General features: G+C 61.5%; 104 protein-coding genes, 6 tRNA genes, 1 other RNA gene and 3 pseudogenes (2 of these 114 only partly in view). 71 read left to right on the top strand and 43 right to left on the bottom strand.

Translation table 11 applies throughout. The annotated features are described in order from the left end of the window. The 5 genes in view from cas1f to Thiofri_RS10680 are tightly spaced (at most 11 nt apart) and all read right to left on the bottom strand, a layout consistent with a single transcriptional unit that may run on beyond the window. On the bottom strand, positions 1-922 hold the 5' portion of the coding sequence (gene cas1f, locus Thiofri_RS10700; protein ID WP_009151391.1) for a type I-F CRISPR-associated endonuclease Cas1f. The gene continues 38 nt to the left of window position 1, outside the view; 922 of the gene's 960 nt are visible here — the first part of the coding sequence; the start codon lies at positions 920-922; its stop codon lies beyond the left edge, outside the window. 11 nt (positions 923-933) lie between these two features. Next, positions 934-1,476: a type I-F CRISPR-associated endoribonuclease Cas6/Csy4 gene (locus Thiofri_RS10695; protein WP_083848592.1), complete on the bottom strand. Its 543-nt coding sequence runs from the start codon at positions 1,474-1,476 to the stop codon at positions 934-936. Further along, complete coding sequence (gene csy3 / locus Thiofri_RS10690) at positions 1,473-2,645, bottom strand: type I-F CRISPR-associated protein Csy3 (RefSeq protein ID WP_009151389.1); 1,173 nt, start codon at positions 2,643-2,645, stop codon at positions 1,473-1,475. Before csy3 ends, Thiofri_RS10695 begins: the two co-directional genes overlap by 4 nt. 10 nt (positions 2,646-2,655) lie before the next feature. Then, positions 2,656-3,504, bottom strand: coding sequence for a type I-F CRISPR-associated protein Csy2 (locus Thiofri_RS10685; protein WP_009151388.1), 849 nt, complete (start codon positions 3,502-3,504; stop codon positions 2,656-2,658). After that, on the bottom strand, positions 3,501-4,583 hold the full coding sequence (locus Thiofri_RS10680; protein ID WP_009151387.1) for a hypothetical protein: 1,083 nt from the start codon (positions 4,581-4,583) through the stop codon (positions 3,501-3,503). The genes Thiofri_RS10685 and Thiofri_RS10680 overlap by 4 nt, the downstream gene beginning before the upstream one ends. Before the next feature lie 151 nt (positions 4,584-4,734). Here Thiofri_RS10680 and cas3f point away from each other — a divergent pair, with 151 nt between their 5' ends. From cas3f to Thiofri_RS10660, 5 genes are all read left to right on the top strand, one after another. After that, complete coding sequence (gene cas3f / locus Thiofri_RS10675; RefSeq protein WP_009151386.1) at positions 4,735-7,884, top strand: type I-F CRISPR-associated helicase Cas3f; 3,150 nt, start codon at positions 4,735-4,737, stop codon at positions 7,882-7,884. Positions 7,885-7,996: 112 nt separating this feature from the next. Next, positions 7,997-8,173 (top strand): TROVE domain-containing protein, encoded by a 177-nt coding sequence (locus tag Thiofri_RS10670; RefSeq protein ID WP_143742051.1) that lies wholly within the window; start codon positions 7,997-7,999, stop codon positions 8,171-8,173. A 20-nt stretch (positions 8,174-8,193) separates the two neighbouring features. Beyond that, positions 8,194-8,421: a hypothetical protein gene (locus Thiofri_RS24950; protein ID WP_453889302.1), complete on the top strand. Its 228-nt coding sequence runs from the start codon at positions 8,194-8,196 to the stop codon at positions 8,419-8,421. A 36-nt stretch (positions 8,422-8,457) separates the two neighbouring features. Then, positions 8,458-8,799 (top strand): helix-turn-helix domain-containing protein, encoded by a 342-nt coding sequence (locus tag Thiofri_RS10665; RefSeq protein ID WP_009151385.1) that lies wholly within the window; start codon positions 8,458-8,460, stop codon positions 8,797-8,799. Continuing rightward, positions 8,789-9,505 (top strand): type II toxin-antitoxin system HipA family toxin, encoded by a 717-nt coding sequence (locus Thiofri_RS10660; RefSeq protein ID WP_009151384.1) that lies wholly within the window; start codon positions 8,789-8,791, stop codon positions 9,503-9,505. Before Thiofri_RS10665 ends, Thiofri_RS10660 begins: the two co-directional genes overlap by 11 nt. A gap of 191 nt (positions 9,506-9,696) precedes the next feature. Here Thiofri_RS10660 and Thiofri_RS10655 read toward each other — a convergent pair whose 3' ends face one another. Then, positions 9,697-14,994, bottom strand: a complete 5,298-nt coding sequence (locus tag Thiofri_RS10655) for a RecQ family ATP-dependent DNA helicase (protein WP_143742050.1) — start codon at positions 14,992-14,994, stop codon at positions 9,697-9,699. Positions 14,995-15,454: 460 nt separating this feature from the next. Between Thiofri_RS10655 and Thiofri_RS10650 the strand changes: the two genes are divergently transcribed. Continuing rightward, positions 15,455-18,997, top strand: coding sequence for a tetratricopeptide repeat protein (locus Thiofri_RS10650; RefSeq protein WP_323706127.1), 3,543 nt, complete (start codon positions 15,455-15,457; stop codon positions 18,995-18,997). A 129-nt stretch (positions 18,998-19,126) separates the two neighbouring features. After that, a complete protein-coding gene (locus Thiofri_RS10645; protein WP_009151380.1) occupies positions 19,127-19,780 on the top strand; it encodes a Uma2 family endonuclease in 654 nt (217 codons plus the stop codon). A gap of 170 nt (positions 19,781-19,950) precedes the next feature. Here Thiofri_RS10645 and Thiofri_RS10640 read toward each other — a convergent pair whose 3' ends face one another. Further along, positions 19,951-20,259 (bottom strand): HigA family addiction module antitoxin, encoded by a 309-nt coding sequence (locus tag Thiofri_RS10640; RefSeq protein ID WP_009151378.1) that lies wholly within the window; start codon positions 20,257-20,259, stop codon positions 19,951-19,953. An 11-nt stretch (positions 20,260-20,270) separates the two neighbouring features. Beyond that, the gene (locus Thiofri_RS10635; protein ID WP_040858466.1) at positions 20,271-20,549 is read right to left on the bottom strand and encodes a type II toxin-antitoxin system RelE/ParE family toxin; all 279 of its coding nucleotides are present in this window, start codon (positions 20,547-20,549) and stop codon (positions 20,271-20,273) included. A 129-nt stretch (positions 20,550-20,678) separates the two neighbouring features. On the opposite strand from Thiofri_RS10635, the gene Thiofri_RS10630 reads away from it, so the two are divergent. Beyond that, positions 20,679-21,488, top strand: a complete 810-nt coding sequence (locus Thiofri_RS10630) for an RpnC/YadD family protein (RefSeq protein ID WP_009151376.1) — start codon at positions 20,679-20,681, stop codon at positions 21,486-21,488. Between the two features lie 225 nt (positions 21,489-21,713). Here the strand turns inward: Thiofri_RS10630 and Thiofri_RS10625 are convergent, their stop codons facing one another. Further along, positions 21,714-23,228: an ISKra4-like element ISThio1 family transposase gene (locus Thiofri_RS10625; RefSeq protein ID WP_009146704.1), complete on the bottom strand. Its 1,515-nt coding sequence runs from the start codon at positions 23,226-23,228 to the stop codon at positions 21,714-21,716. A 374-nt stretch (positions 23,229-23,602) separates the two neighbouring features. On the opposite strand from Thiofri_RS10625, the gene Thiofri_RS10620 reads away from it, so the two are divergent. The 3 genes from Thiofri_RS10620 to Thiofri_RS10610 all read left to right on the top strand — a co-directional run bounded on the left by Thiofri_RS10620 (position 23,603) and on the right by Thiofri_RS10610 (position 24,870). Further along, positions 23,603-23,881 carry a type II toxin-antitoxin system TacA family antitoxin gene (locus Thiofri_RS10620; RefSeq protein ID WP_009151373.1) on the top strand — a complete coding sequence of 93 codons (279 nt, stop codon included), beginning with the start codon at positions 23,603-23,605 and terminating at the stop codon, positions 23,879-23,881. A 2-nt stretch (positions 23,882-23,883) separates the two neighbouring features. Continuing rightward, positions 23,884-24,381 carry a GNAT family N-acetyltransferase gene (locus Thiofri_RS10615; protein WP_009151372.1) on the top strand — a complete coding sequence of 166 codons (498 nt, stop codon included), beginning with the start codon at positions 23,884-23,886 and terminating at the stop codon, positions 24,379-24,381. A gap of 219 nt (positions 24,382-24,600) precedes the next feature. Further along, a complete protein-coding gene (locus Thiofri_RS10610; RefSeq protein WP_051023995.1) occupies positions 24,601-24,870 on the top strand; it encodes a hypothetical protein in 270 nt (89 codons plus the stop codon). 469 nt (positions 24,871-25,339) lie between these two features. Here the strand turns inward: Thiofri_RS10610 and Thiofri_RS10605 are convergent, their stop codons facing one another. The 4 genes from Thiofri_RS10605 to Thiofri_RS10590 form a co-directional block, all read right to left on the bottom strand. Continuing rightward, the gene (locus Thiofri_RS10605) at positions 25,340-25,576 is read right to left on the bottom strand and encodes a hypothetical protein (protein ID WP_009151370.1); all 237 of its coding nucleotides are present in this window, start codon (positions 25,574-25,576) and stop codon (positions 25,340-25,342) included. A gap of 30 nt (positions 25,577-25,606) precedes the next feature. Further along, a complete protein-coding gene (locus tag Thiofri_RS10600; protein WP_009151369.1) occupies positions 25,607-26,392 on the bottom strand; it encodes an SIR2 family NAD-dependent protein deacylase in 786 nt (261 codons plus the stop codon). 159 nt (positions 26,393-26,551) lie between these two features. Then, positions 26,552-28,786, bottom strand: a complete 2,235-nt coding sequence (locus tag Thiofri_RS10595; protein WP_009151368.1) for an AAA family ATPase — start codon at positions 28,784-28,786, stop codon at positions 26,552-26,554. Positions 28,787-28,868: 82 nt separating this feature from the next. Then, positions 28,869-29,294 (bottom strand): hypothetical protein, encoded by a 426-nt coding sequence (locus tag Thiofri_RS10590; RefSeq protein WP_009151367.1) that lies wholly within the window; start codon positions 29,292-29,294, stop codon positions 28,869-28,871. 478 nt (positions 29,295-29,772) lie between these two features. Between Thiofri_RS10590 and Thiofri_RS10585 the strand changes: the two genes are divergently transcribed. The 17 genes and pseudogenes from Thiofri_RS10585 to Thiofri_RS10505 all read left to right on the top strand — a co-directional run bounded on the left by Thiofri_RS10585 (position 29,773) and on the right by Thiofri_RS10505 (position 44,868). Next, the gene (locus tag Thiofri_RS10585; RefSeq protein ID WP_009151366.1) at positions 29,773-30,222 is read left to right on the top strand and encodes a hypothetical protein; all 450 of its coding nucleotides are present in this window, start codon (positions 29,773-29,775) and stop codon (positions 30,220-30,222) included. Then, entirely contained in the window at positions 30,204-30,335 is a 132-nt protein-coding gene (locus Thiofri_RS10580) for a hypothetical protein (protein ID WP_323706124.1), read from the top strand. Before Thiofri_RS10585 ends, Thiofri_RS10580 begins: the two co-directional genes overlap by 19 nt. Next, a complete protein-coding gene (locus Thiofri_RS10575; protein ID WP_009151364.1) occupies positions 30,335-31,522 on the top strand; it encodes an RNA ligase RtcB family protein in 1,188 nt (395 codons plus the stop codon). The genes Thiofri_RS10580 and Thiofri_RS10575 overlap by 1 nt, the downstream gene beginning before the upstream one ends. 329 nt (positions 31,523-31,851) lie before the next feature. Continuing rightward, positions 31,852-31,950 (top strand): annotated as a pseudogene (locus Thiofri_RS24755) (peptide chain release factor-like protein); the annotation flags it as partial. Positions 31,951-32,275: 325 nt separating this feature from the next. Beyond that, complete coding sequence (locus Thiofri_RS10565) at positions 32,276-33,055, top strand: hypothetical protein (RefSeq protein WP_009151362.1); 780 nt, start codon at positions 32,276-32,278, stop codon at positions 33,053-33,055. 165 nt (positions 33,056-33,220) lie between these two features. After that, positions 33,221-33,349: a hypothetical protein gene (locus tag Thiofri_RS10560; protein WP_255324735.1), complete on the top strand. Its 129-nt coding sequence runs from the start codon at positions 33,221-33,223 to the stop codon at positions 33,347-33,349. Between the two features lie 121 nt (positions 33,350-33,470). Further along, a complete protein-coding gene (locus tag Thiofri_RS10555) occupies positions 33,471-34,142 on the top strand; it encodes a CDP-alcohol phosphatidyltransferase family protein (RefSeq protein WP_009151361.1) in 672 nt (223 codons plus the stop codon). Then, positions 34,139-34,762 carry a lysophospholipid acyltransferase family protein gene (locus Thiofri_RS10550; RefSeq protein WP_009151360.1) on the top strand — a complete coding sequence of 208 codons (624 nt, stop codon included), beginning with the start codon at positions 34,139-34,141 and terminating at the stop codon, positions 34,760-34,762. Before Thiofri_RS10555 ends, Thiofri_RS10550 begins: the two co-directional genes overlap by 4 nt. Beyond that, complete coding sequence (locus tag Thiofri_RS10545; RefSeq protein ID WP_009151359.1) at positions 34,759-35,706, top strand: phosphatidate cytidylyltransferase; 948 nt, start codon at positions 34,759-34,761, stop codon at positions 35,704-35,706. The genes Thiofri_RS10550 and Thiofri_RS10545 overlap by 4 nt, the downstream gene beginning before the upstream one ends. Before the next feature lie 154 nt (positions 35,707-35,860). Beyond that, a complete protein-coding gene (locus Thiofri_RS10540) occupies positions 35,861-36,133 on the top strand; it encodes a PqqD family peptide modification chaperone (RefSeq protein WP_009151358.1) in 273 nt (90 codons plus the stop codon). Then, positions 36,130-37,242 carry an ATP-grasp domain-containing protein gene (locus Thiofri_RS10535; RefSeq protein WP_009151357.1) on the top strand — a complete coding sequence of 371 codons (1,113 nt, stop codon included), beginning with the start codon at positions 36,130-36,132 and terminating at the stop codon, positions 37,240-37,242. The genes Thiofri_RS10540 and Thiofri_RS10535 overlap by 4 nt, the downstream gene beginning before the upstream one ends. Positions 37,243-37,260: 18 nt before the next feature. Next, complete coding sequence (locus Thiofri_RS10530; protein ID WP_009151356.1) at positions 37,261-38,676, top strand: alanine racemase; 1,416 nt, start codon at positions 37,261-37,263, stop codon at positions 38,674-38,676. Positions 38,677-38,685: 9 nt separating this feature from the next. Then, positions 38,686-40,881: an urea transporter gene (locus tag Thiofri_RS10525; protein ID WP_009151355.1), complete on the top strand. Its 2,196-nt coding sequence runs from the start codon at positions 38,686-38,688 to the stop codon at positions 40,879-40,881. A 1-nt stretch (position 40,882) separates the two neighbouring features. Beyond that, entirely contained in the window at positions 40,883-42,514 is a 1,632-nt protein-coding gene (locus Thiofri_RS10520) for an ATP-binding protein (protein WP_009151354.1), read from the top strand. Next, positions 42,511-43,191: a response regulator gene (locus Thiofri_RS10515; protein ID WP_009151353.1), complete on the top strand. Its 681-nt coding sequence runs from the start codon at positions 42,511-42,513 to the stop codon at positions 43,189-43,191. Before Thiofri_RS10520 ends, Thiofri_RS10515 begins: the two co-directional genes overlap by 4 nt. A gap of 45 nt (positions 43,192-43,236) precedes the next feature. Next, positions 43,237-44,484, top strand: coding sequence for an Lcl C-terminal domain-containing protein (locus tag Thiofri_RS10510; protein ID WP_009151352.1), 1,248 nt, complete (start codon positions 43,237-43,239; stop codon positions 44,482-44,484). 307 nt (positions 44,485-44,791) lie between these two features. Further along, positions 44,792-44,868 (top strand) — tRNA-Val (locus tag Thiofri_RS10505). An 8-nt stretch (positions 44,869-44,876) separates the two neighbouring features. Here the strand turns inward: Thiofri_RS10505 and Thiofri_RS10500 are convergent. Next, the gene (locus Thiofri_RS10500) at positions 44,877-45,035 is read right to left on the bottom strand and encodes a hypothetical protein (protein WP_190275876.1); all 159 of its coding nucleotides are present in this window, start codon (positions 45,033-45,035) and stop codon (positions 44,877-44,879) included. A gap of 84 nt (positions 45,036-45,119) precedes the next feature. On the opposite strand from Thiofri_RS10500, the gene thrS reads away from it, so the two are divergent. The 8 genes from thrS (at position 45,120) to Thiofri_RS10460 (ending at position 53,047) form a co-directional block, all read left to right on the top strand. Continuing rightward, positions 45,120-47,033, top strand: coding sequence for a threonine--tRNA ligase (thrS, locus tag Thiofri_RS10495; RefSeq protein WP_009151351.1), 1,914 nt, complete (start codon positions 45,120-45,122; stop codon positions 47,031-47,033). Between the two features lie 245 nt (positions 47,034-47,278). Continuing rightward, positions 47,279-47,797 (top strand): translation initiation factor IF-3, encoded by a 519-nt coding sequence (infC, locus tag Thiofri_RS10490; protein ID WP_040858453.1) that lies wholly within the window; start codon positions 47,279-47,281, stop codon positions 47,795-47,797. A gap of 287 nt (positions 47,798-48,084) precedes the next feature. Continuing rightward, positions 48,085-48,282, top strand: a complete 198-nt coding sequence (gene rpmI, locus Thiofri_RS10485) for a 50S ribosomal protein L35 (RefSeq protein WP_009151349.1) — start codon at positions 48,085-48,087, stop codon at positions 48,280-48,282. A 94-nt stretch (positions 48,283-48,376) separates the two neighbouring features. Further along, the gene (gene rplT, locus Thiofri_RS10480) at positions 48,377-48,736 is read left to right on the top strand and encodes a 50S ribosomal protein L20 (protein WP_009151348.1); all 360 of its coding nucleotides are present in this window, start codon (positions 48,377-48,379) and stop codon (positions 48,734-48,736) included. Between the two features lie 209 nt (positions 48,737-48,945). Further along, positions 48,946-49,935 carry a phenylalanine--tRNA ligase subunit alpha gene (gene pheS / locus Thiofri_RS10475; protein ID WP_040858451.1) on the top strand — a complete coding sequence of 330 codons (990 nt, stop codon included), beginning with the start codon at positions 48,946-48,948 and terminating at the stop codon, positions 49,933-49,935. A gap of 62 nt (positions 49,936-49,997) precedes the next feature. Further along, positions 49,998-52,379, top strand: coding sequence for a phenylalanine--tRNA ligase subunit beta (gene pheT / locus Thiofri_RS10470; RefSeq protein WP_009151346.1), 2,382 nt, complete (start codon positions 49,998-50,000; stop codon positions 52,377-52,379). A 4-nt stretch (positions 52,380-52,383) separates the two neighbouring features. Continuing rightward, the gene (gene ihfA / locus Thiofri_RS10465) at positions 52,384-52,680 is read left to right on the top strand and encodes an integration host factor subunit alpha (RefSeq protein ID WP_009151345.1); all 297 of its coding nucleotides are present in this window, start codon (positions 52,384-52,386) and stop codon (positions 52,678-52,680) included. Beyond that, entirely contained in the window at positions 52,664-53,047 is a 384-nt protein-coding gene (locus tag Thiofri_RS10460) for a MerR family transcriptional regulator (RefSeq protein WP_009151344.1), read from the top strand. Before ihfA ends, Thiofri_RS10460 begins: the two co-directional genes overlap by 17 nt. Positions 53,048-53,120: 73 nt before the next feature. Here Thiofri_RS10460 and Thiofri_RS10455 read toward each other — a convergent pair whose 3' ends face one another. Both Thiofri_RS10455 and Thiofri_RS10450 read right to left on the bottom strand, forming a co-directional pair. Continuing rightward, positions 53,121-53,870, bottom strand: a complete 750-nt coding sequence (locus Thiofri_RS10455) for a hypothetical protein (RefSeq protein ID WP_009151343.1) — start codon at positions 53,868-53,870, stop codon at positions 53,121-53,123. Positions 53,871-53,890: 20 nt separating this feature from the next. Continuing rightward, on the bottom strand, positions 53,891-54,910 hold the full coding sequence (locus tag Thiofri_RS10450; protein ID WP_009151342.1) for a hypothetical protein: 1,020 nt from the start codon (positions 54,908-54,910) through the stop codon (positions 53,891-53,893). Between the two features lie 441 nt (positions 54,911-55,351). Here Thiofri_RS10450 and Thiofri_RS10445 point away from each other — a divergent pair, with 441 nt between their 5' ends. The 6 genes from Thiofri_RS10445 (at position 55,352) to Thiofri_RS10420 (ending at position 57,590) form a co-directional block, all read left to right on the top strand. Then, positions 55,352-56,377 carry an SLAC1 anion channel family protein gene (locus Thiofri_RS10445; RefSeq protein WP_009151340.1) on the top strand — a complete coding sequence of 342 codons (1,026 nt, stop codon included), beginning with the start codon at positions 55,352-55,354 and terminating at the stop codon, positions 56,375-56,377. Positions 56,378-56,429: 52 nt separating this feature from the next. Beyond that, the gene (locus tag Thiofri_RS10440) at positions 56,430-56,843 is read left to right on the top strand and encodes a DUF6858 family protein (protein ID WP_009151339.1); all 414 of its coding nucleotides are present in this window, start codon (positions 56,430-56,432) and stop codon (positions 56,841-56,843) included. A 204-nt stretch (positions 56,844-57,047) separates the two neighbouring features. Then, a tRNA-Pro gene (locus tag Thiofri_RS10435) sits at positions 57,048-57,124 on the top strand. A gap of 125 nt (positions 57,125-57,249) precedes the next feature. Further along, positions 57,250-57,326: transfer RNA gene (locus tag Thiofri_RS10430), tRNA-Arg, on the top strand. 37 nt (positions 57,327-57,363) lie between these two features. Beyond that, positions 57,364-57,439 (top strand) — tRNA-His (locus Thiofri_RS10425). Positions 57,440-57,514: 75 nt separating this feature from the next. Beyond that, positions 57,515-57,590, top strand: a tRNA-Lys gene (locus Thiofri_RS10420). 68 nt (positions 57,591-57,658) lie between these two features. Here Thiofri_RS10420 and Thiofri_RS10415 read toward each other — a convergent pair. The 5 genes from Thiofri_RS10415 to Thiofri_RS10395 all read right to left on the bottom strand — a co-directional run bounded on the left by Thiofri_RS10415 (position 57,659) and on the right by Thiofri_RS10395 (position 65,283). Beyond that, positions 57,659-60,790: an efflux RND transporter permease subunit gene (locus Thiofri_RS10415; protein WP_009151338.1), complete on the bottom strand. Its 3,132-nt coding sequence runs from the start codon at positions 60,788-60,790 to the stop codon at positions 57,659-57,661. Between the two features lie 12 nt (positions 60,791-60,802). Beyond that, a complete protein-coding gene (locus tag Thiofri_RS10410; protein ID WP_009151337.1) occupies positions 60,803-61,909 on the bottom strand; it encodes an efflux RND transporter periplasmic adaptor subunit in 1,107 nt (368 codons plus the stop codon). Between the two features lie 39 nt (positions 61,910-61,948). Then, a complete protein-coding gene (locus Thiofri_RS10405) occupies positions 61,949-62,506 on the bottom strand; it encodes a sugar transferase (protein WP_009151336.1) in 558 nt (185 codons plus the stop codon). 200 nt (positions 62,507-62,706) lie between these two features. Beyond that, positions 62,707-64,803 (bottom strand): DUF4407 domain-containing protein, encoded by a 2,097-nt coding sequence (locus Thiofri_RS10400; protein WP_009151335.1) that lies wholly within the window; start codon positions 64,801-64,803, stop codon positions 62,707-62,709. Positions 64,804-64,935: 132 nt separating this feature from the next. After that, a complete protein-coding gene (locus Thiofri_RS10395; RefSeq protein WP_009151334.1) occupies positions 64,936-65,283 on the bottom strand; it encodes a 4a-hydroxytetrahydrobiopterin dehydratase in 348 nt (115 codons plus the stop codon). A gap of 431 nt (positions 65,284-65,714) precedes the next feature. Between Thiofri_RS10395 and Thiofri_RS10390 the strand changes: the two genes are divergently transcribed. From Thiofri_RS10390 to Thiofri_RS10355, 8 genes are all read left to right on the top strand, one after another. Further along, the gene (locus tag Thiofri_RS10390; RefSeq protein WP_009151333.1) at positions 65,715-66,572 is read left to right on the top strand and encodes a metallophosphoesterase family protein; all 858 of its coding nucleotides are present in this window, start codon (positions 65,715-65,717) and stop codon (positions 66,570-66,572) included. Positions 66,573-66,611: 39 nt separating this feature from the next. Beyond that, positions 66,612-66,797, top strand: a complete 186-nt coding sequence (locus Thiofri_RS10385) for a CPXCG motif-containing cysteine-rich protein (protein ID WP_009151332.1) — start codon at positions 66,612-66,614, stop codon at positions 66,795-66,797. 287 nt (positions 66,798-67,084) lie between these two features. Then, positions 67,085-67,801 (top strand): CerR family C-terminal domain-containing protein, encoded by a 717-nt coding sequence (locus tag Thiofri_RS10380; protein ID WP_009151331.1) that lies wholly within the window; start codon positions 67,085-67,087, stop codon positions 67,799-67,801. Continuing rightward, complete coding sequence (locus Thiofri_RS10375) at positions 67,798-69,138, top strand: efflux RND transporter periplasmic adaptor subunit (protein WP_009151330.1); 1,341 nt, start codon at positions 67,798-67,800, stop codon at positions 69,136-69,138. The genes Thiofri_RS10380 and Thiofri_RS10375 overlap by 4 nt, the downstream gene beginning before the upstream one ends. Continuing rightward, entirely contained in the window at positions 69,135-72,281 is a 3,147-nt protein-coding gene (locus Thiofri_RS10370; RefSeq protein WP_009151329.1) for an efflux RND transporter permease subunit, read from the top strand. The genes Thiofri_RS10375 and Thiofri_RS10370 overlap by 4 nt, the downstream gene beginning before the upstream one ends. 325 nt (positions 72,282-72,606) lie before the next feature. Next, complete coding sequence (locus Thiofri_RS10365; protein WP_223296843.1) at positions 72,607-73,710, top strand: P63C domain-containing protein; 1,104 nt, start codon at positions 72,607-72,609, stop codon at positions 73,708-73,710. Positions 73,711-73,953: 243 nt separating this feature from the next. Then, positions 73,954-76,146 carry a DUF1156 domain-containing protein gene (locus Thiofri_RS10360; RefSeq protein WP_009151326.1) on the top strand — a complete coding sequence of 731 codons (2,193 nt, stop codon included), beginning with the start codon at positions 73,954-73,956 and terminating at the stop codon, positions 76,144-76,146. Further along, positions 76,130-77,161: a hypothetical protein gene (locus tag Thiofri_RS10355; RefSeq protein ID WP_009151325.1), complete on the top strand. Its 1,032-nt coding sequence runs from the start codon at positions 76,130-76,132 to the stop codon at positions 77,159-77,161. The genes Thiofri_RS10360 and Thiofri_RS10355 overlap by 17 nt, the downstream gene beginning before the upstream one ends. 348 nt (positions 77,162-77,509) lie before the next feature. Here Thiofri_RS10355 and Thiofri_RS10350 read toward each other — a convergent pair whose 3' ends face one another. Next, a complete protein-coding gene (locus tag Thiofri_RS10350; RefSeq protein ID WP_009151323.1) occupies positions 77,510-78,325 on the bottom strand; it encodes an SDR family oxidoreductase in 816 nt (271 codons plus the stop codon). Between the two features lie 215 nt (positions 78,326-78,540). Here Thiofri_RS10350 and Thiofri_RS10345 point away from each other — a divergent pair, with 215 nt between their 5' ends. Continuing rightward, a complete protein-coding gene (locus Thiofri_RS10345) occupies positions 78,541-79,143 on the top strand; it encodes a hypothetical protein (protein ID WP_051023994.1) in 603 nt (200 codons plus the stop codon). A 139-nt stretch (positions 79,144-79,282) separates the two neighbouring features. Here Thiofri_RS10345 and Thiofri_RS10340 read toward each other — a convergent pair whose 3' ends face one another. Continuing rightward, entirely contained in the window at positions 79,283-80,275 is a 993-nt protein-coding gene (locus Thiofri_RS10340; protein ID WP_009151321.1) for an aldo/keto reductase family protein, read from the bottom strand. A 56-nt stretch (positions 80,276-80,331) separates the two neighbouring features. On the opposite strand from Thiofri_RS10340, the gene Thiofri_RS10335 reads away from it, so the two are divergent. Beyond that, positions 80,332-80,574 carry a DUF6868 family protein gene (locus Thiofri_RS10335; protein ID WP_009151320.1) on the top strand — a complete coding sequence of 81 codons (243 nt, stop codon included), beginning with the start codon at positions 80,332-80,334 and terminating at the stop codon, positions 80,572-80,574. A 206-nt stretch (positions 80,575-80,780) separates the two neighbouring features. On the opposite strand, the gene Thiofri_RS10330 is transcribed toward Thiofri_RS10335, so the two are convergent. From Thiofri_RS10330 to Thiofri_RS10310, 5 genes are all read right to left on the bottom strand, one after another. Then, positions 80,781-80,993: a hypothetical protein gene (locus Thiofri_RS10330; protein WP_143742049.1), complete on the bottom strand. Its 213-nt coding sequence runs from the start codon at positions 80,991-80,993 to the stop codon at positions 80,781-80,783. Positions 80,994-81,182: 189 nt separating this feature from the next. After that, positions 81,183-81,258, bottom strand: a tRNA-Gly gene (locus Thiofri_RS10325). Between the two features lie 38 nt (positions 81,259-81,296). Next, positions 81,297-81,875, bottom strand: coding sequence for a CDP-diacylglycerol--glycerol-3-phosphate 3-phosphatidyltransferase (gene pgsA, locus Thiofri_RS10320; RefSeq protein ID WP_040858439.1), 579 nt, complete (start codon positions 81,873-81,875; stop codon positions 81,297-81,299). A gap of 143 nt (positions 81,876-82,018) precedes the next feature. After that, a complete protein-coding gene (uvrC, locus tag Thiofri_RS10315) occupies positions 82,019-83,842 on the bottom strand; it encodes an excinuclease ABC subunit UvrC (protein ID WP_009151317.1) in 1,824 nt (607 codons plus the stop codon). Continuing rightward, positions 83,836-84,519 (bottom strand): uracil-DNA glycosylase, encoded by a 684-nt coding sequence (locus tag Thiofri_RS10310; RefSeq protein WP_009151316.1) that lies wholly within the window; start codon positions 84,517-84,519, stop codon positions 83,836-83,838. The genes uvrC and Thiofri_RS10310 overlap by 7 nt, the downstream gene beginning before the upstream one ends. 454 nt (positions 84,520-84,973) lie before the next feature. Here Thiofri_RS10310 and Thiofri_RS10305 point away from each other — a divergent pair, with 454 nt between their 5' ends. The 6 genes from Thiofri_RS10305 (at position 84,974) to Thiofri_RS10280 (ending at position 90,757) form a co-directional block, all read left to right on the top strand. Then, on the top strand, positions 84,974-86,140 hold the full coding sequence (locus Thiofri_RS10305; RefSeq protein ID WP_009151315.1) for an alkaline phosphatase family protein: 1,167 nt from the start codon (positions 84,974-84,976) through the stop codon (positions 86,138-86,140). A 19-nt stretch (positions 86,141-86,159) separates the two neighbouring features. Next, entirely contained in the window at positions 86,160-86,654 is a 495-nt protein-coding gene (locus Thiofri_RS10300; protein WP_009151314.1) for a DUF29 domain-containing protein, read from the top strand. A gap of 78 nt (positions 86,655-86,732) precedes the next feature. Beyond that, complete coding sequence (locus tag Thiofri_RS10295) at positions 86,733-88,070, top strand: NAD(P)/FAD-dependent oxidoreductase (RefSeq protein WP_009151313.1); 1,338 nt, start codon at positions 86,733-86,735, stop codon at positions 88,068-88,070. Position 88,071: 1 nt separating this feature from the next. Next, entirely contained in the window at positions 88,072-88,893 is an 822-nt protein-coding gene (locus Thiofri_RS10290) for a DUF1365 domain-containing protein (protein WP_009151312.1), read from the top strand. After that, positions 88,893-90,128 (top strand): SAM-dependent methyltransferase, encoded by a 1,236-nt coding sequence (locus Thiofri_RS10285; protein WP_009151311.1) that lies wholly within the window; start codon positions 88,893-88,895, stop codon positions 90,126-90,128. The genes Thiofri_RS10290 and Thiofri_RS10285 overlap by 1 nt, the downstream gene beginning before the upstream one ends. 32 nt (positions 90,129-90,160) lie before the next feature. Next, complete coding sequence (locus Thiofri_RS10280) at positions 90,161-90,757, top strand: DUF2919 family protein (RefSeq protein ID WP_009151310.1); 597 nt, start codon at positions 90,161-90,163, stop codon at positions 90,755-90,757. On the opposite strand, the gene Thiofri_RS10275 is transcribed toward Thiofri_RS10280, so the two are convergent. Beyond that, the gene (locus Thiofri_RS10275; RefSeq protein ID WP_009151309.1) at positions 90,743-90,997 is read right to left on the bottom strand and encodes a hypothetical protein; all 255 of its coding nucleotides are present in this window, start codon (positions 90,995-90,997) and stop codon (positions 90,743-90,745) included. The two genes, Thiofri_RS10280 and Thiofri_RS10275, sit on opposite strands and share 15 nt — an antisense overlap. Positions 90,998-91,168: 171 nt before the next feature. On the opposite strand from Thiofri_RS10275, the gene ssrA reads away from it, so the two are divergent. Next, positions 91,169-91,528, top strand: a transfer-messenger RNA (tmRNA) gene (gene ssrA / locus Thiofri_RS10270). Positions 91,529-91,761: 233 nt separating this feature from the next. Then, entirely contained in the window at positions 91,762-92,187 is a 426-nt protein-coding gene (locus Thiofri_RS24750; protein WP_390167187.1) for a tyrosine-type recombinase/integrase, read from the top strand. Here Thiofri_RS24750 and Thiofri_RS10265 read toward each other — a convergent pair. Beyond that, positions 92,106-92,462 (bottom strand): annotated as a pseudogene (locus Thiofri_RS10265) (ISNCY family transposase); the annotation flags it as partial. The gene Thiofri_RS24750 and the pseudogene Thiofri_RS10265 sit on opposite strands and share 82 nt — an antisense overlap. A 105-nt stretch (positions 92,463-92,567) precedes the next feature. Between Thiofri_RS10265 and Thiofri_RS10260 the strand changes: the two are divergent. The 3 genes and pseudogenes from Thiofri_RS10260 to ybaK form a co-directional block, all read left to right on the top strand. Then, a pseudogene (locus Thiofri_RS10260) lies at positions 92,568-93,050 on the top strand (helix-hairpin-helix domain-containing protein); the annotation flags it as partial. Between the two features lie 1,263 nt (positions 93,051-94,313). Then, positions 94,314-96,548 carry an alpha-amylase family glycosyl hydrolase gene (locus Thiofri_RS10255; protein ID WP_009151308.1) on the top strand — a complete coding sequence of 745 codons (2,235 nt, stop codon included), beginning with the start codon at positions 94,314-94,316 and terminating at the stop codon, positions 96,546-96,548. A gap of 25 nt (positions 96,549-96,573) precedes the next feature. Continuing rightward, the gene (gene ybaK / locus Thiofri_RS10250) at positions 96,574-97,170 is read left to right on the top strand and encodes a Cys-tRNA(Pro) deacylase (RefSeq protein WP_223296842.1); all 597 of its coding nucleotides are present in this window, start codon (positions 96,574-96,576) and stop codon (positions 97,168-97,170) included. Here the strand turns inward: ybaK and Thiofri_RS10245 are convergent. Next, positions 97,152-97,655: a C-GCAxxG-C-C family protein gene (locus tag Thiofri_RS10245; RefSeq protein ID WP_009151306.1), complete on the bottom strand. Its 504-nt coding sequence runs from the start codon at positions 97,653-97,655 to the stop codon at positions 97,152-97,154. The genes ybaK and Thiofri_RS10245 overlap by 19 nt on opposite strands. Before the next feature lie 226 nt (positions 97,656-97,881). Beyond that, the gene (locus Thiofri_RS10240; protein ID WP_009151305.1) at positions 97,882-98,184 is read right to left on the bottom strand and encodes a LysE family transporter; all 303 of its coding nucleotides are present in this window, start codon (positions 98,182-98,184) and stop codon (positions 97,882-97,884) included. Between the two features lie 242 nt (positions 98,185-98,426). Here Thiofri_RS10240 and Thiofri_RS10235 point away from each other — a divergent pair, with 242 nt between their 5' ends. Beyond that, on the top strand, positions 98,427-99,641 hold the full coding sequence (locus tag Thiofri_RS10235) for an IS110 family RNA-guided transposase (protein ID WP_009151304.1): 1,215 nt from the start codon (positions 98,427-98,429) through the stop codon (positions 99,639-99,641). Positions 99,642-99,682: 41 nt separating this feature from the next. On the opposite strand, the gene Thiofri_RS10230 is transcribed toward Thiofri_RS10235, so the two are convergent. Continuing rightward, positions 99,683-100,057 carry a LysE family transporter gene (locus tag Thiofri_RS10230; protein ID WP_083848612.1) on the bottom strand — a complete coding sequence of 125 codons (375 nt, stop codon included), beginning with the start codon at positions 100,055-100,057 and terminating at the stop codon, positions 99,683-99,685. A gap of 97 nt (positions 100,058-100,154) precedes the next feature. On the opposite strand from Thiofri_RS10230, the gene Thiofri_RS10225 reads away from it, so the two are divergent. From Thiofri_RS10225 to Thiofri_RS10215, 3 genes are all read left to right on the top strand, one after another. After that, entirely contained in the window at positions 100,155-100,487 is a 333-nt protein-coding gene (locus Thiofri_RS10225) for a hypothetical protein (protein ID WP_009151302.1), read from the top strand. Between the two features lie 156 nt (positions 100,488-100,643). Then, on the top strand, positions 100,644-101,255 hold the full coding sequence (locus Thiofri_RS10220) for an NAD(P)-dependent oxidoreductase (protein WP_009151301.1): 612 nt from the start codon (positions 100,644-100,646) through the stop codon (positions 101,253-101,255). Positions 101,256-101,510: 255 nt separating this feature from the next. Beyond that, positions 101,511-102,071, top strand: coding sequence for a YqhA family protein (locus tag Thiofri_RS10215; RefSeq protein ID WP_456129295.1), 561 nt, complete (start codon positions 101,511-101,513; stop codon positions 102,069-102,071). Here the strand turns inward: Thiofri_RS10215 and Thiofri_RS10210 are convergent. From Thiofri_RS10210 to Thiofri_RS10200, 3 genes are all read right to left on the bottom strand, one after another. Further along, positions 102,028-102,351, bottom strand: a complete 324-nt coding sequence (locus tag Thiofri_RS10210; RefSeq protein WP_009146613.1) for a DMT family transporter — start codon at positions 102,349-102,351, stop codon at positions 102,028-102,030. The genes Thiofri_RS10215 and Thiofri_RS10210 overlap by 44 nt on opposite strands. Before the next feature lie 66 nt (positions 102,352-102,417). Beyond that, entirely contained in the window at positions 102,418-103,149 is a 732-nt protein-coding gene (locus Thiofri_RS10205; RefSeq protein WP_009151298.1) for a peptidase M15, read from the bottom strand. A 159-nt stretch (positions 103,150-103,308) separates the two neighbouring features. Then, positions 103,309-104,085: a uroporphyrinogen-III synthase gene (locus Thiofri_RS10200; RefSeq protein WP_009151297.1), complete on the bottom strand. Its 777-nt coding sequence runs from the start codon at positions 104,083-104,085 to the stop codon at positions 103,309-103,311. A 211-nt stretch (positions 104,086-104,296) separates the two neighbouring features. Between Thiofri_RS10200 and Thiofri_RS10195 the strand changes: the two genes are divergently transcribed. Further along, complete coding sequence (locus tag Thiofri_RS10195; protein WP_009151296.1) at positions 104,297-104,752, top strand: hypothetical protein; 456 nt, start codon at positions 104,297-104,299, stop codon at positions 104,750-104,752. 176 nt (positions 104,753-104,928) lie between these two features. On the opposite strand, the gene Thiofri_RS10190 is transcribed toward Thiofri_RS10195, so the two are convergent. Further along, entirely contained in the window at positions 104,929-105,276 is a 348-nt protein-coding gene (locus tag Thiofri_RS10190) for a GDSL-type esterase/lipase family protein (protein WP_223296840.1), read from the bottom strand. Between the two features lie 619 nt (positions 105,277-105,895). Here Thiofri_RS10190 and Thiofri_RS10185 point away from each other — a divergent pair. Next, the gene (locus Thiofri_RS10185) at positions 105,896-107,554 is read left to right on the top strand and encodes a SagB/ThcOx family dehydrogenase (protein ID WP_040858428.1); all 1,659 of its coding nucleotides are present in this window, start codon (positions 105,896-105,898) and stop codon (positions 107,552-107,554) included. A 109-nt stretch (positions 107,555-107,663) separates the two neighbouring features. Here Thiofri_RS10185 and Thiofri_RS10180 read toward each other — a convergent pair whose 3' ends face one another. Beyond that, on the bottom strand, positions 107,664-108,557 hold the full coding sequence (locus Thiofri_RS10180; RefSeq protein WP_009151291.1) for a sulfotransferase domain-containing protein: 894 nt from the start codon (positions 108,555-108,557) through the stop codon (positions 107,664-107,666). A 95-nt stretch (positions 108,558-108,652) separates the two neighbouring features. On the opposite strand from Thiofri_RS10180, the gene Thiofri_RS10175 reads away from it, so the two are divergent. Beyond that, a complete protein-coding gene (locus tag Thiofri_RS10175) occupies positions 108,653-108,913 on the top strand; it encodes a hypothetical protein (protein ID WP_223296839.1) in 261 nt (86 codons plus the stop codon). Positions 108,914-109,143: 230 nt separating this feature from the next. On the opposite strand, the gene Thiofri_RS10170 is transcribed toward Thiofri_RS10175, so the two are convergent. The 4 genes from Thiofri_RS10170 to Thiofri_RS10155 all read right to left on the bottom strand — a co-directional run bounded on the left by Thiofri_RS10170 (position 109,144) and on the right by Thiofri_RS10155 (position 112,075). After that, entirely contained in the window at positions 109,144-109,575 is a 432-nt protein-coding gene (locus Thiofri_RS10170; RefSeq protein ID WP_143742045.1) for a glycosyltransferase family protein, read from the bottom strand. A gap of 273 nt (positions 109,576-109,848) precedes the next feature. Further along, positions 109,849-110,505 (bottom strand): EF-hand domain-containing protein, encoded by a 657-nt coding sequence (locus Thiofri_RS10165; protein WP_009151289.1) that lies wholly within the window; start codon positions 110,503-110,505, stop codon positions 109,849-109,851. Positions 110,506-110,642: 137 nt separating this feature from the next. Further along, positions 110,643-111,500 (bottom strand): cytochrome c3 family protein, encoded by an 858-nt coding sequence (locus Thiofri_RS10160; protein WP_051023989.1) that lies wholly within the window; start codon positions 111,498-111,500, stop codon positions 110,643-110,645. Next, positions 111,497-112,075, bottom strand: a complete 579-nt coding sequence (locus Thiofri_RS10155) for a hypothetical protein (protein WP_009151287.1) — start codon at positions 112,073-112,075, stop codon at positions 111,497-111,499. Before Thiofri_RS10155 ends, Thiofri_RS10160 begins: the two co-directional genes overlap by 4 nt. A 597-nt stretch (positions 112,076-112,672) precedes the next feature. On the opposite strand from Thiofri_RS10155, the gene Thiofri_RS10150 reads away from it, so the two are divergent. Continuing rightward, a complete protein-coding gene (locus Thiofri_RS10150) occupies positions 112,673-113,266 on the top strand; it encodes a hypothetical protein (protein ID WP_143742044.1) in 594 nt (197 codons plus the stop codon). A gap of 10 nt (positions 113,267-113,276) precedes the next feature. Here the strand turns inward: Thiofri_RS10150 and Thiofri_RS10145 are convergent, their stop codons facing one another. After that, positions 113,277-113,653, bottom strand: partial view of an NAD(P)-dependent oxidoreductase gene (locus Thiofri_RS10145; protein ID WP_009151285.1) — the final stretch only. The gene runs 520 nt beyond the window's last position; 377 of the gene's 897 nt are visible here — the last part of the coding sequence; the start codon falls outside the window, past its right edge — the gene reads right to left on this strand; its stop codon occupies positions 113,277-113,279.

The following is a 113,653-nucleotide window of genomic DNA, read 5'->3' as shown; positions in this document are numbered from 1 at the left end:
AAACCTCATCAACCGCTCCTGAATCGTGCACACTCTCAATAAGCTGAGCGCGCATGTCCCGGTCTTTCGATTTTTCGTTTGCACCAACAGCAAAAGCCGTCGGCATTACCCAAGCGTCTTTGATCAAATCTGCAATATCGAAAACAAGTGCCCCACGGCGAGTTTTGCCGTGGAGTAATGGTAACGAAAAACTGATCCCTAGCGCATTAAGTATCATTGCGGCATACCCATAGGCAATATAGTTACCGTGATCAAGGAAGCTATTGACGCGCGCAGCACTATTGTCTGTTTCTCCAGCGCCTTCGTTACGCGCAAAATTATTGATTCGGTATGTTGCCGCTAGCTTCGCATACAAGTGTTTTGCCCACTCTGCTTCAGCAAGAAGTAATTCTTGTGTGTTTTCCGCAGCAATAATACGCTTCAAGAATGTCTCCACTCGGCTTTTCGGCAACTCTACAGACAAGGCTTTAAGTACGATATTGCTAGACCACGCATATTGTGCATAATGGACCCGTTTTGATAGCAGCCTCTTTGCCATTGCAAGACGGTCAGATTCCTCAAACCAGGATCGCACCCACCCCTGCATAAATTCAGTGGGGCGATATTCGCTCTGCGGGACCAAAAAAACAGGGTCTAACGTCGCAAATTGTGGCGAACCACCGCTGCCGCAAAAGCCGAGGATGACGTTTGATTCAGCAAGACGGCGAACAGCCGCGTCAGTAATTGATGTACCTTTCCCGAGGAGAAGGAACATTGTATTGCGTTCAGGGAGGTTAAAGTATTGTTCTACATCTTCTCCTGTATCTGTTAGATAAAGAATACGTCCATCCTTTTGGATTACACGTGCATGCTCGAGGTAGAACACGTTAGCGCGTTTTGACAGCAAGATTTGGCGCGGCTTTGCCGGATTATGGGCAGTCACTGGCAAGAACTCTAGTCTAGTAAAGGGAGCGCAAATGGGCGTGTTGCAACAGACAATCCATACGAATCTGGCTCGCAAGAGTCTGCTAACGATCCTTCTGCGTCATCCGCGACAGAAACATATAAGCGAAACTCCTGTCCAGTAGACCCGCTACGCATATTGAACCATGGCATTTGCTCTGCCTCTGCTTCTCGCATTCGGCGCAAGCGAAGGGTTCCTTTGTAGTCGCGCTCTTGCTTCCGCGACTGGATTCGATATCGCGAGTAACGCCGGTAAGGGCCGCTATAGTCTTGTGGAACGTTAGCGATGTCTGAAAAACGCACCGGTAATTCACGTAATCGATACGCGAGGCGCTCGAGGTCGCCACTTTTTTCAGCAAAAATTCGCAACCGCCCCCTTCCAACGCGCGGATGGTCGGGAAGGGCAAGCGCATACTGCCCCGGCGTTTCACGGAAAATCCCGTGCATTTCTCGTAATGCGCGCGAAGCGACCCGCATTAGTTTTTCGCGCCGTTCCTCTGGTGCGACATCAAAAAAGGCCTTTGGACGCATCATGCTTCCCCGTCTTTTTGCCCTGATAGAACACCGCCGCGAATGAGGATCGCAATCATAAATTGGCCCTCTGGAGAGTTCGGTTCTAGCTCGTTAAACCGGCGCGCATATTCAAAAGCTGATGTTTTTTTGTCGCGGAAGAAATCTTGCGCATCAAGGTTAGCGCCCATCGGCTCGACAGGAATCGGTCGCTGATGATGAGAAAAGCTGGGGTACCATGTGTCGATCGTCCGAAGCGCATTACTTAGCTTCTGGTCTCGCAGTGCCGCGTGCCCCATTGGTCGAACGGTGTCGAGATGAATCAAGCGGTCGGTACGCGCAGGATCGACGGGAGAAACAAAATACAGTGGACGCGCAAATCCCTTTGGTTTGCTGTCAAGGTAATTTTGTGAAGGAAAGACCTCGACCCCGCCTAGAATCCCTAAATCCACGTCAGCAGTAACAACCATGGCGCAATCTGTTTCCCCCTGCAGGCCGGAAACAATCCGCTCGGCGATCTTCTGCTCTAAGTCAGACACATTATCAAAGTTATTTAGCGGGACGGTTAGAGCATCAGCAAAACCAAGAAGGTTCTTATCATTATCAGATACCGCAATGGTGATGCCGTTTGCCATTGTGCGATTACGCCAGAGCCAGCGCCCATTCACGATGTTGCGCGCCATGCGCTCCGCGACATGGCGAAGACCTTCAGATGATTTGGCGCGCGCGATAAAGTTTTCCGCGCTTTCTCGATACTGCCGCACTTCAGCAACATCCTGGCCTTTGGCGCCAGCGACCGCAAAAATCGATTCTTCAAGGTCGATGTAGCGCAAACCAAAACGCACAACCAGGCGTGTGGTGTCGGCATCGATCTTTGCACTCTCAGTGATCTGGATATTCGACACATCTCGCGCCGCTTCTTTGGTCGTGCTATCAACGGCGGCTGGCTCATTGGACTGCTCAAACAGCATTCGCTGTTCAGCACTTGTTTCGCCCGCCTTCGCTTTTCCTTTTTTTGTTTTCCCCTCTGCGACGTTTTGGGTGCCGCGAATGCCATGACGAATCACCATAACCGGCTCTTCTGCGCCGTCTGCTTTGCGGCTGTAAAATAGTCCGTCGCTGATGGCGAGGCATCTCTGAATAGAGATAACACCTGGCAGTTTTGTGAAAATCGGCGGTAAAAGTGTAGTCATTAGAAGTCTCCTAAATCTGCGAAACCGTTAAGATATCCGATTGAATCCATTTTGGACGCCATAAAGGGATTAGACCATTTTGATATTGGCGAACTGACACATACTGAGTGAGCCCGATCATTGGTTCTACGAACGCGTGAAGAGGTAAAGTGCAAGCGTCGTCATCAAGCATCCTCACGCCTTGCCGTTCCTGAAATTCTGTGAGTGCGGCATAACCCAGTACCGCAGGTGTCAGCCAAGAAACGGGCATGCCTCGATGTGGTAGGGTGTCAGACGCGGTACTTTGAGCGGACGACGCCTCCAATGCCAGCGCTTTTAATAGCGCATCAAGCGGGTCCGGTTCTCGCTCCATCAGATCGCGGCGCTCAATAAGCCAATAGCGCGGCCCGGCTGGCAACCCCGAGAGAGGGTCATCACCAGGGGCTTTTTGGGAAATCCGGCCATGCCTGATGATCGTGCCGCCTGCCAATCGGCCGCGCTGTAAAAAGCGCTCGACTTCCGGGAGATCAACCTGGCCCTGCACTTCCAGTAGAAGAGAAACGCGCAGGTGCAGTGACGCAGTAGGCTGTGAAGACAAGGCCGTTTTGTTTGACGATGAATAATCAGATTTATTGATGAATGTGGCGCCGCGCCGTTGTTGTGGCTTAAAATCAAAAAATCCTTTGGTGCCCGGCCCCTCTCCAAGCATCTGGGCAGAATGATGAATAATCCCTGTGCCGGTGATCTTGCAATCAATACGGCGGCCAAGGGCGTGGGCCAACTGGGTTGCTGCGAAAACAGGAGCAGGGCTAATCAATCCAAAACATGCACTTGCGTTGGCGTGCAGCACATCTAAATTTGGAAGTAGTAAATACGTCAAACCAACACCTCCTCAATCCATTGCGCAAGCGTTTCTGATGATGTGATATCGAAATCGAGCAAGCGCTGCCGGCCTGCAGTTCGATAATCGGAAATTGTTTCGGAGATGGCCCAAGCGGTTCGGTAAGCCCAATCGCCATCGCGCAACGAGGGGTCAATTAAGCCGCACACGGTAGCGGGGACCTGGGGGGAAACGAGGGGATTGCCCTGGTGGGGGAGGCGCTCGCGGTGCGCAATCAGGGCGCCATAGGCATGCTCGGCACGCGAAAGGATGTCCTGAGCAATACTTTTAATCAGCGCTTCTTCTTGTGCCCGTCGATTGCTATTGGATAACAACTCGCCGCCGCTGGATGCGCGCTGGGCAATATGCCAAGCATGGTAATTGCGCATTTTTTCTTTGTTCGGGACTAGGGAAATCCCGCGATGGTAATAACGCAACGCCTCCCTGGGGTGATGCCCGCCGCTTGGGGCGAAAAATACCAGCGGGCGCTGCGCTGCGCGCGCTCTCCCTCCGATGTTTTGCGGATTTGACCCGCCGTAGCCCATGTAAGCACGCTTCAGTGTTTTCCGTTTCGATGCGGACTGTTCCTCGTTATGGGCATTGATTCTCCCATCCAGGATTTCACACAGGCCAGCCGATCCCAACGGGGTCACTGCAACGTATGTCCCATCTTTTTCCACCAAGAGCTGGCGTGCGCGGATCGAGATGCTATCTACCGCGACATCAAGCCCCGTGGTGTTCACCTCCCGCATCATTTCTCGAATCCACTCGGCTTCGTCATCGGATGGTGGGGAGGCATCACCGCGCTCAAAAGCCATGATTTGCTTCAGCATGGTCGGAAACCAGGCTGAGCGAATCGCCACGTAATCAGTGCCGATGGTGTACCCATGTTCAAGCATGGTGCGACCACAGACATACGGCAAATCGAGAGACTGCTCAGGACTGAGTCGTACGCCGGCGGGCGAGGCATTTGAATTGGTCAGTTTTTGCGAAAAGTGGATCAGCGACCGACTGAACTCTTGGTACTGCTCGCAACTGAATGGCCTCCATGTCCATGTGGGCGCGGTACGCTCCGCCATAAAATTCTCCTTCTATAGGGCAGTTAGTTGTGATAAGTTTACCGGATGAGCACGTAAAGTCAAGGCTGTTTTACCGCCTACCCGGCGGATCACGAAAAGTACTCCTTCTATACCTCTAAACCGCACGGGTGCGGGCCACTCAGGAGCTGTCATGTACATTACGCTAATTTCCGCGTGCCATCAACGTGCACTCAAGCGAACGCGCGCCATCATCGACAGTTACGCGATCCGCGTTGGCGAACGCACATGGATGACTCCGATCACGGACGAAGGTATGCAGGAAATGCGCGGATTACTGCGCCGGGTCGCCACTCGGCAAACCGCCGTGGCCTGCTACCGAAACCAGGGAGCCCGGCAGATGGTGCTGCTATGGATCGTTGGCTCGCGCCGGCAGTTCGGCCAAACAGGGCATTACCCCGCTGGTACTCGCACCATGCGCAGAGCACCGCCCCCACCCTGGGTCCAAGCCGCTTGTATACTTGCTCGCAGCGCGGGGCTAGGGCATGACGTTGGTAAAACCTATCAGTATTTCTGCCAGAAGCTCGCCTACTCTGTCGCAGGAAAAGCTCCGCCGAGCGGGCCTGATCCGGCGAGGCATGAGTGGCTCTCAATGCGCCTGCTTCAGGAAATGCGCGCCGGACGATCTTTCAAGGAAGCATGGAATGACGAGCTTCTCGATTTTCCCCCTCGAACCGGTTTTGGTCGCCGGGCTGTGCGAACAAAAAGCCTGAAAGACGGGCTGGCATCCGCACAAGATGCGCTCGATTATCTAATTGTTACCCACCACAAACTGCTAGGCCCGGAGCGGAAAAAAGGAAACGACGCTTCCAGCGCCTACCCAGATGCGTCGGCTCATGTGAGGAGAGACCGGATGGGACCGGACTCTGTCGTGCGCTGCTCCACTGAACATACCGAATTCGCCCAACAGATCACAAAGGACATCGACAAAAACTTGGCGCGCATTCTCGCAATGCCGGACATCGAAAAGTCTGAACTGTTTTGGAGGGCGCTTGTTTGGCCAGTCCGGGTAGCGTTGATCCTCGCGGACCACGAAGTTTCTTCGTGCGAAAGGAAAGGGCACTGTCCCCACGATCCCTATGTGATCGAGCCGCCTATATTTGCCAATACGATGAAGGGCGAAGCCGGCGCGCGTGTTTACAACCAGACCCTCGGCTGGCATCTCGACAATGTTGGGCGGACAGCGGCGAATCGGCTGTACCAAATGTCTCGCTTGCGGCTGCCCTCGCTTAGCACTGAAGCGATTGATCGATTGGTGGCACCAACCCCAAGCAAAGGGGCCAACGCACGTTTCGCTTGGCAGAATCGCGCAGCACATGCTGCCCAAAAGCTCGCCGACAAGCATCCTGATCGCCCCCTGCTGATCCTGAATATCGCGGCGACTGGTAGCGGAAAAACCCGGATGAACGCCAGGCTCGCTTGCACTATCAATCGTCGCCCGCGGTTCGCAGTTGCCCTCAATTTGCGCACCTTGACCCTGCAAACTGGCGATGCCCTGCGTGAAATGGGAGTTGGATCGGATGAACTGAGCGCGGTAATCGGTGACAGGCCTACCGCTGCGCTCCACGAATGGTCGCGCACCGCCCTCGATGAAGCGGGCGACGGGGCAGAGGAAGCCATCGAGGTCTCGCATGTTGCTGTCGGCGGCGAGGTCGAATTGCCAGGTTGGATGAGCCACTTACTAAAGCCCCGCCAAGCGTGGAAAAAAATCATCGGAACACCTGTTCTCGTATCGACGATCGATTTTCTAGTCAACGCGGGCGAACCCGGGCGTCAAGGTAATCACGTCTCCGCATTTCTCCGCTTGCTTGATAGCGATCTCATTCTTGATGAAATCGACAGCTACGAGCCCAAGGCTCTAGTTGCTGTGTTGCGCGTGATCCAAACAGCCGCGCTCCTCGGTCGTCACGTTATCTGCTCATCCGCCACCCTCGCCGAACCGGTAGCAGACGCTGTTCGCAAGGCGTTTGCCTCGGGCGCGCGCATGCACGCATCTCTGACCGGCCAATCGGGCATTTCTGAGGCGCTGATCATTGATGATCGCGCTGCACCGCATCCCGTCCCACTTGATGACGGATTCCAGCCGGCCTTTCGGGAATACACCAATCAAATGCTGACGAAGGGTGGTGCACGGGTCTGCCGAATGCCATATCTTCAGGGGATTGCGCATCAATCCGAGCCGTCATGGCGGGAGGCTGTACTGGATGCGACTGAGCGCTTACACAAAGACCACGGATGGGCGTTCAGAAAAACGCAAAAACGGGTATCGTTTGGCTTGGTGCGCGTTGCCAACATTCGCACAGCCATTCCGCTTGCCCGCTTTCTCTCCAAACGCCTCCCGCATGCGCAAATTTGCTGTTATCACAGCCAAGATTGGCGCTTACAGCGCTTCCACAAAGAACGGCGACTGGATTTTCTGCTTTCCCGGAAAAAGGACCACGCACACCGGATTGAAAATGACCCAGAGATTCAGGCGATCATTGATCGAAGCACGAACACCGACATTCCATTTGTTGTTGTGGCCACGCCAGTTGAGGAAATAGGTCGCGACCATGATTTTGACTGGGCCGCCCTCGAGCCATCCGGTACGCATTCGCTAGTTCAGGCCGCCGGACGCGTCAACCGCCATCGTCTGGAAAGCATCACCCGGCCCAACATTGCAATTTTGCAATATAACGCACGGTGGGCGCGTGATGAAAAACCAACCTTTTCCCGCCCAGGCCTCGAGTCCGAGCACGTGCGTTACAGCACCAACGATCTGGAAAAATTACTAGACTGGAGCCGGCTGAATGGGCGCGAGCTTGATGCGCGTCTACGCTTTGACCGAGCGCACATATTCACCCGGGAAGATGAAAGGATACTGAGCGAATTACTTGCTGAACCAGTAAAGACTCTTTGTTGTGAAGATCAACATAAAAGTGCATGGATGACGGCAGGCTTCTATCAAGAGTACGCCCTACGGACAAACGAACCCGTCGAACACTGGCGGCTTAACCTAGATGATGATGGGAACGAGCGGTTTCTTCGCTTCAACCCACAGGATCATAAATCTCGTGACGCCAAACACGACGATTCGTTATGGCGTCGCGCCAAGATCGAACGGGTTATCTCGCGCGTTACCAACGACTGGCTCGCTCTGCCCGTCACTGATCTGCTCGAACAATATGCAGCAGCAGAAATTGCCGCCGAGCATGCGCTGACATGCGAAATTCATGTGCATACCGATACAAATCGGCCTTTGTATTGGGATCGCTCGTTTGGGCTTCTTGCCGAATCCCGCTAACTCACCAACGCACGCAAGAAACGCTGCCCGCTAGTCACTCTTGATTGCTTTACAGGGCCTGACCTAGGAGATGGTGCCGACGGACTGGCTGAACGAGCCCGGCGCCTGAGCGATGCTCCTCGCGCAGATGCTGCTGACCGCCATGGTACGTAATCTCGCCAAAATGACTGCGGTCGGTCTGCTGACGCCAGACGCCGAGGCAATCCGGCAGGTGCGGGCGCGACTGGAACGCGAGGAGGCATTCTATAGAGCCTTTACGCAGGTGGCGTCGACCGGGCAGCGCGGGTAAATGGGGCTGGAACCCACCCCCTGCAGGCTCTGGAACACTACCGCCAGGTCATAGGGATTCCGGCCAAGTTGATCGTGTGCGGGATGGCCTCCAACGGCTTCAGCATCGCCGCCCCAAATATGGCGGGATGCTCGATTTGGTTGGCTTCGATGCCTCCGCACCGGCGCTCATGGCAGATCTTGCACGCTCGACATCAAGAGTATCGGCGTCAGGACGTCTTGGAACGGATGATGAGTGATAGAATATGATTCATTAAGCCTCTAATCGTCACTTTTGTATTTAAGATGCCTCCGACACCACGCCCGCTTTCGCCAACCACCCGTCAGGCCCTGCAGCTCTTGGGTGGCCTGATCGAAGAAGGACGGATTCGCAAGGGTTGGTCGCGTGAGATGCTGGCCGAGCGGGTCGGTGTGGGGTCGCTGACCATCCGCAGGGTCACCCGTGGCGAGCCCGGCGTGGCCATTGGTACTTACTTCGAGGCGGCCGCACTCCTGGACATCCCGCTCTTCGACCAAGCATTGCCGCGCTCACTGGAGCGGGAATTGACCCGCCAGCAGGAGATGCTCCGGCTCTTGCCTGCGCGGATCCGCTCTCCGCGCGAGGACCGGTTAGACGATGATTTCTGAGGTCGACCCGAACACCCGGCAAGCTTACGTCTGGATCTGGCTGCCGGGCGCGCTCACGCCGGTGGTGGCGGGCCTGCTGCGCCGGGAGGCGCGGGGCGGCTATACCTTCACCTATGGCCGTTCCTATCTGCGACGCGATGACGCCATCAGCATCTTCGTCGATGAGCTCCCGCTGCAACCCGGCGCGCAGCATCAACGCGACGACGATCTGCCCGGCTGTCTGCGCGATGCGGCGCCGGATGCTTGGGGACGACGGGTCATCATCAACCGCTTGACCGGACGCCGGGGACTGGACGCCGCCCAGGTGGAACTCGATGAACTGACCTATCTGCTGGAGTCTGGATCGGACCGGATTGGCGCCCTGGATTTTCAGGCATCCCCGACCGACTATCGACCGCGTGAGGCGGCGCAGGCCAGTCTGGACGCGTTGGCAGAGGCGACCGAACGGTTGGAGCGCGGCGAGTCCCTGTCCGCCGACCTGGCGCTCGCGCTCCAGCACGGGACCTCGGTCGGCGGCGCCCGGCCCAAGGCGCTGCTGACCAGCGAAACCGGCAAATTCATCGCCAAGTTCTCCACCAGCACCGACCTCTATAACCTGGTGAAGGCTGAATATGTGGCGATGCGCCTGGCGCGTCTGGTGGGACTGGAGGTCGCCTCGGTCATCCTGACGCAATCACTGAACCGGGACGTGCAGCGTAATCGTTAGCGCGAAAAGAATCTCAGCCCAGGGTCGATACCCAAGGCATCGGCCATTGAATGACAATTCCTGTCGCCATCGCCCTGCTGCTGCGCATCCAAGATGAAATGAGGCCAAATGGGACTTCTTCCATCCACTACTGATGGAGCATCAAACGACGCTGAAAGCGAAGGGACAATGTGGCAATTTTTCAGCCCGACTCAGCCCGTGCGCCAACAGATTTCCACCAACGGCACCTCCCAGTGCTCGCAGCGGCTGTGGTTGGCGAAGGCTTGGGTGTCCTGCGCGCGGTCGCGGCGCATGAGTGCTTCGACGCGAATCGTCTCGATCATCTCGATGCGCGGACACCAGACGGCTGCGGCTCGCTTTGACAGGCGCGCGACGCGAATGCCCTCGGCATCCATTAGCGTCAGATGCTCCCCGTCGCGTCCTGGCGTCAGCGCGTCGCCGCTGTTCAGCGCGGCGAGTTGGCCATGAATCGGTGCGTCTGGCGCCTGACGACCGGCGAAGCCGAGATCGAGATCGGCCGGGGTTAGGCGCGTGTAGCGGCGGGCAAGAATCTCGGGCGGCGGGGTTTCGACCGCTGGCTCTGCGCGCAGCAACCAGTCGCCGTCGAGCAAAGGCAGGTGGGGATGCTTGCCGGGGGCCAATTCCAACAGTGTCAGCGTCTCGCGGGCGCGGGTCATGCCGACATAGAAGAGGCGGCGTTCGTCTTCGTCGGCTGGGTTGTGCCCCCAGCTGCCATCCCATCCGCCATCAATAATCAGCACATGCGGAAACTCCAGGCCCTTGGCGCCGTGTAGCGTCGATAGCAGCACGCCGCTGCCCCCTCCGCTGCTGGCGCTGCGCTCGCGGCGCTGCTCGGCCAGGGTCTCCCAGCAAAATTCCGCGATCTCGGCGGCGGGAACGGCGGCTGTGCCCGCCTCGGCGGTCCAGTCGTCGATCAGACTGGCCAGCAGGTCGCGCCAGGGGCTTGGGCGCTGTGGCAGCAGCCCGGTCAGCGTCTCTGCGGTCAGGGGTTCGCGCTGGCGCTGTTTGAGCGCGGCGAGGAAGGCGCCGATCTCGCGGATGCGATGTAGTGCTGGCAGGTCGCCGGGCAGCCTGACCGGGATGTGGTGGTGCTCGCAGAGCGCCCGGATCGGCGCCAGCAGCTCATGCTGTCGCGCGAGCACGGCAAAGTCGGACCAACTGCCGTCGCCCAGGCGCTGCAATTCCTGGATGCGGGCGACCAGCGCAGCGGCTTGGCGCGCGGGGTCGGCGACACGCAGCAGCAGCACGCGGCCCTTGGCATGTCCGTCGAGCCCGGCCCAGCGCCCGCCTGCGGGCTGGGCCTTGCGGCGGCGGTCGATGCGGATCGGGTGGTCCTGTTTCATGCGCTCGCCGTTGTGGGCGATCAGCGCGTTGGCGGCGGCGATGATGTGCGCGCTGGAGCGGTAGTTCTCGACCAGATAGTGCAACTCGGCGTCGTAGTCTTGCTGGAAGCGGCGGATATAGTCGACGCTGGCGCCACGGAAGGCGTAGATGTTCTGGTCGTCGTCGCCGACCGCGAGCAGGGTCAGACTGTCGTCGTCGGCGGTGCGCCCGGCGATGGCGGAGACCAGTCGATACTGGTCGGCGTCGACGTCCTGGTATTCGTCCACCAGGATGTGCCGATAGCCTGCCAGCAAGCGCTCGCGGGTACTGTCGGGCGCGATGCCGGGCAGCTCGACGCGGCCCTCGAGCAGGTCCACGGCCTCAGCGATCAGACCGTCGAAGTCGGGTCCGGTCCCAGTTCCGGTGCCAGCCCCGGTCCCAGCCCCGTTCGCGAGCCGTTCTGCATAGGAATGGCCGGTCAGGCGCATCGCAAAGCCGTGATAGGTCTGCACCGTAACGCCGCGGGCGCCGTCGCCGACCAGGTCCGCGAGCCGGCGGCGCAACTCCAGCGCCGCGGAGCGGTTGAAGCAGAGCACCAGGATGCGGTGCCCCGGTACCCGCAAAACCCGCAGCAGGTAGGCGCATCGATGCACGATGACGCGGGTCTTGCCGGAGCCCGGACCGGCCAGCACCAGCCGGTTGCCGTCCTGCGGGGCGGCGACGATCTCGGTCTGGGCCGGGTTGCCGAGGGCGTCGACGATGGCGTGGAAGGACTCGGCGGTGGTGGCGCGGGTCAGCATCTCGCGGCGGTCGGCGAAGAAACGTTTGACGAACGCGGCCTTGCCCAGCGTGAAGTAGGCGGTGACCAGACCCAGTGCCTGGCGGATCATCTCCGCGCCCAGCCGGGCGTATTGATCCATGACGTGGATCTGAAACACCCGTTCGCCATAGTGCTGGGCCAGAGGCTGATACTGCGCCTTGCTGTAGCGCCGGCCCTTGGCCTCCGGCAGCAGTTGCACTGTCATCGCCGAGCGAAACACCGCGAAGCCGCCGTGCAGGATAATGGCGCCGTGCTCGTGCAGAAACATGAGCCCGCGCTCCATGGCCGCCAGCGGGTCGCGCACCTCAGCCGCTAGGGTCAGGTCGTCGCGCAGCGCTTGGGTCAGCTCGTCGGTGCCGAAACTGACCAGCAAATCCGACGAGGCGCCCGCGTCGGCGGGCAGCTTGGCCAGCAGTTTGCGCAGGATCAACCCGGCGACGGCGCGGCGGCGCTCGGCGGTCGCGATTAGCGTCGGCCAGTCTCGGTGCAGCTTGAGCCTGTAGTGATCGCGGTCGCTCTGGCGCAGGTCCAGGCTGCCGCGGGCGCCGGCCAGACCGCGGCCGTCCAGGGACAGCCCCTTCAGCAGCGTGCGCAGGGTTTCTGGATTGCTCGGCTGGCCTTGATCGAGCAGGTGCTGATTCAGCCGCCGCAGCGACAGCGGCAGCCAGGCTCCCGATTCCGGGTCCGGCTCCTGTTCGCGCAGCGCATCAAGCATTGCCCGCTCGAGCCGCGCAACCCGCTCCAGGATCAGCGCCGAGTGGTCCTTGACCTTGTGCCGGACGAAGGCGGTCAACTGTGGGCCGCTGTTCAGCAGCCCGGCGCCGGCCATGTCGTGCAAGGTGCGCAGCACCCGCTGGCCAGGGGTCTCGCCGCGGTCCCAGGCGGGCGCCGTGCCGTCGGCCTCAGGCGCGAAGGCCGGCAAGCGCGCCAAGTCGTCCGCAGTGATGCCCTCGTCCGGCTCGGCATTGAGCATCAGCTCCATGATCGCCAGCCAGCGTGCCTGCTGCGCCTTCGACAAGCCCAGTCCACGTATCTTGCGCTCGGCCGCTTCCAGGCTCGGCACCGCCGGTCGCCCCTGGAAGACGCCGGTGCGGTTGTCGTCGCGCTGCACCAGACCGGCGCGCTCCAACCAGGCGATGGCGATGCGCACCCTGGTATCGGCATCGCGGCCCTCGGTGTCGAAGTCGAGACGCAGTTGCTCGTCGCGCAACAATTCCGCGCTGGTCGCGACCACCCGTCCCTCTTGGTCACGCTTGGCCCGGCGCAGCCCGCGCAGGATCTCGGCGATGTCGCGCCGGCTGAGCTCGGACATGGCCTCAAGGCCGAACTGGGCCTCAATGTCCTGCTCGTCGTACAGCAACACGCACAGAGCCGGCTTGCGATCACGCCCCGCGCGCCCCGCCTCCTGGATGTAGTTCTCCAGCGAGCCGGGGATGTCGGCATGGATGACCACGCGCACGTCCTCCTTGTCCACGCCCATCCCAAAGGCATTGGTGGCGCAGATGACCTGTAGTTCGCCGGCGACGAAGGCATTCTGGATGCGCTTCTTCTCGGGCGCCTCGATGCCGGCGTGAAAGGCGGCCACGGCCCAGCCGTGGCGCATCAGGGTATCCGCCAGTTCCTCAGTGCGCTTGCGACGCGAGGCATAGACCACCGCGGCACCGGCTGACTGGTTCGGATCATCGGGCGCACCGGGGATAGTTTGCGTCAGATGCTCGGCGAGGATGACGTGGATGCGCTCATCCTTCTCGTGCTTGCCGACCGTTTGCACCTCGAAGGCGAGGTTATCGCGCTCGACGCCACCTTCATGGGCGCGCAGTTGCAGGCCTAGCTCATCGCGGAAATACGCCAGGATCTCGGCGATGACATCGGGCTTGGCGGTGGCGGTGAAACAGGCCACCGGCGGGATCTCGGCCTGCTGGCGCTCTGCCAGCGTGCGGATAAAGCGCCCCGCGTAGAGATAATCCGGGCGGAAGTCATGGCCCCACTTGGACAGACAGTGGGCCTCGTCGAACACCCAGCAGCCGATCTCGCGGCTGGCCAGCAGGTTGCCGACCGAGCGGTTGCGTAGCTGCTCCGGGGAGATGTACAGGATGGCGACATCGCCCAGGCGCACGCGCTCCATCACATCGCCGCGCTCCGGCGGCGTCAGCATGCCGTAGATGGCGGCCGCGCTGGTGGTGCCGGTCTTCTTGACCAGATTGTCCACCTGGTCCTTCATCAGCGCCTGCAAGGGCGAGATGACCACGGTCAGGGTGCCGCGCCGGAAATGCCGCACCAACCCCGGCAACTGAAAGCACAGCGACTTGCCGCCACCGGTCGGCAGGATCGCGAGCAGCGACTGATCCGCGATGCCATCGGTCGCCACCGCCTGCTGCAAGCTGCTGCCGTCCGCTGCGGCTGGCTCAGAGCGGAAGGCGTCGAAGCCGAACCAGCGCTTGAGCTGTCGCACCGGGTCGTGCGTCTCGCGGCACCAGCGACAGGCCGGGTCGCCGCAGGGCGTCTCACGCAAGGCCTTCAACAGCCCGCGTGTCGCCGGAAAGCGGTGCCGCACCCAGGGCGGCAGCACCGAGTCGCCGCCGGCCACCTGCAACCAGGCTGCGGTATAGGCAATGACCGGGCGCAGATTCACGTCTCTGACGTGATCCAGGATCAGCCGCGGCGCGGTGGTGGTGCAGGCGCGGCCTTGCCAGCGCGCCAGCAGCGTATCGCGCACGCCCATGACGTTCGGCAGGTCGCCCGACAGCAGCCGGAAGACCGCGGCCATGCCGTCACCACCGGTGGGATTGTCATCGAGCAGCGTGGCACCGCGAAAGCAGAACTGGAATACGCCGATCAGGTCGGCCTCACCAGCGCTCACGCGCCTGACCAGCACGTCGAACTGCTCGCGCAGGATCTGCGCGGCCAAGCGGCAGTCGGCCACCGGATCTGCCACGCTATCGCGCACCAGCTTGTAGTCCTTCACCAGCCGGTGATAGGGATTCTGCGGAAAGGCCAACGGGGACAGATACAGCGTATCGATGATGCGCCGGCCAAGCAGACCCAGGGCCGGCGCCAGCGCGCGCAGCGTCGGCAGATCGTGGCCGAGCAGGTTGTGGCCGACGACGAACTCGGCGTCGCCAGCAAAGCTTTGCAGATCGGCCAGCGCCCGATGCAGGTCGAAGGCACCCTGTCGGCGGAACTCGCGCCCGTCGCGGATGGCGCCGATCTTGTGCACGGCACCGTCCGCACCGGTTTCGAGGTCAAGAAATAGGGATCGTTGCAGCAGCGGATCGATCGATCCGCGCACCGATGCGTCCATGGCCGTTGGCGAAGCGCTGTCCATGGCCGCATTCTATAGCGCGGGCGGCTGCTTGGCACCGGTCGCGGCTGGATTAGCCAAACGGATCGCCCCGTCATGACATCGGCATCACAAGGCGCAACGCATATCGCCAGTCACTCCATACCCTCGCGACCTCTCCCCAGGCCCCTCCCGACGCGCTGAAATCCATGGAGGCGGACCCTTATTCTGCAAAAAACTCGGCCACGGCCGCTTTAATTCTCTCTCGACAGCGGCTTGCAGTGCGCTGAGCTTGGGTGAGAGCACAGGCACGGCAAATGACAACGCCGCGCGGCCCGGGTAAACTCTGGCCATCTCAGCACGAAGCCCGAGCGCTTGTTGCCGCCCGCGAGCGGTTGGTTGCGAATAATGACCGCCAAGCCACCAAGGCGGCCACCCCGGCTTGTGAGCTGGCCGGGCGGACAGGACCAGCCGCCTCGTTCAACCTCAAACGCGGACGCTTGCCATGCCCATCGCTCCAAAAAAACCCCGCGTCACCCAGCACGACCAAGCCTTGCCGCTGTTCACCGACCGCTTCGGCGAGCGCCGGCTTTTCCTGCGCTTTCTGCACGCCGCCCCGCCCCCGGAACAAATGCTGTTCTTCCACGGCGACGGCGGCAATGGCAAGTCCCTGCTGCTGAAGCGCCTGATGGACCGCTACTGCCAGCGGCTGCGGGCCGCGGACTGGGCGCGGCTCGACGCCATTGCCGACGACCGCGCCTGTGTCGAGGGCTACGACGCGCTCTCCGGCGGACCCGTGCCCTGCGTTTATCACGACCTCGCCGGTCGCGGCGCCGCCGAGGACGACCCGCGTGGCTACTGGTCCGGGCCGCTGATGATCGCCCGCGAGCTGGGCGCCCATGGGCTCAAGCTGCCGCTGTTCCAGTACGCCCTCATGCTCTACCTGCGCGCACGCCGCAAGCTTTCCCCCGAGCGCATCAAGGCCCTGTTCCCGGCCGCGGAGGCCGACTTTGTGGCCTCGCTGTTCGATATCGTCAGCGACACCTCAGTGGGTCTCATGGCCGTCAAGGTGCTCGGTCTGTTCGACAAGCACCTAAAGGCCAACTTCGCCCTGTGGCGAATGAGCCTCGGGGTCGACGCGGACCGCCTGCAAGAGATCCAGACCATGGCCACGGACGACCAGGGCGCCCGGCTCGGGGAGGAGCTGCCGCGGCTGCTCGGGGAGTCCATCCAGGTCGCCATGGACATGCCCAATGCGCCGGCGCGGCTGGTGCTACTCATCGACACCCACGAATCCTTTTGGGGCACCGGCCGCCACAGCGAGTCCGATGCGACTTACTTCGAGCGCGACGAATGGTTGCGGGCGCTCCTTGCCCAGCTTTACCAACCCAACCGAGGCATCATCGTCGTGCTGGCCGGACGCGAGCCGCCGCGCTGGGACAAGGCGGTGGAGCACCAAATCCCCGCGAACCACATCAACTGCCAGCTCATCGGCCACCTCGACCCGCCCTATGCCGATGAGTACTTGATTGGCGCGCTCGGGCATCAGGTCGATACCGATACCGATACCGATACCGATGCCGGCGACAATACCCAAACCCAGACCGAGCAGGCACTGCGCGCCGCGCTGATTCGTTTCGCCGAGATCCACCCCGACCAGGTTCATCCGCTATACCTGGGTCTGACCGCCGATCTGTGCCTACAAGCCCGCGCCCGCGGCGAACAGCTGACCGCCGCTGACTTTCCGACCGGCGCCCATGGTGCCAGCCACGCGCTGAGCCAGGAGGTGGGCCAGGAACTGGTCCAACGTCTACTCAGGTACTGCAACGCCGAGGTCCAAGCCGCCGTGCCCCTGCTCGCCGCCGCACGCGGCTTCGACGGCGAGTTGTTCTACACCCTCGGCGATCGGCTACGCTTCAACGCCAGCCGCGCCGACTTCGACATCCTCACCGGCTTCTCCTTCGTCTGGCCCGACCCGGCCCGCCCCGGGCGCTACCGCATCCACGACCTACTGCGCCGGCTCGTCGCGGCCGGGAAGCCCGAGCCCACCCGCGAGGCCCATGCCGCGCTCGAGGCCATTTATCGCGACCGCGGCCCCGACGACCCGGAGGCCGTCGCCGAGGCCATCTACCACGCCAACCAACAGGACTGGGAGCGGGGCTGGCTGGAATGGACCGAGGTGATGGACCAGGCCCGCGACAACGCCCGCCATACCCTCGGCGAGGCACTGACCGCGCTGCGGCCGGTAATGCGGCTCGAGACGGCCTTTGCCGAGGGAACGGTTGATCGGCGCATCGGGGACCTGGCCGCCGCGCGCTCGCGGCACGCGGCAGCGGAGACCGCGTACCGGCGCGCCTTGGCGAGCCTGGAAGCGGCGCTGGGACAGTCACCGGATGATGTTGGAACCCTGAACGAACAGGGCATCGCTTTCACGAGACTCGGCAAGCTGCGCGCCGCACGCAGCGACCACGCCCAAGCCGAGGACGCCTACAACCAGGCCATCGCCGCCTACGACCAGGCCCTGACGCGGGCGCCGGACGACGTCTACGCCCACAGCAACAAGGGCAGCGCCCTCCAGAGCCTCGGCAAGCTGCGCGCCGCACGCAGCGACCACGCCCGAGCCGAGGACGCCTACAACCAGGCCATCACCGCCTTCGACCAGGCCCTGACGCGGGCGCCGGACTTCGTCTACGCCCACAACAACAAGGGCAACGCCCTCCAGGGACTCGGCGATCTGCGCGCCGCACGCAGCGACCACGCCCGAGCCGAGGACGCCTACAACCAGGCCATCACCGCCTACGACCAGGCCCTGACGCGGGCGCCGGACGACGTCTACGCCCACAGCAACAAGGGCAGCGCCCTCCAGGGACTCGGCGATCTGCGCGCCGCACGCAGCGACCACGCCCGAGCCGAGGACGCCTACAACCAGGCCATCACCGCCTACGACCAGGCCCTGACGCGGGCGCCGGACGACGTCTACGCCCACAGCAACAAGGGCAGCGCCCTCCAGAGCCTCGGCAAGCTGCGCGCCGCACGCAGCGACCACGCCGGAGCCGAGGACGCCTACAACCAGGCCATCGCCGCCTTCGACCAGGCCCTGACGCGGGCGCCGGACTTCGTCGGCGCCCACAGCAACAAGGGCAACGCCCTCCAGGGACTCGGCAAGCTGCGCGCCGCACGCAGCGACCACGCCGGAGCCGAGGACGCCTACAACCAGGCCATCACCGCCTACGACCAGGCCCTGACGCGGGCGCCAGACTTCGTCATGGCCCACAGCAACAAGGGCAACGCCCTCCAGGGCCTCGGCGACCTGCGCGCCGCACGCAGCGACCACGCCGGAGCCGAGGACGCCTACAACCAGGGCATCGCCGCCGTCGACCAGGCCCTGACGCGGGCGCCGGACTACGTCACCGCCCACACCAACAAGGGCAACGCCCTCCAGGGCCTCGGCAAGCTGCGCGCCGCACGCAGCGACCACGCCGGAGCCGAGGACGCCTACAACCAGGCCATCGCCGCCTTCGACCAGGCCCTGACGCTGGCGCCGGACCTCGTCTACGCCCACAACAACAAGGGCAACGCCCTCCGGGGACTCGGCGAGCTGCGCGCCGCACGCAGCGACCACGCCCGAGCCGAGGACGCCTACGACCAGGCCATCGCCGCCTACGACCAGGCCCTGACGTTGGCGCCGGACGACGTCGACGTCCACAACAACAAGGGCAACGCCCTCTGCAAAGTCGGGGACTTGCGTCTCACCCAGAGCGACTCAGCCCGCGCTGAGACTGCCTGGCTTGATGCCATCGCCGCGACCAACGAGGCCCTGCGGATCGCACCGGACGATATCATCGCCCTCGGTAACCAGGGTGAGTTCCTGCGCAAGCTCGCCGATGTGCAACACCAACGCGGCGATCTGTCCGCTGCCTGCGACCGGTTGCGCGAGGCCGCGACCCTGCTCGCGCGCGCCATCACCCTGGCGCCAGACAATGAAGATATCGCCGCCGAACGCGCGAGGGTCGAGGAGCGTTTGCGCACCCATTGTCCTCGGACCTGAGACCGGGCAGGGTTCGCGCCAGAGCGCGGCGGCACTTGCGGCCCCGACAAGAACCAAGCCGCGCTCGGCGCACCTCCGGTCGGTCTCGCGGCTATAATCCAAGCCAAGAAAAGGCATGGAGAACTCCCGATGGCCACCGCGCTGAAAGACAGCTTTGTCAGCCTCGAGGACTATTTCGCCCTCGATACCGAGTCGGCGAACGCGCGCTGGGAATGGCGCAACGGTGATATCGTTTGCATGACCGGCGCCCAGCCGGAGCACAATCTCTGTTGCGCCAATCTCGTGGGTGAACTGCGCGCGCGTCTGCGTGGCTCGGCGTGCCGGACCTTCCCCAGCGACCAACGGCTGAAGGTCCATGCTGGCAGCCCCTATCTCTATCCGGATGTCTCGGTGGCCTGCCGTCCCGAGTTCGTCACCATCAATGGCCTGCGCGCGCTCACCAATCCGGTGCTAATCGTCGAGGTGCTGTCGACTTCCACCGCGGCGCATGATCGCGGCACCAAATTCATGCAGTATCAAACCATCCCGACACTCACCGACTATCTGCTGGTCGACTCGAACGAGGTCGCGGTACTGCATTTTTCCAAGCAGGGCGGACGCGAGGAGGGGGCGGTGTGGACACCACGACTCCACGAAGCGCCAACCGAAGCGACGCGCACCGGCCTGCTCGAAGATCCCCCCGATGCGATCAAGACCGCGGTTGATTTGCCAAACCTTGGCATCTCCCTGCCGCTCGCGGAGATCTATCTCGACACCGCCTTGCCGGGCGCCGAGCTCGGGTGAACGCGCGCACGCCTAACCTGACAGCCTACGGCGGCTCGGTTAGACTCTCACCATGACAGAATAATTCGATCCAGACCCCATAATTGACGTCAATTGCAGCCTCCGGACACTTTACCCGCGCCGGCGTAACCCGCGCCGGCGTAGCCGCTTCAGTGACCTCCAGATCGGGCTCATGCGGCCTCACGATCATGGGGCAAGGGCTCGATCTCGTTGAGCTCCTCGGTCATGCTTGCCTTGGCCAGGGCAATGTCATAGTCGGCTTGCAGGCGCAGCCACCAGCCTTCCGACAGGCCGAAGAAACGGCACAGACGTAGGTCAGTATCCGCCGTCACCGCGCGCTTTCCATGCACGATCTCGTTGATCCGCCGGGGCGGCACACGCACTGCCCGTGCCAGCGCATACTGCGATAGCGCCAGCGGCTTGAGGAACTCCTCCATCAGCATCTCGCCGGGAGAAACCGGCGCTAGCTCCCGAGTCATCTGTTTTCCTCTCAGTGGTAGTCGACGATTTCGACGTCCAGGGCGTCGCCATCCAAAAAGCGGAAACACAGCCGCCACTGCGCGTTGATCCGCACGCTCCATTGTCCGGAGCGATCACCCTTTAGTGCCTCTAGCCGATTGCCGGGAGGCGCGCGCATATCGTCGATGACACGCGCGAGATTGAGCTGGACGAGCTTGCGCAACGCCGCACGTTCGATGTTGGCGAACCGCGCGACGCGCCGCCCTGAGAACAACGTCTCTGTATCGCGGCAGCGGAACGTCTTGATCATGGCGAAAGCATAACGCGATGCGTTACGAAATGCCAAATGATGATCAAGGCCGGTGGCAAAGTAGAGGGTTAAAGGGATTAAAGGGGGATTAAAGGGGCCATCCATGCCGAGATTGACTGGTCAAAGGGCGTGCAGTTTCTCGACAAGGAATTCCAACAGATCGTGCGCGAGGCCAAGACCACCCGGCGCTATGCCGACAAGCTGGTCGGGGTCACCCGATGCGATGGCACGCCGGTGTGGGTGCTGATCCATATCGAAGTGCAAGGCGATCCGGAAAGCGTCTTTGCCGAGCGGATGTTCGCCTACAATTACAAAATCCGCGATGTCTACCAAGTGCCGGTTGCGAGCCTGGCGGTGCTGGCTGATACGGAGAGCAACTTCCGCCCCCAGCACTACAGCGCCGCGCTGTGGGACTGTCGGGTGCAATTCGACTTCCCGATGGTCAAACTGCTCGACTACGCTGAACCCGAGCGCTGGTCCGAGCTGGAAGCTAGTGACAATGTTTTTGGCTTGGTCGTCATGGCTCAGATCCGCGCCAAGGTCACCGATGATGCCGAGACACTGAAACGCTGGAAATTCCGCTTGATGCGCTTGATGTATGATCGTGGCTATGGGCGCGCGCTCATTCAGGAGCTTTTTCGCCTCATCGACTGGATGGTCCGCCTGCCAGCGGAGCTGGAAGCCGAATTTCGCAAAGAACTCTTTGAATTAGAGGAGCAATACCACATGCCATACCTGACGACTGTTGAGCAAGCAGGGATTGAGAAGGGAGTGCAGCAGGGCGAAGCCACGATCTTGATGATGCAGATGGAAGAAAAATTCGGTTCAGATTCGGTCGAAGCGCACCGCGAGCGCATCGTGGCAGCCGACCCGGAAAAACTGTTGCAATGGTCGAAACGCATCCTCACCGCCGAGACCCCCGAGACCATCTTCCACTGAGGCTCTGGCAACATCAACCGGTAGCCCGTGGATTAAAAGATTAATAGGGCCGTGCTCGAATAGATTTTCGAGCCCGCCGGGCAAGGACGCCCAGCCCCGTAACCCATTCCACCTGATCTCTGGTTTCACCTTCGGGTGCGGCTCTTTTGGAACGACGCCAAGCGCCGCAGAATCCAGCGGTTGCGGGCGACGTTTCCGGTCGATGGTGATGGCGCAAGTGAGACATCATGCCGCCACGGGCAAGTCCAGCGGGATCGGTGGTCCTGGATAGTGGCGTCGGTGCTCAGCGTCGAAGTGAAACGCAAGATAGGCCGGCAAGTCCCCACTGATCTTTAGTGAGCGCAGTTTCAGGATCGCCTCGGCGCGGGCCAGCCCCCAACGCGCCCCGGTGAGATCCATGCGATCTTTGACGAGATGGCGACAGGCGCCTTCGATCACACCAGTGGCGATTGGCAGCCCCAGCGCAAGCGCTTGGTCGTATTCGAGGCGCTCGCGGTTGTTGTCGATATAGTCGGCCGCCTTATCGATGGGTTTGCGCGCCGTCTCGCCGAGTTGCTTGCGCGTTGCCGCGCGGCGCAGTCCCACGGCCACGTCGTGGGCGCGACCTTCGAGGATGGCCATGGCGCGCTCCATCACCCACTGCTCGCGCTCCGCGGGGGTCTCGGGAAAGAGCGCATGCGCGGCTTTCCACAGATATTCCAGCACATGGATGAAGTCCTGGATCACCACCACCTCGACCTTGTAGCGCTCGGCCGCGGCTGTGACTTGGCGCAGCAGATCTTCCTGACCGTCACAGAGCACCACCCAGCGGCGGTGCTGATCCGGGTCGCGGCGCATGGCCTCCTCAAACGCCTGCTCGATGACGGTGCGCTGATCGGCCTCCACGCGTGCCCAGGTGCGTTTGTTCTGGACTTCGGGACGTTTGCCCGCGGGGGCTTGTTTGGGATCAAGGATCTGCTCTGGGGTGCGTGGGTAGGGCTCGACCTCATAGACCGAGGCGACGGTGGCCATGCGTTTGCGCTGCTTTTTCTCCCCAGGACTCAGCCGGGTCTGTTGCTTGTGCGCTTGGCGCTCGCGCGCCTTGCGGGTGGCCTCGCGCAAATCGCTGGGGCGCATCACGATGCCCTTGCCGTCAGCACTGATGATCAGGAGGCGTTCGCTCGCTTCATTCGGCTCCTGGGGGACAAAGGGTTGGGCGTAGAAGGCGTCGAAGTCCTGGCTCAGATGCACGGCCACCTCCTCGGCTTGGCGCTTGGCCAGCGTCCCGCCGCCGGCTTGTTCGAGTGCCGCAAGCGCGGCGTCGAAGGAGTTGTTCACGACCTCACCGGCCAGCACCTCGCACAGGCCATGGGAATACCTGCCCGGGGGCAGATTCAGCTCAGCATCCAAGGGGAAGACGCTCTGGAGTCCCCGCGCACCGTAGCCCCGGCGCGTGACGGTCACTTCCCCAAAGCGGGTCTCCAGAAGTCGGGTACAGCCGGCGCGATGATGGGTCCGGGGATAACCATCGGCGCCAATCACGGACGCATACCGCGGTTCCTCTCGCGCTCTTTGTTCCAGGTGCGACTGGACCATCTCACACAGCAGCTTCATGCCGCCCTGTTGCACCAGCGCTTCGATTTCCCCGTGCGTGGCATGTTGGGCTTGCTCCCCGCTCAGCGTCTCAAGCAGTTGGACGAACTGCGCGATCGCCCCCTCGTAGCAATCGAGGCTTGGCAAAGAAATCGTGTAGCATGGCATCGACAGGGTCTCCTCAGGGTCCGTGACAAAAGTTTCGTCCCTTCAGTTTCGCACCCGAGTGGAGGCCCTGTCTTCCCTGTCCTCAGGTTTCTAGCTGGTTAAGCTGTTGTTTTCTAGTCGCTGAGCGTCGTTCTAAAGGAGCCGCACCCTTCACCTTCCAGCCCCCGGGGTTCGCCCTCGGGGGCTTTTTTGTTTCGGCCTCGGCGCCAGGAGCGGCGTTGCATTGCCGCTCCCTTCGCGCCTCGACAAGCTCCAACTGCCGGCGGTGGTGGAGGTGTTGGGGGGGTGCTCGTGTAGTGACCGTGCATCAAGCTTGTCCGGACGTCATCCGGACGCTATTATGTGCATTGAAAGCCTATCACTCGGAGTGATTGATGAGCGCCTTGAATCCGGCAAAGACGGATCGAATCGATGTCCGTGCCAGCCATGCAGTGAAGCTGTTACTGCAAGAAGCGGCGCGCGCCAGTCACAAAACGGTTAGCGAATTCCTGCTTGATGCCGGTGTGATCGCCGCGAATCAAGCCCTCGCGGATCGCCGCCATTTTCAGCTCGATGAAGCGCAGTGGCAGGCGTTTGAGGCCGCGCTGGAGCAACCTGTGCAAATCAAACCGCGCCTGAAGCAGCTGCTCAATGAGCCTGGAGTCTTGGGCTGAGGATGGCCTATGGGGAGATTCGCAAACTCGCGGCGAGCGATCTTGTCGGCGGGTTTGACTGCGGACAACCGCCACTGAATCAGTTCCTGCAGCGCTTCGCGCTCGTTAATCAGAAAGCCAATAGCACCCAAACCTATGTCTGCTGCCAAGATGGCGCTGTCGTGGCCTACTACAGTCTGGCTGTGGGCAGTGTCGATTCGCAGGATGCGCCGACCCGCGTTTTGAAGGGCATGGCACGTCACCCGTTGCCCGTTATGATTCTGGCGCGCCTTGCGGTCGACCGGCATCACCAGGGGTGCGGGTTGGGCAAGGCCATGCTGAAGGACGCCTTGCTGCGCACGGCGCAGGCTGCCGAGATTGCCGGTATGCGCTGTTTGCTGGTACATGCAAAAGACGAGGCAGCCAAACGCTGGTATTCGGCCTGGGAATTCGAGCCGAGTCCAACCGATCCTTACCATCTGTTTCTATTGCTGAAGGATCTGAAAGCGTTGCTGAATTAACTGCAACACGGTTTTTTAATCACATGGGTCTACAAGCGCGGGCGGCTGCTTGGCACCGCCCGCGGCTGGCATTACTCCGGTGGGCTTTGAAGTGGCGGGTCTGCGCCAAGCGAACGAACCGCCGCCGGGGCAATCGCCGAGGAAGATACGCTGATCGTCATCGGCAGTCAGTCCATCCTCGCGACCTATCCCCAGGCCGCTCCCGACGCGCTGAAATCCATGGAGGCGGACCTGATTCCAACGCGCCACTCTGAGCGTTGGAACCTGATCGACGGCGTGATCGGAGAGGGTTCACCCTTCCATGAAACCTTCGGCTACTATGCCGATGGCGTCGAAGAGACCACCGCCACACTGCCCGAGGGCTGGAAGGGGCGCCTTGTGCCCATCTGCAACGAGAATACTCGCGGCATTCGCGGCCTTTGTCTGGACGTCCATGATCTGCTGATCTCGAAGCACCTGGTCTCTGAAGACCGCTTCCTAAAATTCTAAACGACAAAAAGTGTCGTATCAGTTTGATGAGCTTACCTGACGATCGACCTACTTCAGCCGGCCCACGGTTCTGCCGGGGGATGCTTACTAATAATCTTAGATCGCACGCTGCGTTCTGAAAGAGTTATTCACGATACTGCTAAATCCCTAACTCGGATAAGCTCTCAACTTGAAAAAGTCCTGACGGATAGTCTTCCCAAAAGACCAAGCCGCAAATTTCTCCACTATCTATCAGTTTCTCTATCCTGCGGATGTCGTGCAACTCATTCTCGTCTGATGGATCATTCGCTCTTATCGTTACCGCTATCTGTGAGTGTTCAGAAGAATCCGCGATACTGCGCAGTTGATTCTCAAGGTCAGGATGATATATTATGGTTTGCATGTAAACGTCCTCTAAGTCGATTGAAAGATATCTCTATTCCTAAGAGATCGGTGGTTTGCAACTCTGACAACCCACTGATTAGGTAACCTAGCGCTTGTAAGCTGATCGAATAGCGAAGTCACGTGCATTAGGCTGCTTCGCCTCCATCTTGTCAGCGATTGTGAAGGGGCCTGCTTTAACTTGGAGTGGGTTGAGGTGGAATTTTTCCTCCTTGTTTTTGATTAGCCTGCGTGACAGACGCGAAGCTTCGGTTAAATGGAAGAATTGAATCATCGCCTGTCGCAGGGTTTGAAGCAGGTAGCTGTCTCCCGGGAGTTCGTTCATGAAGATCGGTCAGGATGGCGTGTTAATCGCTTAAAAATCAGGCCAAGCCGATTTCAGCAACGAAGGCAAAACAACACCCGCCTCGCCGTGCAGATTGTGCCACATGGTTTCATCCAGAGCCGTCGGTTCAGGGTTGATTTGCACAACCGGGATTTGTTGGAACACGGCCTCTTTCGGCAAAGAAGCCGCCGGATAGACCAACCCAGAGGTGCCGACGCTGAGCATTAAATCGCAGGCCTGCGCGGCTCGTTTGGCCCGATGCCAAACGTCGACCGGCAGGGCCTCGCCGAACCATACCACTCCAGGGCGGATGAATCCGCCACACTGAACGCAGGTCGGTGGTTCGATGCGCTGTTGATCATCGGTTGCCATTGGCGCATCCGGCGGGCAATGGGTGCCGCAATCAAAACAGCGCGGCCGTTCCAGGCTGCCGTGCAGTTCTAAGACATCCGGGCTACCGGCGCGCGCATGCAAACCATCGACGTTTTGGGTGATCAGTGTGAGTTTTGGCACCCGGTTCGCCAAGGCGGCGATGGTCAGGTGTGCGGGATTCGGCTCGCAACGAGCCACCAATGCACGGCGCCATTCGTACCAACCCCAGACCAGGCTCGGATCGCGTACAAAGGCGTCGGGCATCGCCAGATCCTCAGGTTCGTACTGGGACCAAAGGCCGGTCAAAGCATCGCGAAAGGTCGGGATGCCGCTTTCCCGTGAGACGCCGGCGCCGGTGAAGACCACCAAGTGCTGAGATTGCCGTAAACGGGTCAGCAATTCGTCATCGAAAGGCATCGGTGGTGTGGTCTGAGTTTCAGTCATTGGGCATCACCTCGTTTGAGGATAGCGGGCCTGATCGGGCGGCGCGCTCTGATTATGGTTGCAGATTGGCTGGCCTCGAAGCGAAACCGTCCATGCCTTTGCGTGGGACCTGTCTTTTGGTTTCCCGCACCCCGCTTGCGCGGGGCGCGCCCGGGACCCCTAAGCGGCCTCCCGCATCCCCGAGTCCTTCAACCGACACTCCGCGATCAACCGCCGCAGGAAAGCCTCCGGCGCCAGCTGCTCACCGAGCAGCCGCTGCTGGCGGCATACATTGGCAAAATCCCCCGGCGTCAGGGACTCCAGCCGTTCCAGATGCCGGGCCAGATTGGTGGGTATCGCGGCGTCCGCGTCTCCGAGTGCTTCCCGCGCAAATAGCCCAAGACGTTGCTCCAGTTTCAGCGCACGGAAATTCAACTTGAAGTCGAACCGTCGCAATGCCGCACCATCCAGACCGCTCATCAAGTTTGTCGCGGCGATAAAGATGCCGGGGAAGCACTCCATTTGCTGCAACAGCTCATTGACCTGCGTGCGCTCCCAAGTGCGCTGCGCCTGACTGCGATCAGCCAGGAAGCTGTCGACCTCATCCAATAGCAGCACCGAGCGCTCGGAATCAATGCTGACGAACAGTTGCGCCAGATTCTGCTCGGTCTCGCCCACATAAGGCGAGATCAGGTCCGAGGCCTGCCGCGCGATCAGTTCCCGATCCAGCGCCTCGGCCAACACCTCGGCAAAGGCCGTCTTGCCGGTGCCGGGCGGGCCGTAGAAGCACAGCCGGCCCGTGCCCTCGCGCTCCAGCGCCTGCACCAGCGCATTGGGTTGAATACCGCCGGCCAGGTTCAGATAGGCCACATCGAAATCCGCCGCCGATTCCCGCCGCCGTGGTCTCGGCGCGCCGTGCAACAAGCGTCGCATTGCCGCGATGTTGCGGCGCACGGTCTCTTCATTGGGCGCATCCGGGCGCAAGTCCAGCAGTCGTCGAGCAGCGCCTAGCGTGGCTGGGGCCAGCTCTTCGTCTGCTGCTAGATCCTCGAGCAAGGTCGGCGACAGGCCAACATCCCCGAGGTGACGCTCGGCCATCTGCAAGCGCACCGAGCGCGGCGGGGTGACGAAGGCCACCGGCAGCAGGAAGCGACGCTGAAAAGCTGGGTCCATGCCGCGCGTCTGGTTGCTGATCCAGATCGCCGGCACCGGGTTGTCTTCCAGGATGCGGTTCATCCAACCCTTCTGCTCGCCGGTCGGGCCGGAACCGCCGAAGAAGGCAAAAAAGCTGTCCTGCTGGGTGATGACATCCTCGACTTCGTCGAAAATGATCACCGCGTCGCGGCGCTTGGCGAGCAGGCGTTGTGCGACCAGATAGGCGGACAGGCGCCCGTCGCGATCCAGACCTTCCTCCTGGCCGTCGCGATCATCCTCGGTACTGGCGACCTGATAGGCCGTCAGTTCGCACGCCGAGGCCAGGGCGCGTGCCAGCTCGGTCTTGCCGGTGCCGGGCGGGCCATAGAAGAGCGCGTTGACCCCGGCCACTCCCTCGCGCGCGGCCGCCGCCAGGGTCTCCTGCACCTCCAGCGCGCGCTCGCGCAGATGTGGAAAGGCCGCCGGCGTCCAGTCGCCCGCAGGCGCCGGCTCGACCAGGCAGGCGAGCAGGGCGGCTTCGTCTTGCGGTTCGGCCTCGAACAGATCACTGAGCAGATCGCTCGGCTTCAGCAGATCCTCGACATCCGGATGGATACGACGATAGTCAAGTAATCCGAGCTGGCGCAGCGGGGCGCTTTTCTTCACGGCATTTCGCAGCGCCCGCTCATCGATGCGCAGCATAGCTGCGACGCAATGGCGCACATCGCCGCGCACATGACGATTGATACGGCCTTCGTTCACCAACTCGTCAAAAGCGCTGCTGGTGTCGCGCAGGTCGAGGTACTCGAGGATGCGTTCGGCGGTGGCGTCCAGCCCCAGGGACTGGCTGAGCAAACTGGCCACCGGCGAAATGCAGCGATTGTCGTCGGCTTGATCCAATTGCTTGAGCATCCGGCGCGGCAGGCCCCGGTAAAACTTGCGCAGTGGACCACGGGTAGAGAACAAGTGCTCACTCCCATCCGGCTCGGGAAGGGGCCGCTCAAGCTCCGCTTCCAACTTCCTGATCAGATCACTTAGGTCCTTGTCATCCTTGTCGTCCTCGTCAGTGTCTGTTGCCTGCGCATAAAGTTCGGCGCGGACCCGAGTCGGCAGCAACGTCCCGGTCAGCTCCCAAAGCGCGCGCAGAAAATCGCGATCCTCCAGGCGCTCGCGCACGCGCTTGTCGCTGAACAGCAGCCCCAGTGCGAAGCGGGCCAGGCGCAGCTCACTGGTTGGGACCGCGTTGAAGTCAGGGCGCCAGCAGTAAGAGGTGTCAGTCATGCGATTCTCCTGATGTATAAAGAGCGAATGTCGGAAGCCAAAGGCGGGTTTTCGCCGGACCCCAGGGGCCCGGCGGTCAAACTCAGTCTGGTTGCCAGGGCTGAAAGCGACGGCTGTCGTAATGCCAGTTCAAGAAGTCGCCGCGATGCGGCCCCTCGTCGACAAACAAGCCGAGGACGAGGTCCAGCGGTTCGCGGAAGTAGGGACTGCCGGCATCCCGCTCGCTGTCGAATACCGGCTGATCGAGAACCTCCAACACCACCGCCGGCTGGGTGGCGCGAGGGTAGCGCTTGCTCATCAGTCCCGGTTTCCAGACCACCAGATCGCCGGGTTTGAAACGATGCGCCTGCTGCCATTGGCGGAAGCGTTCCTGTAAGGCGGCAGAGGGGTCGCCGCTCAGATCGTCGAGGGGTTCGTCTTCCAGCAGCAGATCATTCGAGCCGTCCTCATCCAGGCCGATGCGCGCGAGCCAGTCATTGGCGCTCAAGCGGTTGTTGTCTCTAGGCATTCATCAATCTCCTTCATGCGTCTGCGAATGGTCAGAAAGTGATCCGAGTAAGAATCAGTCTATGGGGCGCAAAAAGCCCCAGCGAACCCAGTGCGGTCTTGCGGTGGCGCTGCACAAATTGTTAAAGAACCAAAGGCCACCGCCGCCCAGAACGAGAAACCCGTGATGTCCGTTAGGCGGTGCGTGAAATTCTGCGAAAACGACCGTTCATGGTCGGAAACCGACCACTCGTCTGGAATGCCCGGCTCGGCTCCCGTACTGAGGCGTCGCGGAGCGGCTAGGAAGCTCCCTCACGGTGTTGAGCAAGACATATATATACCGCACTCATGCGACGCCCCCTGTCGCATCGGGCGTCGGTTGAGCTGGTTTGGGGCGGCGCGGCCGCCTTGCGACAAAGACAGTCGCAAGGTGCGGCTAGACTAGAGCTGAGTCGCCGGCACCGTCGGTGGGAATACAGAGGGCATTTGAGGTCAGCATCATGAATCGACGTCAATGGCTGCAAGCGCTCGGGGCTGGCATGCTCTGGCCGCTGGGTGGCGTTGCCGCAAGGGCCTCAGCCAACCTGTTTCCAACCCTGCCGCACCTGGTGGAGTCGCGCCCGGCGAGCGCTTGTGAAACCGGGGGTGCCATGGATTTGACTGCGCTGTTCGAGCCCCCGCGATCCTGCTGTATCGGCTTGGGCACGGGTGCCGAAGCCTTCATTCGTACCCTGAAGACCCGCACGGACATTGAGCAAGTCGAGCTGATGACGGAGCAGGCGCGGGAGCCTCAGGCCGTTACGGATTGGCTGCACTCTCAGGCGGCACCGGGCGACTACGTCGTGGTGGTCATCGACGCCAGCGACCCGCAGGCGCTCACCGACCTGGCCCGGCATGTCCCGCAGTCCATGCCGGGAAGGGGCTCGGGATCGTGGAATTCGCCGATCTGATGCATGAGCTGCGGATGCGCTTGCCATTGCACGACGAGGCCCGGCTGGTGGAGACGGGTTTCCTGCATGAGGACTGGCCGCGCGACCGGCGGGTTCTTGGTGTCACTTGCTGATGGTGTTGCAAAAAACCACCGCGCGCTTGATCGCCTCGCCGGACATCTGGATCGAAGGCGAGGCGTTGCGCCAATTGGAGCAAACCGCCGCGCTGCCCGGCATGCGCGCCGCCGTCGGTCTGCCTGACCTGCATCCTGGCAAGGGCTATCCGATCGGCGCGGCCTTCCTGTCTGAGCGAATCTATCCTGCCCTGGTCGGCAACGACATCGGCTGCGGCATGGGGCTGTGGCAGACAGACCTTGCGATCCGCAAGTTCAAGCCCGAGCGGGCCGCCGAGCGCCTGACCGGACTGGAAGGCCCCTGGGACGGCGACCTCGCGCACTGGCGCGTCGATCACGGCCTCACGCCCACTGCCTTCGACCAGGCGCTCGGCACCATCGGCGGCGGCAATCATTTCGCTGAATGGCAGACCTTGGCTGAGGTGTTGGACCCAAGCGCCCTCGCCGAACTGGATCTTGACCCCGAGCGGCTATTGCTTCTGGTCCACAGCGGCTCACGCGGCCTCGGCGAGTCCGTCCTGCGCGCGGTCATCGACAGGCACGGTCACCTGGGGCTGGAACCGGAATCCACCGCTGCCCGAGACTACCTCAAGGCCCACGACCAGGCTATCCACTGGGCCGAGGCCAATCGCCGACTGATCGCCCGGCGCCTGCTTAACGCTCTGGGCACCGAGGCCGAGCGCCGGCTTGATGTTTGGCACAACCTGGTGCAACCCATCGACTGGGCGGGCGAGACACTGTGGCTGCATCGCAAGGGCGCGGCTCCCGCTGATCGCGGACCGGTAGTCATCCCAGGTTCGCGAGGCACTCTGTCCTACCTGGTCAAGCCCCTGATCCAACCGCGATTGAAATCAGCCCCTGAGACCGACGCCAGTCTGCGTTCGCTCGCCCATGGCGCGGGGCGTAAATGGAAGCGCGGCGAGGCGCGGGGTCGGTTGAGTGCCAGACAGCGACCAGACGATTTGCAGAAGACTGCCCTCGGCGGCCATGTCATCTGCGAAGACAAGGAGCTGCTCTATGACGAAGCCCCGGAAGCTTACAAAGCGGTCGACCGCGTCGTGGCCGATCTGGTCGACGCCGGCTTGTGCCGCGTCATCGCCACCCTGCGCCCGGTGCTGACCTACAAGGTCCGTCATCCGGCGCACAAGCAGCCTGGCGCCAGAAAAACAAAAAGAGGCCGCCGATGAGTCAGCCCACCCTGTGGTTGCAAATTTCCGCCGGCCGCTGCCCAGCCGAATGCGAATGGGTGGTCGGCCAACTCGCCCCGCGCCTGAGCGCGGATCTGCAAGCGCGCGGCCTCGCGGTGGATGAGATTGATCGCACGCCGGGCAGCCATGCCGGCGATGCTCGCTCGGTGCTGCTGCGAGTCAGCGGACTGGATGTTCTGGCGCGCGCTGCCGATTGGCTCGGCACCATCCAATGGATCGGCACCAACCCCTATCGACCGCACCACAAGCGCAAGAACTGGTTCGTCAGCGTCGCAGCATTCACGGAACCGGTGGTCTATACTTGGAACGAGCACGAGTTGCGCATCGAAACGCAGCGCGCCCCCGGGCCCGGCGGACAGCACGTCAACCGCACCGAAAGTGCGGTGCGTATCACTCATCTGCCGACGTAAGTCGGGCCAAAACTCAGTGCCCAGGTCGGCAATTCCATACCAAAGCATTTATGATACAATAACTTAACCAGCCCCTACACCGCGCGGCGGCCCTAGGTGGCCCGACTTATGACCAAGGCCGGCTGTTCTTCTCCAACCCATCCGGCACCGGCAAGACCGCATTTGGCGCTCCATCTGTTGCAAAAGTATGGCGCGCTTTCCCGGCATCTTTATCGAAGCAACTCATCTGCGGCGGCCAATTTGATTCGGCATTTGTTAAATAAATGAAAGCTTATTGTCACTCACGGCGGTTAAAGCTATTTTTTTGGAGGAGAAAGAAAATATGACAAACCAGAATCCGTGCGAAGCGAAAGCTGACTTCGAAAAATGGGCGAAAGGGTTTTCTGGCTGCAGCGGAGGTAACATTAAAGGAGACTATTGGATCTGCGGAATCGAGTGGGCCGGTAGTCTTAATGAAAGCGATCTGAAATTCAATGACGTGACGAGCCCCAGTGCGTGGAAGGATGATCAAAAATACCGAAAGTGGCAGTTAAAATCTCGATATAATCAAAACGCTCTTAAGCTCTATGCAGCGATGCTGGATAAAACTGTAACTGATTATCGCCAAATTGGCTTGGCGTCGAACGGACCTTTCACGCGGAAATCGAACACATTTAAGATGAACTTGTATCCGATCAGCTTTCGTAAGGATCTGAAGAAATTGTGGACAACATGGCTTCCAAATAAAACAGGGCTACCCACCAAAGCGTGCTATCAGAAATGGTGCAGGGATAACCGTTTTCCAGTAATTCGAGGATGGGTGGAAGAACACTCTCCCAAGGTAATTATTGGCACTAGTCGTGATTATATGGATGATTTTGTCTTAGCTTTCGGCGGCAAGAACGCGTTTCAGGAGAATATTAGAAAGATCAAAGAACAAGGTGAAGATATCGGTGCAGGACGCAAGCTGAATTGGCTGGAACTAGATGGCAAAAGCAAGGGTAATAGAACGTTGCTCGTGGTCACACCATTTCTTGGTGCACAACAAGGTTTGAACAGCAACCAACTGCTGCAGGCGACTGGGGCAAAGATTGCCCAGCGGCAAAAAACCTTGATGATCTAATTACAAATAAAAGGCGCCGTGGTCGAATTAATTTTCGAGCCCGCCGGGCAAGGACGCCCAGCCCCGTAACCCATTCCACCTGATCTCAGGTTTCACCTTCCAGCCCCCGGGGTTCGCCCTCGGGGGCTTTTTTGTGTCGGCCTCGGCGCCAGGAGCGGCGTTGCATTGCCGCACCCTTCGCGCCGCGACAAGTCCCAACTGCCGGCGGTGGTGGACGACTGGTTGGTATCGGTTGCGACTGGCAAGCGCCTGCTGCGGCAGAGCGATCTCGTCGCCGACGGCCTGCGCTACTAGGTTCCCCGAGACTTGTCCCCAGCCAAGTCATGCGTGCATACTCCGGCGCATTGCCTGTCCAATGCTGACGGTGCGAGCCCGATCTGCCCAGTCTGGTCCGGCCAGCAAGGAGTCCGATCCCATGCCATCCGTCCCATCTACCCCATCTGCCCCAAGCGCCCGCCGTCCCCTCAAGACCCGCGATGCCAAATGGGCGCGCGCCCTGGCCCGGTTGCTCGCGCGGCAGCAAGTGTCACCAAATGGCATCTCGCTGCTCAGTCTCCTGTTCGCCGGACTCGGGGCGATCGCAATGCTCGCGGTGCCTGCGGTCGAGCCGGCAACTCAGATTCTGCTGTTGCTGCTTGCAGCCGGCTGCATCCAGCTTCGCCTGCTGTGCAACCTGCTCGACGGCATGGTGGCAGTCGAGGGCGGACTCGGCTCGCGTGCTGGCGAGGTCTATAACGATTTGCCGGATCGGCTCGCCGATCCGCTACTGATCGTCCCGGCGGGCTATGCATGCGGGCTCCCCTGGGGACCGGAGCTGGCCTGGACGGCTGGGTGTCTGGCTTTGCTCACCGCCTATCTGCGCATGCTTGGTGGCGCCTGCGGATTGGCGCAGGACTTTCGCGGCCCCATGGCCAAGCCCCATCGCATGGCCAGCATGGCTGTCGGATTGCTGGTCGCGGCAATCATGGTGCCGCTTGATCTTTACGGACCAGCGTTGATGGTCACCCTCGCGCTGGTGGCGCTGGGTGCTGCCTGGACCGCGCTGCGGCGCACCCGGGCCATTGTCGCTGCCCTGGAGTCCCGATGAGCGCTGCGACCTCCCTCGCCGCCGGGCTGCTGGCGGGACTCACCCGCCTGATCACTGGCGTGCGCGCACGCTGGGTCTGCACGGCTCCCAGCACCGCCGCGAGAGTCTATTTTGCCAATCACGCGAGTCACTTGGACACGCTGGTAATCTGGGCCTCGCTGCCAAAGGCGTTGCGCACCCGCGTCCGACCCGTGGCTGCCGCAGACTATTGGGGCAAGTCCAGGCTGCGCCGCTGGCTGGCGACTGAGGTGCTCAACGCCCTGCTGGTGGAGCGCTCCGGCGGCAGCGGCAGCCGCGAGGCCCTGCACAGCCTGGTGACGACATTGAAAGCCGGCGACTCCCTGATCTTGTTTCCAGAAGGCACCCGCGGGGACGGATCGGCCGTCGGCGCGCTGCGCCCAGGGCTCTACTTTGTGGCCGAGCAATGTCCCGATGTCGAGCTAATCCCGGTCCACCTGCATAATCTCAGCCGCATTCTGCCCAAGGGCGAGTTACTTCCCGTGCCAATCATGGGCAGCGCCACCTTTGGTGCGCCAATGCACCTGCGACCAGGCGAGCACCGAGACTCCTTTCTGAATCGGGCGCGGGCCGCCATTCTAGACTTGGGGGAAGGCCAATGAATCTGGTTTGGGACCAACAACTCTTGATCTTGCTCGGCGGCATCGCGGGATTACTCATTCTGAGCAGCCTGATCGGCCTGCTGCTCGATCGGCGGGTGCGGACCGAGTCGGCGCGCGCGGTGGTGGACAATCTCAACGCTCGCATCCGTTCCTGGTGGGTCATGACCGCCGTCTTCGTGGTGGCACTCGCCACCGGCGGGGTCGGCTCGGTCATCCTGTTCGGGCTGGTCTCCTTCGTCGCCCTGCGCGAATTCATCACCCTCACCCCCACCCGACGGGCGGACCACCGCACACTGTTTTGGGCCTTCTTCGTCTTCGCGCCCGTTCAATACGTCTTGGTCGGCATCCAGTGGTACGGACTGTTCGTGATCTTCATCCCCGTCTACGCTTTCCTCTTCGTGCCAGTGCGCAGCGTGCTGGCCGGAGATACCGAGGACTTCCTGGCCCGCACCGCCAAGATCCAGTGGGGTCTGATGATTGCGGTTTATTGCGTCAGTCACGCGCCGGCGCTGCTGATGCTCCAGATCCCCGGGTACGAGGGTCAGCAGGCCAAGCTCCTGCTCTTTCTCATCGTCGTGGTGCAGTTGAGCGACGTGCTTCAGTACGTCTTCGGCAAGACGCTCGGCAAGCACCGCATCCTGCCGCGAATCAGCCCCAACAAGACCTGGGAGGGCACCCTGGGCGGCATTGCCGGGGCCAGTCTGGTGGGGGCGCTCCTGTGGTGGACAACGCCCTTCACACCCTGGACTAGCGGCGCCATCGCGTTGCTCGTCTGCACCCTGGGTTTCACCGGCGGGCTGGTGATGTCGGCAATCAAGCGCGACCGTGGGATCAAAGACTTCGGCAGCCTGATCGAAGGTCACGGCGGAATGATGGACCGCATCGACTCACTCTGCTTTGCCGCCCCGGTTTTCTTTCATGTGGTGCGCTATTTCTATGGTTAGAGGCTGTCGCCATGATGGCCCAGATGGCGTAATTTTTCGAAAATTCTCGCGCTTCTCCACTGTCTCTCCATAGTCTCCATCCTTTCTCCCGGATGGGAGCCTAAGCTCAAACTCGAGTCGGATAGACATCGAGCAACCTTGAGGAGGAGCGACCATGGAAACCATCGACACCATTCTCGATTTTTTGCGCCGGGAGGGACGGCTGACAGAGCTGGCGGTGAGTCCGTCGGGTTTCGTTTTCGACCCACGCAGCGGACAAAGCTATACCCTCAATCCAACCGGAGTCTTCTTTCTGACCCAGCTGCGTGACGGCGGTGACGCTGCCACTGCGGCCAGCGCCGCTGCGGAGCAGTTCGGCGTGTCCTGCGCCCTGACCCGAGGAGCGGTGGAGGGTTTTGTCCGCCAGCTAAAGCGGGTGCTGGCGTGAGCGCCCTGCGACGCAACAGCGACTGGCGCCGCTGGACAGTCGCGGTCACCGGCATGAATGCCATCCCCGACAACCCAGGCCCCGGCCTGGCGGTGGCTCGCTGTCTGAGTGCCTCCAATGCCTTTCGGGGGCGCATTGTCGGCCTCGGCTATGACGCGCTGGATCCCGGTCTTTACCACGACGGCATCTGCTGTGCCGCGCACCTGCTGCCCTACCCTTCAGCCGGCGCCGAGGCGCTCGCCGAGCGATTGAGCCAGATTGCGGAGATGGAGAAGATCGACGCAATCATTCCCTGCCTCGATGCTGAGTTGACTAACTTCGACGCCGTCGCTGTCGCTCTGACGCGCGCGGGCTTGCGCACCTTCCTGCCTGCAGGCGCTGCACTCGCGGCGCGCGCCAAGGATCGTCTGACGGACCTGTGCCAACGGCTCGGCATTGCCTGTCCCGAGACGCGCTTGGTCGCCGATCCGGCCTTCTTCGACCGCCCCGACGACTGGGGCTGGGATTATCCGCTGGTGGTCAAGGGCCTCTACTACGATGCCCGGGTGGCCTACGACCGCGACATGGCGCGGGCCGCTCTGCGCGCAATCGCGGCTCAGTGGGGTTACCCGGTACTGGTGCAGCGCTTTGTGCGTGGACACGAAGTCAATCTCGCTGGGCTCGGCGATGGGCAGGGAGGATTGATGGGACCGGTGATGATGCGCAAACAAGCACTTACCGACAAAGGGAAGGCGTGGGCCGGCATCGCCATTGCGGACCGCAAACTGGAGCGGTTGGCAGAACGGCTGGTGCGTGCCCTGCGCTGGCGCGGCCCGCTCGAAGTGGAGGCACTGGTGGGAGATGACGGCGAGCTGAGGCTGCTTGAGATCAACCCGCGCTTTCCCGCATGGATTTATCTGAGCCACGGGGTCGGCCGCAACCTACCGGAACTGCAACTGCGACTCATGGCCAAGGAGGCGCTACCCGCGCTACCACCGCCGCGCCCCGGCACGCTGTTCATCCGCCAGGCGGAAGAACGCATCGTCGCGCTCGAAGATTATGCCTCCCTGACCACCACTGGCAGTCTCACTCGTGGAGCCGCCACCGCCACCCAACGCGCTGCGGCCTGAGCCGGCAGGAGAAAGCAGATGCACAATGTCACCCCAATCCAAGGCCACAGCCAACGCATGTGGGAGCCACCCGTCATCCAGCCTCACCACCCGGGCGGGCTCAATAAATTCGGCCACCGCACCGGCAGCAGCAACCTGATGGAGAGAATCGACGGTGTGTCTATTGATAACCTGATGGACCGCTACGGCTCGCCCCTGTTCATTACCTCAGAACGGCGCTTGCGACAGAACGTGCAGCGCATCCGCGCGGCGCTGGAAGGGGTTTATCCGACTGTCGTCCATGGCTGGTCCTACAAAACCAATTACACCAGCGCAGTCTGCCGCATCCTGCATCAGGAGGGATCATGGGCGGAGGTGGTCTCGCGGTTCGAGTACGAGAAAGCGCGCCTCCTCGGAGTGCCTGGCGAGCGCATCCTGTTCAACGGCCCCAACAAATCGCGTGCGATTCTGGAGCGGGCGGTGGCGGAGGGAGCGCACCTCCACGTCGACCACCTCGACGAGCTAGCGCTGATCGAGGCCATTGCCGGACAGCGTGGCCAGGCGGCGCCGGTGACTTTGCGCTTGAACATGAACACTGGCTACACAGAAGCGTGGAGCCGCTTCGGCTTCAACCTGGAAAACGGCCAGGCCGACGAGGCCGCAGCCCGGGTGGCGGCCAGCCCGCACCTGCGTCTCACCGGGCTGCATAGTCACCTGGGGACTTTCATTCTTGACCCCCGCGCCTACGGCGAGCAGACCCGCCGCATGTGCGCCTTCATGCAACAACTGGAGGCAGATGGCCTTACCCGCATCGAGTGGCTGGACATCGGTGGCGGACTGCCATCGCGCAATGCCCTGCAAGGCATCTATGCACCACCGGAGCAGGCGGTGCCGCCGCTGGAGGACTATGCCGATGCCATCGGTCAGGCGCTCGCGGACGGGCTGGCGGGCCGCCCGGGCCCACCGCCCACGCTCGTGTTCGAGAGCGGCCGGGCAGTCGTGGACGATGCCCAAGTGCTGGCCGCCAGCGTAGTAGGCACCAAGCGGCTGCCCGACGGCCGCCGCGCAGCGGTGCTGGATGCGGGGATCAACCTCATGCTCACGGCCCTTTGGTACAACCACCCCGTCAGACTGGTGACCCCCAAGCCGGGATTGCCCGAGGAAACGGCACTGTTCGGACCAATGTGCATGAATATCGACGTGATGCGCAGCACTGTCTCGCTGCCGCCGCTAGCGCCGGGGGATCGGCTGGTTTTCGCCCCGGTTGGGGCTTACAACAATACCCAATGGCTACAGTTTATTGAATATCGCCCGCCGGTGGTCCTAGTTCATGCCGACGGCAATCACTCAGTGATCCGCGAGGGGGAAGATCTGGACAGCATGTGCCAACATGACCGCATGCCCGCCCATCTGGAACGTCCCGCCAACACCCCGCAACTCGCCGTGGTTGGCTAGGAGAGCTTCATGGTCCGATTCGCCAACGCCCTCCTCTCCTCCTACGGGTCCTTTCTGTTCTTCCGTCATCCCTGGGCCAACCTGCTGCTGGTTGGAGCCACGCTGCAAGCACCCTGGACCGGGCTGTGCGGACTGATCGCGGCTGCCGCCGCGCTGGCGTCGCGGCGAGCACTGGACATGACCGACGACGCCGTCGATGGCAACGGTGGCATGGGCGGCATGGACAGGGTCAACGGTATGCTGGCAGGGCTTTTCGTAGGAGCCACCTTCGCTCCCGGTCCGCAGCTGTTGGCGCTGGCGCTGTTCGCCGGAGCCCTGGCGCCACCGCTCACCCGCGTGCTCCATGATCGGCTAACCCTGGGCGCGGGCCTGCCGGTGCTGTCGGCCCCAATGGTGGTGCTGGCATTCGTCATGCTGGGTGTGGGGCGCGCACTGGCACTGCCCTTCGCCTCCGCGCATCTCTCCGGGTCGGTGGAGACCTGGCTGGCAACGGCGCTGCCCGGCGGCGCGCAGGCTTATCTGGTGTCTATGGGGGCTATCTACTTCACCCCCACGCTGGTGGGTGGCCTCCTGGTGCTAGCGGCGGTGCTGGTCGCCTCCCGGGCACTCGCACTGCTGTCGCTACTAGCCTGGGCACTTGCCGTCGGCGTGCTGGCTGCCTTCGGCCTGTCCTGGCAGCTGCCGGCGGTCAGCGCCTCCGCGACTGCTGCGATGGTGGCTGCGCTGATGGCAGGCGGAGTTTTCGCCCGCCCCGGCAGGCGCGCCCTGGCGGTGGGAATGGCCGTAGCGGTAGTCGCCGCGCTGTTCTCGCTGGCCCTGACCAATGCCCTGTGGTACCTCGCGCTGCCACCCCTCTCATTGCCCTATCTGGCGACGCTGTGGCTGGCGATGGCCGCCTGCGGTCGCCATCGGGGGCAGCCCTGGTCCAGCTACTGGCTGGACTTTCCTCAGGTGCCCGAGCGTTCTCTGGAGGGGACCCGGCTGGCTGAGACGCGCGGCGTCGGGATCGGAAGTCTCCCCGTGCGTGCCCCCTTTAGCGGCACCTGGGATGTCTACCAGGGGTTCGACGGCCCCCATACCCATCGCGGTATCTGGCGCCACGCCCTCGATTTCCACCGGCTGGTGGGTGGCAGCGCCCATCGCGGTGATGGCAGATTACTGACCGATTACTATTGTTTTGGGGCGGTGGTGAAAGCCCCGGTCCATGGCGTCGTAGTCGCCTGCCGCGACGACCTCGCGGACAACCCGCCAGGAGAGGTCGACGCTTTCCACCCATGGGGCAACCATGTGTTGATTCAAGTCGATATCGGGGTTTTTGCCTTGCTGGCCCATCTCCAGCAGGAAAGTCTGACGGTCGCCACGGGAACCCTGGTTGCTCCCGGCCAGCCGGTGGCCCGCTGCGGCAACTCCGGCCGCTCCCCGCAACCCCACCTCCATCTCCATGTGCAACGGCTCCCAATGCTGGGAGCACCGACCATTCCCTTCCATCTCGCCTTCGTCATGCTGGAGCGGGAGTCTGCCCCGGCACCGGATGCGTTGGCTTTCAATGCCGTGCCAAGGGCGCGTGAACGCGTAACCGCAGCAGTGGTCGATCCTGCTCTGGCCGGGGCAATGCATCACCCGGTCAGGCGCCGATACGCCTATGCCGGCGAAGGGCAGTGGCAGGCCGCCCGCAGTTGGGAGGCAGCCGTGGAGCTGGACATGGCTGGGCGCGCCTGGCTGGTCAGTTCCAACGGCGCAAGGATCGGGATTGCAGAGGGAGCCTGCGCGGCAGCCCTGTACGACCGCCATGGACCCGCCGACTCCCTGCTCGACGCCCTGGCACTAGCCGCCGGCCTGACGCCCCTGATCGGCGGCAAGACCGAGTGGCGAGATGCCCCGCCGCTCTCGCTGCTGGCACTGCCGCAAATTCTCAACTTGGTCTGCTGGTTGCTGCCGGGCCTTTTAAGAGTGGAGAGCCACTACCGGCGAAAACCGGCCGCGACCGGCGGCTGGCACCAGGAAGGGCATCACCAAGTGCTGTTGGGCAAGCGCATGCTTTGGTCCTGCAAGAGCATGGCGCGCATCGTCGAGGGCGAGGGAGTGAGTGCCTTTCATGTGATTGGAGCGGACGGACAGCGCATTGGTGCGCGACTGGTCAGCCACGGCGTCAAGCCGGACATCGGCATCGCCGGCTGGAGTCTTCCCGCGCGCATGGTAGCTTGACATGAAGCGCTCTCTGATAAAGACACTCGCGTTCAAAATCTTTCTGGTTGTCCTGGCCGGGATGGTTGCCCTGGTGGCCGGAATGTTGGCTCTCACCTATACCAGTGTCGGCCGCGGCTTTCTTGATTACATCCACGCGATAGAGCTGGAGCGGACCACGGAAATCGTCCAAGTCTTGCAGGATATCCGCGCCCGCGATGGCGACTGGCGGGCGGTACCGACGGATTCCGAATCCTTCCGCCGCTGGCTGTTACCGCGACTCTCCGCCCCTGGCGGATTCGTTGGTTTAGACAGTTTGGGTCCATTGCCAGCAACAGCGCCCGGAGAAGCTTGGGCAAGCTTTCCGCCGCCGCCAGGAGCGCCACCCAGAAACAGAGGATTCCCACCGCCTCCGCTTGCCCAAGGCAACTTCTCGCCCCCCATCGGCGGTCCGCCACCCCTTCCTGAAGGCCAAAGAGGTGGGCCGCGACCACCCGACCGCTTAGGTTTGCTCGGCCGAATCGCTCTGCTCAACGCCGACGGTGAACTGATCGCCGGTCCCGCCGAGGCGACGCTCAAAGATGCTCGCCGACCAATCACAGTCGACACCACAGTGGTGGGCTGGTTGGCGGTGACCCGCAGCAACGCAGGAGAAGATGATCTCGCCCGGCGTTTCCTGCACGGGCAACGCAACAACATGCTGCTCATCAGCGCTTTGAGTGTCGTACTGAGCGTACTCTTGGCGTGGCGATTGGCAGCAAATGTACGGCGGCCTGTCGGAGCACTGGTCGCGGCCATGGGGCGACTCGCCGATGGCAACTATGGAACCCGCATCCCAGAGGCACGGGGCGACGAGCTGGGCGACCTAGCACGCACGCTCAATCACCTCGGCGGTGCGCTGGAGCGCTACGAGGGCATGCGCCGCCAGTGGGTCGCGGATACCTCCCATGAACTCCGCACGCCCATTACCATTCTGCGCGCCCGAATCGAGGCCATGCAGGATGGCATCCATGCCGTGGAGCCGCACCGCCTGGGCGAGCTGCACCGACAAGTGATGAACCTCTCCGCCCTGGTGGACGACCTCTATACCCTGGCCCGCGCCGACCTGGGACGCCTTGAGGTCGCGCGGCTGCCGGTAGAACCCCTATCGGTGCTGGATGACGTTCTGGAGGCATTCCAGCCCCGCTTGTCGGCGGCAAATCTCGCCCTAGAGATTAAGCATGGAGAGAGTGAGCCCGCGTCCTCCCCCGCATCCTTGACCGCACCCTCGGCCACGTCCAACTGGATCACCCTGGGCGACGAGCGGCGGCTGAGCCAGCTGTTTAGCAACCTGATTGAAAACAGCCTGCGCTATACCGACGCCGGCGGGCGCATCCGGGTGGTCTGCACCATCGAGCGCAGCGCCCTGCGGCTGGCTTTCCACGACACACTGCCCGGAGTTCCAGACACAGATCTGGCGCACCTGTTCGACCGCTTCTACCGCGTGGAAGGCTCGCGCAACCGAGCCTTGGGCGGGTCCGGTCTCGGACTGGCGCTATGCCGGACCATCGTTCAGGCCCACGATGGGACCATTATCGCCCGCCCATCCGAGTTGGGCGGGCTATGCGTCGAAGTACGCCTTCCCCTACGACAGCCAGGAGCAGAGACTCGATGAGCGCGCAATACCGGATTCTGGTGGTGGAGGACGAGCCCGACATCGCCGATGTGCTGGTGGACTACCTGGAAAGCGCCGGTTTTGTCGCCGAGCACCTGGCCGACGGCCTATCCGCAGTGGCGCGAGCCAGCGCCGGGGAATTCGACCTCATGCTACTCGACCTGATGCTGCCCGGCATGGACGGACTAGAGGTCTGTCGCGAGGTACGCAAGGTGTCGCAGATACCCATCGTCATGGTCACCGCCCGGGTCGAGGAGCTAGACCGGCTGCTGGGTTTGGAGCTTGGCGCAGACGACTATGTCTGCAAGCCCTTCAGCCCGCGAGAGGTGGTCGCTCGGGTGAAAGCAGTGCTGCGCCGCACGCAGACAAGCGATGCCGAAACAGAAAAGCCGGGGACGGCCCTGGTCATCGATGAGGACGCAAAGCGAGTCTGCGTCGCTGGCAAGCCGGTCGAGCTGACCCGCACCGAGTATCGGGTCCTGTGCCTGCTCTCGAGCCGTCCGGGGCGGGTTTACTCTCGCGCGCAGATCCTGGAGTTGGCGTACGACGACGAGCAGGAGGTCTCCGACCGGGCGGTCGACAGCCACGTTAAGAATATCCGCCGCAAGATCGCTGCGGCTGGCGGTGGTGAGCCAATCCAGTCGGTGTATGGCATCGGCTATCGCTTTGAAACTTAAGCGGCGCGGACATTCGCCCTGCTATGCACATAGGAGTTAGAGATCATGTCGATGCGCTATTTCGCGCCCGCGCTGGCGCTCGTATTCACCACCGCCGCCGCTGCCCAGGTCGATACGGGACAGGTCCGCTGCTATGACCAGAGCCACCCAATTGCCTGCCCGGCGCCGGGTGAGCCCTTCTATGGGCAGGACGCCCAGTACCATTCGCAAGAGATGAAATACCGCGACAACGGCGACGGAACAGTGACTGATCTCACGACAGGCCTGATGTGGTCCAAGGGGCTAGACCCACACAAGCTAAGCCTGGAGGAAGCAAAACGGGTCGCCGCTGAGATGACTCTTGGCGGGCACCACGACTGGCGCGTTCCCAACATCAAAAAGCTCTATTCGTTGATCGACTTCCGTGGCTACACCGGTTTCTTGCCTCCCCCCCGGCCAACAGGGCCTCGCCAGCAGGACGCCCGAAGCCGCCCCATGCAAAGGGTGCCCGGAAACGCGGTGCCCTTTATCGATACCGACATGTTTGAGTTCGCCTACGGCAATGTCGCCGCCGGCGAGCGCTACATCGACGCCCAGTGGCTGAGCAGCACCGAATACGTCAGCACCACCATGGGCGGCGCCCGGACCCTTTTCGGGGTGAACTTCGCCGATGGGCGAATCAAGGGCTACGGCTACCGTCACCCCAACCGGCGCGACGGGTTCGAGAAGCGCTTCTATGCCCGTTATGTGCGAGGCGCACCCTACGGGGAAAACAAACTCAAGGCTAATGGCGACGGCACAGTCACCGACCAAAGCACCGGCCTGACCTGGATGCTGGCCGACAGCGGGCGCGGCATGACCTGGCAAGAAGCGCTCGCCTACGCCGAGAATATGGAATTTGCCGGCCACGACGACTGGAGACTGCCCAACGCCAAAGAGCTACAGTATCTGGTGGACTACAGCCGCTCGCCGGACACGACCAACAGCCCCGCAATCGCCCCGGTGTTTCAGAGTACCGCTATCACCAACGAGGCAGGCCAGCGCGATTACCCCTTCTACTGGACGTCCACCACCCATCTCGATGGCCCCATGCCCGGCTCCAGCGCTGCCTATGTCTCCTTCGGGCGAGCCATCGGCAGCATGAGAGGTCGCGTAATGGACGTGCACGGCGCCGGAGCGCAGCGCAGCGACCCCAAGGTGGGCAGCGCACGCCTCGGACACGGCCCACAAGGTGACGCACAGCGGGTGCACAACTACGTCCGCTTGGTACGCGGTGGGAATGTCAGGCACTCGGTGTCGCCTTCGTCTCTGTGACGCCCCCTTTCCTCTCCAATCTTGCGGTTGATATCGAGCAGGTATTCATTCCATTTGCGAAAGGCGTCTCTGTCATCGTCATCCGACTCAGAGAGTGGATAGTACAATGCCTCACGGGAATCCAGGCGTGCACCAGGTGGGCACCAGCGCTTTGAGAACGTCTGAAGACCCCGGCAAGGCACTCGAGGGAAATACCAACGCCAGCCACTAGCACATCAGGTGCCAGTTTATTTTGTATCTAAAACCGAAACTTACAAAAAGTATTGACTGGCGGCGGCGAGCGCTTATAATGCTCCGCTTTATCGCTAGGCGCGTAGCTCAGCTGGTTAGAGCACCACCTTGACATGGTGGGGGTCGGTGGTTCGAGTCCACTCGTGCCTACCAATTCCTTATCAGAACGCCGTCGGGCTATCTGCTTGAGACGCCGTCAGTCCATCTGATTCCGCACCGCCGAGCGCCCCGTCAGCCGCATGGCTGTCGTCGCCGGTCAGTTTGCGGATTGAGAGGCTGGCGGTTTTTTCATTTTGGCTTTCGCCGTTCAGTTTCGTCAAGCCCGCTCTGTTCAGCTAAACCCCTTCTGTTTCTTTCAAGTGGCCCCGCGTATCGGCCACCACTGTTACCCCAAGGATTTTTCCATGCCCCTGATCAGGCTCCCCGATGGCTCCGAGCGCCGCTTTGACGCGCCGCTCAGCATCCAGGCCATTGCTGAAGACATCGGCCCGGGTCTCGCCAAGGCCGCGCTCGCCGGGCGCGTCAATGGCCGCGAGGTTGATCTTGGCTTTGTGGTCAGCGACGATGCCGCAATCGCCATCATCACTCGCCGTGACGAGGACGCCCTCGAACTGCTGCGCCACGATGCCGCCCATGTGATGGCCCAAGCGGTGCAAGAGCTGTATCCCGGCACCCAGGTCACCATCGGCCCAGCTATCGAAAACGGCTTCTATTACGACTTTGCGCGCGAGCAGCCTTTCACACCCGAAGATCTGACCGCCATTGAGGCGCGCATGAAGGAGATCGTCAAGCGCGATCTGCCCATCGAGCGCGAAGTCCTTGATCGCGAGGAAGCCAAGCGCGTCTTCGGTGAACTGGGCGAGACCTACAAGGTCGAGATCATCAACGACATCATCCCTGAAGGCGAGGAAGTTTCCATCTATCGCCAGGGCGACTGGTTCGATGTCTGTCGCGGGCCGCATCTGCCGAGCACCGGCAAGCTCGGCGATGGCTTCAAGCTGACCAAGGTGGCCGGGGCCTATTGGCGCGGCGACTCGCGCAACCCCATGCTGCAGCGCATCTATGGCACCGCCTGGCGCGATAAGAAGGAGCTGAAGGGCTATCTGCACCGCCTGGAGGAAGCCGAGAAGCGCGATCATCGCAAGCTCGGGCGCCAGCTTGATCTGTTCCACTTTCAGGACGAAGCTCCGGGCATGGCTTTCTGGCACCACAAGGGCCGGACGGTCTATCGGCTGGTCGAGCAGTACATGCGCGAGAAGCTCGACGAATACGGCTACGAAGAAGTCGAAACACCTCAGGTGCTGGATCGATCTCTATGGGAGCGCTCCGGACACTGGGAGAAGTTTGCCGACGACATGTTCACCACCCAGCTTGATGAGCGCGACTATGCCATCAAGCCGATGAACTGCCCCGGCCATATTCAGCTCTATAATCAAGGCCTGCGCAGCTATCGTGACCTGCCGCTGAAACTGGCCGAGTTCGGCGTGGTGCATCGCAGCGAGCCCTCGGGCACCCTGCACGGGCTGATGCGCGCGCGCCGCTTTACGCAAGACGACGCCCATGTCTTTTGCACCGAGGACCAGCTCCAGGCCGAGGTCGCGACCCTGATCGACATGGTGTTCGAGACCTATCGGGACTTCGGCTTCGAGCAGATTGATCTGGCGCTCTCACTGCGCCCTGAAAAGCGCGTGGGCTCCGATGAGTTATGGGACAAGGGCGAGGCGGCGCTGGATCAGTCTCTGCGCGACAAGGGGCTTGAGTTCCGCGTACAGCCTGGCGAAGGCGCCTTTTATGGACCCAAGATTGAGTTCACCCTGCGCGACAGCATCGGGCGCACTTGGCAGTGCGGCACCATTCAGGTGGATTTCTCCATGCCTGGGCGGCTCGACGCCCATTACATCGCCGAGGACAACAGCAAGCAGACCCCGGTGATGATCCATCGTGCCATCTTAGGCTCCATGGAGCGCTTCATCGGCATTCTGATCGAACATTACGCTGGCGCCCTGCCCGTCTGGCTCGCGCCCGTGCAGGCGGTGATCATGAATATTACCGATCGCCAGGCCGAAACCGTCACCCAGACCACGAAAGTCTTGCATGACAAGGGATTCCGCGTCATCTCGGACTTGAGAAACGAGAAGATCGGCTTTAAAATCCGCGAGCACACGCTCCAGAAGATACCCTACCTGCTGGTCGTCGGTGATCGCGAGGTGGAAAATGCCAGCTTCGCCGTGCGGGATCGTAACGGCCAAGATCTCGGCAGCCTGTCGGTTGAGTCTTTTGCCGAACAGCTCGTTGGCGATGTTCGCGAACGGCGCTGACGTCGTCCGGTTAGCTGCGGACAGAGCAGTCACGCCTGGCTTTACACCCGCATCCGCCATCGACAGCTGCATCCGAAGGGTCAGGTAATTTTCTGCGAACGACTAACACCTAACAATTGCTGGGCCGATTTGCGAGCCAGTTTGCGAGCCAATTTCTGAGCCAATTTCTGAGCCAATTTCTGAGCCAATTTCTGAGCCAATTTCTGAGCCAATTTCTGAGCCAATTTCTGAGGAGGAGTTCCACTATCGCTGCGCCAAAACGTAACCGCGTTAACGAAGAAATCACAGTCCCGGAAGTCCGACTGATCGGCGCGGATGGAGACCAGATCGGTGTCGTCGACCTGCAGACGGCCATGACCCGAGCGACCGAAGAAACCCTTGACTTGGTCGAAATCGATCCAAATGCCGAACCGCCGGTTTGTCGGCTGATGGATTTTGGCCGCTTCCTGTTCGACCAGAAAAAGAAAAAATCCGAAGCCAAGAAAAAGCAAAAGCAAGTTCAGGTCAAGGAGATGAAATTTCGCCCTGGTACGGACGAGGGCGACTACAAAGTCAAGATCAGAAACCTGATCCGCTTTCTGCAAGAAGGCGATAAAGCCAAGGTCACGATGCGATTTCGCGGACGCGAGCATGCCCACCGTGAACTCGGCCTTGAATTACTGCAACGGGTCGAAAAGGATCTTGCTGACCTCAGCGTGGTCGAGCAGCAGCCGCAGATGGAAGGGCGGCAGATGGTGATGGTTCTGGGGCCTAAGAAAAAGTAGCACCATGATGCCAATCGCCATCAGCTATTACCTTATCAGTAATAGCAGGCAGAGGGCCGGCACGGGGGATGGGTTCCCCAAACCGGACAACACCCCTCAGAGCATTCTCCGCAAAGACAATGCTGCCGGAGACTAACCTCCAGCGACCGACGGATACCCACTAACAGCGGCCCGCGGGAACGGGCTTCCGCGCGTTTTGCCGCCAATAAACCACCCATGCAAATGTCTTGATTGGGAGCGAACTCCCAAACAAACTCACCGCATGGATTAAGACTAAGGAGATAAAAATGCCCAAAATCAAAACCAATCGCGGTGCGGCCAAACGCTTTGCCCGCACCGCTGGCGGCGGATTTAAACGCAACGCTTCCCATCGGCGCCACATTCTGACCAAGAAGGCCACCAAGAGAAAGCGTCAGCTCCGCGGGTCACATCGTCTGCACAAGGCCGATCAGCGCGCCGCGCGACGGATGATGCCTTACTGCTAAGACGGGTCGATTTGAAGACAACCCCTGTGGCACGTCTTCAGGCCAGCCAGCCATCGCATCCCGCAACCACTGACGTTATTTCCGGAGAGAGGCCATGCCTAGAGTCAAACGCGGCGTTACCGCACACGCCAAACACAAGAAAATCTTAGACGAAGCCAAGGGTTATTACGGTGCCCGACGCAAGGTCTTTCGGGTCGCCAAACAGGCAGTCATCAAGGCGGGCCAGTACGCCTATCGCGACCGCCGACAGAAGAAGCGCCAATTCCGCACGCTTTGGATTGCCCGTATCAATGCCGCCGCGCGCATGAACGGCCTGTCCTACAGCCGCATGATGGATGGCCTGAACAAGGCCGGCGTTGAGATCGACCGCAAGGTGCTAGCCGACATCGCCTATCATGACGAGATCGCCTTCGCCGCACTGGCCGAACAGGCCAAGGGTGCGCTCGTCGCCTGAGGCGTCAAGCGCCCCTGCAACAAGAAACCCAGTCACAAGGGTTGCAACCACAAGGGTCAGGGAAAGGTCTCGAATCCTTTCCCTGACTCGGTTGAGCACCCCCTATCCGCTCCATCTTCCGCACTAGCCTTCCAACACAGGGGACGGGTTTGAACGCGATCAGCGATGCCACTGAGCTCGGCCAGCAACTTGCCGATCTTGGCGAGCGCCTGCGCACTGAAGCCACCACAGCCGACAGCCTCGCCGCACTTGATGAGGTGCGGGTGCGCTATCTCGGCAAGAACGGCCATCTCACCGCGCTGCTTAAACAGCTTGGCCGCCTGCCGGCGGAGTCCCGTCCCAGTGCCGGGCAGGCGATCAACCAGGCCAAAAGCGCCGCCCAGCAGCAGCTCGACCAAGAGCGCGCGCGACTCGAAACCAAGGCGCTCGAAGCGCGACTGGCCGGCGAGCGCATTGATGTCACCCTGCCCGGCCGCGGCCAGCATCCCGGTGGTCTGCATCCGGTCACCCGCACCATGAATCGCATTGAGCGCTTGTTCGCCAGCGCTGGGTTCGAGGTGGCAGAGGGGCCGGAAGTCGAGGATGACTACCATAACTTCGAGGCGCTCAACATTCCGCCCGAGCATCCGGCCCGGGCCATGCACGATACTTTTTACTTTCCTGATGGGCGCCTGCTCCGCACCCATACCTCGCCGGTGCAGATTCGCGTGATGGAGAGCTGTGAGCCGCCGCTGCGTATCATCGCGCCTGGGCGGGTGTACCGCTGCGACAGCGATTTAACCCACACGCCCATGTTCCATCAGGTCGAGGGCTTTCTGGTCGATGATCGAGCCACTTTCGCTGATCTCAAAGGCCTGCTCTATGACTTTTTGCGCCAGTTTTTCGAGCAGGATGACCTCTCCCTGCGCTTTCGCCCGTCCTATTTCCCCTTCACCGAGCCCTCGGCTGAAGTGGACGTCCAGTGCGTCAAGTGTGGCGGCAGTGGTTGTCGTATCTGCAAGCAGAGCGGCTGGCTTGAAGTCTTGGGCTGCGGCATGATCCACCCGGAGGTGTTCCGCCATGTTGGCATCGATACCGAGCGCTTCCAGGGCTATGCCTTTGGCATGGGGGTAGAGCGCCTAGCCATGCTGCGTTATGGCGTAGACGATTTGCGGCTGTTCTTCGAGAACGATCTGCGCTTTCTGGCGCAGTTTCGTTGAGCGACCCCAATGATTCAGCTCCCACCAGCCACCCACTCAATTCTTAACACAAGACAAACACCATGCGACTGAGCGAAGCCTGGCTGCGCGAATGGGTCGACCCACCCATCGATACCCAAACGCTGACTGATCAACTCAGCATGGCCGGACTTGAGGTCGATGCGCTTGCGCCCGTAGCGGGTGAATTTACCGGTGTGGTCATCGGCCGGGTGCTCAGCGTCGACCCGCATCCGGACGCCGCCAAACTGCGCCTGTGCCAGGTAGATGCCGGTCAGGGCGCCCCGCTACAAATCATCTGTGGCGCGGCCAATGTCGCCGCCGGGCAGCAGGTGCCTGTCGCGGTGATTGGCGCCCGCCTGCCGGGCGATTTCAAAATCAAAAAAGCCAAACTGCGCGGAGTCGAATCCTTCGGCATGATCTGCTCGGCTTCCGAACTCGGCCTGGCGGAATCTTCCGAGGGCATCCTGGTGCTGCCGGAGCATGCCCCGGTGGGCGACGACTTCCGTGCCTGGATGGGCTTGGATGATCATTCCATCGAGCTGGATCTAACGCCCGACCGCGGCGACTGCCTGAGCCTGGCCGGCGTGGCGCGTGAGGTCGGCGTCATCAACCGCCTGCCGCTCTCAGGTCCTACATTTGACCCGGTCGCGCCGGCCAGCGACGAGCGCTGGCCGCTTGAGATCAGTGCCACCGACGCCTGCCCGCACTATGTCTGTCGCCTGGTGCGCGACATCGACTCCAAGGCCCAGACCCCACTGTGGATGCAGGAGCGCCTGCGCCGCTGCGGTCTGCGCCCCATCAGCCCGGTGGTGGATGTCACCAACTATGTGCTGCTCGAACTCGGCCAGCCGCTGCACGCCTTCGATGCCGAGCGCCTGACCGGGGCGGTTCAGGTGCGCCTCGCGCGCGACGGCGAACCCCTGACTCTGCTGAATGACGAACAGATCAAACTCCAACCGGATACCCTGGTCATCGCTGATGACAGCGGCGCCATTGCCCTTGCCGGCGTGATGGGCGGCGCCTCCACAGCGGTCTCGGAGAGCACCCGGCACATCCTGTTTGAAAGTGCCTTTTTCACGCCCCAAGCTGTCGCCGGGCGCGCTCGCCGCTATGGGCTTCACACAGATGCCTCGCACCGTTTCGAGCGCGGCGTCGATCCCGAATTGCAGGTCCGCGCCATCGAACGCGCCACCAGCCTCTTGCTTGATATTGCCGGCGGCACACCCGGCCCGGTGGTGGCCGCGCGGAGCGAATCCGAACTGCCACAGCGCCCCTCTATCAGCCTGCGCCCTGATCGCATCCCCCGTCTGCTCGGCATCGAACTCCAGACCACCGAGGTCGAAGACATTCTGACCCGGCTCGGCTTGCAGCTTGCACCCGCAGCCGATGGCTGGCAGGTGCAGGTTCCGGGCCATCGCTTCGACCTGCGCCGCGAAGCGGACCTGATCGCCGAGCTTGGGCGCATCTACGGGTATGATCGCATCCCCCGCAGCCAGTCCCAGTCCGCCACCCGCATGAGCGCCCCGCGCGAGGCGGATTTCGACCTCGACCAGGCACGGGCGCGACTCGTCGGCAACGGCTACTTCGAAGCGGTTACCTACAGCTTTATCAGCCCCGCCCAGCAGGCGCTGATCGACCCCGAGACGCAAGCACTAGCGCTCAGCAACCCTATCTCAGCCGAACTGTCGGTGATGCGCACCAGCCTGTGGCCCGGACTGTTGCAAACCGCGCAGCAAAACCTGGCGCGCCAACAGAACCGGGTGCGCCTGTTTGAGACTGGCCTGCGCTTTCGTGTCGAAGGCGAGCAGGGACTGCTACAGGAACCCATGCTCGCCGCCCTGGGCATCGGCGATGTAATGCCAGAACAATGGGGCATGGCCGCACAGCCGGTCGATTTTCACCACATGAAAAACGACCTGCACAGCCTGCTGGCACTGACCGGCCGGGCGCCGGAGTTCAGCCTGGTGACAGGCGCGCATCCGGCCCTGCATCCTGGACAATGTGCGCGTATTGAGCGCGCCGGTGCCGAGCTCGGCTGGATCGGCATGCTACATCCGGGCGTCGCCAAAGCGCTTGACTTGCCTGATGCCACCTACCTGTTTGAACTGCGGCTTGCAGGCTTGGCTGATGGCGCCGTGCCAAACTTCTCGCCCCTGTCCAAATTTCCGTCCATCCGCCGTGATCTCGCGCTGCTGGTTGATCGCTCCACTCCATGTGCCGCAATCGAGGCCGCAGCCCGCGCCGCTGGCGGCGACTGGCTGCGCGAGGCACTGGTGTTTGATGTCTATGCCGGCGAAAAAATTGATTCAGAGCGAAAAAGCGTCGCTTTGGGATTGATTTTACAAGCATCTTCTCAGACACTTACAGATCAGGACGTGGAGACGACAGTCACGCGCGTGCTAAACCGGCTAAAACAAGATCTGGGCGCCAGATTAAGGAGTTAACTCAGTGGCACTCACCAAGGCCGACATGGCGGATTACCTTTACGAAGAACTTGGTCTCAACAAGCGCGAGGCCAAGGATGTCGTGGAGATGTTTTTCGAGGAAATCCGCAGCGCCCTTGAGCGCGGAGAGCAGGTAAAGTTATCCGGTTTCGGCAACTTTGACCTGCGCGAAAAAAAGGAACGCCCGGGTCGCAACCCCAAAACGGGCGAGGAGATTCCCATCACCGCCAGGCGCGTGGTCACCTTCCGCCCCGGACAAAAACTCAAGTCACGGGTCGAAGCCTATGTCGGAACTGAATAGCAGTAAGGACAGTAAGGAAGAGTTACCGCCGATTCCCGGCAAGCGCTACTTCACCATTGGCGAAGTGAGCGAACTCTGCGACGTCAAACCCCACGTCCTGCGCTACTGGGAGCAAGAATTCCCCCAGCTTAAACCGGTTAAGCGCCGCGGCAACAGGCGCTACTATCAGCGCCACGACGTGCTGATGGTGCGCCAGATTCGCAGCCTGCTCTACGATCATGGCTTTACCATCGGCGGTGCCCGCCAGCAGCTCTCAAGCGACACGGCCAAACAGGACGTGTCTCACAGCTCGCAAATTATCCATCAAGTGCGCCTTGAGCTTGAGGAAGTCTTGCTAACGCTCAAACGCCGCACAAGCCAAGGCTGACCCCGTCCCAAGGCTGGTACCCGTCCCAATCCGGCTAGCTGCGGGCTGCCGCGAACTCTTCAGCCAATCCCGATTATGGCCCCATGCGACAGCCCTCGCTGTCGCAACGCGCCATGAGTGCCGAGCGATTATTGCAACTCACGCGATAAACTTCATGCCCGCCGCTCTGGCTGTCGGCGCGACCACCGAGCAGTATCGCCCCGCGATCATCCACCTGACAGCCATGCCGGCGGGCGAGTTGTTCTGCCTCGTAAGACCATTGACCACGCGCAGGCGGCGGCTGATCACGGGCGGGCGCGCGCACAACAGCGTGGGTGGGTTGCGAACGCGATTCGGTTTCACGACTGCGACGCCCCCCCAGAGCTAAATCTTCCCACTGGCGACGCAGTGAAGCCAGGGCATTGTGCAAATTGGCACCATAGTCGTCGGTGACATCGCGCTGACTCTCTGCTCCAGTCCCTCGCAAACGGATCTCCGTTGCGGTCAAGGAGACGCGCACCCCGCCGGCGTCGCGCGCAAAACCGGCACGGATGCGCAGCAGCACCGGGATGGTCGCGCTGTCGCCATCCGCCGTGTTTTTCTCTTCGCGAATCGTGGTCTCGAATATCGAATAGTCAGGCGCACTCACCGCCACCTGCCACCCCTTCATCAGCGCAGCATCCAGCGCCAGCGCCTTGGCGCGCGGAATATTGGCCTGATCAAGATAGACGCTTGGAACCTCGTATGCGCGATTAGAGGATTCCGCAAGGGCGCCGGGGCCTGTCAGCATGGGCAACAGGCTCAGCAGCAATAGGCTCAGCAGAAACGGGAACGCGGACGCCATGCCGGTGAATCGCGAAGCAACTACCGCATCGCCTGGCAAATGCCGTCCTGGCATTTGACCAGCAAATTGCCGCCATTGCGGCAGCCAACTTCATGCAGCTCGAAAGAGGCGGTTTTTCGCAACAAGGCAGCGCCATTGTCGCTCAGCTCGCAGCCGCGCTGTTCGGCAAACCGCTCGGCATAGTAAGACCAGGTGCCGGCACCGGTATTGAGCACCAGCATCGGGTTTGATGCACTGCTTTGGGTGTCAGCGCCGATGCGTGCCGAGGGCGCCATCGCAGCGCTGGTTCCCCCCGCAACCGACCGGACCGGACCCGGGTCCGACGCTGGCGCCTCTGAAGGAACAACATCCGCAGCGACCTGGGCGGTGGTTTCGACCGGAGCCGAAGAGGCCGCAATGGCAGCAGCCGCGCTAGGGCTGGTGATGTCATCCGGGGCGGGCGCTGCCGGCGCTTCTGGCACCGGCGCAGGCGAGGCAAGACGGTGCTCAGTGGCCAGCCAGGCGCTTTGCAGGGCGCTTAAGGAAACGGCCAGATCCTGCTCGAAGTCATCGGTATATTCAATGCGCTTCTCGCTCTCGCTGCCGGGGTTTACCACCATAAAGGCGCGCAGGCCAACCTCGGTGCCAGTCTCGCGCTCAACCAAATCGGCCTCCACCTGCACCTTGGGCGCCGGCCCGCCAGGCAGCGTGCCAAGCGCGACCGCCTGCGGTGACGCAGGGGAAATGCTGCGCTCAAGAATCAACCTTTGTTGCTCAGTGTCAGATCCATCCGCCGGACCATCCGCCGGAACCAGATCCCAGCCCTTGCTGAGCGCCGCGGCCATGGCAACCGAGCGGGCCTCGTCAATGCTGGCCCCCCCCAGCAGGGTGCTGGGCAGCCCGCTGACCCCGCCAAAGCCACCAGGCCCGGTTGGGGTGGTTGCGCAGCCGCTGCCAAAGAGTACCAGGCCGATCAGTAGCAAGGCCGGCAGCGCAGCCGGGCCTCGCCGACACCCGCGCACAGCATCTGCTGCGATGCGCGCATTGCCACGCCCCGGCATGAGCCTCTGCGTTGAGAAAAAACAAACCAAACAAACAGCCATATTAATGCCAACCTCTACCCATACCAGCCGCGAATGCTAGCACAATACAGCCCAATTCCCCTATTGGTCAGCACCAAACGCCAATTGGTGCGGGTTGGCGAGCTGCCACTGGGATTTGTAGATAACACTCAGATCGCCAACGGACACAAGCTCCTCGAGGATCTGTGACTCCGGTCTGTGCTGGCACAAGCCGAGGTACTTGCAACACGGCAGTTTCAGGCTCAACCAGCAGTCCCCCGCCATGGTCGTAGCCAGCTCCCCTTGCTGGCACGCAACGATCTCAGCGACCGCTCTGCACCATCTGCCGAGTAACTGAGGATTGCGAATCTTCATTGCAAACCCAAGGCTAATCCCTAGAATCGCGATCAGTTATTTTGGATCTACCATGGAGCCTTTAGCATGACCTCCATCTCAGTTTCATCATCGGCGCCGGCACCAACACAAACAGCAGAAAACACCGGGGATCACCAGGCATCTGACCGCCTGTCCTTCATGCCGATTTCATTCTTTTCCATTGTAATGGGCTTGACCGGGCTGACCATTGCCTGGGAAAAGGCCCAGCACGTCTTTGAGCGGGATCTCGGAATCAATCCCTGGACGGTTGGCTTCAGTTCAACCATCTTTGTGGTGATTGGTCTCTTTTATGCAGCCAAGCTCATCTTCCATCGCCAGGCGGTAATCGCTGAACTGCGTCACCCGGTGAAGCTCAATTTCTTCCCGACTATCTCAATCAGCCTGCTCCTGCTGGCCATTGCTTTTCTGGCCATTAATCCCGCCATCAGCCGCCCGTTGTGGATGGCGGGCACTGCGCTGCATTTGGTCTTCACGCTCTACGTTGTGAGCGTATGGATGCACCATGAGCACTTCGAGGTGCATCACATGAATCCCGCCTGGTTCATTCCGGCAGTCGGCAATGTGTTAATCCCGGTCGCCGGGGTCCCGCTGGGATACAGCGATATCTCATGGTTCTTTTTCAGCACTGGCATGGTGTTCTGGGGCATGCTGATGACCATTGCGTTCTATCGCATCATGTTTCACAACCCGATCGACGACCGTCTCATGCCGACGCTGTTCATCCTCATCGCACCGCCAGCCGTTGGCTTCATTGCCTACACCAGGCTAATTGCAGACATCGACACCATCGCGCGGCTCTTGTATTTCAGCGGGCTCTTCTTGACCCTGTTATTGTTCACCCAGGTGCGTCACTTCGCGAAACTTGGATTCTTTCTGTCGTGGTGGGCCTACTCATTTCCCTTGGCGGCCATTTGCATCGCCAGCTTGCTCTTCTATGAGATGAGCAGCAAGCTGGCCTATGGTTATCTCGGCGCAGGCCTATTAATAGTGGTTACAACCCTGGTCTGTTTTCTGATCATTAGAACCATTATTGCCATTGGCCAGCATAGCATTTGTCTTCCCGGACATTAGGCAATTGTCATCCGCCCCTTCCCAACAAACCCACCCGATTGGAGACTTCCTAATGAAACAAACCCTGCTGCAGGAAAAGTACCCCGTCTACACCCTTGAGACAAAAAAGAGCGAAACACGCTTCCAAAGCGTCGACGAGATCATTGACTACCTCAAGACTTGCGTTGACGAACACCCAAAGGCGCGTTTTATTTCGTTCTTTGATCACTACCAGCACACCAGCGACATGCAGGGCGGTGAAATTGCCGAGGACATCACAGCGGCCAAGCACATCGTTTTTTGCTTTGGCACCCATTTACCCAATCCCTATGTGATGGCCGTGCGACCGCGCTCCATTGGCGTGGTCGAACAGGGCGATGAGTTCGTCGTTAGTTTCCTCGAGGCTCCCATGCCGCTGGCTAACAACGCCATGGAGGCATGGGTGCGTGCCCTAGCGGACTCCTCCAACCCGAGCAGCGCGAGCTGAGCAACCGCAACGGCCCAAGCAAACACCGGCAAATCACCGCCTGCCTGGGCATGATCACACCAGCAGGCAGTCCGCACCCAAGCGAGCGGATGCACGACAAAACAGCTCAAGCTATTGACGCCATGACCAACCCACGGGTACCATTGCGCGCTTAGCTTTCGCCTCTATCGAAAGCCGTTGGCGAAAGCCGTTGGGCAAATTCGCCGGGGTATAGCGCAGTCTGGTAGCGCGCCTGCTTTGGGAGCAGGATGTCGGGGGTTCGAATCCCTCTACCCCGACCATTTTCGCTGGGCTGATGAAACCCCCTGGGTATTTCTCAAGCCCCTTTGGGTACTTCTCAGCTGTTGCATTTTCGGCTGGCGTCGTCAGTTCAGCCAGCACTGTAGCAAGAGCTCTAGCTCAGCAGGCGCCCGTAGCTCAGCTGGATAGAGCAACGGCCTTCTAAGCCGTGGGTCGCAGGTTCGAGTCCTGCCGGGCGTGCCAATACGAAGATTGTTTCAACACAGTCACTGTAACAATGGTGGACGTAGCTCAGTTGGTAGAGCGCAGGATTGTGACTCCTGTGGTCGTGGGTTCGATTCCCATCGTCCACCCCATCAAAAGCCACTCATCCATCAACCCAGTTTCCATCAACCCAGTTTCGATCAATCCCGTTTCGATCAATCCCGTTCGGGCCGTTAGCTCAGCTGGTAGAGCAGGGGACTCTTAATCCCTTGGTCGAAGGTTCGAATCCTTCACGGCCCACCAAAAAACAACTGGTTACACTCGCAAGGGGCGCGTCTAGGCGCCCTTTTTTGTGTCTTCCCGCTTCTCCCCTACTCCGCCGCGCGCGACCATCGCTCTCCAATGGCTTGGGCCGCACGGTCGCCGAGCACCAGCAGGCAGGGCGTCAGGATCAGTGTCAGCAGGGTCGCGACGCTCAGACCGCCAACAATAGCGCTGGCCAGTTGCGTCCACCATTGGGTGGAAGGAGCGCCAAAGCGAATGCTACGGCCAATCAGGTCGATGTTCATTGCCAACACCATGGGCATTAAGCCGAGCACGGTGGTAAATGCGGTCAAAAAAACCGGGCGCAGGCGACGGCGGCAGGTCTCCAAGGCCGCGAGTATGGGGTCGGGCTGCTCGCTGCGCAGGCGGTTGTAGGTGTCGATCAGCACGATGTTATTGTTCACCACAATACCGGCCAGCGCGATCACGCCCAGGCCGACCATCACGATGCCGAATGGGCGGGCAGTCACCAGCAACCCGAGCAGCACGCCTGCCGTGGAAAATACAATGGCTGAAAGCACCAGCAGCGCCTGGTACAGGCTATTGAATTGGGTGACCAAAATCAGCCCCATGAGAAAAATCGCACTGATAAATGCGCTGGTGAGGAAGTCCGCCGCTTCGCGCTGATCGGCGTCTTCTCCCTTGAAGCGAATTTCCACCTCCGGCGGTATGTCTGCGGCCGCCAGCGCCTCGCGTAGACGCTGAAATTGATGATCGACCATCTGACCAGGGGCGACATCGGCCTGAATGGTGACAGCCCGCCGAGCGTCAACCCGATGCAGGGTGCCAACCTTGGGTGAGGGGCTCAGGGTAACAAAGTTGCTGATGGGCACCATGCCGCCGGCGGTCGGGACTGTCAGGGTGTCGAGCTGATCAAGATGCCGGTCGTGATGGGGAAAGCGCACGCGGATGTCGACCTCGTCATCGCTGTCATCGGGCCGGTATTCGGATAGCAAAATTCCCTGGGTAAGCATTTGCACGGCATTGCCGAGTAGCGCGATATTGGCGCCATCGCGCGCGGCGCGTTCGCGATCAACCTTGAGCCGCCACTCGATCCCCGGCAGTGGGCGATTGTCCTCTACATCGGCAAAGCCGCCGAGCTGGTCGATCAGCGCTCTTACCTGCTCCGCCACCGGGCCGATCCGCTTGGTCTCGCGCGCGCTCAGTTCGATCTTGATCGGCTTGCCTTCAGACGGGCCACCCTCGGCCTCGCGGGTTTCGACCAGAATGCCCGGAATGTCTGCGGTGCGGGAGCGAATCTCCTGCAAGATGGCGTCGGCTGGGCGGCGCTGGAACCACTCGATGAACTCAAGCTGAATGGTGCCGATCACGTCCTCGGCTCCCTGATTCTGACCGTCGCCGTGGTAGGAGCGGGAGTAAATGGCGGCCAGTTCCGGCATGTCTAGTATGCGGCTTTCCACCTCTCGCAGAATCTGGTCGATTTCATGAATCGACAGGTCTCCGCGCGCATGCACCTGCACCAGTGCAAGGTCGGGCTCGACGCTGGGAAAGAACTCCACGCCCTTGCCGAATTGCGCATAGGCGGCGTAGGAAGCGATCAGCACCAGTACGGCGATGCCAAGCGTCTTGCCCGGATGGTGCAACAGCCTTTCCAGCAGCCCCAGGTAAGCACGCAGAGCCAGGCTGTCGGGATTGCGCGCCGGAGTTGGTGCCAGTTCGGAACTCTCGACGTCTTGCGCCTGTTGCCCCTTTCGCCCACCCAGGGTCCAGCCCAGCACGGGCAGGAAAATCAGCGCCATCGCCAGCGAGGCAGTGAGCGCGATCAGCACCGTGATCGGCAGGTATTTCATGAACTCGCCGACCATCCCCGGCCAGAATAGCAGCGGAAAGAACACCGCCAGGGTTGTCAGGGTGGATGCGGCCACTGGCCAGGCCATGCGTTTCGCCGCTCCGGCATAGGCCGCGCGTGACGCCTGCCCCTGCCGCAATCGCCGATCAGCCAGCTCGGTAACCACAATGGCTCCGTCCACCAACATGCCGACCACCAGGATGAGACTAAAGAGCACGACGATATTGAGGGTATAGCCCATGGACTCCAGCACCAGCATGGTCGCCAGAAAAGACCCGGGAATGGCGAGGCCGACCAGCAGTGCCGAGCGCGGTCCCAGCGCGGCAATAATGACGATCATCACCAGCACAATGGCCGAGAGCACATTATTCTGGAGGTCACCCAGCATCTCGCGGATGCGATCAGACTTATCCTGCATAAAAGCGACCTGGAGCGCCTCGGGCCAGTGCGCTTGCTCTTCGGCGACAATCGCGCGCACTGCCGCAACGGTGTCGATAATGTTGGCACCGACGCGCTTTTTGACCTCCAGGGTAACCGCCGACTGTCCGCCGACGCGGGCAAAGCCCTGCGGATCCTTGAAGCCGCGTCGAATCTCCGCCACGTCGCCGAAGGTGACCACCTGCCCGTCTGCGACCTTGACCGGCATCGCCAGCACATCGCTCACGTCTTCAATCACGCCGGGCACCTTGAGCACCAGCCGACCAGCGCCTGTCTCTACCGCTCCGGCCGCGACCAGGCGATTGTTGCTGGAAATTAATTCAAACAACTCGCCATAGCTGACATCGTAGCTGTGCATCACCGCGGGATCGACGAGAATCTCCATCAGCGCCTCGCGATCACCGCCAATGTCGACCTCCAGCACCCCGCTCAAGGCTTCGATGCGGTCTTTCAAATCCCGCGCAATGCGCACCAACCCACGCTCTGGCAGGGTCCCGGAAAGGGCGATGGTGAGCACCGGAATGAGCGCGACATTGATTTCATCCACCGAGGGCTCCTCGGTGGAATCCGGCAGTTCGACCTTGGCAAGGTCGACACGCTCGCGCACATCCGCAAGCGCCTTGCTGCTGTCGAATCCGGCCAGAAACTCAAGCTGCACCGTCGCGAAGCCCTCGCCGGCGGTGGCGGTCATTTCCTTGATGCCCTCGATGCTCTGCAACTCTTTCTCCATCGGGCGCACCAGCAGGCGCTCGGCATCCTCGGGGGCGATACCCTCGTGTGACATGGACACGAAAATGATGGGGACAGTGACATCGGGCTCGGCCTCCTTGGGGATGCTCTGGTAGGCGCTCGCCCCGGCGAGGAGAAGAAAGGCAAAGGTGAGAAGCACCGTGCGGCTGCGCGCAAAGGCGAGATCGATCAGGGAACCCATGTGCTGTTCAGCTCAGACGCCGTCTTCTTGCGGAACCGGCTCGACCTGCTCGCCCTCGCTGACGAAACCCTGCCCGCGCGTGATAATGCGCGCCGAGGCTGGCAGACCGGAGACCCACAGCCCGTCGGATTGAGTACGCAGCAGATCGACGCGAACAAATTGCACCCGATTTTCCGCATCGAGGGTACGCACGCCAATCTCACCCTTATCATTTAACGTCAGGGCGGCAGGAGAGAGAAAATGACCGTCCACCTCCCCGGTGTGAATGCGCAGCTCCGCGCTGACACCGCTAGCCAGGCGCCGCTCAGCATTCGGCACCTCGGCCTCAATGCGAAAACCGCGCGTTTTCGCATCGGCCACCCGGGAGATGTAAATCAGGCGGCCCTGCGCCAGAGTGCCATCGAGTAGCTCGACCGCTACTGGCTGGCCGATGGCGAGTGCGCCGGCGCGCTGCTGCGGCACCTGCGCGGTCGCTTTCAGACGGGAATCGTCAACCAACTCCACAATGGCATCCGCGCGTTGCAGAAAGCTGCCAAGCTCGACGTCGCGGCCATCGATCACGCCAGCAAAGGGCGCACGAATTGCCAGCCACTCCATTTCCAGCCGCAGACGCGTTGCCTCAGCCTGGGCGCGGGCCAACTCGGCCTGGGCGGTTTTGATCTGGGTTTGCGCCTGCATGCCCCTCTGACCGAGGGTTTCTGCCGCCGACAATTCCAGTTCACGCGCGGCCACATCGGCCTGCGCGCGCGCGAGTTGCGCCGGGCGATCATCCTCGGCCAGTTCGACCAGCAAGGTGTCGGCCTCGACCCATGCGCCCTTCTCCACTGGCAGCGCCGTCACCTTTCCTTCAACCTGAGCGCGCAGCGTCAACCGTCGCCAAGGCTCGAGCTGCCCCTGCACCACCACCTCATTTGTGACCCTCTGAGCCAGGCTGTCCGTCACCTGCACCCGCAGGCGGGCCGCAGACCGCGCAGGGTCTTCTGGCTCCTGCTCCCCTTCCCCGCTGCCGACGAAGCTGCCAGACAGCATCCAAAGAGTCACAGCCAGCGCCAGAGCAAGCGCCAAACCCAGCGAAACACCTGATCGGCGCTGAAACGGGCGAAGCGTTCGCCGATTCATGCGCAACTCCGGCAGGTCAAAAGCACAGCATTGGAGTCGTCATGAATTCGAGCGAACCCGATCACCGGCACCCTTTCCGAGGAGTGTTTGCAAAATATAGCGAAAATAGTCCACCACCCTGAGTCGCGAGAGCATGATCGCGTCCGTCTCGGCCAGCAAGGTTGGCGTTGACATGTCGATGTTGTTCACCTGGGCCAAGCCGGTGATCCCCGGCCGCGCATTATAGACCCCACGCCGGGCCCTCTCAGCGACTAACTCCTGCTGATTGAACAAACAGGGGCGCGGCCCGACCAAGCTCATCTCGCCCTTCAACACATTCCACAGCTGGGGTAATTCATCCAGCTTGGTGCGCCGCAAAAAACGGCCGAAAGGCGTAATCGCCTCGGCGCTCGCCAAATGTGTCGCCACCGACGCAGTACCCGGACGCATGGTACGAAACTTCACCAGCAAAAAGGGCTTTTGATGACGCCCAACCCGTTCCTGCCGAAACAAAGGCGAACCGGTGTCGAAAAAACCGATCACAACCAGCAACAGCATGATCGGCCACCCCAGCAGCAAGCCCAGCGCGGAAAACACCAGGTCAAAAAAGCGGATCATGCCAGCTCTCCACAGTGCCATCGCGCACAAGTCATCACCCAATCGATCATCGTCTTATTCGGTTTCTGGATCAGAAACAAGCGTCGGTAGCTCCACAAAAATCTCCGTGAACGGTAACTCTAGTTCCAGGGCCAAGCGGTCTGTCAGCGCCGCTCAGGAGGCCGAGACTGCGCCGCTGAATTGCGATCAGGTGTTCACTCCTACCTGGTCGCCTGTGAGGTAGCTGGTGTCGAGAGCAGCAGCGCATCAAGCGCCGCGCGCTGACTGTCGCAACGGTGGCGCAATGTCAGCTCGGTGGCTCGGCTGTCTTCCAGTGCGCGCTCGAGTTGCTGGTTGCCGAACTCCAAGACGCTGAGCTGGCCGCGTTGATCGATAAGTGCTCGCTGATTAGGCGCCAGGGACCGCTCGATGCGTCGGATGGCGGTTTGCAAGCGCGCCGCGCGCCGGCCCAGGCGTCCGAAACGCCCGAGGGCCCGAGTTGCGGTGCGCTCCTGCTCAAGACTTGCGAGATCGTCGCGTAAACGATGCAATCTTGGTTCCTTGTTGCCGACCTCGGCCTCCAGGAATTGAATTGACTGCTTGCTTGCGCTGATCGCGCGCTCGGTCTCGGCGAGTTGGCGGGCGAGATCGAGCTGACGTTCATGCTGTGCGTGGAGTTCGGCGCGGAGGTGTTCGAGCTCGCGCTCCAGTGCCTGGAGCTGTTGTTCGCGCTGCTCTCGCTCGGCCTCAGCCATGGCTGCGGCCCGTTGCTCATGGTCGTGGGCGAGTTGCAGTCTGTCGCGCTCACGTTCCAGCTCGGCTTCATCGCCCAGTCGTACACGCAGTTTCTCCAAACGCATTTCCAACTCGCGCTCGCGTGCCGCGAATTTGGACTCGCGCTCGCGCAGTTCGAGTGCGAGCTGCGCATCAATGTTCTCGCGGCGGCGGTTGAGTAGCTCGTCCTCATAGGCTTGATCGGCGTTCATGCGCGCCAAACGCCGTTGCGCCTCGATCTCGGCGCGGTGCTCGGCCACCATGGCGTCTGGATCACGCTGCCATTGCCGCCAAAGACGCGCGAATTCGCCCGGTGTCAGGCGACGAGCGGGGTCGTCATACTGGTCAAACCCCGGGATGTCCGCCAGGCCCCCATGGAGATATTTGGGGTATTCATCCTGGATGCTGTCGCTGTAGTAGGCCTGCACCGCGGGTGGCTCGAATAGCTTCAGCGCGATGAGAGCAAAAAACAGGATGCCAAGCGCGGCCTGAGCAAAGCCCTCGACGGTTTCGAAATGCGGTACGCCTTGCTCGGCAGGACTTTCTCGCAGCGCATTCAGTGCCTTGGATCGCGCGGCGAAGGTCAGTGTCGGCGCTGCGGCCGGCGGCTGCTCCGCCTCGACCTCCTTGGCGACGCGCACGAGCAGATCCTGCTGCTGAGAGCGCAGATCCGCCAAGGCGTCATTCAGCCGATCGAGGCGTTCTTGTTGGTCCTTGATTCTGGCCTCGACGGGTACCAGACGCTCGCTTAGCTCGGCGCGCTTCTCGGCCAGGGCTTCCGCCAGGCGATCCGCGCGATCCGTCCACTTTTGCGCCTCGGGGCCGAATCCTTCGGGACGACCGTCGCGCCCGAGTACCTCGTTACCAACCCGCTCGCGTGCCTCGGCCAGATCCCGGGTCAACACTTGGAGCTCGGGCCGGTACTCGGCGGTGAGTTGCTCGCGACCTTCGCGCTCGCCCTCGATGGTCTGCTGCAAGACGCTGATTTGCCGTTCCAGATCCTGGATGCGGGCGTCATAGCCAGCACCTTGCTGAGCGGCACGGGCCTCGACTTGTGCCGCGAGACCGCGCGCGCGCTGGTCGAAATAGTGCTCGACCTGGGCCTGATGCCAAGTGGCAATATCGTCGGCGCGGATCAGCTTCTCGACAAAGGGTGCAGTGACATAGAGCGAGATGGCGACAATGGCGACGCGAACCAGCAGCCCGGTCAGCCAACGCACCCTGCGCCCAGTGCCAGCCAGCCCCTTGTTGGCGGGTTGGGCACCGAGGCTCGGCTTTTCGGACATGACCAACGAGGCATCGAGGATCCAGATGACCGCGAACATCAAGGCGAACAGAAACAGGCCGACGGGTGGCCCAAGCCAAGCTGTTTCTGATGGCACCATTGAGAGACCGACAGCACCCCAGACGAAGCCTTCAATACTGGCCATTAGGAAGACCAGAACCCGCGCCGAACCAATCCAGGCAGCGGCCGCCGGTGTCAGCAGGGAGTCTCCGTAGGGTTTTAGTCGCAGATAATCGATCAGGCGCATGGAAATCACCATGTGGGTGAAGATTCCTCCCCTTTCTGTAACCAGAGGCCCCAGGCGCGGCCAAGCACCAACAAGATTTCAGGCTCGGGCGATAACACGCAGCCACCCACCTGCCTGCTGTCCAGTCTCAGTGGCGAATAGCGACTAGCCAGCGCCCGCCATAATCTGGTCCGTCTTCGACGCCATGACGAAATCGTTGCGATGCAAACCGCCGATTTTGTGCGACCACCAGGTGACAATGACACAGCCCCATTCGGTCGTGAGCTTAGGATGATGACCTTCGGCCTCGGCGAGCTCGCCGACGCGCTTGGTAAAGGCAAGAGCGTGCGCGAAGTCCGGAAATTCAAATCCCCGCTCGAGCTGGCGGACCCCGTTGCGGGTTTCGACCCGCCACTTTGGAATCTCGGCCATCAGGTTGTTCATTTCCTCATCAGAAACTTTGGGCGCGTCGACGCGGCACGCCTCGCAGCATTCTTGGCTGAGAGTTGTCATGGCTTGCTCCTTGGTACCAAACCTATAGACAGTAACAGACCTTTTGGCTCTGCGCATTTCGATATACCAATCGCAAACTGGTTGTCGGTTTTGGGTCGGGTGACGGCCACGGGGGTCTCGGCGGCAGGACGCCGCCGGGAAGCCTGCAGGGAGGTATTCACGGCGTCCCCCGTGGCCGTCACCCGGCCCAGAACGAGCCGAAAACTCAAAGGGTTTCGGTATAGATCGGATTCGTCACTAGACAACCGCCATGCCGCTCCTCAGACACCAGCGACTGCGCTTGGACTTCAACCGCTTTACAATTCGCCTGGCATCCAACTTGCTCAATTGAGCGGAGAAGCTGCTTGACCCGCTGTTGCTTCGCTATATTCGTGAGTCACTTCCACCTTTAACGCTGGTCACGCAAGGCCCGACCCAAGGAGTTTTTGTTAATGCCTGATCCCGCCGTGCTCTTCCACCTGAGCGATGTCCATTTCGGGCTTGAGGACCCGCGCGCGCTCGATTGGGTGAGGCAGGAAATCGCCGACCAGCGTCCCGATGCCGTGGCCATCACCGGCGATCTGACCATGCGCGCCCGACGGCGCGAATTCGACGCCGCATGCGCCTGGATTCGCGCGCTGGAGGCACCGGTCACGGTCGTGGTGGGCAATCACGACCTGCCCTATTTCAACCCCATCCAGCGCTTTTTCGACCCTTACCAGCGGATACAGACCATCGCCGACAAGGTGGAGGCGGAGATCGACCTGCCTGGGCTGGTCATGGTACCGCTGAAGACGGTGACCCGCTGGCAGCCGCGCCTGAACTGGTCGAAAGGCTGGGTAACGGAAGCAGCACTCGCGCGCTGCCTCGCCACCCTTGACGCGCTGCCCGAGGGGACGCGCGCGCTGGTGACCGCTCATCACCCGTTGCGCGAGGTAGGGACCCGAGGCACCGCGCTGACCCGACACGGCCAGAAGGCGCTGACGGAGTTGGCCAAGCGCCAAGTGCTCGCGGTGCTCTCGGGCCATGTCCATGACGCCTTCGACCTCACCGAGCAGACGGCGCAGGGGCCCGTGCGCATGATCGGCGCCGGCACCCTGTCGCGGCGCCTGCGCTCCACCCCACCGAGCTTCAACGAGCTGCGCTGGGATGGCACGCAACTGAGCGTCACCGTGCGCAATCTCGAGGATCACGACACACCAAACATGATGATTAACGACGTTCCCGAGGATGCGATGCCCCCACGCACGCCGGATGAACCAGTCGCTCCGATCGATCAAGTCCCGCGCACCGATCCGCCCATTCACTGATGGCCTGATCCAATGAGCCACTCGTCCTGGAGGTCGTTGATGCTTGAACAAACGGCAGTGCAATGTCCGTATTGCGGTGAAACCATCGCAACCGAGGTCGATGGCTCGGCCAGCCATCGTTATATCGAGGATTGTCCAGTCTGTTGCCAACCGATCGAATTCGAGGCCGAAATTGACGATTGGGGCAACCTGGTGCGATTGAACGCCTGGCGTGATGATGACTGACAGGCAGCCTGCGACAGGCATGTCGGGAGGCGGAAAGCGCTGAGCGCCTTGAACTCGAGTTGCGAGCCGCTGAACGACAGTCTGATCCCGGACCGCGCGCAATCGCCGATAGGCGTGTCATGGGCCGATTGGTCTGGCCTTAAGAAGGTCTGGCGCGTCGTGATCCCCGACGCTGCCCGGAGATAGTTCCCTTTCGCCGCTTTGGCGCCTCTCTGATTGTTGACTCAATCAATCGATTGATCTAGTCTCAGCTCCACCAGAGGCCCAGCCCGAGCTTGAGAGTCATCGTGTCCGATCAACTTGTAAACGCCGAACCTGCCGACACCCGCCAACGCTTGCTGCGCAGCGCCCTGCACGCCTTCGGGCACAACGACTACGACGCCGTTTCCAACCGGCAATTGGTGCAGGACGCTGGTGCCAATATCTCCGCCATCTCCTATCACTTTGGCGGTAAGCGCGAGCTCTATCTGGCCACCGCCGCCTACCTGGCCGAGCAGATGAGCGAGGGCATGCGCGAGCACCTGGAACGCATCGAGCAGGCACTGCCCACCGCGTCGGCGGCTGACTGCCGACAAATGCTCGGGCAGTTGCTCAGTGGTCTGGCGCAACAGTTGATGGCTGGCCCATTCAGTGAGGATGCTCCCGGCTTTATCTTTCGCGAACAAAACCAACCGACCGAGGCCTTCGACGTGATCTACGCCAAACTCTTCGGCCCGATGCACGCAGTCATGGCCAAGCTGGTGGCCGGCGCCCGCGGTCGGGAGCAGGTGGATACCGAGTGCCGACTAGTCGCACACGCAATGACAGGGCCGCCCATTGCCTTTCGTGCCGCGCGCACGACGCTGCTGCGCCATCTCGGCCAGGACGCTTACGCCGCCGACGATGTGGCGCAGATCCAGGCGCTGCTGCAAGCGATCACCGAGGCCGCGCTGGACTATCGGTCCCTCGGCTCCAATCCCCTCCCATCCAGCCCTCGCCAACCCAACTCAGGAGCAGACCGATGAGCGCCGAGCGACACGACCGCAAACACCGCTGGCTGATCCTGCCTCCCATCGCCATCGGGATCGGCATCCTGGTCTGGATGGCCCAGGGCCGAGAGCCGCCGGCGCAAGCTGAACAGGGCGAGATCGCCCGCCCAGTGCGGGTGATCGAGGCGCCCGCCGTCGAACTGGTGCCGACCGCCGAGGGCTATGGCCCGGTGCGCCCGGCGCGGGTCTGGAAGGCGGTCGCTCAGGTGGCCGGGCGCATCATCGCGATCCACCCACGGCTGCGCGACGGGGAGATCCTGGCGGCCGGCACCGAGCTGGTGCGCATCGACCCCATCGACTACGAGCTGGCGCTGGCGCAGGCGCAGGCCGAACTCGCGGAGCTGAGGGTTCAGGAGCAGAACACCCGCGCCTCGCTGGAGATCGAGGAGCGCAATCGCGAACTGGCCAATCAGGAGCTGGAGCGGTTGCGCAAACTTGCCGGCAAGGGCACCGCGTCTGCCAGCGACGTGGATCAGGCCGAGCGCACCGCGCTGACCAGCAACAGCGCGGCGCAGAATCTGCGCAACACCCTGACCCTGATTCCGACTCAGCGCCAGGTGCTGGAGACTCAGGTCGCCCGTGCCGAGCGCGATCTGGGGCGCACCCGAATCCTGGCACCTTTCGATCTGCGCGTCGCTAATCTGGCTGTAGAGGCGGATCAATACGTCGGCGTCGGTCAGACCCTGTTTGAGGGCGACTCCGTGGACCGGGTTGAAATTGACGTCCAGGTACCGCTCTATAGCCTGCGACGCCTGTTCATCGGCATGCCGACACCGGATCTATCACAGACCTCTGGCCAACTGGATCCGACCCGATTGAACGAGCTTTTGTCGAAGCTGGTCGGCCTCGACCCCCTGGTGCGGCTGGACCTGGGCAATTCGGTGGCCGAATGGCAGGCGGAGTTCGTGCGCATGGACGATCAGGTGGACCCGCAAACCCGCACCATGGGCGTGGTGGTCGCAGTGGACCGATCCTTCGACAAGGTCATCCCTGGCGAGCGCCCGCCCCTGTCCAAGGGCATGTTCGTTCAGGTGCTGCTGCGCGGGCGCGCGCAAGGCCCGCGGGTGGTCGTGCCCCGCAACGCCGTGCGCGACGGTGCCGTCTATCTGGTGGACGCCGAGCAGCGTCTGCGTCGTCAACCGGTGGAGGTGCTGTTCGACCAGGGTGACTACAGCGTCATCGGCGCTGGGCTTACGGCCGGCCAGCAGGTGGTGCTGTCGGACCTGGTGCCCGCCGTCGACGGCATGCTGATCGACCCGCAGCCCGATCTTGAACTGGCCGCCGAGCTGCAAGCTCTCGGGGACGCGCCATGATCGCCTGGTTCGCCCGCCATCAGACCGCGGCCAACCTGCTGATGGCCTCCATCATGATCCTCGGCCTCACCGCACTGCCCGGCCTGCAGCGCGAGACCCTGCCGGAGATCCAGAACGATAAGGTCCAGATCCAGCTGATCTACCGCGGCGCCACCGCCGAGGACGTGGAAGACGCGGTCTGTCGCCGCCTGGAAGACGCCATCGAAGGCATCACCGATCTGGATGAGCTGCGCTGTGAGTCCCGCGAGGGCGTCGGCACCGCCACCGCGGTGATGCGCGAGGGCGCGGACATGATGCGCTTCCTCGATGACGTGAAGTCCGAGGTGGACGCCATCGACGACTTCCCGGACCAGGTCGAGACGCCGGTGATCACCGAACTCGGCCGCACCGAGCCCGTGATCTCGCTGGCCGTCACCGGCCCCGCGGACGCCGTCGACCTCAAGGCCTATGCCGAGGACCTCAAGGACCGGCTCTTGGCGGAGACCGAGGTCGCCGAGGTGAACGTCTCCGGCTTCTCGGATCATCACATCCGCATCGAGATCCCGGCCTGGCGGCTGCGCCAGTACGGTCTCTCCGTGCAAGACATCGCCAACGCGGTCGGCCGGCAGAGTCTGAGCAGCCCAGCGGGACGGCTCGAAGGCGGCTCGGAGGACCTGCTGCTGCGCTTCGACGACCAACGCAAGCGCGCCGGGGACTTCAACGATCTGGTGGTCATCTCCGGCGGCACCGGCGCCAGCATCCGTCTCGGCGAGATCGCCAGCATCACCGACCGCTTCGACCGCGACGAGGAGAAGATCCTGTTCGACGGCCAGCGCGCCGCGGTGCTCGACATCGCCAAGACCCGCGATCAAGACGTGCTCGACCTGCTGGCACAGGTACGCGGCTTCGTCGCCGCGGAACGGATCGCCACGCCCGCCGGCGTCGGGTTGCATCTAACCCAGGACCGCGCGTCCATCGTGCAGGACCGGCTCGACATGCTGACGCGCAACGGCGTGCAGGGGCTGGCGGCGGTGTTCTTCATCCTCTGGCTGTTCTTCGGGCTGAGGTACAGCTTTTGGGTCGCCATGGGGTTGCCGGTGTCCTTCCTCGGGGCGTTGTTCCTGCTGCCGGTGTTCGGTGTCACCATCAATATGATCTCGATGGTGGGCCTGCTGATCGGCGTCGGCCTGCTGATGGATGATGCCATCGTCATCTCCGAGAACATCGCCGCACGCATGGCCAAGGGCGACAGCCCGGCCCAGGCCGCCATCGAGGGCTCGCGCGAGGTGCTGCCGGGCATCCTTTCCTCGTTCGCGACCACGCTGCTGGTGTTCGGCTCGCTGGTGTTCATCTCCGGAGAGATCGGCCAGATCCTGCGCATCATGCCCATCGTGTTGATCCTGGTGCTCTCGGTGAGCCTGCTGGAGGCCTTCCTGATCCTGCCGCATCACCTGAATCATTCGCTGGCGCATCAGCGCGGCGAGCGGCCATCGCGCTTCCGGCAGGGCTTCGAGCGCGGCTTCGAGGGCCTGCGCGACAGCGCCTTCGGCCGGTTGCTGGACCGCGCCGTCGATTATCGCTATCTGACGGTCGGCCTGGTGCTGATGCTGCTGATCCTCGCCATCGCGATGCCTGTGGGCGGTAAGCTCAAGTTCGTCGGCTTCCCGGACCTGGACGGCGACGTGGTCGAGGCCCACATCCTGCTGCCGCAGGGCACCCCGCTGGCGCGCACCGAGGCGGTGGTGGCCCAGGTCGAAGGGGCGCTGGCCGAGGTCAACGACGCCTTCCGCGAGCGCCAGCCCGAGCAGCAGGACCTGGTGCAATCGGTCACCGTGATCTTCGGCGAGAACCCCGACGCCTACGAGACCGGCCCCCATGTGGCGCGCGTGGTCGCCGACCTGCTCGGCACCGAGGAGCGGGACGCCGCGCTGGGCTCGGTGCTCAACACCTGGCGCACCGCGGTCGGCGAGCTGCCGGACGTCATCAGCATCAAGTACACGGAGCCAGCCATCGGCCCCGGCGGGCGCCCCATCGACCTGCGCCTGGTGGGTGCCGACCTGGACCAGCTCAAGGCCGCGTCCAATGAACTCCAGGCCTATCTCAACGGCTTCGCTGGCGTGCTCGACCTCAGCGACGACCTGCGCCCAGGCAAGCGCGAGTATCGGCTGCGCCTGAAGCCGGACGCCGGCGTGCTGGGTCTGGACGCACGCACGGTCTCCGACCAACTGCGCGCCGCCTATCAGGGCATGAAGGTGGACGAGTTCCCGCTCGGCGCCGAGACCTACGAGGTCAACCTGCGCGTTGCCGCGAGCGACCGCACCGGTCCCGCCGATCTGGAAGCCTTCACCGTCACCGGCCGAGACGGCGCCCTGATCCCGCTCGCCACTGTCGCCGAGATCGAGCCGGTGCGCGGCTGGGCACGCATCAATCGCGTCGACGGCCAGCGCGCCGTCACAGTGCAAGGCGACGTGGACCGCAATCTCGCCAACGCCCAAGAGCTGCTGGGCCAGGCCCGCGCCCACTTCATCCCGGACCTGCTGGAGCGCTATCCAGGCGTGCGGCTGGACGTGGAGGGCGAGAGCAAGGAATCCGCCAAGACCGGCCAATCCATTGTGCGCAACGTCCTGCTCGGCTTGATCGGCGTCTACATGCTGTTGGCCCTGCAGTTCCGCAGCTACCTGGCGCCCATCACCGTGATGCTGGTGATCCCCACCGCGTTAATCGGCGTCGTCTTCGGCCACATGGCCCTGGGGCTGGACCTGACCATGCCCAGCATCGTCGGCATGGCCTCGCTGTTCGGCGTCGTCGTCAACGACAGCATCCTGCTGGTCGTCTTCATCCGCCAGGCGCGCCTGCGCGGCATGGCCACCATCGACGCTGCCAAGCAAGCAGGCCGCGCGCGCTTCCGCCCCATCCTGCTCACCTCCATCACCACGGTCGCCGGCCTGACGCCATTGCTATTGGAGAAGAGCCTACAGGCACAGATCCTGATCCCGCTCGCCGCCAGCCTGGCTTTTGGGCTGGTCACCGCCACCATTGCGGCGCTGTTCATGGTGCCGGCGGTCTATGTGATCCTGGATGACTTTGGCGCGCTGGGGGCGTTGGAGGGGGAGGAGGATGATCAGGTGGCTGGGGTGCCGACGGCGCCGGGTCGGGTGGGCTGATGGAAGCGCCTTTCATAACTGTTGAGGGGCAGCGGGTTGGCTTAGGGCCAAGCCCCTTCGCTGCATTTGTCGATGCGTTACCGACGTCCCCTCCGTCGCGGGATACCTCCGCCGCACTTGGCCGCCTTGGGATGCTTGGCTTGATCGAGCTCGGCGATGACCACCTGCGTTCGATCACGTTCTCGGCCGTCAAGATCGTTCTGCCGCTGCCAAAGGTTGCCTGAGAAGTCCGGCTGGACGTTGCCCTGCCGAAAGAGAAGCTCATCCGCGGGCAAAACGAAGAACGGACATCCTTTGGACATAGGTTGCTCGAAAGCGCGCAAGCATGCAGATCGATTTTTTTGTAAGTAATGCTTGCGCGACTTTATGCAAGCATATACACTGCGCTAACTTTGCAAGCATAGGTGGCAAAATGCCAGGGCATCGCAAGCACTCTCAAGGTGGGATCGCGCGGGCCGAGAAACTCTCGCCGGAAGAACGCTCGGCAATCGCATCTTCCGCCGCAAAGGCCCGCTGGTTAGAGGACACGGGAGAAGATGATCTTCCGAAAGCAACACACCGCGGAGAGATCTCTATCGGAGATATCAAGCTCCCTTGCGCGGTGTTGGACAATGGGCAGCGGGTCGTGTCTGAGTTTGGCATCACGCGGGTCCTTGGGTCGCGTAGCGGCGCGTCGAAGCGTCTTAAGAAAGCGTCTGAAGAGGACGGGGCCTTAGTGCCTGTATTTCTTGCTCCGCCTCGCTTGAAGCCTTTCATCAGCGACGAAATACTGAATGGGCCTCTCAAGCCCGTCATATACCGCGACAAGCAGCGGAGAGTCGTTGGCTACTCCGCAGAAGCCTTGCCTGCTGTCTGCGAAATCTGGCTTGAAGCCCGTCATGCCAACGCGCTGCAGCAGCAGCAACTCGCGAAGGCCCAGAACGCCGAGATCCTCATGCGCGGCCTGGCTCATGTCGGTATCGTCGCACTTGTTGACGAAGCAACCGGATATCAATCTGAAAGAGACCGCGATGAACTCAACAAGATATTGTCGTGTTATCTTGCTGATGAGCGCTTGAAGTGGGCAAAGCGCTTTCCTGACGAGTTTTACAAACAGATTTACCGCTTAAAAAAGTGGCGGTGGCCGAATCACGGCAACCGGACGCCTTATGTTGGAAAGATAACTAACGCAATTGTTTATGAAAAATTACCACCAGGCGTTATGAAAGAATTGCAATCACGGAATCCGACGCAGGAAGGGACAGGAAGGAGAAAATGGAAGCATCATCAGTTTCTTTCCGAAGACATAGGCCAGCCAGACCTTAGAGACCATTTGATGCAACTCATTGCACTTATGCGCATTTCTCCGGATTGGCCGACATTTGAGAATCATATAAAGCTAGCCTTCCCCGCAAGGGGAGATCAAATGTTTCTCGATCTCGAATCTTAGCGTATCGAAGATCCTTCAGTCGCGATATCGCGTGTGCTTTTCTTCCTGGACAGCCGATATTGGTATCGCTTGCGGACAGAGACTCTGCTAGTTGTCTTCAGCAATTGTTGGTGCGTTCTGAGCAGGGAGCAGGGAGCCAAATCTCCGCTGGTATTGGGGTTGTATCCGATAAGCGGGATCATTCACCCAGCCAGCCTCGGACCTACGCCCCATCACAAAACGAACGGAGTCTTCGATCCTTTCATGTCCATCGAGCACAACTTCGACGTTCCGTTCGTTGCCGCCCTTGCGCTTAAGGAAAAGCAGATTCAGCAGAACTATCGGCCGATTATCGCGGTGCATAAATGGTTCGCGCGGCGGCCGGGCACGCTGTTTCGCGGATTGCTGTTGTCGGAACTCGCTGACCGGCCGCTGGCGGAGGTCTTTTATGCGTCCAACCATTTTCCCGGTGTCCAGATTGCAGACCCTTTTATGGGTGGGGGCACACCGCTGATCGAGGCCAATCGGATCGGCTGCGATGTGCAAGGGTTCGATATCAACCCGATGTCCGCTTGGATCGTCCGTGAAGAACTGGAGCATCTGGACCTGGAAGCCTATGCGGCGGGCGCCACCGCGTTAGCGCAGGCGCTGGACCAAGAGATCGGCGACCTCTATCGGACCGATTGCCCTCTATATGGCGACAAGGACGTGCCGGTGAAGTATTTTCTTTGGGTCAAGATCCAGGATTGTACGGCCTGCGGTCGGCCATTCGATCTGTTCCCAGGATATCTTCTCGCCGAGAACCGGCGTCATCCGAAGAATGTGCTCGTTTGCTCGCGATGCGGTGAACTGAACGAGGTGGATGACCGCAAGCATCCGGGGGCATGTGCCGCCTGCGGAACCGCGCTGACGACCGCCGGCCCGGCTAAGCGTAATCGCTGCGACTGCCCGCACTGCGGGCAGGTCAATGTCTATCCCAGGCCGAACGCGGGGGCGCCGCGGCATCGACTGTTCGCAATGGAGTATTACAACCCGGCGCGCAAGGCGCGACACAAGGGTCGTTTCTTCAAGAAGCCAGACCAGCACGACCTAGCACGCGCGGCAAAAGCGGCGGCGCATTTCGATGCCTTGTCGCCGGACTTTGTGCCGCCACAGCCAATCCCGGCTGGCGACGAGACCGACAGGCTGCTGCGTTGGGGTTATCGCCAGTATCGGGAGCTGTTCAACGCCAGACAGCTGCTGGCGTTGGAACTCAGCTGTCGGCGTATCAGCATGGTTGCCGACGAGCGCATCCGGCACGCGCTCGCGACCAACCTATCCGATCTACTGCGGTATCAAAACATGCTCTGCCGCTACGACACCATGGCGCTGAAGTCCTTGGATATCTTTTCGGTGCACGGCTTTCCGGTCGGGCTGGTCCAATGCGAATCCAATATCCTCGGTATCCGTAACGGGACCGGCGCAGGCGTTGGCTCAGGGGGCTGGGTGAACATCATCGACAAATACGCCAAGGCCAAGCGCTGGGGCGACGCGCCGTTCGAGCTCCGCCATCAGGGCGGCCGCAAGCGACAGGTTCCGATCCTCGGCGAATGGCTTGGTGAACGGCGGAGCGGCGCGGAGCCTCGCGGCATCCGATTAAGCTGCACAAGCGCTACGGAGGCCGAGTTACCGGAAGCCAGTCTGGACGCCGTCTTCACCGATCCGCCGTACTTCGGCAACGTCCAATACGCCGAGCTGATGGATTTTTGCTACGTCTGGCTGCGCCGATTGGTCGGTCCTGAATCGGAGGGATTCGATCGCGATTCGACCCACTCACGGCACGAGTTGACCGGCAACCTGACCCAAAAGCGCGCCTTGGCGGATTTCGCCCAGGGTTTGGCCACGGTTTATGCACGGATGGCTAAGGCACTCAAACCCGGCGCTCCGCTGGCGTTCACCTTCCATCACAACCGCATCGAGGCGTACTACGCCGTCGGTGTTGCCATGCTCGATTCCGGCCTCGTCTGCTCGGCGTCGCTGCCTTGCCCCGCCGAGATGAGCGGCTCGATTCATATCCACGGCACGGCATCATCCATCATCGACACCGTCTTTGTCTGCCGCAGCACGGGCAGCACTCGTCGCGGATGGTTGTGTCAGACGCCAGCGGAACTGAGCCAACTGATTGGAAGTGATATCGCTCAGCTCAGCGCCGCCGGCAGAACACCAACGCTGGGAGACACGCGCTGCATCGCCTTCGGTCATCTGACACGCATGGTCGTCTGGAATCTCCGCAATGAGTGGGAACCGTCCAGATCAATGGCCGATAAGCTTGCGCGCTTCGCCGAGGGTGTCGCCACGCTTGGGGAGGTCGGTCAGTTGATCGCCGGGCTCCGCGCCGACGCGATCAGCGAACCGCCACCGCAGCCTTACCCAACCGCCACTAACGCGACGGAGGCGCAAGATGCCATACCCTTTTGAAGCCGATTTCGACGATATCCGCGCGAACCTCGACGCCTATGTGGACGAGGTATTCGCCTGCCTGACATCGGAATTTCTCGTCATGCCGAAGGGCGCGGGCTTTGTGGAGTTCGCGACCTTCGATGCTGGCTATGAGGCGCTCAAGCGTGCGACACGAGGTTTCGAGCAGGTAACGGTCGAACCGATTGTTGCGGCCGTCTACGAGACGCCGATGGCACTGATTGTGTTGCGCTGCATGCTCGGCTTCACACCGCCAGAATGGGCCTATTTCGCAACACGGCAGACCGGTGTTGAGGTCAGCCAAGGCGCGGCGCGATCCATTGACCGCAAAATCAGGATGCAGCCCGACCAGCGGTTGCGAGAAGCAGGCGGCGTCACGGATGCCCGCATTCGCGCTTTGGTTGAATCTGCGTGCCTGATTCTTGAAACAGGAGCGCCGAACGTCGAAACGGGCCGACTGCACCGAATTGACAAGCCCGACACCAGGGCGGGTCTTATTAGCCTGCGAAACTTCGCTGATCTGGGCGCGCCTTACTCGGTGCTGCTCTATGAACGCTTCCTTGGCCGACCCTTTGCCGGTCATCGCGACTCTATCAGCGAGTTGGTCGGAAACGTGGTCGAGAACGCGATTGAGGAGGTGCTGAGCCGAGAAGGCGTCAGTTTCCGCAAGACCAAGCGAGCCGAACGCCTGCCGGGCCTCGACCAGGCACCGGACTTTGTGATCCCGAACGAGATCAATCCAAAAGTCGTCATCGAAGCCAAGCTGACCGAAGACGACGGCACAGCGCGGGACAAGGTGACGCGCGTCCAGCATCTTGGAGCGCTGAGCATGCAGGGTCAGCCTGCCGATGATCCGAAGTTCGAGGTGATCGCCTGTATTGCGGGCCGGGGCTTTGGCGTTCGGCGAGAGGATATGAAGAAGCTGCTGCTTGCAACACGAGGGAAGGTGTTCACGTTACAAAACATGCCACATCTTGTTGAAATGACGCGGCTGCGTGAATATCGAACTCGCTGAGGTAGAGGTGAACCGCGAGACTATCGATAGCCCAGAGGCTTGTCGACGCGAGAGGGACGGAGTCTTGCGCATCAACCGCGTCAAAGGCCAGGCCAGCGCGCCGTCACGGTGCAAGGCGACGTGGATCGCGATCTCGCCAACGCCCAGGAGCTGCTGGGTCAGGGGCCCTTGCGGCCGGATGGCACCGGCGAGAATTGCCTCCAGTAGCGCGCGGCGGATCTCATCACACGTGGGATGCCGACAGGTGATGGGCTTGTCGCGCAGGGGACGACTGGCCGGGGAGCAACACGCCATCATGACCAGGCTGTTTTCCATCATCAAATCCCCCGGTCATCCGCCTAGACAGCATTAACGCGGGCTCTCCCCGCGGGGATCGATGATCCGCCGCTGGCGGAAGGGTGCTTGCAGCAGTCGCATAAGCATGCGTCGCGGCGGTAGCCACTGAATGCGGGCGCCGTGGCGTTGGTTGTTGAGCACCCGCTCGGCAAGTCCGGAAGCGACGGTCTCGACCTTGTCGCCGAAGATATTGATGAAGCGCCGGATCTGCTTCGCTTGTTCCGGTCGCATGCTGAGCGCGAGCAGGTCGGTCGGCACCACGCCGGGGTTGAGGCTGCTGAGTTTCACCGGTGTGCCGCGCAGTTCGGCGGCGAGTGACTTGGTGAAATACCGCAGCGCCGCCTTGCTGGTGCCGTAGAGGGTGCTACCGTGGCGGCGCTCTCCGCCGCTCCCCCAGCCTTCAAGCGTATAGATATGGCCATGGCCTTGCGCCAGCATGCCGCGCGCGGCGGTGCGACAGCCTTGCATGGTGCCGAGCAAATTGATGCGGATCAGGTTCTCGATGGTGGCCGGGTCGTGCTGCCAGAAGTCGACTTCATGCGAGCCGATGGCGGCATTGTTGATCCAGATATCGATGCGCCCGAAATGACCGACGGTCGCGTCCCAGAGCGCCTGGACCTTCGTGGCGTCGGCGACATCACAAAGCCGTCCATGCAGCCGGCCTTCGGCTGCGGGGATGGACGCCATGAACTCGGCCAGGGTCTGCTCGAGGCGACCGGCATCCCGACCGCAGATCATCACCCGACACTGGCGTTGCAGAAAGGCGCGCGCGAGCCCGCGACCAATGCCACGCGTCCCGCCAGTGATGACGATGACGGATTGATCCAAATCTGACCTCCTGGGTGGTGCGATGTCGCTCTATGCCGGGCTGTCGGCGTAACGCCAACAGATTGACCCTTTTCAGCTGAGATTTTCCGTGACTTTGCCAGTAACATGGACGGGGAGAGTAATTACTCCAAGCCTTCTTCTGCAAATCCTGATCATTGCAGATGATCGGTCCCCCGGTCATCCTTGCACTGGTCATATCACGATGGCACAAGATAATGAATCTGCCCAATCCAGATAACGACACTTCCCTGCTGCAGGCGGCCACTTCCTCCGCCGACAAACACCACGGTCAGCGACGCAATCACCATCGCGGATGCCCGCAGGACACTGGAGGCCAAGACTTGAAAACGGCGCCCGAAAAGACGACCGGCAGCGCGCTGCGATTCGGGGCTGTCTGCGCGCCCGTTGGTCTGGTTGTCGGTGGTTATGCGTTTTATTCGGCCACCGGCGACGGCTGGCAGTTGTTGCCGATTTGCGCGACTCTCGCGGCCTTCCTGACGGGCTTTGGTCTGTGGTTTTGGCTCATTGAGCGTCGGCAAGCGACCCGCCGCCGGGCCGGCATCTTGACCGGCGCGCTGGCTGGCGCACTGGCGCATTACTTGTGCTGGTACCTGCTGATTCTGAGCGCGAATCTGGATTATCTGTGGTTCGGCACGACAAGTTCCTTGGGCGAGCCACCCATGAACCCTTTCCAGGGACTCGCCGGAGCGGCTGCATTCAGCGCCTTCAGTTTGTTCCTGTTCGGCTGGGTGACCATTCCAGCTGGCGCGCTACTTGGCGGGCTGATGATCGGGCGTTCGCGGATATCGCCGACCTGAAAGAGCACCAGGGGACAATCCCACCATGTAAAGGACATGCGGCAAAGCCCCTCGACGACGCGAACAGCGGCGGTCAAACCAATAATCCAGTCCTGGTAAAAACCCCATACCGGAGCCACGCCAGCCGAGACGAGGACCTTTAGGCGACCAACGAGGGGTCTGGGCAGGTTCGGCGCGCCTCGCCAGTGCCAAGTGAATCAGTGGCTTGAATTTCCTCGTCACTGAGCGCGAAGTCGAAGATGTCGCGATTCTCGGCCATGCGCGCGGCCTTGGATGTCTTGGGCAGCGCGGTGCGGCCACTCTGCACATGCCACCGCAGCACGACCTGTCCGGTCGTCTTGCCGTGACGTTCGGCGATGGCGGTGAGGGTCGGGTTGCGTAACAGATCAAAGGCACCGCTGGCAAATGGCGCATAAGCGGTGACGACGATGCCCTGCTCGCGGCAGAAGGTCTCGAGTTGCGGGTCGCGACAGTAAGGATGGATCTCGACCTGGTTGACGGTGGGCCGGCGCTCAGACTCGGGCACGTCTTCCATCAGCTGACGCAGATGCCCGATGGTGAAGTTGGATACGCCAATGGCTCGCGCCGCGCCCTTGTCGGCCAGCTCGCAGAAGGTGCGCCAGATGGTCGCGCGCGCCTTGCGCGGGAAGTCCGGATCACCGGTGGTGTTCTCACTGAAACTGCCCGGCCAGTGCATCAGCAGCAGATCGACATAGCCAAGACCCAGATCGTCCAGGGTATCGACCATGTCGTCGCGCACTTTCTGGGCGATGTCCTCGACCTTGTCGGCATCCCAGGTGCGACGGTGGGAGATGTTGATATGCGGCGGCGCGGCGGGATGGGCCAGCTTGGTGGTGATGAACAGTTCCTCGCGGCTCAGTTCGCCGCTGGCAAAGCGCTGGCCGAGCAAGGTGCCGAGAATCCGTTCGGTCCCATAGACGCGAGCGCCATCAAAGGCGCGATAGCCGTTGTCCAGCGCCAAGCTGATGGCCCGCCATGCCTGCTCCGGCAGAAATCCCTGGAAGGCTGTCCGTCCGACCCAATCGCCGAAGGCGCAACCAAAGGCCAGGCTTGGCATGGCCACGCCGTTATGCAGAGTGATGGTGCGCAGATCACTTCCGTTATCATGCATCTCTTCGTCCTCAATGGATGGATGGATCAATCTAACCCGAGACGCTAACAGAACCCATGACCCTCGACCAACTCACGGCCTTCTTTGGCTGGGCCGCGATCATCAACATCGCCCTGCTGCTGGTTTCGGCTGCCGCATTGCTGGTGCTGCGCGGCCCAATCACGCGCATCCACACCCGGCTTTTCGGGCTGGATGAAAAGGACCTAGGCCGGGCTTACTTCCAGTATCTGGCGCAATTCAAGATCGCGACCATTGTCTTCACCATCACCCCCTATCTGGCGCTTAAGATCGTCGCCTGATCGACGCTGTCTCGCACAATGCGGAATCCTCCGGCGGAGAGAACCAACGGAGGATTACCGCAGAGCACCGTGCCACCTAGCTCGCCGAGCTGGGGCTCAAAGTGACCGCAAGGGACGGCTGCGGAGATACCTTGGCCAAGGCGCGCAAGCTCGCGACGGCTTGCAGGATCGAGGTGGATTTCCATCAAGCCGACCTGCGCGACTGGTCACCGGGCACCAGCGCAGGGACCTGGGAGCAGGCGCAGCCGCCGGGCATAGACGAACAGGCTGCCCAGCTGCGAGACATAGCGATTGATAGTCGCGCCAGAGAGCGGCTTCCCGGATTGGGTGCTGCCTTGCCCGCGAATCGGACGCAGCCGACCGCGTTCAGCCAGTTGCACCAGCGCAGCATCAACAGCGTCGGGGGGTGATATCGGCAAGCGGCTGCTCGCCAAGGTGCTCTTGCCAGAACGACAGCCGCGAGATTGTCGCGGCGTCGAACTCGCGAGATGCCAGAAAGGCTTCGATAAGGTCGCCGAGTGTGGCGATGTGTTTTCTCCGGATGCACCAGGATCAGAACCGATGCTGATGCGCCGTGGCGGCGCATTTACCGAAGAAAACCAATAATTTGGAGCGGGAAACGAGACTCGAACTCGCGACCCCAACCTTGGCAAGGTTGTGCTCTACCAACTGAGCTATTCCCGCTTTGGAAGCCCGCTATTTTAGCCGATGATTGGGTTCTGTCAAGAATCTGAAACCTGATTTTCGCCCTTCCCCATCAAACTCGGCCAGGCCGCGCGCAGGTAGAGCACCATGGACCAGAGCGTTAGCAGGGCGGCAATGTAGAGCAACGCGATGCCGATGGGGTCTATCGGCAGTCCGAGCATCGGTCCCTGCAGAATCAGCAGGAAGATGGCGATCATCTGCGCAGTAGTCTTGAGCTTGCCGGCCATGGACACCGCCACCTTGGCTCGGCTACCAATTTCGGCCATCCATTCACGCAGGGCAGAGACGGTGATTTCGCGGCCGATGATGACTGCTGCCGGCAGGGCTAGCAGGGCGCGCGGGTCGGTCTGCACCAGCAGCACCAAGGCGATGGCGACCATGAGCTTGTCCGCCACTGGGTCGAGGAAGGCGCCCAGCGGTGAGGTCTGGTTCAAGCGGCGTGCCAGGTAGCCGTCGAGCAGGTCGGTCAGGGCCGCAGCGCCGAATACCAGCGCGCAGACCGGCCGCGCCCAAGGGACCGGCAGGTAGAAAATGACCATAAACACCGGGATCAGCCCAATCCGTAGCAGGGTCAGCAGATTCGGGATATTCATCATGGTTTGTCCGTCTTTGTTCGGCACGCCGCCGGTACCGCCAAGGCCCATCTTAGGCCGACTGGCGCGCTAGGAAAACCGCATTTCTCAGTCACTGACTATTTTGGCGCGCCTGGCTGCCTTTGCCCTCAGTTTGGAGCCTGTCATCATCCGCCCAGTTCCTGATGGACCGCTTGGTGAATCTGCTCGGCCAGGACGGTGCTAATGCCATCGACCCGGGCGATGTCGTCCGCGCTCGCCCGGCGCAGACCGCGCAGCCCTCCGAAGGCGCGCAGCAGGCTGGCGCGACGCTTGGCACCCACGCCGGGAATGTCCTCCAGCACCGAGGTGCGTCTGGCTTTGTCGCGGCGCTGGCGGTGGCCGGTGATGGCAAAGCGATGCGCCTCGTCGCGAATCTGCTGGATCAGGTGCATGGCGGGCGAGTCCGCCGGCGCGATGATGGCGTGGCGCTGATGCGGCTGCCAGAGTTGCTCGGCGCCGGGTTTGCGGTCCGGTCCCTTGGCCACGCCGACCAGGCGCACCCCTTGAATGCCGAGTTCTTCGAGAATGCCAACCGCGGCATTGAGCTGCCCGCGCCCACCGTCGATAAACAACAGATCCGGTACCGGCACCTCGCCGTCTTTGATGCGCTTGTAGCGCCGCCCGAGCGCCTGCGCCATGGCTGCATAATCATCGCCGGGGGCGATGCCGTCGATATTAAAACGGCGATAATCCGACTTTCGCGGCCCTTCGTCGTCGAATACGACGCAAGAGGCCACGGTCAGTTCGCCCTGAGTGTGGCTAATGTCGAAGCACTCCATGCGTCGCGGCTGCTCGTCGAGTTTCAGCAATTCGCGCAGCGCCTCCAGCCTTTGGTTGTAACCGGAACGACTGCCGAGGCGCGATTTCAGCGCCAGCTCGGCATTGCTCTGGGCCATCTTCAGCCACTGGGCACGTTCACCGCGCAGAGGGTGACGGATGGCGACCCGGCGCCCGGCGCGTTGGGCGAAGGCGGTCTCGAGAAACTCCTGCTCCTCCGGTGCGTGGCTGACCAGCAGCTCCGGCGCAATGGGCTTGTCGGCATAAAATTGGGTCAGAAAGCCGGCCATGACCGTCTCTGGCGTCGCATCCAACGGGGCTTTGGGGAAAAAGCTCTTGTTGCCCAGATTGTGCCCAGCACGAATAAAGAACACCTGCACGCAATGCACGCCGGCCTCGGTGGCGCAGGCGAGGATGTCGAGATCGCCGCCGCTGGCAGTCACATACTGACGCTGCTGGATGCGCCCGAGGGTGGCGATCTGGTCGCGCAGCACAGCGGCCCGCTCAAACTCCAGCGCCGCCGCCGCCTCGTCCATGCGCTCGCCAAGTTCGCGGATCACCTCATCGGTGCGTCCGTCGAGAAACTTGATGCTGCGCGCAACATCCTCTGCGTAGTCGGGCTCGCTGATCAGCCCCACACAAGGCGCAGTGCACCGCTTAATCTGATATTGCAGGCAGGGTCGCGAGCGGTTGCGAAAGAAGCTGTCGCGACACTGGCGCACCGGAAAGATTTTTTGCAAGAGTTGCAGCGTCTCGCGCACCGCCGAGGCACTGGGATAGGGACCGAAATACCGCCCCTTGCCCTTGCGCGAGCCGCGATAGAAGGCCAGACGCGGAAAGGCATCCTGGGTGCTCAAATAAATAAAGGGGTAGCTTTTGTCATCACGCAGCAGCACATTAAAGCGCGGCTGATGGGATTTGATCAGGTCCGCCTCGAGCAGCAGCGCCTCGCCCTCGGTGCGAGTAACCGTGATCTGAATATCGGCAATCCGCGCCACCATCACCTGTAAGCGATGATTCAGCGAACGGCTGAAATAACTGCTAACGCGGCGCTTGAGTTCCTTGGCCTTGCCGACATAGAGCACAGTGCCCTCGGCATCGAGCATGCGATAGACGCCGGGCTGGCTGGGGATGCGCGCGAGCAGCGCGCGACGGGCCTCGTCGGTCAGCACGGATCGACTCCGCACGGCTCGGGCGCATCCAGCAGCGCCCGGCAGCGCGCCATGACCTGATAGAACATGGCTTCGGTCAGGCGCCGGGTCTGGGTGTTGTAGCGGCTGCAATGGTAGGAATCGATCAGCCGCCGACCACCGGGCAAAACATACTCGGCGGCATGGGCGAAAGGCAGCGCCGATTGCTTGAGCCCGCAGCCAAGCAGCACCGCCCGATGCGCAATCTGCCCTAGCGCCAGCACCACGGCATCTGGCGGCAGGCTGGCCAGTTCAGCGCTCAGATACGGATTGCAGGCGCGCATCTCCGCTGGCAACGGCTTGTTGGCTGGCGGCAGACACTTAACCGCATTGGTGATGCGGCAATCGATCAATTCCAACCCATCACCGGCGCTGACCGACTCGCCACGACTGCCAAAGCCGTGCCGATGCAGGCTGGCATAGAGCAAAATGCCGGCATAATCCCCGGTAAAGGGCCGGCCGGTGCGGTTCGCGCCATGCATGCCTGGCGCCAGGCCGACGATCAGCAGACGCGCGTTCGGATCGCCAAAAGGCGGCACCGGCGCGGCATGGTAGCCGGGATGCTCGGCGCGCACCTCAGAGAGAAAATCCGCCAAGCGCGTGCAGGCACGGCAGGCCGGGTTGAAGGTTGGGGGCGGATCGGAAACCTGGACAGACATGAGTGCAAAGGGACAGTTCGGTATTGGGCGGTCTTGCCATAATAGCCGCATGGCCTGGCGACACCGCAGTCGCCTAGCTAAAGCAGCGTCTTGATGATCAGTGAGACGATCCCAACCAGCACCGCCCCATCATCCATGCCAACAACGTCAAATCAGTGCGGACAGGTGCCGACGCTGGTTCCAAATCAGCTTTTCTCACCAGTATCTTCCTGTGCTGTGCCGATGGGGCGCACCACCGCTTCCGCTTGTTCTGGGGCGAACCCTGCCGTCTTGAGTTTGTCCACGAGTCCAGAGTATCGAAAGTGACTGTCGCCATTGTGGTTTACCTCGATTGTTACGCGGTCGGTTCGATTGCGCTAGATGGGGCTATCGATTCGATCAGACGGTGGTGTCATAGTAACATTGAGCCCCTTGCCAGAAATGTGGCCGATTTCACCAGACTAGGCACCCCCGCATGATAAAACCCGACTACGCTGGTGGCTGCATTGTCAACCTGATGAGTTCGCTGCTGCACGCACGCGGCGCCACCAGCATCGACCTTCCGGAGGCCCGACTGCTGCCAGCGGCGGAGCTGGCCGACTACCGCCATCTGGTGCTGATCGTGATCGACGGTCTGGGCGCGAACTGGCTGGCACGGCACTCGCCCGATGGCCTGCTCGCCCGCCACCAGCTCGGTAGCCTGACCAGCGTCTTCCCGTCCACCACAGCAGCGGCCATTGGCAGCTTTCTGACCGGCGTGCCGCCCGCGCAGCATGGCATCACCGGCTGGTTTACCTGGCTGCGCGAGCTGGGCTGCGTGATGAAAACCTTGCCCGGCCAGCCCCGCTGCGGCGGTCAGAGCAACTGGGCCATGGTCGAGGATCTGCGCACGCTCTTCCCCTGCCCGTCAGTTTTTGAGCGCATCACTACCGGCTCGACGGTGATCAGCCCCAAGCAGATCGCGCATTCAGCCTTCAATCGCGCCCATTGCGGCCCGGCGCGACTGCGACCCTATCGCAACCTGAAAGACTGTTTTCGCCAGATCGAGCAGGCCGTCAAGCGCACTCGCCAGCCAAGCTATATCTATGCCTACTGGTCGGAGCTGGATCATCTCGGGCACAAGCACGGTATCGATAGCACGGAGACGATCAATCATTTGTACGCGCTCGAGCAGGGCCTGGCGCAACTGACGACAAGACTGGCCGGCAGCGACGCCTGTTTGTTGATCAGCGCCGATCATGGTCAGCTCGATTGTACTAAGGCGGATCAGACCCAAATCGCCGCACATCCAGCGCTGGCTGATCGGCTGCGGCTGCCGCTGTGCGGCGAGCCGCGCGCGGCTTTTTGCTACACTTGTGCCGATGAACTGGATGGCTTCATCGCGGCTGCACAGGATACGCTCGGCACGCGCTTTGATGTCGTTCGCTCGCGCGATCTGCTGGCGCAGGGGGTTTTTGGTCCGGGCACGCCGCATCCTGAGTTGACACATCGTATCGGCGATGCCACCTTAATCGCCCGTGATCACTGCGTCATCTTAGACCGCCTGCCGACGGAGAAGCCCTTCACCCCTATCGGCGTGCATGGCGGCCTGAGTCCTGACGAAATGCTGGTGCCCCTATGCCGCATCGATTGCCGCATCTAATCCGTGAGATGAGTCCGCTATGACCGACCTCGCTGCCCTCTATCAGACCGACTACGTCCAGTGGACACAGCGCAACGCCGATTTATTGCGTGCCGGTCGTTTCAAGGAGCTGGATATAGAACACTTACTGGAAGAGTTGAGCGACATGAGCAAAAGCGACCGGCGCGAATTGCACAGCCGTTTGTTGGTGTTGATCGCGCATCTGCTCAAGTGGCAATTCCAATACCAGACGCTCAACGAACGCTGGCGTGAGTTCAAGGGCGACAGTTGGCGTTCGACCATCATTGAACAGCGTCAGCGTCTTGCCATCCTGCTGCGCAAGTCGCCCGGCTTAAAGTCCGCATTGGACGACACCATCGCCGACGCCTATCCCGACGCAGTCGTCGTAGCTCACAAGGAAACCTGCCTGCCGCTGACAAGCTTCCCAACCGTCTGCCCTTATCTCACAGAACAACTGCTGGATGATGCGTTTTATCCGGATTCCACGCCAGCGCACAATTGTGTGGACTCATAACCAGTCTCGATCCTGAGCGGTTTCCCGAGGATAATTCGTATAATAATCTATTCACAAAACGCCACACAGAGGCCTCAGATGTCGAGAAAAATTGGAGTCATTGGCAGCGGCATTGCCGGCATGGCCAGCGCTTGGCTGCTGGCCGGTCGCCATCAGGTCACACTCATTGAGCGCAACGACTATGTGGGCGGCCACACTCACACCATTATGGTGGAAGAGCACGGCCAACAGATTCCGGTCGATACCGGCTTTATCGTCTACAACGAGCTAAACTACCCGCTGCTGACCCGCCTGTTTGAGCGCCTTGGCGTCGCCACCCGCGAGGGCGACATGTCCTTTGCTACCTCCATTGGTCCGGGTGAGATTGAATACTCGGGCGACAGCTTGAAAACCTTGTTCGCGCAGCCAAAAAATCTGTTCAACCCGTCGTATCTCGGCATGCTCGCAGATATTCTGCGCTTTAACCGGCGTTGCCGGAAGCTACTCAACCAGGGTGGCTTTGACGGCTTGAAGCTGGGTGATTTTCTCGCGCGCGAGCGGCTCGGCGAGGCCTTTCGGGATCACTATTTGCTGCCCATGGCCGCCGCCATCTGGTCCTGCCCACCGCACACCATGATGGAGTTCCCGGTCGAGAGTCTGGCGCGATTCTTCGACAACCATGGACTCATCCGCATTGTGCAACGCCCGCTCTGGCGCACCGTGGTCGGTGGCAGCCATAGCTATGCGCACAAGATCATCGCCGACATCGGGAAAACGAACATTGTGCATGACCCGGCGGTTCGCGTGCGTCGCCTGAGCGATTCGGGCAGCCCGGCAGGCATAGCTGCGGGCACCGATCAGAACAGCGGCGGCCAGGGCGTCGAGGTCACCCTGGCCTCGGGTGCGACTCATCGCTTCGACGAGGTGGTGCTTGCCTGCCATGCCGACGAAGCCCTGGCGATGATCGATCAGCCCACGGCGGATGAATCCCAACTGCTCGGCTGTTTCCGTTATCAGCCTAACCAAACCTGGCTGCACGCGGATACGCACCTGATGCCGCGCCGGCGTCAGGTCTGGTCTGCCTGGAACTATCTCGCCGCGCGCCAGCAGGACGGGCGTCAGGCCGTCTCTGTCAGCTACTGGATGAACCGCCTGCAAGGACTCAAGGCCCGCAAGGATTACATGGTCTCGCTGAATCCGCTCGAAGCACCCCGCCCCGAGACCCGCATTGCCGAGATGACTTATCACCATCCGGTCTTCGATCAGGCGGCCATGGACGCCCAACCGGCGCTGCACCGGCTACAAGGTCAGGGCGGACTCTGGTTCTGCGGCAGCTACTTCGGCTATGGCTTCCATGAGGACGGACTGCGCTCGGCGGTGGATGCCGTGACGCGCATGGGCATCGACACCGACTGGCTGACGCAAGCAGGCGCCTGACATGAAGCATCAAGCCCCAACCCAAACGAAACCCCCGACTCAAGCTCAAGCCGGCTCCAGCTCTGGCCCTAGCCCGCATCGCATTTACTTCACCAAGGTTATGCACCGGCGGCTGTTCCCGGTTGAATATCGCTTCGTCTATAATGTCTTCAGCCTGCTGATCGACATCGACGCGCTAGATCAACTTCCACGCGGCCCGCGCTTCGGGAAATTTCAGCTCATGCGCTTCCGCCCCGCCGATCACGGGCCACGCGATGGCAAACCACTGCGCCCCTGGGTGGAAGAAGTGCTACGCAGCCGCGACATTGATCTGGAAGGCGGGCGCATCCGGCTGCTATGCTTCCCGCGCGTGCTCGGCTTCGGCTTTAATCCGCTGAGCGTCTGGTACTGTGAACACCGCGACGGCAGTCTGCGCGCGGCCATTGGGGAGGTCAGTAACACCTTTGGTGGGAAGCATTTCTACCTGCTGGCCAAAGAGGGCGCGCCCATCGACTGGCCGCTGCGTGCACGCGCGACCAAATGCTTCCATGTCTCGCCCCTGATGGATATGGCCGGCGATTATCGCTTCCGTCTGTCCGAACCCGACGAGCGGCTATCGGTGATGATCCGCCAGTTCCATGATGACGGTCGGCTCAAACTCGTCGCCAGCCAAGCCGGCACCGGCGAGCCGCTGACCGAACAGAACCTGAGACAGGCGTTGAAACGTATGCCCCTGATGACCATCAAGGTAATCGCGGCCATTCACTGGCAGGCGCTCAAGATCTGGCTGCGTGGCGCGCCCCTGTGTCCAGCACCACCGGCCCCCAAACACGAGGTTACCTGATGGCAAGCGAGAAGTCGGCCGAGGCCACCCTCCCATGGCGCAAAGGGCTTGCGTTCCGCCCCTTCAGCGGCCTGCTGGATCATCTCCTGCACGAGCAGTTTCATGCCGGGCAACTGCGCTTGCGCATCGGCGACAGTCTGCACGCGAACAAGGGTGACGAGCCCGGTCCTCAGGCCGAGATACAGCTGCACCGCCCTTTGTCCTTTGCCCGGCGCGTTACCGGGCGTGGTCATCTTGGCTTTGGCGAAAGCTACCTGGCCGGCGACTGGGACAGCCCGGATCTGACCAGCCTGATCCATCTGTTTGCCGTCAACGAACCGGTCTTGGCTAGCATCGAATTCGGCAGCTGGCTCGGCCGTCTGGTCGCGCTCTTCCGCCACCACAGCCGCACCAATACCAAGCGCGGCAGCCGTCGCAACATCGCGCATCACTACGACTTGGGCAACGCCTTCTACCGGCTCTGGCTCGACCCCGGCATGACCTACTCCGCCGCCCTGTTTGACGGACAGGACATCACGCTGGAGCAGGCACAGCGGCGCAAGTATCAGTCGCTACTCGAGATGCTCGGCGCCGAACCCGGCGCGCATGTGCTTGAAATCGGCTGCGGCTGGGGCGGTTTCGCGCGCGAGGCGGTCGCCGCTGGTCACCGGGTCACAGGACTGACGCTGTCTTCAGAGCAACTCGCCTGGGCCAGCGAAACCCTCACCGATCCCATCGCTAGCGGTGAGGTTGATCTGCACCTGCGTGATTATCGCGATATGGATGGCCAGTTCGACCACATCGCCTCCATCGAGATGTTCGAGGCCGTGGGTGAGCGCTACTGGCCGGTTTACATGAACAAAATCCGCCAGCTTTTGCGCCCCGGCGGCCGCGCCGCGCTGCAAGTCATCACCATCGACGAGCAATACTTCGACAGCTACCGTTCAAGCCCCGACTTTATCCAGAAATACATCTTCCCCGGCGGCATGCTGCCCACGCCTGCCCGCTTCGACGCTGTTGTCGAGCAGGCCGGCTTACGCATCAGCGCCCGCCGCTGGTTCGGGCAGGACTACGCCCGCACCCTGGCCATCTGGCACCAGCAGTTCATGGAGCAGCTCACCGCCGTGCGCGGCCTTGGCTACGACGAGACATTCATCCGCATGTGGCGCTACTACCTCGCCTACTGCGAGGCCGGCTTTCGCGACGGGCGCATCGATGTGATGCAGGTCGTGCTGGAAACGCCGACTGCCGATTAGCGCAAACCCAGCCGCACGCGCCTCCCAGCAGCATGCCTGAACCGACCACCCCAAAGCGCCTGCCCTCCCCGCCCGAGTGCTACGACATTCATTTCAACCTGCGCATCCCGGCAACGCTCTGGCTCATCATGGTGCTACTCCTGCGCCACGGGCTGCTGCTGATCATCACCTTCATGCCCACCACCGGCAAAGAGATCACCGTCCTGCGCGAATTGATCCGGCCCGAGTACTTGCTCGCCGACGCCATCGCCCTGCCGGTCTTCATCAGCGCCATCCGCCGCCACGCGCCCATAACGCCCGCCTGGATGCGCCAGGTCTGGCAACGCGCCCGCATCCTGCTCAGCCTGTCACTGTTGGTCTATCTCAGCCTGCTTACCAACAGCCTATTGACCGGCCCCGGCTCCGTCGGACGGCACCTGAGCGAAGCCGTGCTGATCTCCGCTCTGCTCAACCTGGCCGCACTCACCTACTTGTGGCGCGCGCGCATGCTGCCAGATCTCTTTCGTGACTGGCCCGACAAGCAAGCGCCACCGGCTGGTAAACCAATCATCAAACAAGCACTCCTTGCCGAGGCAAACACGCGCAGCCAGGCTTCCGAGCAGAATTCTGGCCCATCAAGAACCGGCTGAAGCGTCTCCAGCTGAGCCAAGTTGCTCGCGGCGGTAACCAATGGTCTTAAACAGCTTGCGCGCGACATAATTCGCGAACTCCTCGCGATTCTCGTAGTCCCGATCCATGGCAAGACTGGCCAGGACGTCAATGGCATCGCGCAGCCGCGCGATTTCGTCCAGCTCTCGCCCACAAGTCAAACAACGCTCGCCATCGTCGCGACAAGCATCCTTGCCATGGCAAGGTTCAAAGCGCGCCATCTTTCAGCCTCCCGTATTCCACAACGCTTTCATGTCAAGCGATAATGTAACCGAAATCGCAGTCGCAGAGGCCGCCCGAACAACCATTGATGCGCCAACAGCTTGCACAAGACAAACAAAACACTTGCACCAGAACTAGAGGCGCCTTAACCTGTCTGATCCAGTTCCAAAGGGGGCGACATGGCTTCGACGTGGGTCGCAAAACCTGAGGTGCATGCCGAGGTGCGGGAAACCTCGCAAAACTATCCGCAAATCTATAGTTGCCAACGACGACAACTACGCTCTCGCTGCTTAATCCCAGCGGGCCTCACACCATCTCTTGCCTGTGGGCGGTGGATTCGTGGGGTAACATCACACAGGATCGCGGCGCAGGGAGCCTGGACCTGAACCGCTAAAACCCAATTCGGGATCGCCGACTGATCGCCCTGTCCCTCGGGCGGCAGAAGGTTAAAAACAATAGAACGGACTAAGCATGTAGAACCAACGGCAGAGGGCTTGCGGACGCGGGTTCAATTCCCGCCGCCTCCACCATCACATCATCCAGTAACGTCTCTAAGCCCGCATTTTGCGGGCTTTTTTGTAGATATTGAATCCATAGATATCCCACTCTTTCCTTTGACATCCCTCTCTCACGGGGCAACATTGGGGGCAACTGTCACAAAGCAGATCACAGTTGCCCCCATGCCCCTCTCTGACGCAAAGGTTCGGAACGCCAAGCCTGGCGAAAAGACGCTCGGGACCATCATGACGCTGCGCGTCGACATTTGAGCGAAGGGGTTGATCCTAGCGCAAATCGCAAGTCGCGGCAGTTAGCCGGCGCTGATCGGGCCACAAACAGCATTGAAGTAATCGCGCGTGAGTGGTTCCAGCGCCACTCTCAGAACTGGGTTCCAAACCATGCGAACCGAATCATTCGCCGCTTGGAAAAAGACTTCTTTCCTTGGATTGGCAATATTCCGATCACCGATCTGAAACCTCCGCAGATCTTAGACGTAATCCGCCGAATCGAAGACCGTGGTGCCTTGGAGACAGCCCATAGAGCCCTGCGGAACTGCGGGCAAGTTTCCCGATATGCTGTCGCAACGGGGCGAGCTGAACGAGACCCTACGTGTCCCGCCTTGACGACGCCGGCATTGATCCGTTCGAGAACCTCCAGGGTGAACAGGCGCAGGTTGTCTTTGAGGGCCTGAAGGCTGTAGCGATCCTCATCGGACCAGTCGCTGTGACCGAGCATCTGGCGCACCAGGCGGTGCTGATTGGCGAACTCTTGCACCCGGTCGTAGTCGGCGTTTAGCCCTTGGCGCAAGGTGCCCAGCACCAAGATTCGCCATTGGGACATACCGGGACGGCCGGTGTCGGCACTGACGAACTCCTCGCCATCGGCGCGCACCGGCAGCACATCGGCGAGGATGGCTTCGCGCAGGGGTTCGGTGGTGTAGATGTGCCGCAGACCCCGGAGCAGTCGCTTTGAAAACCGGTGCGAAGGCCAGGTGAAGCCTCGCCGATGATTCGCCGAGCGCCACCGCTTTTGGCGCGCAGCCGATGTGCGGCTTTCTGAGACAATCCCCCCATGTCCGACTCGGCCGCCCCCAGCTATCACACTGGTTCCCCTCTCGACACCCTCGCCGGCCCGGTCGAGCGCGTCACCTTCCACAGCCCCGAGAGCGGCTTTTGCGTCCTGCGGGTCAAAGTCCGCGGCGAGCGCGACCTGATCACCGTCGTCGGCACCGCCGCCCAGGTCGCGCCGGGCGAGCACATCGACGCGCGTGGGCAATGGACCATCGATGCCCGCCATGGGCGGCAGTTCAAGGCCAGTGAGTTGCGCGTGGTTCCCCCCGGCACCCGCGAAGGTATCGAGCGCTATCTCGGCTCCGGGCTGGTCAAAGGCATCGGGCCGCATTTTGCCAAGCGCCTGGTCGATGCCTTTGGTGAAACAGTCTTCGACATCATCGAGCAATCACCCGAGCGACTGCGCGAGCTGCCCGGCATCGGCAAGAAGCGCCAGGAACGGGTCACCCGCGCCTGGGCCGAGCAGAAGGTCATCCGGGAGATGTTCAGTGGCTGGATCCAGCAGAGACGGACAAAAGCAGGCTGACAGCTCTGCTCCAACCCTATCCAGCGGAGAAGATGATCGGCTACCCGGTCGATCAGGCAGTGGGTCGGCCGAGCACAGACGGGCCGGAGTGCCTGGCGCCGAGAGGCTCGGCGATCCGCGACTGATTGGCGAGGGTCTTCGCTGCGATGGCTGCTGAATACGTCACTCTGCTTTATCCGCACTGTTGTACCGCACAGCACTCTGGCACCTTCAGTTAGATGCCGCGACAAGCCGAAAATCGGACCGTCGCGCCAGAAATTGACCCGTTACACAATTTAACGCCACTCGACTTCACAGATTCTTGTTCTGGGTTTGACTAGTCAAAAAACGACCGCTCGTCGGCTCGACATTGACAGGCAAAAGCGCTGTTTTGCACAGCCACGATGCCCACACTACCCGATATCAAGTCGGTTGAGAAAACGACGCACCCCGGTTGTGCAATGCTGAATAAAAAATTAAAACAATGACTTATCGCGCGCGCAAAAACTGACCAATCGAATAGGCCCCGCATAACGACAGGGAGTTAGGGAACTATCCGGGCTGTTACCAACAGGGTTATCCACAGGAGTGGTGGATAAAAGAAAAGAGGCTCGTTTCTACAGGATTTTACCGACGTCTGTTATGGAAAACCCAAATCAGCGGTGCTAACTTGAGCGACCAGCCTTGCTCCAGAAGTGGCCACTCTGGGTCACGCTTGACAACACAGCAGATATCAGGGACGAAGCGACGCCATCCGTTCCTGGATATCTTGGCATCACAAGTGACGACCCTGTCGACTTGCAAGTCCCATCACAAACTATCCGCCATGCAACAGCATCTCCTGACAACGGCGTTTGATCCAAAACTGCAACATTACCTGCTCCTGAGCGCACTGGTGTTTCGTCTGCTCACCATCGGATAACTGCAGCAATAGATGCCGCGCAATATGGCGCATGTGGCTGAGTTGCTCGATACCAGCGAATAACCCTGGCTGCAGCGCATCCTCTTCTACTGGCACAAATTGCCCGCCATCTCTTTCACGGGAGCGGAAAGATACTTGCGCGGTCCGTTCGCGTCATCCCTTTCGAACATGTTGATACGTTGATCATAACAACCCGGCACGAGCGCAAGGCCCCGCGTCTGCGTTCCCAACGAGTATTCGCGATCAACGGCGACATCGGCGAAACTGACGCCAAATTCAGCACATCCAGGCTCGTCCCAAAGGCCTGCAAGGAGCCCCAGATGCCCGACCTCACAGTTCGTTTCAGCCCGCCCGCCGATTGGTCTCGGCCGCCACGCGTCCACTACTGGGACCGTTGGCCGGATCATGACGCCACAGACTGCGCCACAGAATGGCCCGGTGTCGAGATGACGCCGGACCCCAGACACCACGGCTGGTATCTCTACCGCTTTGCCGACACCACCCGCGTGCGCCTCGTCTTCAACGACGGCCAGGGCCGGCAGAGCGGCGACCTCGTTTGCGAGCGTAGCGGTTGGTTCGACTTCAACCACCACTGGCAGGACGCCGTACCGCCCGAAGCTAAGATATCATCCCCAAGAGGCGGAGCAACCGCACCGAAATCCAACTCAAAATCGACGTCGGGACCGGGATCACGTCCAGCATCGCAACCGACACGCAGAACAGCCGATGCCGGCCTGCCCCCGATCGCGGAACGCTGCGACTTCCGCGAAGAAACCATTTACTTCCTGCTGACGGCCCGCTTCCACGACGGCGACCCGTCCAACAACTTCTTCTGTCGCGACCGCATTGAGTTCGACGCCGCCGGTAATCCGATCGACCCGCACTGGCGCGGCGACTTCAAGGGGCTGATCCAGCGGCTCGACTACATCGCCGACTTGGGGTTTACGGCCATCTGGATCACGCCGCCGATCGAGAACCGCTCGGGACTCGACTACCACGGTTACCACGGCTACGACTGGACCCGCATCGACCCGCGCCTGGAATCCCCGGATACGACCTACCAGGATCTGATCGACGCGGCCCACGCCCGGGGCATCAAGATCATCCAGGACGTTGTGGTCAACCACTGTTGCCAGTACGGCATCCGCGACCAGGTCCATATCGACCATCTGCCCACCAAGTACTATGTCCCGCAGGGCAGCGAGCAGGGCCAGGTGGACCATGGCCCCTACCAAGGCCACCTCGGCAACTACTCCTGGCCCAACCGCGACGATATCGACAACCCCAAGGCCCCGGACTGGTGGCACGAACGCCACGAACGCGACCCGGCAGGCACCGAGCCGCTGATTGATCCGAAAACCGGCGAGACGGTGCCGAAGCCTGGGTACGACCCGGGCCGCTTCTTCGGCGTCGATGCCCAGACCCTGGACCCGGACTGGTTCCATCAAGACGGCTTCATCTGCGGCGGCGACTGGGAGAGCGCCCATCCGCTTCAGAACAAGCACCTGGCCGGCGACTGCATCGACCTAGCCACCGAGCGCGCGAACGTCAAGCACTACCTGATCGAGGCGATCAATGTCTATCTGGACATGGGCGTCGATGCCCTGCGCATCGACACCGTCAAGCATGTCGAGCGCAATAATCTGCTCGAGTACGTCAACGCCTGGAAAGCGCACAAGCCCGGGCTCTTCGTCTTCGGGGAGAACCTGGTCAAGGGCTATGGCTGGGGCGACCTGGGCGGCGGCGACAACGGCCCGAGCCAAATCCGCCCCTGGTGGTACACCCGCCTCGGCGACGACCCCCGCGACCCAAACGCCGGCGGCGACTCAGGCTTTCCGCAGCTTGACTTCGGCCTGTTCTCCACCTTCCGCGACACCGTCAGCAAGGGCACCTATGCCGGCACCGGCCAGATCCTCTCCATGGACTGGATCTATGGCGACGTCACCTCGCTGGTGACCTTCCTGCAAAACCACGACGTCGGCCCAGACAACGACTTCAAGTACCGCTTCAAGGGCGATCAATGGATGGCCGCCGCAGCCTACAACCTACTCTGGACGGCCCGCGGCATCCCCTGCCTGTACTTCGGCGAAGAGATCGAGTTCATGAAGGGGGCGCCCCAGGATGTCGAGGGCGAGAAGGACTGCCTATCATCCACCGGCCGCGCCTACTTCGGCGACCACCTGAGCGATGCCCGCATCGCCGAGACCCAGGCGCATCCCATCTACCGGCACATCCAGCGCCTGAACCGCATTCGCCAGGCCATTCCGGCATTGCAAAAGGCGCCCATGACCCAGGTGAACGAATGGGGCGGCGGCATGGCCTTCGTCCGCGACCTGAGCGACCAGGGCAGCTACGCGGTGGTCGGCCTCGCCATCGGCGGCGACCAGAGCATCGGCATCGACGGCATCCGCCCCGGCCTGTATCGCGATGCTGTCACCGGCGCCGAGCAGCACAGCGAAGGCAGCCTACACTTTGAGGTCAAGGCTAACTCAGCCGGCATCTACGTCCTCGACGGTCCGGGCAAGATCGGCGAGGACGGGGTCTACCTGCGTTGAACCTGAAGCCTTCGCAGTTGGAAAATTGGACTGCATCATCATCCGCGCGCGCGACAAAGATGATGCTTGTGAATGCCAAGACTTTGGGCATCCACTCACCATCCTTGGATCTGGCCTGCATCGGACATCAATTCATGGCGCCAACCAACTAACCATGACACCCGCCATCGACACCCTCAAGCGCCTGGGCATCGCCCACCGGGTGCATGCCTACCACCACGACCCTGGCACCACCGCCTATGGTCAAGATGCCTCCGATCAACTCGGGCTTGACCCTGCGCTGGTGTTCAAGACCTTGGTCGTCAGCCTCGATACCAAGACGCTGGTAGTTGCCGTTTTGCCGGTCAGTCGGCAGCTGAGTTTGAAGGCGCTCGCCAAGGCAGCCGGAGGCAAGAAGGCGACCATGGCGGAGAAGGCGCAGGCGGAGCGCAGCACCGGTTATCTACTCGGAGGGATCAGCCCGATTGGGCAAAAGCGTCGCCTGGATACCTTTGTCGATCACAGTGCCGAGGCGTTGGATCGTCTCTTTATCAGCGCCGGTCGGCGCGGCCTGGAGATCGAGCTCAGCCCGGCCGATCTGCAGCGGGTCACGAACGCCCGCTTTTATGACCTGGTCTCCTGAGCGGCCTCGGGCTGCAGGAGTTCATCCAGCAACCGCACGGCTGTCGCCACGAAACTGGGGCAGCGCTCTTTGAACACCCCGGCGTCACGGGCGCCCTGATAACCGGCATCCTCGGCCAGGTCAAAACCGAGCAAGTCGCGGCATTGATTGCTGCCGTGGCGATCGATGAAGCGCTGCTGTAGTGCGCGCGATTTTGCGTAAACACGGTCCTTGGCGGCGGGATCAGGCTCGCTCGGGCCGTATTCCAGCCCCAGCACCAGCGCCGCTCCGGCCAGGGTGCCGCAAGTGCCGCCCATGCGCCCGATGCCACCCCCGAGCCCAGTGGCCAGGCGCATCGCCAGTGCCGGGTCGATTCCATAGCGCACGGCATAGACGGACACCACCGCCTGGGAGCAATTACAACCGGTGCAGAAGCGCTCCACCGCCTTCAGGTCGGCTGTGGTTGATACGTCTTGGTGATCGGAGGAGGTGGAATTCGGCGTCATGACGCCATCCTGCCAGTCCGGTGCCGCGGCTGGCAAGCCGCTCTGCGGGACGCTGTTTGCTGTTCCCGATTGGGCGCCGTCACAACCCTGGGAGCTGCTGGGGCGGTCATCTGGTTTTCGAAGTTGGGTCGGGCTGGACTGTGCGACCTGGTTCGCGAATGATCGTTGGCTGACATGTCCACCCGATGAGGCGCTGACACCAAAGACACCAAGCCGAAAGATCGCCTCAGCCCGCCGTTGAGACGATCAGCGACCCACCCGCGCCAAGAAGGAGCACGCCAGCGCCGCCTTGGCCGATCCGTCGCATGCGCCTGTCTTGAACCATCTTGGCCAGCTTGCGCGCGCTGAACGCATAGAGCAGTTTCACACCACCGACGCTCGTTATTGTGACGGCCATGACAGCCACCACATCCGCCGCGGCAAGCTGATCGGTTGGCATCACCAAGGGAAAAATGCTGGCATAGAACAGAATCGCTTTGAGGTCGCCCAGCGTTAACACCAGTCCAGCGAGAAGGCTCCTAACGGTCATGCAGGGGTAGCGGCACCCCGGAAAATGAAAGATGCTAAGGGGGAGCCCGCGCAGCGAGGTCGGTCAACTATTTGGCGACTTGATCCTGATTCCTAACGTGACCCGCCGCCGCTGCTCCGAACCCCGGAATGCATCGCCACAGAGCGCACGGTAAAGAGGTCCAGGCGCACACCGCCTGAGAGGGATGTCGGTGGCGGCCTGCGCGGGCTCCCTGTCGTCAGTGTAATCGTTGGGGAGCGCGCATGGAACTGACACCGATCTTTAACAGCGTTGGGGCGTTGGATATTCATCATGCGAAGATCACCGCCTGTGCGTTGATTGCGGACGCCGATGGTGAGGTACGGGTTGAGTTGAAGGAGTTTGGCGGGTTCAAACGTGACCGCCGCGCCCTGGCCGAGTGGGTGGCCTCCTTCGCGCCCGAGGTGGTGGTCATGGAAAGCACCGGCATCTACTGGAAGAGCCCCTATGCGGCCCTGGAACGGGTGGGCATAGCCGCCTTGGTGGTCAATGCCCGCCATGTCAAACAGGTGCCTGGGCGCAAGACCGACATCGCCGATGCACAATGGTTGGCGATCCTCGCGCGCAGCGGGCTGCTCACGGGCAGCTTCGTGCCGCCGCAGAATCTGCGCGAACTGCGCTTGGTCTCGCGCCAGATGCAGAAATTCACCGGCATTCTGGCCGGGGAGAAGAACCGCTTGCACAAGGTGCTCACTGACGGGGGCATTCGCCTCTCGGCGGTGGTCAGTGACCTCCACGGCACCTCGGCGCGGGCGATGATCAAGGGGCTGTTGGCCGGGGAGACGCCACAACAGGTCTTGAGCTACGCAAGCAAGCGGCTGAAGGCCACGCAAGAGGAATTGCTCGATGCGCTCGATGGGGAACTCAGCGACACCCATCGGTTTGTTCTACGCGAGATTCTCACCCACATCGAAGAGCTCGAAGCGCGCATCGAGGTGTTTCGACACCACTTGCTCAGCGCTCTGCAGCCCCATGAGTCGCTGCTGCATGCCTTGCAGACCATTCCCGGGCTCGACGCGCCCGGCGCGGCCATGCTGTTGGTGGAAATCGGCACCGACATGGACGCGTTCGGCTCTCCCGAGAAGCTCGCCGCCTGGGCGGGTGTTTGTCCAGGCAACAACGAATCGGCCGGCAAGCGCAAGAGCGCACGCGCGCGCAAGGGCAATCCCTATGTCCGACGGATTCTCTGCGAGGCCGCCCATGCGGCCAGCCGCACCCGCTGTGCGTTGGCTGAGAAGTTCAAGGTCTTGCTCGTTCGTCGTGGGCGAAAACGGGCGATCTTCGCGCTGGCCCACAAAATTCTGAAAATCGTCTTCGTGTTGATCCACCGTGGCGATTATTACCGGGATGCCACGGTCAACTACGAAGCCATCAGCGTTGAACGCAACGCACCGCGTTGGATTCGGATGCTCAGGAAGTACCACTACATTCCAGCCTGAGCCGCCGCGACAATCCGTTTTTTTTTCAGGCCGCCAAGCGGTCAGGGGGTGGTTTGTCTCAAGCTACCTGCATCTTTCACGGTAAGCAGTCCCGATTGCGTGACGAGGCTTGGGTTGACGCTGTCGCGCGTCGACCGTGATAACAACAGTGTGCCGCCAAGCCATAGCAGGTACAGGCCGCCGAGCACCTTGATCAGCACGAACAGTCCGCCCAAGCGCTCGGCTAAGGCCGCCAACCCAAACAGCGCGGTGGCGACAAAGAGCAGGTCGCCCAGGACGATCCCGCATGTGACGGCGACACCCTGGGAAAGACCGCCCATGGCCGCGCGCGTGACGACCAATGCGACACTGGTGCTTGGCATGGCGGCCATTGCCAGCATGATGGCAAAGAGGATCGATAGATCGCCAATACTCATGGTCATATTCAATCCGGTGATGGAGGTCGCAACAGCAGACCCGGCGCCGAGATTCTCGCATCCACCGCACAGTCACGACCATCTTCAGGGGTTGACCATGCCATTGCCACCAACGTCCTTGCCTGCCATCTTGTCCACAACCACCCTCGCCTTCTTCCTGATGACCACCAGCGGCCTTAGCCTTGCGTTGGAGCCACTTGTCAAACAAGGCAGCTGTCCCAGCGGCTACCGCACCCAGGGTGATTATTGTGTGCCGGGTTCCGGCGCGCGGGGTGCCTTGCCGAAATCCGGCAACTGTCCTGCCGGGTACTACACCAGCAGCAATTACTGCGTGGCAGGCAAGAACGCCAAACCAGCAATCGAGAAGGTTGGCTCAAGTTGCCCGGCGGGCTGGTATACCAGCGGAAACTATTGCGTGCGTTCGCGCTAATGGCTCAGCAACGCGGTAAATCCTCGCCTCGCGGTTACTGGCTCTTTTAAGGGGGCCGCATTCCTGGCACTTCCAAGCACGCTCTTCGCGGTGCGCTCCTCGTGCTATCGTAGCGCCCAAACTGACCGTGACTGACTGAGCAGAAGGGTTTATCTGATGCATATTGCTCTCTTCGGCGCAACTGGAGGCACCGGGCGCGAGGTGGTGGCACAAGCCCTGACACAGGGCCATCGTATCAAAGCCCTGGTGCGCGATCCAACCCGCGTTCCCGCGCAGGATGGGCTCACGCTGATTCCCGGTGATGTCCTGGATGCAACCGCGACCCGGCAGTGCATTACGGGGACAGAAGCTGTGATTTGCGTGCTGGGCTCAAAGCCGAAACAGCCGCCGATCGAGGCACGCGGCACGGCGGTGATTGTCGAGGCTATGCAGGCGAGCGCGGTGCGCCGGCTGATTGCCGTCACATCCATGGGCGCCGGCGACAGTCGTCGCCAACTCAATCCGCTGTTTCGCTGGATCATGGACCTGAGTCTCAAGGCCATCATGCAGGCGAAAGCGGAGCAGGAGCAGCTGATCCGCGCCAGTGGTCTTGACTGGACCATTGTGCGCCCGGGCGGACTGACCGATGGTCCGCGCACCGGGACCTATCGCCATGGTCTGGACAAATCCATCAAGGGTGGGCGTATCAGTCGCGCGGATGTCGCCGAGTTCGTCCTCGCCCAGCTAGATGATCGCCACTACTGGCAGAAGACGCCGGCGGTGACTTGAATCCCCGGTGGGCGATCGACCAACTTGGAGCGGGTTAACCATCGTTTCCTCACGACCGTCCTGGCGTTAAAGCCCCGGAACGATCCTGCCAGTGCCTCGCGGCGCACCGATCAGGGCGCTCAGGCAGATCGTTCAGGCCCGCATCGGTTCCCCGCTGAGAAGCCTACTGGCCCATCCAACACACCTGCGAATGCCGCACTGCACCACGCCCCTCCCTCACGACCAAGCTCGCTGCCAAGCAACGCGAGGCCAAAGATGATCGAGCGCATGATCGAGAAGTCCTTGTTCGCATCCCGCTGGATTTTGGCCCCCGTCTATCTCGGGCTCAGCTTGGTGCTTGTTGCCCTGGGGTTAAAGTTTTTTCAGGAGATTTTCCACCTTTTCCTCCATCTTTGGACGATGAGGGAGACGGCGTTGATTCTCACCGTGCTCACGCTCGTTGATCTGGTGCTGGTCGCCAGTCTGGTGGTGATGGTGATGTTCTCCGGCTACGAGAATTTTGTCTCCAAGATGGACATCGACGCGGACAGCGAGAAGCTGGGCTGGTTGGGCAAGCTCGACCCCAGCACCCTGAAGTTGAAAGTGGCGATATCCATCGTTGCGATTTCGTCCATCCATTTGCTCAAGGCGTTCATGAACGCCGAGAAGATCGCCAACGACAAACTCCTCTGGTACGTCATCATCCATCTCACCTTCGTTGTCTCGGCGGTCTTGATGTCGGTGATGGACAAGATATCCTTTTCGGCCCACCGCGATCACTCGCTGATGACCGCTAAGCCGATGCCAACTTCAGGCCAAGAATCCCGACCAGGATGAGCCCAACAAAGAAGAACCGCGCCACAGTGGCCGGCTCGCCAAACAAGATCACCCCGAGCGCGAAAGTTCCGACAGCGCCGATACCGGTCCAGACGGCATAGGCGGTGCCCATCGGGATTGTCTTCTGCGCTAGCAACAGCAAGGCGCCGCTCGCCGTCATGCAAAGGATCGAGAAGGCGATCCAGCCCCAACGCAGACCAGCATCCGAGAGCCCGAGCTTGAGCCCGACCGGCCAGCCCCATTCGAAGACTCCCGCAATGATCAAATAGACCCATGCCATCGCCTGATTCTATCCCTTAGTCGCGATTTTGAAGGAAAACAGTGCCCATGCGTGCCACAGCTCGCACTATGTCGACTGAACAAAGGCTTCTGAACTAACGACCTTCGGCACCAGTCGCCCGCTTGGGCCGGGCTGCATCAATACGATCTGACGGCTGTGCTCAGGGCCATGGCTGACATGCAGCGGTTTGTCCTTGCCATAGAAGTACAGCCGGTCGAAGGGCGTCTCGGTCACGATCCATTGCGCCACCTCACGCATGTCTTCATCCTCGATGATGAAATCCACCGCCGCGCCTAGGCGCGGGCAGATGGGGTTGCCGAGGCGGTTGCGTTCATGCGCGGCATGCTGGTCGCGTTTTGGATCAATGCGGCCGGGGATCTGTTTCGCCAGCTCGGGTGAACAGAAGCCATAGGTCAGGCGAATCATACCGAACCAGTCGATGACCGGATCAAGCACTTGCTCGGTCAGCTCCAGCAAGGCGTTCCAGCTCTGCGGCTCTTTGGGCAGATTGGCAAGACCGGTGGCCGCTTGCGTCTCGCCGCATAGGATCAGGTCGCGAAATCGCAGGAAGCGTCCGCAGGGATCATCCAGTGCTGGCGGGGTTTGGCTGCGTCGCAGGTTTAGGCCCTGCACTTCCCAGCGGTGCCGGGCGAGTGTCTCATCGACCACCTCGGCCGTTGGTCCGTAGCCGGACAGATCGAACAGCCCAAGGGCGTCGATTTGTTCATCAAAGGCAAGCTGCGCCGGGAAGTCGGGATGTTCTTCATTGATGTAGCGCGACTTCCAGACCTGCGGCACGGGTGGTTGTGCTGGTGACCAAGGAGGACGCCGGTTATGTCCCACTGCTCGCTGAGCGGTTTCCGCTGCATGCGGTGCTGACCCTGCCGGTGGCCGAGGCGGACATGGAGGCGGTATTTCATCAGCCGTGACCCTCACCCGGATTGGCTCAGGTCTCATTCAGAGCGAACCGCGTGCGGTATCACCGCAGCGACACAGGGCGGCGAGAATCGCCTCGTCCGATGCGCGCTCGGCGAGCACGACATCCCGAAATCCCAGCGCGCGAGCGGTTTCGGCGGTGCGCTCGGCGATGACAACCAAGGGAGTATTGATCAGCCGCTCACGCCCGGCTGTGCCAAGGATGGCGAGAAGGTTGCGCAGGATCTGCTCGCTGGTCACGGTGACACAATGGATCTCTTCGGACCACCGCGCCAGCAGCGGCTGCGGATTGACCTCGGGACAGCCGCGACGATACACCTCGGCGATGCTCACGCGCGCACCACGCTGTCGCAGCGTCTCGGCCATCAGGCCACGACCGCCCTCCCCCCGCACGATCAAGACCCGCTGCCCGTCCATGCGGGCAAGCGCTGGTAGCGCCAGCACCTCCTCGCTCTCGAACCGCCCGCTCGGCACCAGATCGGCGGGTCGCCCGAACGCTTGGAGCGCTCGCGCCGTGCCGCCGCCGACCGCCGCGATGCATCCGGCGTGCAGCCAGGGCTGACGCGCATCGGCGAGCGCATGCGCGAAGGTGACCGCATTGGGACTGACGAAATAGACCAAGTCCCAGTCCTCGGCCAACAGCGCACGGGCGCTTTGATGATGCCTCGCCTCGATCACCAAGGCCGGAAAGCGCCGGGCACGACCGCCAGCAGCGTCGATGAGGCGACACAGGCCATCAGCCTGATGGACAGGTCGGGTGACCAGGAAGCCTCGGCCATGCAAGTCGCAAGGGCTCATTGGGGAACGACCGTGATGAATGCCGCACGCTTGATATCAGCCATTGGACAGATCAAGCCCCCCGCACACACAGCTGACTCGGCTTTCCTTGCTGAACGTCACTCACAGACAAGCGATTCGCTGAGATTTTTGCATCCAACAGCCCCACTTGGAGCTATGTTAGCAATCATTGTGCTGGCACCTGAAGTCCAAAACGCCTGAGAAGAGAAAGATGATGATGAAAAAGCTGTTGTTTTCGATCCTTGTCACCTTAACAATCCTTGGTGCAACACCTGTTGCAAGTGCTGAGGACGTCGAAGGCGGATTATTCGTCAACCTGACCACCGATGATACCTGGGCTGCGGCCAAGGCTATTCTGTTTGCCCACGAGAAGGTACTCAAGCGCGGCTACAAGCCAGTGGCGATCTGGCTAAATGTTCGCGCCATTTACCTGGCCGACAAGAAGCGTGCATCCCACGTCCATGGCCTGATGAAAGAGGAAGGTCGCTCGATTCAGGACATGCTGCATGCCTTTATGGCTGATGGCGGGATAGTCATTGCCTGCATGGCATGCTCGAAAGCCGCCGGGCTGACGCAAGCCGACTTCTTCGAGGGGGTCCAGATGGGCAACCCGGACCTCGTGACGGAACTACTGTTTGACCCCAAGGTGAAGACCTTGTCCTGGTAATCGACGCCGGCTGAGCGATCGCATGCCAGCAGTCATGGGTTATTGATAGGGTGACTGAATTATTCATCGACCCTTGCCAAGGCATTCGATACCTCTGGCGCGTTCGCATTGGGACGGGACTCTGTTTGATGTCTGGCTGGTTAGCTTTAAGCCGACACCGACATTGGAAGAAGTCGTCACTCAACAAGTGCACCTGCCGGTTGAAGCGCATTTTTCGCCCATCCCCTCACCTGCGGGCAAGAACATCGAGCGGATGCGCCCGCAAAAACAAACCCGGGAGCGGGATGCCCAGCAGGACGACCGCACTGCCTTGCTCGCGCGCCAGGATGATCATGTCCGCAAGATTTGGCCTCGGTCTTGGCGGTGTCGCGTTGGCGCAGAAAATCATTGCCGCCATGGCCCAGGATGACAAGATCCGGCTGCCAGGTGCTGAGCAATGCCGGCAGGCGTTCCAGGCCGGCATCGCTCTCCTCACCGGAGACCCCGGCGTTGATGACCCGATGACCGCTGAGGTTTGTAAGCACCGCCGGGTAGCTTTCCTCATCCTTGGCCCCGACGCAGGGTCACCATTCCTGTCGAACGCTGTTCTCAATGAACTTGAAAGCTTCTAGCCGATGCCGCACGTCGAGAGTCACAAGACGCTTCGACAATGCGATGCACTTCGCAAGCCGATTCAGACGTGGAGGATTGTACGATGACACCCGCAAACACGCTTTTTTCTCGCCGCTGTTGTGGCGGACCTGTTTTGGTGCTATCGCTGGCGCTGATTGCATTTGGGGTCCTATTCAAGCTGCTGGCCGCCTCCGGATTAGGCTGGGTATTCCTCGCGGTCGGCGTCTCAACCCTTGGCTTGTGCATGCTGCTCGGTCAGAGGCGCTGCCCGACCGAGCCTTAGCAAGTCGCGTCGTCGAACAAGATCAATGCCCCACATGAAGCGCTCTGCCTCCCCAGATCCGACCTTGGTCGACCATGAGAACAACTCAGGGGCCGAGCCGCCAAAGGTGACACCTGTCCCACGTCCGAGTGCGCAAAGCATGCATGAGAGCGTCGCTGTCTGGGACGGTTGCGGCTCTTGCGGGGCCGAGCCGTATTGGATCGAGATCGGTTCCCAAAAGGGTTTAAGCAACGGCCGTGGTAATGTGCATGGCGGCTGACACCATGCATGCAGCGGAATACCACGAGCGTACCAAACATCACTTGCACGGTTTCGCAGCCGGCCCCGGGGGGCTGGATTGGGCCACCCAGCCTGAGGCTTTTCGCGATTACGGTGACTGTCCGCAAATCGCATTGCCACTCGCCGACCAGGCCCCCGCAATACCCTTCGCCGCACTCGCGGGCGGGGTAAACCCAGCGGCCATGCCGCTGAGCATTGATGCCCTTGGGATCTTTCTGTCCTGCTCGCTGGCTATCTCCGCCTGGAAACGCTACGGCCCATCGCGCTGGGCCCTGCGCTGCAATCCATCAAGCGGCAACCTGCATCCGACCGAAGCCTACCTGGTAATGCCTGACATCCCCGGGATTCCCGCCGGTCTCTATCACTATCGCCCCCAAGACCATCGCCTGGAGCAACGGCGCAGCGATTCCACGGAGATGTCGCAGACCCTCTGCAATGACACGCCGGCCGGGAGCTTGCTACTCGGATTGTCCTCGATTCCCTGGCGCGAGGCATGGAAATATGGCGAACGGGCGTGGCGCTATTGTCTGTTGGACCTGGGGCACGCGCTTGCAGCCCTGCGCTACGCGGCCCGTTTATGCGGCTGGCAGGTCCGGGTGCTGGAGCAATGGACCGATCAGGATGTGGCCTGTCTGCTTGGCCTGGACCGCGCGGACGAGTTCATTCCCGAGGAGCCGGAATATCCTGAATTGCTCTGCCTGGTCACACCCACGGAACGCTCGGCGTCGATCCCAATCGGCTGTCTGGCAGGCTGTCCGTCAGGGCTGTCTGCGGCCTTGGCAGAGCGCCCGTGGTCGGGCAAGGCCAACCGGCTCTCGGCCCACCACAGCCACCACTGGCCACTGATCGATGAAGCCATCCGTGCGACAGAGCAAGTGTCGACGCGGCCAGGGGATGGTGTTGCCAACGCGCAACCGGCGCCGCTTCCATTCCGTTGTGCGGACTCGGCTGTCACGATCATCCAGCGCCGCCGCAGTGCCCAGGCCTTCGATGGCGTGACGCCGCTGTCGCGCGAGGACTTCTTCTCCATCCTCGATCACTGCGTGCCTCGCCCATCTGTACCACCCTGGAGTGGTCGCCCTGCGCCGGCCCAGGTGCATCTCATCCTGTTCGTGCATCGGGTCGAGGGGCTGGCGAGCGGGTTGTACGCCCTGCCCCGCGATCTTGCGGCCGCCCCACGCCTGCGGAGCGCCATGAGCGACAACTTCCTCTGGGAAGCCGTCACGGATGCTCCTGAGCATCTGCCGCTGATGTGTTTATTGCACGCTGATACCCGTCAGCTGGCCGCCCGATGCGCCTGCCACCAGGACATCGCAGCGGACAGTGCCTTCTGCGTGGCCATGCTGGGTGACTTTGAACAGGGACTGGCGACAGACTCCCGGGGTTATCGCCGACTGATGGTGGAAGCCGGACTCATCGGTCAGACGCTGTACCTCGGCGCCGAGGCATATGATCGGCAGGGCACGGGGATTGGGTGTTTCTTCGACGACGCCCTGCACGAACTTCTCGGACTGCGCGATCGAGGCTTTCAGGTTTTGTATCAATTCACCTTGGGCAAGGCACTGGTCGATACGCGGATCGCCACGGAACCACCCTACCCGGGCGTTCACCAGCCAACAGGAGCTTAGTCGATGTTCATCGTGATCAATCGCGTCGCTGTGGTCGAGGACTTTGCCGAGATGTTCGGGGTGATGATCGATTCCGCTGTCGCTGATCCGCAATGACGGCTTGGAAAGCTCAATTGAGGCCCAAATAGGCCAGGCACTCGACGGGCAGCTCCTGCCGGCAACGGCGGAGAATGCGCGCCTCCTGATCGGGCGTCAGTTGGGTTTTGTGATCGCCGGTCTCGCCTTTGCGGATAAAGCCGCCAGGGCGAAACATTGGGCTGCCGTCCGCGTTGCGCCCGGCAAAGCGCTGGCTGTTCGCCTTCATCCAGGCGAAGGAGGAAAGATGTGCGGCCCGCTCGCGCGTCTGCGGCGTTAATGGCCAGCCAAGAAAGTCGGCGATGCGGGTGATCGCGGCGGGCAAGTCGGCCTTGAGATCGCTGTAGGGCAGCATCAGCAGGTTGTCGCGCTCGCGCTGCGGCCACCAGCTTGCCAGGTTGCGAAACCACGCGCCGAACCCCAGCCAGGCATCGACGTGAGCATCCAGGCTCGCTGGCCGCTCCAGCCCGTGACAGGCGAGCGCGCTGTCAGTCATGTCCATCAAATGGTGGTAAAAGCTGATGCAGCAGTCGCACGGATCGCGCACTGTCAGAATCAGACGTGCGATGTCCCGGCCCGGGGTCTGCTCCCAGGTGCAATGGGTCTTGAACAAGCGCGGGGCGGCACGCGTTTCAAGCGCCTCCAACACCTGCCGCCATGTCTGGGGCGGGCGCTGGCGTTCCAGCCAGGGAACCATACCGTCGATGTCCTTGAACGCCTCATCGCCACCGGTGCACAGTTGATGCAGAATCTGCTGCATCCAGGTGGTGCCGGCCTTAGGCGCCGTGGTGATCAGCACATCTGTCGGGCGTGCTTGGAAATTGGCGAGTATCCAAGGGTCATGCAGCGGATGGGGTTCGCCCCAGTGTGGGTCGGGTTGCTCGCCCCGCTCCAAACGGCTTGTGCCTGCAAGTTGCTGAGTGCTCATGCCATTGTGTTCCTAACGCTCATGGTTCCGGCCACTGCGGATATTGATTCCCTATATTTGCCGAGCCTGCGCTCAGAGCCGCGATCTTCGCCGGCATGCAGCGCACCCTCGCTCCGGGTGGCCTGCTCCTACTGCATGGCTTCACCCCGGCACAGCTTGCTTATCGCAGTGGCGGCCCGCCTTGTGCCGAGCTGCTCTACACGCCCGAACTCCTACACGAAGCCTTCGCCGGGCTTGAGATTATGCGGCTTGAGGAGTACGAGTGCGAACTGCAGGAAGGCACCGGTCATGTCGGCCGGGCGGCGCTGATCGACCTGGTCGCACGGCGACCACGCGCCGCCCCAGTTGCAGCGTAAAGCAGGCTGAGCGACCGCTCATCGCCTCACCCGGCCCGGTTGATTCGGATGTGCGCCGGCACCGAGCACCCTTGGACGGCAGCCCCTCTGGCCCAAACTCCCGAGAACCTCAAGCCAGACGAGAATTTTCAACGATGCCCAACCAGGACACCGCCTTTGACGCTTCCAGCCAGCCATTACGCGTGCTCTTCGATGGCGGCTGTCCGCTCTGCCGGCGCGAGATCGCGCGGTCACCCTGCTCCCTCCAAATACTCTAAAACCCCCGGTGTGTTTCCAATTAAATGGTCGCAGCGCTGAAAATACTTAAGCTTATAATACCCTCCTAAACGAGCCAGATTCGTGCAGCCATCCAACCGGCTCAGCGCCCCTGCAGCGCGACTCATCCAGGCCAATTGTATATTGGGATTAAAGCGCTCGGCTTCGCGCGACACCCTGCGGCGCGCCAGAAATTTCTGCACCCCCTGAGCCGGGATTTCAACCACATCGCAGCCGGCTGCCTCGAGCCGGCGCCGGCGATTGGCATTGCGGCATATAAGGACACGCTGATTGAGGCCGTGGGCCTGAAAGGCCATTGTCAACTTTTCAAAGAAAGTCTCCGCACCGCCTTCACCATGCGCCAACATGACTTGTAGTAAGCGTATCGACTGCAAATTTCTATCCAACAAATCAATCCTGCTTATAGGTATGCGCAAGGCTGCCGCTCCGACGACCTATACCAAGCAGAGAAGGATTTTCAGCTTGTTTCGGACCGGGCTGCGGACAGGGGGACGCCGTGAATCCTTACCATGTGGCTTCACGGCGCTGATCGAGCTCAAGCTCGGGTTGGACGGGGAGCCCCCAATTCTTTAGCGTCTCGGGCGCAACGGCTATAGGGTGAGAGGTTACCTCTGCTGCATTTATTGCGTTCAATGCGCGCCTTGGTGGTGAATTCCAATTTATTGATTCGGGCGCGGCGGATTGGGATTGGCCGGCGCCGGCTGACCTGACGGCGGTTGCATTTGCTGCCGGTGATGGGCCTGCGCCGTGGCGAATTCTTGCGGATCGACCAGACCATCGTTGTTGAGATCCACCTCACCAAAGGCGGGTGCGTTGGCCAGATTGCGCATCTGGTAGCCTTGTTTCGAGCGCTCCGCGATGCGATTGGCCCGCGCTTCGTAGAATTCCTGTTCGCTGAGGCTGCCGTCCGCATTCAGATCAAACTCGGTGAAGGTTGGCATATTTCTCCCCATGCCCATCCCCTGACCTGATCCCATCCCCGCTCCCATTCCAGGCCCCATCCCCGGACGGCCTTGCATGCGCGCCTGCTGGCCAGCGGCGAATTCGTCGGGCATCAATTGACCATCGCCATTGCTGTCGAAGTCGGCAAAGGTCGGCGCATTGGCTGCTCCGTTCATTGGGGCTCCCGCGGCGGCACGAGCGGCCATGCGCTCAGCGCGGATGCTGTTGAATTCTTGCTCGGTCACGATGCCGTCGCTGTCCTGATCGAAGACGGTGAAGGGCATGGGGCCGGGAGGTTGGGCGAGCGCGAGCGGCGCGCCGCCGGCGACGATCATGGCGACGCTAAGGACGAGGGTTCGAGTCTTATGTTCCATCAGGGTTCTCCGTTGATTGGTCGATGCTTCGTAGATGCTTTGGGGGGATGGCCTTGAACGCTCTACGATTCGATTATGATCCAAAACATTGCAAAGAACGTGAATGAATTGTGCAAATCTTGCGCGATGAATGCGGTTCAGTCGTCATGATCATCCTCGTCATCGTCATCGTCATCGTCATCGTCATCCTCGTCATCGTCGCCATGCCTGCCACGGCGCTCTTGGCCGAAATCTTGGTCCCATGTTCCCTGCGGGGCGTCGAGGTATCGGCGTCGACGCTCATGGCGATCAGTTTCTTCCCAATGGATGTCGTCTTCGTCGGCGCTGCGGTGGCACTCGACGCAGTTCTCATAATCATAGATGCCTTCCTCGACATGCTCCTCACGGATGTTAGAGCGTGAATGCTCATGGCAACCGTAACAGGTGTAGCGACTGACGTCGTTGTTCAGATGACAGGTCTGGCAGCTGGCCTGATGGTCCCGGTCGAGCACGAAGAAGCGGTCGTGGTCGATGGTGGCGGGTGTCCAGGCCTGCTGCGAGTGACACTGTCCGCAGTTGTCGGCGATCCCGCGATGCAGGCTGTCTTCGGGGTTATTGTGGCATCCGCTGCACGTATCGCGCAGATTGACCTGCAACAGATCATGGGAGAACTGGCCGATGGGTCGGAAGGAGTGCACACCCTTGTGGTCGCTATGGCAGGCGACGCAGTCCTGCTCGATCAGGTCTTGATGAAAGGGGGTGAGTTTGTGTTCGTTGCCGATCGCCAAGCCTTTAGTGGTGACCAGACCGATCTCCGCAGGTTTGTGACATTCAATGCACTTGTCTGGTTGGCTGCCGAGGAAGGGGGTATGGCAGGCAAAACAGTCTGTCTCAAGATCCGCGTGCGCGTCGATCAGCTTGCCGGGCTGGATCATCGCTTGCGGATAGAGGAAGGCGAGCAGCACCAGGAGCGCGAGATTTGCGGCAACAATGGTGAAGATCAGCTTTTTGTTCATTTCCATTGCCAATACAAGAAGATGCTAAGAATATGCGTGAGCCCGAGAACCCCGAAGGCGAGCGTGATTGGGAAGTGGACAGCGCGCCATTGCTTCATCAGATCCACGGTGACCGAATCCCAGAAAACCTCCTTGTCGACGGCCTTACCCGTCAGGCCGCGCTCTTCGTAAGCGTCGCGTTGCGACTTCAGTTGACGCCGCGAGCGATCCAACAGGTACCTGCCCGTCATGCCGCTCGCGAGCGTGATGAGCATCGCCAGTAGCGCCAGCCAGGGCAGGATCGCGTAGACGTGGATGCCTGCGTGTACCATGATCATCAGTGCTCCGAGCCAGGTCAGCACCTCATGCAGGCGCAACAGCCCCTTCGGCTTGCCAAATTCAATCAGCTTGCGCTTGCGCATCGAATAGAAGAAGGACAGCAGGATCAGGATGGTTCCGGGAATGCCCAGATAGCGGCCGATCCACATCAGCCCAAAAAGGTGCAGCAAGGCATCGGTGATGGCGGTCGCGACGAGCAGCGAGCCGAACATCACCAATAACGGCAGGACTTCTTTGCTAAGGATCGAGAATTTCATGGTGTTACCAATGGGTGTCCGCCAGAGGGATGTCGCCCTGTCCTCGCCTCTGCCGCCTGAAACCCGCTATCTTGCTGATCCAGCGCAAGGTATCTGGCGCGCTGTCGATGAAGGCCCAAAAGCCCAAAGACCGCCACCTGGCCCAGGATGAAAGTGCCGATCAGGATTGCAAGAGTTGTCGTGCTCATGGTTCTCGTCCTTATTCTGGTTGGGTCGCGATAGGGCGGTCGCGATGGCCGCAACCTTGGGGAGCACAATAGCGATGCCAGGCTTACAAAAGGCTGTACGTCCTTGTCAGCGAATTGTCAGCGAACTCAGGCCGATGATGGAAGCCGGTCACATTTCTTTCGGGTATAGATCGGGAAGATCGAAGGCCAGCAGCAGACTTCGCTGGCACAGCGACTCGCTGCTCAACACATCGAGCCAAGATAAGAGTTGAGGTACCAGACCCAAAGTCTGGCAAGTTTTTCTCGCTTCCTCCCAGATTTCTGCTATGTTTATGCGTCAACTCTCTGAGATCAGACATCAATGACCCTCATACGCCTGCCTGGCGACGCTCAGCAACGCGGGCAGGGTATTGAGGAGGCTAGCCTTAGCATGAACAGAACAAAGAACCCGGCCGGCGCAATCGCAGAACAGGCTCAGGCAATATCAGCTTGGTCATTGCTGTCGCTCTCAGGCAGGCACAAGATGACCGCTACCGCCGCGCTGAATCGCGACAGCATCATCCGGCAGATTGCAGGTGGATCGGCGCGGGCTGCGCTGTTTTTTGGCCTGTCCACCGCGCTTGCTTTCGCGATGGGCGGGGCACCGGATCCGGAAGCTTCGACCTCGCCCTGCATTCAGGGAGAGGCGGTCACAGGCAATGGCGCTATCTCCCGATGCCAATGGGCCAATGCTCAGACCGGATTGAACAGTGTCAGACTGAAAATCAACCCGGATAAGCCGCATTCAGGCCGCCCCAAGGGCGAGATACTTGATGCCCATTTTTCAACCCGTGTATCCCTGTGCGACGGCCAATCTGATACGGAGTGCCTCGGCCGCCCGATGGAATTGATCGGGCTCATCGTTGGCAATGGCGCGACGCTTCGATTCAAAGCCGGCTCTGATACCTTCATGGAAGGCAAGATCAAGACCTTCCAGACCGATGGGGTGACCTATTTCGGTTTAGGGGAATGCAACTGCCGCTAGGGGGCGTTCATCATCCGCTAGGTTGATCGTTCGCCTCGACAAGGGTGCTGTACAGGGCTGAATAATCGGCATCTCCAAGGCCGGCTGCCAGTCCACGCTTGCAAGCAGACTCAAGCGCGGTCAAGGCCGCTGTATCCATACCGGACGACTCAACCACACGATGGAATAACGCGATGTCTTTCAGCAGATGTCTGAGTGGGAAATTGGCCTGGGCATAGTCCTGACTGAGATAGTTGCTGAGCTTCTTATCGAAAGTAGGCGCATAGAGCGCGCTCCCGCGCAGCAGGGACATGAACTGGTCGACATCGTTGCCCTCTTGTCTGACCAACCCGAGGCTTAGGCTGAATGTGGCTGTCAGACCAGCAATGAGTTGATTCATCGCGAGCT

This window comes from Thiorhodovibrio frisius, assembly GCF_033954835.1.
Classification (GTDB): Bacteria; Pseudomonadota; Gammaproteobacteria; order Chromatiales; family Chromatiaceae; genus Thiorhodovibrio; species Thiorhodovibrio frisius.
The sequence above is the reverse complement of the archived record's forward strand: the minus strand, read 5'-3'. Positions and strand labels throughout refer to the sequence as shown.

Coding starts and splice junctions, on each gene's coding strand:
- Thiofri_RS10695 (WP_083848592.1), bottom strand. CDS start 1,476: ATGATGCGTCCAAAGGCCTTTTTTGATGTCGCACCAGAGGAACGGCGC.
- csy3 (WP_009151389.1), bottom strand. CDS start 2,645: ATGACTACACTTTTACCGCCGATTTTCACAAAACTGCCAGGTGTTATC.
- Thiofri_RS10680 (WP_009151387.1), bottom strand. CDS start 4,583: ATGGCGGAGCGTACCGCGCCCACATGGACATGGAGGCCATTCAGTTGC.
- cas3f (WP_009151386.1), top strand. CDS start 4,735: ATGTACATTACGCTAATTTCCGCGTGCCATCAACGTGCACTCAAGCGA.
- Thiofri_RS10670 (WP_143742051.1), top strand. CDS start 7,997: ATGCTCCTCGCGCAGATGCTGCTGACCGCCATGGTACGTAATCTCGCC.
- Thiofri_RS10665 (WP_009151385.1), top strand. CDS start 8,458: ATGCCTCCGACACCACGCCCGCTTTCGCCAACCACCCGTCAGGCCCTG.
- Thiofri_RS10660 (WP_009151384.1), top strand. CDS start 8,789: ATGATTTCTGAGGTCGACCCGAACACCCGGCAAGCTTACGTCTGGATC.
- Thiofri_RS10655 (WP_143742050.1), bottom strand. CDS start 14,994: ATGGACAGCGCTTCGCCAACGGCCATGGACGCATCGGTGCGCGGATCG.
- Thiofri_RS10650 (WP_323706127.1), top strand. CDS start 15,455: ATGCCCATCGCTCCAAAAAAACCCCGCGTCACCCAGCACGACCAAGCC.
- Thiofri_RS10645 (WP_009151380.1), top strand. CDS start 19,127: ATGGCCACCGCGCTGAAAGACAGCTTTGTCAGCCTCGAGGACTATTTC.
- Thiofri_RS10640 (WP_009151378.1), bottom strand. CDS start 20,259: ATGACTCGGGAGCTAGCGCCGGTTTCTCCCGGCGAGATGCTGATGGAG.
- Thiofri_RS10635 (WP_040858466.1), bottom strand. CDS start 20,549: ATGATCAAGACGTTCCGCTGCCGCGATACAGAGACGTTGTTCTCAGGG.
- Thiofri_RS10625 (WP_009146704.1), bottom strand. CDS start 23,228: ATGCCATGCTACACGATTTCTTTGCCAAGCCTCGATTGCTACGAGGGG.
- Thiofri_RS10620 (WP_009151373.1), top strand. CDS start 23,603: ATGAGCGCCTTGAATCCGGCAAAGACGGATCGAATCGATGTCCGTGCC.
- Thiofri_RS10615 (WP_009151372.1), top strand. CDS start 23,884: ATGGCCTATGGGGAGATTCGCAAACTCGCGGCGAGCGATCTTGTCGGC.
- Thiofri_RS10610 (WP_051023995.1), top strand. CDS start 24,601: ATGGAGGCGGACCTGATTCCAACGCGCCACTCTGAGCGTTGGAACCTG.
- Thiofri_RS10605 (WP_009151370.1), bottom strand. CDS start 25,576: ATGAACGAACTCCCGGGAGACAGCTACCTGCTTCAAACCCTGCGACAG.
- Thiofri_RS10600 (WP_009151369.1), bottom strand. CDS start 26,392: ATGACTGAAACTCAGACCACACCACCGATGCCTTTCGATGACGAATTG.
- Thiofri_RS10595 (WP_009151368.1), bottom strand. CDS start 28,786: ATGACTGACACCTCTTACTGCTGGCGCCCTGACTTCAACGCGGTCCCA.
- Thiofri_RS10590 (WP_009151367.1), bottom strand. CDS start 29,294: ATGCCTAGAGACAACAACCGCTTGAGCGCCAATGACTGGCTCGCGCGC.
- Thiofri_RS10585 (WP_009151366.1), top strand. CDS start 29,773: ATGAATCGACGTCAATGGCTGCAAGCGCTCGGGGCTGGCATGCTCTGG.
- Thiofri_RS10575 (WP_009151364.1), top strand. CDS start 30,335: ATGGTGTTGCAAAAAACCACCGCGCGCTTGATCGCCTCGCCGGACATC.
- Thiofri_RS10565 (WP_009151362.1), top strand. CDS start 32,276: ATGACAAACCAGAATCCGTGCGAAGCGAAAGCTGACTTCGAAAAATGG.
- Thiofri_RS10555 (WP_009151361.1), top strand. CDS start 33,471: ATGCCATCCGTCCCATCTACCCCATCTGCCCCAAGCGCCCGCCGTCCC.
- Thiofri_RS10550 (WP_009151360.1), top strand. CDS start 34,139: ATGAGCGCTGCGACCTCCCTCGCCGCCGGGCTGCTGGCGGGACTCACC.
- Thiofri_RS10545 (WP_009151359.1), top strand. CDS start 34,759: ATGAATCTGGTTTGGGACCAACAACTCTTGATCTTGCTCGGCGGCATC.
- Thiofri_RS10540 (WP_009151358.1), top strand. CDS start 35,861: ATGGAAACCATCGACACCATTCTCGATTTTTTGCGCCGGGAGGGACGG.
- Thiofri_RS10530 (WP_009151356.1), top strand. CDS start 37,261: ATGCACAATGTCACCCCAATCCAAGGCCACAGCCAACGCATGTGGGAG.
- Thiofri_RS10525 (WP_009151355.1), top strand. CDS start 38,686: ATGGTCCGATTCGCCAACGCCCTCCTCTCCTCCTACGGGTCCTTTCTG.
- Thiofri_RS10520 (WP_009151354.1), top strand. CDS start 40,883: ATGAAGCGCTCTCTGATAAAGACACTCGCGTTCAAAATCTTTCTGGTT.
- Thiofri_RS10515 (WP_009151353.1), top strand. CDS start 42,511: ATGAGCGCGCAATACCGGATTCTGGTGGTGGAGGACGAGCCCGACATC.
- Thiofri_RS10510 (WP_009151352.1), top strand. CDS start 43,237: ATGTCGATGCGCTATTTCGCGCCCGCGCTGGCGCTCGTATTCACCACC.
- thrS (WP_009151351.1), top strand. CDS start 45,120: ATGCCCCTGATCAGGCTCCCCGATGGCTCCGAGCGCCGCTTTGACGCG.
- rpmI (WP_009151349.1), top strand. CDS start 48,085: ATGCCCAAAATCAAAACCAATCGCGGTGCGGCCAAACGCTTTGCCCGC.
- rplT (WP_009151348.1), top strand. CDS start 48,377: ATGCCTAGAGTCAAACGCGGCGTTACCGCACACGCCAAACACAAGAAA.
- pheT (WP_009151346.1), top strand. CDS start 49,998: ATGCGACTGAGCGAAGCCTGGCTGCGCGAATGGGTCGACCCACCCATC.
- Thiofri_RS10460 (WP_009151344.1), top strand. CDS start 52,664: ATGTCGGAACTGAATAGCAGTAAGGACAGTAAGGAAGAGTTACCGCCG.
- Thiofri_RS10455 (WP_009151343.1), bottom strand. CDS start 53,870: ATGGCGTCCGCGTTCCCGTTTCTGCTGAGCCTATTGCTGCTGAGCCTG.
- Thiofri_RS10450 (WP_009151342.1), bottom strand. CDS start 54,910: ATGCCGGGGCGTGGCAATGCGCGCATCGCAGCAGATGCTGTGCGCGGG.
- Thiofri_RS10445 (WP_009151340.1), top strand. CDS start 55,352: ATGACCTCCATCTCAGTTTCATCATCGGCGCCGGCACCAACACAAACA.
- Thiofri_RS10440 (WP_009151339.1), top strand. CDS start 56,430: ATGAAACAAACCCTGCTGCAGGAAAAGTACCCCGTCTACACCCTTGAG.
- Thiofri_RS10415 (WP_009151338.1), bottom strand. CDS start 60,790: ATGGGTTCCCTGATCGATCTCGCCTTTGCGCGCAGCCGCACGGTGCTT.
- Thiofri_RS10410 (WP_009151337.1), bottom strand. CDS start 61,909: ATGAATCGGCGAACGCTTCGCCCGTTTCAGCGCCGATCAGGTGTTTCG.
- Thiofri_RS10405 (WP_009151336.1), bottom strand. CDS start 62,506: ATGATCCGCTTTTTTGACCTGGTGTTTTCCGCGCTGGGCTTGCTGCTG.
- Thiofri_RS10400 (WP_009151335.1), bottom strand. CDS start 64,803: ATGGTGATTTCCATGCGCCTGATCGATTATCTGCGACTAAAACCCTAC.
- Thiofri_RS10395 (WP_009151334.1), bottom strand. CDS start 65,283: ATGACAACTCTCAGCCAAGAATGCTGCGAGGCGTGCCGCGTCGACGCG.
- Thiofri_RS10390 (WP_009151333.1), top strand. CDS start 65,715: ATGCCTGATCCCGCCGTGCTCTTCCACCTGAGCGATGTCCATTTCGGG.
- Thiofri_RS10385 (WP_009151332.1), top strand. CDS start 66,612: ATGCTTGAACAAACGGCAGTGCAATGTCCGTATTGCGGTGAAACCATC.
- Thiofri_RS10375 (WP_009151330.1), top strand. CDS start 67,798: ATGAGCGCCGAGCGACACGACCGCAAACACCGCTGGCTGATCCTGCCT.
- Thiofri_RS10370 (WP_009151329.1), top strand. CDS start 69,135: ATGATCGCCTGGTTCGCCCGCCATCAGACCGCGGCCAACCTGCTGATG.
- Thiofri_RS10365 (WP_223296843.1), top strand. CDS start 72,607: ATGCAGATCGATTTTTTTGTAAGTAATGCTTGCGCGACTTTATGCAAG.
- Thiofri_RS10360 (WP_009151326.1), top strand. CDS start 73,954: ATGTCCATCGAGCACAACTTCGACGTTCCGTTCGTTGCCGCCCTTGCG.
- Thiofri_RS10355 (WP_009151325.1), top strand. CDS start 76,130: ATGCCATACCCTTTTGAAGCCGATTTCGACGATATCCGCGCGAACCTC.
- Thiofri_RS10345 (WP_051023994.1), top strand. CDS start 78,541: ATGAATCTGCCCAATCCAGATAACGACACTTCCCTGCTGCAGGCGGCC.
- Thiofri_RS10340 (WP_009151321.1), bottom strand. CDS start 80,275: ATGCATGATAACGGAAGTGATCTGCGCACCATCACTCTGCATAACGGC.
- Thiofri_RS10335 (WP_009151320.1), top strand. CDS start 80,332: ATGACCCTCGACCAACTCACGGCCTTCTTTGGCTGGGCCGCGATCATC.
- pgsA (WP_040858439.1), bottom strand. CDS start 81,875: ATGATGAATATCCCGAATCTGCTGACCCTGCTACGGATTGGGCTGATC.
- Thiofri_RS10310 (WP_009151316.1), bottom strand. CDS start 84,519: ATGTCTGTCCAGGTTTCCGATCCGCCCCCAACCTTCAACCCGGCCTGC.
- Thiofri_RS10305 (WP_009151315.1), top strand. CDS start 84,974: ATGATAAAACCCGACTACGCTGGTGGCTGCATTGTCAACCTGATGAGT.
- Thiofri_RS10300 (WP_009151314.1), top strand. CDS start 86,160: ATGACCGACCTCGCTGCCCTCTATCAGACCGACTACGTCCAGTGGACA.
- Thiofri_RS10295 (WP_009151313.1), top strand. CDS start 86,733: ATGTCGAGAAAAATTGGAGTCATTGGCAGCGGCATTGCCGGCATGGCC.
- Thiofri_RS10290 (WP_009151312.1), top strand. CDS start 88,072: ATGAAGCATCAAGCCCCAACCCAAACGAAACCCCCGACTCAAGCTCAA.
- Thiofri_RS10285 (WP_009151311.1), top strand. CDS start 88,893: ATGGCAAGCGAGAAGTCGGCCGAGGCCACCCTCCCATGGCGCAAAGGG.
- Thiofri_RS10280 (WP_009151310.1), top strand. CDS start 90,161: ATGCCTGAACCGACCACCCCAAAGCGCCTGCCCTCCCCGCCCGAGTGC.
- Thiofri_RS10275 (WP_009151309.1), bottom strand. CDS start 90,997: ATGGCGCGCTTTGAACCTTGCCATGGCAAGGATGCTTGTCGCGACGAT.
- Thiofri_RS10255 (WP_009151308.1), top strand. CDS start 94,314: ATGCCCGACCTCACAGTTCGTTTCAGCCCGCCCGCCGATTGGTCTCGG.
- Thiofri_RS10245 (WP_009151306.1), bottom strand. CDS start 97,655: ATGACGCCGAATTCCACCTCCTCCGATCACCAAGACGTATCAACCACA.
- Thiofri_RS10240 (WP_009151305.1), bottom strand. CDS start 98,184: ATGACCGTTAGGAGCCTTCTCGCTGGACTGGTGTTAACGCTGGGCGAC.
- Thiofri_RS10235 (WP_009151304.1), top strand. CDS start 98,427: ATGGAACTGACACCGATCTTTAACAGCGTTGGGGCGTTGGATATTCAT.
- Thiofri_RS10230 (WP_083848612.1), bottom strand. CDS start 100,057: ATGAGTATTGGCGATCTATCGATCCTCTTTGCCATCATGCTGGCAATG.
- Thiofri_RS10225 (WP_009151302.1), top strand. CDS start 100,155: ATGCCATTGCCACCAACGTCCTTGCCTGCCATCTTGTCCACAACCACC.
- Thiofri_RS10220 (WP_009151301.1), top strand. CDS start 100,644: ATGCATATTGCTCTCTTCGGCGCAACTGGAGGCACCGGGCGCGAGGTG.
- Thiofri_RS10215 (WP_456129295.1), top strand. CDS start 101,511: ATGATCGAGCGCATGATCGAGAAGTCCTTGTTCGCATCCCGCTGGATT.
- Thiofri_RS10210 (WP_009146613.1), bottom strand. CDS start 102,351: ATGGCATGGGTCTATTTGATCATTGCGGGAGTCTTCGAATGGGGCTGG.
- Thiofri_RS10200 (WP_009151297.1), bottom strand. CDS start 104,085: ATGAGCCCTTGCGACTTGCATGGCCGAGGCTTCCTGGTCACCCGACCT.
- Thiofri_RS10195 (WP_009151296.1), top strand. CDS start 104,297: ATGATGATGAAAAAGCTGTTGTTTTCGATCCTTGTCACCTTAACAATC.
- Thiofri_RS10185 (WP_040858428.1), top strand. CDS start 105,896: ATGGCGGCTGACACCATGCATGCAGCGGAATACCACGAGCGTACCAAA.
- Thiofri_RS10180 (WP_009151291.1), bottom strand. CDS start 108,557: ATGAGCACTCAGCAACTTGCAGGCACAAGCCGTTTGGAGCGGGGCGAG.
- Thiofri_RS10175 (WP_223296839.1), top strand. CDS start 108,653: ATGCAGCGCACCCTCGCTCCGGGTGGCCTGCTCCTACTGCATGGCTTC.
- Thiofri_RS10165 (WP_009151289.1), bottom strand. CDS start 110,505: ATGGAACATAAGACTCGAACCCTCGTCCTTAGCGTCGCCATGATCGTC.
- Thiofri_RS10160 (WP_051023989.1), bottom strand. CDS start 111,500: ATGAACAAAAAGCTGATCTTCACCATTGTTGCCGCAAATCTCGCGCTC.
- Thiofri_RS10155 (WP_009151287.1), bottom strand. CDS start 112,075: ATGAAATTCTCGATCCTTAGCAAAGAAGTCCTGCCGTTATTGGTGATG.
- Thiofri_RS10150 (WP_143742044.1), top strand. CDS start 112,673: ATGAACAGAACAAAGAACCCGGCCGGCGCAATCGCAGAACAGGCTCAG.